Consider the following 114,336-nt stretch of genomic DNA (forward strand, 5'->3'; position numbering starts at 1 on the left):
GTCGCCGTGGCCCAGCACGGCCAGCACGCCTGCCGGCGTGTCCGTACGACGTACCAGCAGGCTCGTCCCGTCCGCGCTGGCGGCTGCGGCGACCATCGCCGCGAGGCGATCATCGGCCGTCAGGACCAGCGTGTCGATCCCAGCGTGCAAGCGGACCCTCCGTCTTCACCTTCCGTGACGCGTATCGGAGATCCTGGCGCATCGTCGAAGCCGAAGTCGGTGGTTCGGCGGGACTTGGGACCCGGGACCCGCCGGATGCCGGGCCGGAAGGACGACTGATCGGCGGGCCGATGGATAACGAGCCTCGTGCCTTCGCTGATCACCTTCGGACCCCTGCGGATCGAGTACGCCGACGACACGTTGCGGCCCCGGCCGTGGACCGAGCAGCAGTCGTCGTGGGCGCACGAGCTTCTCGAGGACGCGCCTCCGGGACCGGTCCTGGAGCTGTGTGCGGGTGTCGGGCACATCGGACTCCTTGCCGTCCTCGGCACGGACCGAGGGTTGGTCTGCGTCGACTCCTCGGCGTCGGCCTGTGCCTACGCCCGGCGCAACGTGGCCGCCGCCGGGCGCGATGACGTAGCCGAGGTGCGGCACGGCGCGATGGACACCGTGCTGATGCCCGAGGAGCGCTTCGCGCTTGTCATCGCGGACCCGCCGTGGGTGCCGACCGACCGGACCGCCCGCTTCCCCGAGGACCCGCTCGCGAGCATCGACGGAGGCGCCGACGGTCTCGACGTTGCGCGGACCTGCGTCGAGGTGGCAGCGCGGCACCTGTTGCGGGACGGAGTGCTGCTTCTCCAGCTCGGAGAGCGGCAGCAGGTCGATGCGCTGGCACGGGAGCTGGCGGAGACGGCGGAGCTCGGCGTGCGTGAAGTGCGCGACGGGGCGGGCGGCGTACTCGTGCTGCTCGGCCGTCCGAGGTAGCCGAGGCGTCGCAGAGCGTCGCGGCCACGGGCCGACCGCGACGCCCTCAGCTGGTGCGCTCCCTCAGGGCGCGACCGGGTAGCCGCTGGTGATGGCGAGCCGGTTCCAGCCGTTGATGGCGATCGCCACCGCGATGACCGCGGCCCGCTGCTTCTCGTCCAGCGCGGCCGCGACGTCGACCTCGGGCGCCGGGGCGGTGTGGGATTCCCCGATCCGGGTGACCTGCTCGGCGATGGTGAGAGCGGCCTGCTCCTGCACGGTGAAGTACTGCGACTCCCGCCAGGCCGCCACCACGGCCAGGCGGTCGGTGGTCTCACCCTTCTCCACGGCGTCGCGGGTGTGCATCCGCAGGCAGAAGGCGCAGCCGTTGAGCTGGGAGGCGCGCAGCTTGACCAGGTCGATCAGCAGCGGTTCGAGACCAGCGGTCTCGGCAGCTTCTGTCGCCGCCGTCTCGACCTGCATCTGTGCCTCGTAGAGTGCCGGGAAGAGCTTGCTGACATTGACGTGATGCGCCATGGGGGACTCCTTCGTCGATCGGCCGGGTCGTCCCGGCGTACTCCTTCTTGACGAGGTGGGTGCCGCGGATGTGAGGTCCTCACAGATCCCGTCCCTGGTTCGTCATCCTGGTATGAGCAGTGAAGGTGGCCTGATGGAGGACCTCGACGACGTGATGGTCGAGCGGCGTCGGCTGATCGCGCTCGCCTACCGGCTGCTCGGCACCTTGGAGGAGGCCGAGGACGCGGTCCAGGAGACCTACCTGCGCTGGTATCGCCTCACCGAGGACGAGCGGGCCGCCGTCGCGAACCCGCAGGGCTGGCTGACCCGGGTCGCGAGCCGGGTGTGCCTCGACGTCCTCAAGTCGGCACGCGTACGCCGCGAGCAGTACGTCGGGCCGTGGCTGCCCGAGCCGGTGCCCTCCGACCTGCTGGCCCTCCCCGGCCGCCGGAGCGCCGCCGGCGCACCTCACGAGCTCGCCGATCCCGCCGACCGCGTCACGCTGGACGACACGATCAGCAGCGCGCTGATGGTGGTGCTCGATGCGATGACGCCGGCCGAACGGGTGGCGTTCGTGCTGCACGACGTCTTCGAGCTGCCGTTCGCCGACATCGCGACAGTGGTCGGCCGCACCCCGGCGGCGGTCCGCCAGCTGGCGACCTCGGCTCGCCGCAAGGTCTCGGCGCAGCGGCAGGAGCTGGCGCCCACGCCCGAGCACGACGCGGTGGTGCGAGCCTTCGGTGCGGCCGCGACGGGCGGTGACCTCGGCGCCCTCGCCGTACTGCTCGATCCTGCGGTGGCGCTGCGCTCCGACGGCGGTGGCGTGGTCAGTGCGGCACGGAACCCGGTGTTCGGTCCGGACAAGGTGGCCAGGTTCATGCTCGGCGTGCTGGCGAAGCGACCGACCTGGCGACTGGCGGAGCGGCCCACCGGTGACGGACTCGGCCTCGTCTACGCGGAGGGCGCTTCGGTGCACGGGGTGATCAATCTGCGCGTAGCGGGCGGGCGCATCACCGATGTCTGGATCGTGGTCAACCCGGCGAAGCTCGCGGCGTGGAGGGCGTGAGCGCGGTCCGGCACTCCGCCGCCGAATCGGTGGAAGACGCGCGGTGATTTCTCGCTCCCTCGCCGGTAGGTACATCCGAGGCTCGTCCGAGCCTCGGATCGACACACCGAGGAGAACAGCCATGTCACACGACCACACCGACGACGCCACCGCCGTCAACGCCCTGCTGGCCGAGATGTACCAGGCTTGGGCGGACAACGACGCGGACCGCTTCGTCGCGCACTACGCCGACGATGCCACCGCCCTGCTGCCGGGCTCGCTGCGCGCAGGCAGGGAGGACATCCGGGCACAGATGGCCGCCGGTTTCGACGGCCCGCTCAAGGGGACCACCACGGTGGACGAGCAGCTGAGCCTGCGGTTCGTCGGCGAGGACTGCGCGATCTCGATCAACCGGGGCGGGGTCGTGTTCCCGGGCGAGTCCTTCGCGCCGGACGACCGGACGATCCACGCGACCTGGGTCTTCGAGAGGCGCGACGGCCGCTGGCTGGTCGCGGCGTACCACAACAGCGCCGCCCAGGTGCCCGTGCACGCCTAAGGTGGCAGACGAGGCGAGGGGGCGATGTGACAACGGTCGATGACGAGCAGGGCTTCGACGAGCGGATCGCGGCGTACCGGGCTGAGCTGCTGGCGCACTGCTACCGGATGCTCGGCTCGGTGCACGAGGCCGAGGACCTCGTCCAGGAGACGCTGCTTCGGGCCTGGCGGGCGCGCGATCAGTACGACGAGACCCGCAGCTCGCTGCGCACGTGGATGTACCGCATCGCCACCAACGCCTGCCTGACCGCGCTCGCCAGCGGCAAGCGCCGACCGCTGCCGTCCGGGCTGGTGGCCGAGTCGGATCCACTGCGACCCTTCGTACCCGGGCACGAGGTGCCCTGGCTCCAGCCGCTGCCCGATGCGCTCCTCGACGCGGGCGACCCGGCCCGGACGGCGGTCGACCGCGGCAGCCTGCGGCTGGCCTTCATGGCGGCCCTGCAGCACCTCTCGGCCCGGCAGCGCGCGGTGCTGATCCTGCGCGATGTGCTCGACTTCTCCGCCGCCGAGACGGCCGAGATCATCGGGCTGACGACCATCGCGGTGAACAGCTCGCTTCGCCGGGCGAGGACGAGCGTGCAGGAGAGCGGCGCCGACCTGGAGGGACGCGCCGAGGTGACCGATGCGGAGCAGCGCGCCTGGATCGAGCGCTACACGACCGCGTTCGTGACCGCCGACGTCGAGGGACTGAAACGGCTGCTGGCCGACGACGTCTTGATGGAGATGCCGCCGATGCTCAACTGGTTCGTCGGCAAGGACGCCTACGGCGTCTTCATGGCGCGGATCTTCGAGGCGCTCGGCACGGACTGGCGGTTCGTGCCCCTGGCGGCGAACGGGCAGCCCGGCTACGCGGCCTACCGCGGCGACGGCGACCGCTACGAGCTGCACACCCTCCAGCTGTTCGAGATGTCCGCGACCGGTATCACCCGCACCACCGTCTACCAGGACGAGGAGGTCTTCGCGTCGTTCGGGTTGGCGGCCGTGCTCGAGCCGTAGCATCGGGCCGTGTTCGAGCAACAGTTCCTTCCCGGACGTACGCCGCAGTCGCGCGAGTTCACCGCGCGCGTCCAGACCGTGATGGCGCTGACCGGACGGCTCAACCTGCTGCCGTTCGAGGACGTCGAGACCCGTGCCGCGCTGCTGGGTGAGATCTTCGGCGGTGCGGTTCCCGAGACGGTGACGATCTACCCGCCGTTCTACTGCGACTACGGCCTCGGCACGGTCTTCGGCGAGCGGGTCTTCGTCAACCAGGGCTGCTACTTCCTCGACCTCGGTGGCATCACCATCGGTGACCGCACCATGATCGGCCCGGGCGTCACCCTGAGTACGGCGGGACATCCGGTCGAGCTCGCCGAGCGGTACAGCGGGATCACGCACGCCCCGATCGTGATCGAGGAGGACGTCTGGATCGGCGCTGCCGCGACGATCACGCCGGGGGTGACCATCGGACGTGGATCGGTCGTCGGTGCGGGCACCGTGGTCGCCAAGGACGTGCCGCCGATGTCGGTGGTCACCAGTGCCGGTCACGTGGAGCGCAAGCGGATCTGAGCACCCAGAACTCAGCCGGCGGGCTCTCCCGAGGCTCCGACGTCGTCGACGTGAAGGGACAGCGCCAGGATCGGTAGGGCGAGCACCGTGAGCATCCCGGCCGCGACCACGATCGACTGTCCCTCCTGGCTCATCTTGCCGGACTCCACCGCCACGGCGGTCACCGCGACGATGATGGGCAAGCCGGTAGCGCTGAAGAGACCCAAGGTGAGGAGTTGCCGCCGAGCGAGGTGCCGGTACAGCAGCATGACGGAGCCTCCCCGGATGAGGAGGATGCTGGCGAAGACGAACAGCACGGTCCCGGGGTCGTGCAGGATGACGGCCGGGTCGATGGCCATCCCGGAGGCTACGAAGAACACCGGGACGAGGAAGCCGTAGCCGATGGCGTCCAGGCGGCTCGAGACACTCTCGTGGTCGGGAGGCAGGAGCATCCGGATGATCGCCCCGGCGACGAACGCACCGAGGATCACGTCGAGCCCGAACGATGCCGAGGTGGCCAGCATGACCGCGAGCAGCAGGAGAACCAGGCGAACGGGTGCCTGCGCCGTCGTGTCGGCCTGCAGGCGCACGATCTCGACGATCCGCCGAGCACGGGTGCTGTGCCGTACCAGCACGTAGCCCAGGACCACTGCGATCAGGCAGAAGGCCAGCAGCGCCGTGAGTGCGCCCCAGGTGTCGCCGCCGGTGAGGAACACGCTCATCGCAATCACCGGGCCGAACTCTCCGACGGCGCCGTTCGCCATCACGAGCCGGCCCATGCTCTGTCCGAGAAGGCCGGCGTCGCGCAGGAGCGGGAGGAGTGTGCCGAGTGCGGTGGAGGTCATCGCGATCGCGATGGCGCCCCATGCCGTGACGTCGAAGACGCGATGCAGCACCGCCATCCAGCACAAGGCGACTCCGAGCGAGAGCAGCCACGCCGTGACCGCCCGGCCGCCGTCGCGCGTCCGCAGGATGAGGGGATCGACCTCCAGCCCGGCGGTCAGGAAGAGCATGCCGAGACCCAGGTCGGACACGAACTGGATCCTGTCATCGAGCGCGGCGAGGCCGAATCCGTACGGGCCGAGCGCCATGCCCAACGCGAGCATCACGACGACCTCGGGCAAGCGGATCCTCGGAATCAGCCCGAGCAACAGCGGTGCCAGGGCCGCGGCGCCGAGGATCCAGGCCAGCGACCGGTAGGCCTCGGCCTCGCTCATCGGTCCTCCTCGTGGGCCCGTTGATCGGTGGCACGGCTCGCCGTACACGATGACCGTAACCGTCCGCGGACCGAGCGCGTCACCCGAATCAGGCGAGGACCGACCCGTTCGGGCCGGTAGGTGAGGTGCTCATGCGGCGGGCAGGCGCACGGTGACGCGGAGTCCGCCGTCGGGGCGGCCGGCCAGGTCCAGGGTGCCGTCGTGCGCCTCGGCGATCCGCTTCACGATGGCCAGCCCCAGGCCGACGCCGGCTTGATCGGCGTGGACGCGCTCGGTGCCGCGCTGGAACGGCTCGGCCAGCGTCGCGACGAGGTGCGGGCTGAGCCGCGCGCCGGTGTTCTCGACGATGAGCACGGCGGCCCGCGGCTCGGCGGCGGTGGTCACCCACACGGTGCCGTGCTCGGCCAGGTTGTGCACGATCGCGTTGTGCACGAGGTTGGTGGTCAGCTGCAGCAGCAGCGCGGGGGAGCCGCTGGTGAGCGCCATGTCGCCCGTCGTCTCGAGGGCGACGCCGTGCCTCTCCGCGAGGGGGAGAAGGGTCTCGGTGGCATCCTCGGCGGCAAGGGACAGGTCGACCTGCTCGTGCGCGAACAGCCGCTGCTCGGCCCGGCTGAGCAGCAGCAGCGCCTCGGTGAGGTTGATGGCGCGAGTGTTGACGACCTGGAGGCGGTCGACCAGCGCGGCGGTGTCCCGGTCGGGGTCCATGCGGGCCACGTCGAGGAGGGTCCGGGTGATCGCCAACGGGGTGCGCAGCTCGTGCGAGGCGTTCGCGGCGAACCGCTGCTGTTCGGCGACGTGTGCCTCGAGGCGCTCCAGCATCGTGTCGAAGCTGTCGGCCAGCTCTCGGAACTCGTCGTTCGGGCCGTCCATCTCGATCCGGTGCGCGAGCGATCCGCGCGCCGCCATCCGGGTGGCGTCGTTGATCCGCGAGAGCGGGGCGAGCATGTGCCCGGCGAGGAGCCACCCGCCCAGCAGCCCGAAGGCCAGTAGGAAACCGAGGACGGTCGCCGCGATCGGGGCGAAGGAGTGCAGCAGGTCGGCGTGACTGCGCACCGTGAAGACCACCCCCGGGTGGAAGCCGCGCGAGAGCGAGAAGTATCCCGCGACCAGCAGCACCGCTCCGGCGAGCATGAGGAAGCCGGCGTAGCTGAGCGTGAGCTTGAGCCGGACGCTCAGGCCGGGCTGTCTATCCACGAGCACCGCCCGCGTTTCCGGCGTCGGCGTCAGCAGGTACGTCGATCCGGTAGCCGACTCCCGGCACGGTGGCGATGATCCAGGGCTCGCCGAGGCGCTTGCGAAGCGCCGAGACGGTGATCCGGACGGCATTGGTGAACGGGTCGGCGTTCTCGTCCCACGCGCGCTCCAACAGCTCCTCGGCACTGATCACGCCGCCCTCAGCGGCGACGAGGACCTCGAGCACGGCGAACTGCTTGCGGGTGAGCGCGACGTACTGGCCCTCGCGGTAGACCTCCCGGCGGAACGGATCCACGCGCAGGCCCGCGATCTCGCGCACGGGCGGTCGGTGGTGGGCGCGCCGACGGTCCAGCGCCCGGAGCCGGAGCACGAGCTCCTGCAGCTCGAAGGGCTTGGTGAGGTAGTCGTCGGCGCCCAGCTCGAACCCCGAGGTCTTGTCGTCCAGCCGGTCGGCCGCGGTGAGCATGAGGATCGGCATGCCGGACCCGGAGGCCACGATGCGCCTGGCGACCTCGTCGCCCGAGGGGCCGGGGATGTCGCGGTCGAGCACGGCGATGTCGTAGGTGTTGACGCTCAGCATCTCCAGGGCGGTGTCGCCGTCGCCCGCGATGTCGGCGGCGATCGCCTCCAGCCGCAGGCCGTCGCGCACCGCCTCGGCCAGCAACGGCTCGTCCTCGACCACCAACACACGCATGGTCCGATGCTAGAGAGCCGGTACCTATCGTCGGCATATCGAAAACCGCATACGTCCCGGCAACGCAGCGCTCCCTTGACTGGGAAGCATGTCGTCCAAGAGCTCAGCGCCGCGTGCGGGACGTCGTACCCGATCCATGCCGCTCGTCGCCGTCGTCATCGCCCTCGCCGCAGCCGGGGTCGTGGGCATCCTCGCCCACGAGTCGCTCGGCGCCTTCTCCTCGTCTGCGGCCTCGCCCCTCGACACCGGATCGCTCGACGCCGCAGTGCCGCTGTCCACAGCACTCCAGGTGCGCTCGGACGAGGGGCTGCCGACGCGGGTGCCGGGCAGCGGTGGTCGGGCGGTCGGCACCACCGATGGGAAGGTCCCCGACGGCGTGACGATCTTCGACGACCACTACGCGGCGGTGACCAGGCTCGACCCGTCGCTGCTCGGCGCCCTGCGGGACGCCGCGACGGATGCGAAGGGTGACGGCATCACGTTGTTCGTCAACAGCGGCTGGCGCTCCCGGACCTATCAGGAGGAGCTGTTCGCCGAGGCGGTGACGAAGTACGGCTCGCAGGCTCAGGCGGCACGCTGGGTCGCCCGCCCCGGTACGTCGGTCCACGAGGCGGGGAAGGCCGTGGACATCGGTGGGTCCGCTGCCGATGCGTGGCTCTCCGCGCACGGCGCCGCCTACGGACTGTGCCAGATCTACCGCAACGAGGCCTGGCACTACGAGCTGCGACTGAGGGCGATCGACGACGGCTGTCCGGCGATATATGCCGACCCCACGCACGACCCGCGGATGCAGCAGTGAGCGGTGGCTACCTGCCGCCGCTGGTGCGCGGCCACGGCGTGATCATCAACGGCACCCGCAGCGACTGGGTCGTCCGGTACGACGTCGTCGTGGCCGTGACGCTGGCCGCGCTGCCACTGGCGATGCTGACGGGGTGGCTGCTGGCACGTCGCCGGCGTCGCTCGGGGGCCACGGCCGGCTGGGCCTGGCGCAGCTCGATGTGCGAGGTCGCGATCGTCTACGGCACGGCGCCGTGGGTGTGGCTCACCATGCTGCCCGGCAGCGGCGCCGGCGCGGTGCGCAGCCAGCTGAGCCTGGTGCCGCTGCGTGACCTGCAGACGATGCCGACCTACCAGGTGCTCGGCAACCTGCTGGTCTTCGCCGCCCTCGGGGCGTTCGGGCCGATGCGGTTCCGGGCGCTTGCGTCGCTGCCGCGCGTCACGGCGCTCGGCGCACTCGGCTCGATCATGATCGAGACGGCGCAGTACGTGCTGCCGATCGGTCGGGTGGCGTCGGTCGACGACGTACTGCTCAACACGGTGGGTGCGGGCGTCGCCGCCATCGTCACCTTCCCGTGGCGCCGCTGCCCGAACACGGCAACCGGGTTGACCACTCGTCGGAGCCGAGGCGGCCCGAGAGCCTCAGCGGATCGGCCAGCCCAGGTCGCCCGGCGCTCACCCGTCGAGGATGGCGCGCGCCCTGCGCACCATGGCGCCGTCGACCATGGAACCGTCGAGGAGCACACCCACGCCGCCCTCGCCGATGGTGTCGAGCACCTGGTGTGCCCAGGCGAGCTCGTCGGCGCGAGGAGCGAATGCCGACCGGATGACCGGCAGCTGGGTCGGGTGGATCGCGGTGCGGCCGCGCATCCCGAGTCGCCGGCCACGGGCGCATGACTCGGCCAGCCCGTCGCGATCGGCGATCGCCGGGTAGGCCGCCATCATGGGCGCCGGAAGGCCGGCCGCCCGGGCGGCGATGACGGTCCTGGCACGGATCCAGCCGAAGGCGTCCTCGCCCTCCAGTCCGAGCTCGGCGGCCAGGTCGGCCTCGCCGAGCCCGATCGACCGCACACCGGGTGTGGATGCGATCTCGAAGAGCCGCTCCACGCCCAAGGCGGTCTCGACCAGCACATGCACCTGCCGCCCGCCGAACTCCACGAGGTCCTCAGGGCTCTCGACCTTCGGAACGCGCAGCTCGATCTCGGGCGCCAGCGCCTCCAGGTCCGCAGCCAGGTCCGCGGTCCCCGGTGCGTTGACGCGCACCTGCAGGGGCACCGACGCGGCGGCCCCGGCACCGGCCGACCATGCGGCGACGTGCGCGCGTGCCTGTGCCTTGTCCTGGGGTGCGACCGCGTCCTCCAGGTCGAGGATCACCGTCGCGCCCGTCGCAGCCGCCTTGGCGAACCGGCCAGGCCGGGAGCCGGGCACGTAGAGTGCCGCGATCACACCGCCCCCTCCTCGCGCAGGCGGGCGATCTCCTCGGTCGACATGCCGAGCCCGGCCAGCACCTCATCGGTGTCGGCGCCCGGGCGGCGGCCGGTCCAGCGGATCGAGCCCGGTGTCTCCGAGAGCCGGAAGAGCACGTTCTGCATCACCATCGGGCCGAGCTCCTCGTCCGGGACGGTGACAGCGGTCCCGCGCGCCTGATACTGCGGATCCGACAGCACGCCGCGAACGTCGTAGACAGGACTGACCGCGGCCTCCGCGTCCTCGAACGCGGCGACCACCTCGTCCTGGGTCCGCTGCTCGATCCAGCCGCCGACCGCCTCGTCGAGCTCGTCGGCGTGCTCGGCTCGCTCGCGTCCGGTGCCGAACCACGGCTGCGCCACCAGGTCGTCGCGGCCAACCAGGCGAAGCACCCGCTCGGCGATGCTCTGGGAGCTCGTCGAGACCGCGACCCAGCCGTCGTCGCTGGTGCGGTAGACGTTCCGCGGCGCGTTGTTGACCGAGCGGTTCCCGGTCCGTGGCTGGACGTAGCCGAGCTGGTCGTACCAGGTCAGCGGCGCGCCGAGCATCATCAAGATCGGCTCGATGATCGCCAGGTCGACCACCTGTCCACGTCCGGTCGCGTCGCGGTGTCGCAACGCCGCGGTCACGGCGTACGCCGTCGCGAGCGCCGCGATGCCGTCAGCCAGGCCGAACGGCGGCAGGGTCGGCGCACCGTCCGGCTCGCCCGTCACGGCGGCGAACCCGCTCATCGCCTCGGCCAAGGAGCCGAATCCCGGCCGCCCGGCGTACGGACCGTCCTGGCCGAAGGCTGTCACCCGGGCGATGACCAGCCGCGGGTTCTCGGCGAGGAGCACGTCCGGGCCGAGGCCCCAGCGCTCGAGCGTGCCAGGCCGGAAGTTCTCCACGAGCACGTCGGTGTCGGCGAGCAGTCGGCGCATGGCGGCCGCTCCGTCGGGATGCTTGAGGTCGAGCGTGATCGTCCGCTTGTTGCGGCCCAGGGTCTTCCACCACAGGCCGACGCCGTCCTTGGCCTGGCCATGGGTCCGGGCGGCGTCGGGACGGCGAGGATGCTCCACCTTGATCACCTCGGCGCCGAAGTCACCGAGGTAGGTGGCGGCGAGCGGACCGGCGAACAGCGTGGCCGCGTCGACCACGCGGAGCCCGGTGAGCGGGCCGCTCATCGACTCGCTCCGAGCACGAACGGCAGACCGTCGCGGAAGGCCGGTGCCCACACATCGAAGTCGTGGTCGCCGCCGAGGATCCGGAGACGTGACACAACCCCCGCGACGTGACGCGCCCGGTCGTGCAGCCGGGCCGCTTCGAGCGCGAGGTCCTCGCCATCACCGGCGGCGATGAAGATCCGCACCGGCCGCGCTGCGTCGAAGGATGCCAGCTGCGCTCGGTAGCCCAGACCCGTGTACACGTCGGGGTCGAAGAGCTCCTGTCCCCGGCCGAAGGCGCCGAACTGGCGAGTCGAGCTGTCCTTCCCGGGAAGCGGGTCGTAGACGGCCGGGCTGAGCGCCAGGCAACCGGAGAACAGGTCAGGGCGGCCGAGGGCGTAGCGGACGGCGCCGGCGCCGCCCATCGAGTAGCCCGCGACGAAGCGGTGGTCGCGGCCGGCGATGGTGGCGTACGTCGCGTCGACGTGCCTGACCAGGTCCCGGGTGAGAGCCGTCTCGACCTGGCGCCCCGGTGGTAGTCCGGTGAAGGCGGAGTCGACGTAGAAGCTCGCTCGATCCGACCAGGACGCGTCCGGGACGATCGCCAGCATCGGTGGCACGGAACCGTCCTCGACCAGGGCGTCGAGAACGTCGAGCAGCGGCGTCGGTTCATCGAGGTCGGCGCCGCGACCGTGCAGCAGGAACAGCGTGGCGCGGGGTCCGCTGGGGCCCGGGGTGCGGTGGAGTCGATACCTCAGCTGCTCGCCGAGCGCCTCGGACCACACCTCGGTGACCTCGTCGGCGACGCTCGAGCTCATCGTGTCTCCTCCAGATCCACGGCACACCGGAAGCCGATGCACTCCGAGCGCGAGGTGCCGGCCTGGGTGAGCAGGTAGCGCACCGACCATTCCGGCGGCTGCGGCCCGCCGTCGACGTACCACTCCGAACCCTGGGCGGCGAACCACGAGCCGCCCTTGAGGATGCTCCAGCGTGTCCGGCCGTCACGGTGCTCGCTCTCGGTCCACTCCCAGACCAGAGGCTCGCCGCGGGTCCAGCCGGTCTCGCCGGCGGCGACCTGCCACTCGTCCTCGGTGGGCAGTCGGGCGCCGCGCCACCGGGCGTAGGCTCGCGCGTCGGCGATGTCGACGTGCCGTACCGGCTCGGCCTCCGTGCCCGGAGTGGGCCGGCCCTCCGTCCAGTGGGCCAGCAGCCGGGAGCTGTCGAGGGGCACGTAGCCGGTGGCGTCGACGAAGGCGGCGAAGTCTGCGTTGGTGACAGGCGTCCGGTCCACGGCGACCCGCCCGATGCGGACCGCCCGCTCCTCCTCCCGCAACTGGTGCAGCCGCGGCGGTAGCGGCTTCCAGTCGTCGACGTAGGGCGCGGCCTCGTACAGGCCCGTCTCGCGCTGGCGCCACCGGACTGTCAGGATCCGCTCGCCGGGGGAGGGGCGGACCGCTGCGGGACTCGGCTCTCCGTACGCCGGCGCGACCGGCTGACGTGTCGGCACAGGTGGCGTGACAACGCCGCTTCCGACCTCACCCCGGGGGCCCGAGATCGGCAGGATCGTCGCCGACCCGTCGGCCTCGCGGAGCAGCCCGACCAGGCCGCCGGCCGCCACCACGGCGTGAACGCCTGGCAGCAGCGGCCCGTCGTAGTCCTCCTCGGTCGGATTGACGAGGGTGTAGAGGGCGCGTCCGTCGAGGCGCCAGCGAGAGCCGGCGATGCCGGCGGCGGTGGCCTCCGGTCCGAGAGCGGTGAGCGGCTCCCACTCGCTAGAGAGGAAGAACTGCTCGTGCTCGCCGTACACGCGGCGGATGGCCCGCCACGTGGCGCGGTCGCCCTCGCTCCAGTCCACCCGGACGCCGAAGACGACGTCCCAGATCAGCACCCCGGCACCGTTCACCCAGGCGCTGCGCAGCTCCGCGGTGTGATCGCGGTTCCACCGGCGGGTGTGGTGCATCATGTGCCGCTGCTCGAACCAGCGCGCACGCAGGACGCCGGGCGTGGGACTGTCCGCGAACCACTGCGCCCAGGACGCCTGGTGGTCGGCCACCCGGACCAGCGGGACCCGCGACTCGCCTTCGAGCACCGGGCGAGGGTCAAGGCTGCCGAGTGCCTCCAGCAGCTCGGGATCACCTTCCTTCAGCGTGTCCAGGAAGACGCCGTCGGCGTCGAGGCGGGTCACCACCTCCACGACTCGGGCGGCGTCGGTGCGCTCGGTCCGGCGAGTGCCGACGTCCCACGGGTTGTAGTCCAGGAACACCCGAACGTCTCGGGCGTGCAGGTCGCGCACCAGCTCCTCGAGACCGGGCACGTCGTACCAGTCGAACTGGTTGCGCGGATCCACCCCGATCACGGGGTAGGCGTGCCAGAGCACCACCGCGTCGAGGCCACCGAGATCGGCGTACGCCGCGAGCAGGCGATCGGCGTCGAAACGCTCGGCATCCCAGTCGCGGACGGCCTCGTCCCAGATCCACACCATCGCGACGTTCCAGGCCGTGCCGGCCCAGGCCGTCGTCGTATCGCGGTACAGGGCGTCGTCGAAGCCGATTCGCTCGCGGGCCTCGGCCCGCCACCTGTGCAGTGCGGCGCGCCAGGCGTCGCGATCGTCCGAGTCTGACGGCGCAGCGAGGATCTTCGCCTCGTCGAGTACCGACAGATCGGCGCCGGGATCGAGCGGGACGAAGGCGGGAAGGTCGATCGGGCGCGGCGCGTAGGGGTCCCGGCTCGGATCGGCGGGGATCATCGGATGGCTCCTTCATCGAGCTGCGCCCGGCGCCGCTCGATCTGGTCGATGGTGGGGATGGAGGCGAGGGCACCGGTGCTCTCGACGGCGAGCGCGCCAGCGATCACCGCCCGGTGAGCGGCTACGTCCAGGTCGTCTCCGGCTGCCAGCGCGGCGGCCAGCACGCCGGCGAACGTGTCTCCGGCGCCGGTGGTGTCGACCACATCCGCCCGTACGCCGGGAAGATGCCGCAGACCGGTCCGGTCGGCGAGCAGCGCGCCGTCGCCGCCGAGCGTGACGACCACGATCGGGACCAGCGCGCTGAGCGACCGGGCCGTCTCCGCCGGGTCGGTCCCGGCGCCGGCCAGCTGTGCGGCCTCGTGCTGGTTGACGACGAGCACGTCGGTCAGACCGAGTAGGTCACGTCGGTCGACGTCCTCGAGCGTCTGCACGGGCGAGGCGTTGAGCAGCACGGTAGTGCCGGCCGCGCGTGCGACCTTGGCCGCCTCGCGGACCGCTGGGATCGGGGTCTCGAGCTGGGCGACGAGAACTCGTGCCGCCGCCACGGCGCCGCGCTCGTCGGGTTCGAGCGAGGTCACCGTCCGGTTGGCGGCGCCCAGTACGACGATGGCGTTCTCGCCGTCGGGCTGGACCGTGATCCAGGCGGTTCCGCTGCTGCCGTCGGCCCGTCGCACCAGCCGGGTGTCGATCCCCGCATCGGCCGCGGCGGCCAGCAGCATCGCGGCGGCGTCGTCGCGGCCGACGGCACCGAGCAGCTGTACGGATGCTCCGGCGCGAGCGGCGGCGGCAGCCTGGTTGAGGCCCTTGCCACCGACCCGGCGCTCAGGACCGTCGGCGAGGACCGTCTCGCCGGGGAGCGGGATCGTCGCGACGTTGGCGAACAGGTCGAGGTTCGCGCTGCCGAGGACGACGACAGCGGGCCCACCCGAGACACCGGGCAGATCGTCGCTCATCGGGCGATCACCGCCAGGGTGCGTCGTGCGAGCTCATCGAAGCCGATGCCGTCGAAGCCCGGCATGCTGCTGGCGACCCGGTTCCGCATCGGGGCGATCCAGCGCTGGGGGAGCGCGGCGGCCCCGGCGAGCGCACCGGTGATCGAGCCGACGGTGGCTCCGACCGAGTCGGTGTCCCACCCGCCCATGACCGCCGTGCAGATCGCGTCGGCGAAGTCGCCCTTGCTGCTGGCCAGAGCGTAGGACGTGATGGCGGCGTTGTTCAGGACGTGGACCCAGTGCAGGTGGCCATAGCGCTCGTAGAGCCGGTCGAGCGCGACGTCGAGCGGGTCGCCGGAACGGCCCACGTCGGCGCCGAACGCGAGCGTATCGGCGTACCTGCTCTGCGGCGGAACCACCGCCAGCCCGGCAGCGAGCACCTCCTCGATGTCGGTGGCGACCAGGGCCTGCGAGCACATCGCCGCTGCCGACATGGCGCCGTAGACGCCGTTGCGAACGTGGCTCAGCCGCGCGTCGGTCCAGGCCAGCCGCGCTGCCGCGACCGGGTCGCCGGGACAGGCCCAGCCGTAGACGTCGGCGCGGATGAGCGCACCGATCCACTCCCGGTACGGGTTGCGCCGAGTCGCGGTGCGCGGAGCGGAGTCGCCGAGCAGCAGGTTGCGGTAAGCGACCCGCTCCGCGGTGAAGACCCGGCCTCCCGGCAGGTTGGCCAGCCAGAGGTCGGCGACGTCGGCGGTGGTGAAGTCGCGCCCGTGCTGCTCGAGCAGGGCGAGCCCGAGCATCGGGAAGTTGAGGTCGTCGTCCTCGGGCATGCCCGCGATGTTCTCGGCGAGGCTCGTGGGCCGGCTACGCCTGTTCCACGGCCAGCGCTGCGCGATCTCCGCGGAGAGCCCGATCTCGGTGAACCAGTCGTCCAGCGGCCACCGGCCCTGACTGGTCAGGATCTCGTGGATGCCCTTGCGCGGGATCTTCTCGACCGGCTTGCCGAGCAGACAGCCGGCGGCACGTCCGGACCAGGCGCCCAGCACCCGATCGGCCAGGTCGCTGGTCGGAGCGGCGGCTGAGCCACCCGCCGCACCTGGGGACACGGCTTCGATCGCGTCCAGATCGTCCGGCTCTGCGGCCGCGATGTCGGGCGCGACCGGACGGCTCTCCAGTTCGTCGAGCAACTCCTCGGCGAGCCGACGCAGGTCTTCGTCGCCTTCCTGGGCGAGCCCTGCCACGGGCGCGTCGACCTGGCCGCCCGCTGCCTGCCAGCGGCCGAGGACGTCCTCGATCGGCTTGCCTTCGTGCGCGCTCGCGACCAGCTCGTGGGTGAGCAGGTCGGGGGACTGCACCCAGGACAACCGACTCATCGGACCGCCCCGTCGAGCAGCCCCGTGCGCCGCTCCTCCCGCTGACGGGCCCGCTCACGGTCGAGCGCGAAGACCTCCGCCGCGACCTCCGCGATCGTCTCGCCCGCCGGCACCAGCGGCGTACGACTTGCCTCGGCGATCGTGTCGGCCCATGCGTCCGGTACGACGTTCGCCCCACCGAGGGCGCCGCAGATCGCGCCCGCCATGCTGGCGATCGAGTCGGCGTCGCGTCCGTAGTTGACCGCGCCCAGCACCGCCTCCTCGAAGGCGCCGCCGGTCGCCAGCACGAAGCCGAGTGCGACGGGCAGCTCCTCGATCGCCTTGGTCCGGCTCGGGCGGCGAGCGTCCAGTTCAGGCTGCCGGTACTGCTCGCCGACGGTGTCGAACGGCCTGATCGCCGAGCGCAGGGCGGGGATCGCAGCACGCCAGTCGGTGGTGCGAGCGGCGACCTCGGCGACCGCCTCGATGGCACGGCGGGTGCCGTCGTGGGCGACGGCGAGCGCCGCATCGACCACCGAATCCGGGGTGGCGCCGGGCGCGAACGCGGAGGCCACCGCCGCCGCGAGCACGCCGGCCGCCTCCTTGCCGTAGCTGGACTGGTGGGCCGAGGCGATGTCGATCGCCTCGGCGTAGGCGCCTTCGGGATCGGCCGCGTTGACGACGCCGACCGGCGCGACGTACATCGCCGCGCCGCAGTTGACGATGTTGCCGACGCCGGCCTCTCGGGGGTCGACGTGCCCGTAGTGCAGGCGCGCCACCAGCCACTTCTCGGCGAGGAAGATGCGCTGCAGGAGCAGTGCCTCCGCCTCCAGCTCGGGCACCCAGCGCCTCTCTCCGATCAGCAGCGGCACCAGATGCTCGGCGATCGCGTAGGCGTCGAGATGGTCACGCCGCTTGGCGTAGACGTCGACCAGTGCGTGCGTCATGAGGGTGTCGTCGGTGATGTGTCCGTCGCCCTTGTGGTACGGCGCGATCGGACGCGCGTCGCGCCAGTCCGCGTTGAACGGCGGCACGATCCCTGTCACGTAGCCGTCGTAGCGTTCCCTGATCTGCTCGGGCGTCCAGCCCTCGGTGGCGCCCCCGAGGGCGTCACCGACGGCCGAGCCGACCAGCGTCCCGATGGCTTTGTCCCGCAGCTCCACGCTGCTCTCCTTCTCTTCCCGAGGTGTGTTCGTCGGTGGCCGGCCAGTGCCGGCCAGTGTCGGATCTGCGTCGAGCGGCGCGACGTCAGCCGCCGTTGACGGACTTCCAGCCGTCCTCGAGCTGCTTGGCGAGCTCGTCGGAGCTGATCTCGTTGCCGAGGTACTTCTGGAACGCCGGGGTTGCGATCTGGTCCTTCCACTGCGGGTAGTTGGTCACGCTCTGGAACGGTGCCGCGACCAGGTGGTTGAGGCTGGCGAGGATCGTGGGCCAGCCGTTCGCGCCCTTGGTGTCCGTCTTGACCTGGGTGGCGGCCGACATCGTCGCCGGGATCAGCCAGTCACCCTCGGCGACCTTCGCCAGGTTCTCGGACTGCATGTAGTAGTTGATGAAGTCCGCCGCGTCGTCCACGTGCTTGCTCTGTGCGGCCACCGACATGGTCTGCGGGTCAGCGGCCTGGTCGGCGGTGGTGCCGGCGAGGACCGGGAGCACCGCCCAGTGGAAGCTGGAGGGAGCGTTCTCGGCGAGCGTCTGAGCGGCATAGCTGCCCTGCACCGTCAGCGCGTACTTGCCCTTGAGGAACGCCGTCATGACGTCGGAGCCGGCCTGGGTCAGTGTGACCGGGTCGAGCGACTTGTCGTCGTAGGCCATCTGGTGGATGCGCTCAGGCACGGCGAGCTCGGCGTCGCCGACCTTCACCTGGGCGTCCTCACCGGTGCCGGTGAAGTATGTGCCGCCGAAGTTGAGGCCGAGGCTGAGCATCGAGGCGGTGGGCTGGGAGAGGCCGAAGCCCAGTCCGTAGTGCCCGTCCTTCGTCGTCGCCTTCGCCGCGGCACGCAGGGCATCCCACGACCAGGTGTCGCCGGTCGGGACGGCGACGCCGGCCTTCTTCAGCAGATCCACGTTCGCGAACACCATGTAGCTCTGCAGGAGGGTCGGGGCGGCGACGACCTTGCCGTCGACGGTGACCGTCTTCCAGATGCTGTCGGGGACATCCTTCTTGACGCCGGCGCTGAGCTTGTCGCCGAGGTCGGCCAGGTAGCCCTGCTGGGCGAAGCCGGTGATGCCCGCGGACTCGTCCTGGATGATGTCGGGTGCCGTGCCGCCCTGGAACTGGGTGACGAGCTTGTCCTGGACGGAGTCCCAGCTGCCCTGGACGTAGTCGACCTGGACGTCGGGATGGGCCTGGTTCCAGGCGGCCACGATGGCCTTGGTCGCCTTCACGGTGGTGTCCTGGTAGGCGAGGCTCTGGAACTTGAGCGTGACCTTGCCACCCTTGTCGCTGCTGTTGTCAGAGCTCCCGCATCCGGTCAGGGCGAGGGCGAGGGCGGCACTCACGGCAACGGCGGCGTAGCGCGTGATCTTCATGGGCGGTTTTTCCCTTTCGTGAGACCGGTCAGCCCTTGACGGCACCGGTGAGGAGGCCGCCGGAGAGACGGCGCTGGATGAGAGCGAAGAAGACGAGGCTCGGGATCGTGGCGAGCAGGGCGGCGGCGGCCAGCGGGCCCAGCTGCACCTGCCCCTCCGCCCCCACGAACCGGGAGAGCGTGAGCGGCAGGGTGACCTTGCTCGGGGTCTGGATGAGCACCAGGGCGAACATGAACTCGTTCCACGAGGAGATGAACGCGAACAGCGCGGTCGCCACGATGCCGGGGCGTAGCAGCGGCAGCACGATGCTGATCAGCGTGCGGATCCGGCCGGCGCCGTCGATGGCCGCGGCCTCCTCGATGTCGGTCGGGATCGTCTGCACGAAGCCGACCAGCATCCACAGGCAGAACGGCAGGACGAAGACGACGTAGACGATGACGAGGCCGGGCAGCTGGTCGAGCAGGTGGATGCGCTTGAGGATCATGAACAGCGGGATGATCACCAAGATCGTGGGGAAGACCTGGCTGACCAGGACCCAGCCGAGGGTGATCGGGCGCAGGATGGTCTTGAACCGCGCCAGGCCGTACGCCGCCGGCAGCGCGATCACGACCGTGAGCACGGTCGTCGCCACCGCGACGATGAGGCTGTTCAGGCCCGCCTGCCAGAGGTCCGCCTTGGCGAAAGCCTCGGAGAAGTTGCTCAGGGTCGGTGAGTGCGGGATGACGCTGATCGATCCGAGTGCGATCTCCTTGGTGCTCTTCAGTGCCGTGGAGAGCAGCCAGACGAGCGGGAAGCCGAGAAAGACGACGTAGCCGATCAGGGCCAGGTACTGCCCGGTCCGGACGACGGCGCTAGGACGTTGGAGGCTCACTTGTCGGCTCCCTTCAACCGGGAGCGCAGGTAGACCAGCAGGATCCCGCAGATGATGACCACCAGGACGTTGCCCATGGCCGCGGCGATGCCGAAGTGCCCGTAGCGGAAGCCCTCGTTGTAGGCGAAGAGCATCGGCAGCATGGTCTTGCCGCCCGGACCGCCGTTCGTCAGCACGTAGATGAGGTCGAAGGAGTTCATGTTCCAGATGAAGTTCAAGGAGGTGATCGCGATGATGACGGTGCGCAGCTCGGGCAGCGTCACGTGGATGAAGCGTCGCCAGGAGCCGGCGCCGTCCACCGCGGCCGCCTCGTGCAGGGTGCCGTCGACGCCCTGCAGGCCGGCGAGCAGAGTGATCGTGGTCTGGGGCATGCCTATCCAGATGCCGACGACGATGACTGCGGGCAGCGCCGTGCTGAAGTTGCCGAGCAGGTTGAGCTGGCCGAAGCCGAGGGCCTGTGAGATGCCGCTGACAGGGCCCGAGTTGGGGTCGTAGACGAGCCGCCACACGATGGCCACCACCACGGGCGGCATGGCCCACGGCACGAGGGACAGGGTCCGTGCGACCCAGCGCAGGCGCAGGTTCTCGTTGAGCAGCAGCGCCAGGCCGAGGGCGGAGACGAACTGGAGCGCGGTGACGCCGAACGCCCAGACCAGGCCGATGCGGAAGGAGCTCCAGAACAGGTCGTTGTGGAGCAGCTCGCGATAGTTGTCCAGGCCGTTGAAGTGGGTCGGCTGGTTGAGGCCGGCGTGGGCGTCGGTGAAGCCCAGGTAGATGCCGCGCGCCAGCGGGTAGAGGTTGAACAGGATCACCGGGAGGAGCGCCGGAAGCAGCAGCAACCACGCGTCGCGCCCGCCGAGACCCCGGCTCTTCGGGCGCCGTGCCCGCGGCTTCGGCGGGCTGGTGTTGCTGGGCGGGAGTGTGACGAGCTCACTGGTCATCGGCGAGCGCTCCCGAGGTCGGAGGAGCCGCGCACGCTGAGGCGCGGCTGGATCGTCACCCGCTGCGACGGGCGGTCCGGGTCTTCGAGGCGCTCGAGCAGCAACCGGGCGGCGGCGCCGCCGCGGTCGTGTGCCGCCAGATCGACGCTGGTCAGTGCCGGCGACGTCACGTCGGCGAGCTCCGTGTCGTCCATCCCGATCACGGCGACGTCGCGGGGGACTCGCAGACCGCGCTCAGCGAGCACATGCATGGTGGCGATGGCGAGCAGGTCGTTGGCGCCCAGCACGGCGTCGGGCGTCGTGCCCTCCAACAGCGCGCTCGCGGCCTTGCGTCCTTCGGCGAGGGTGAAGTCCCCGGCCTCCACCCGCAACGCGGGATCGAGATCGAGGCCGAGCGAGCGTGCGTGATCCTCGAAGGCGTGCGCGCGGGCGGCACCAGGGACGGTGTCACGGGGACCGTTGATGAAGGCCACCCGGCGACAGCCCTGCTCGGCCAGGTGGGTCAGGGCCAGCCCTACGCCGGCGGCGGAGTCGGTACGCACGTTGTCGATGTCCAGGTCGGCCGGGACCGTACCGACGACGACGACCGGGTAGGTCACCCGGCGCAGCGCTGCGACGAGGTCGGCGTTCACGCGCACAGGGCTGAGGACCAGGCCGTCGGCGTACCCGTGCTCGAGGCTGTCGAGGAGCGCGAGCATGTCGTCGGGCTGGGCGGTGGAGGACACCAGGAGCCGGTAGTCGCGCGCTCGAGCCTCGTCCTCGACGGCCCGCATCATCTCGACGTAGACCGGGTTGCCGACGTCGGCGACGGCGAAGGCCAGCTGCTGGGAGCGGCGCACCTTCAGCGACCTCGCGTGGGCATTGGGCCTGTAGCCCAACTCCTCGACGGCAGCGAGCACCTTCGCCCGGGTCTGCTCGGTGGCCGGCAGGCCGTTGAGGACACGCGAGACCGAGGCGACGGACACGCCTGCATGCCTGGCCACCTGCGAGACGGTGGGACGGTCTTCGGACACCTCTACTCCCGTCTGTAAACGATTACGTAATTGATTACAGAGAGACCTAATCATGTGACGTCCTTCACGTCAAGGGGTCCTCGAGCGGAGTTGCTGGACGGCAGCTCGCAAGGCCGAGGGGGACAGCGACCTGTGCGGTCTGCGGCCCCGGGCGACGTCGGTCGCACGCCGGAGATCACGACCCCGATGGGTCAGCGCGAACCGCTACGCTGTTCCCATCCGGTACCCGAGCCATTGAGGGGCACAGCATGGGCGTCATCGTCGTCGGAGTCGACGGAAGCGAGCCGGCCGCACAGGCCGCCCTGGCGGGGGCCCGCCTGGCCGTGGCCCTCGGGTCCGAGCTCCGGGTGGTCTGTGCCTACGGCAACTACGAGGTCGAGCGGGTCCAGGACGACCGCGACCTGGTCTTCACCACCGTCGAGCCGGCCACCGAGGTGGCGGAGCAGACGATCGGCCGGCTGCGCAACGTCTACCCAGACCTGTCCGTCTCGGCGCACGCCGCCGGCGGCAAGCCGGCCGATGCGTTGCTCGAGGTCGCCGAGAGCGTCGACGCCGACCTCATCGTGGTCGGCAACAAGCGGGTGCAGGGTGCCGCGCGCATCCTCGGCAGCGTTGCCACCGAGGTCGCCCGCAAGGCACAGTGCGACCTCTACATCGCCTACACCCACGCCCGCCGTTGATCCTCAGCCGTCTCTGAAGCGCTCGCCGCCCACGGCCTCGTCGGGACAATGGCGCCGTCTTCCAGCGTGAGTCGGCGTCCTCGTCGTCGTACTGCGGCTGCTGCGAAGCAACGCCAGCTCCCGTTGGGCCCGCGCTGATACACAAGGCCCGAGAGGCAAGGTGGAGGGTCTCGACGTCGTCTCGCGGCCCGTCAGCATTCAGACGCGTGGGAGCCCGGTCAGCGACAGGCCAGGCATGGGGGATTGACGCCCGGAGGCGGCGACGTCAGGCACGCTGACTCTGTACGAGGAAGCCCTGCTGCGACCACATGGATGAGGCAATCGACCATCGTGCTAGACCAGCCCGACGAGAACCTTGACGAGCTCGTCGGGTCGGGAGAGAAACGGCGAGTGACTGCCGGGCAGCTCGATGGGAGCGATCCCCAAGCGCTCGACACAGACGCGCCGTGACCAGGCCGGGTCCACAGCTCGATCCTCCGTCATCAGGACATAACTCGACTCTACGGAGGGCCAGGCTGCGATCGGACACGGTTCGAGGAATGCTGCCGGCGCACTCGGCACGAGTCGGTCAAGGGCACGAACGATGCCTGGCTCTGCACAGTCGGCATAGAACACCTCGCGGGCAACGGTCTCAGGGACGACCGTGCGACCGAGGTCGTCAAGGACGACCCGGTCGAACGGCATGGTGACCGCCCCCGCCCCCTCCGGCGTTGCCAGGTACTCGTAGTAGGAGGTCCCTGGCCTTGGCACCATCGCTCCGAGGAAGATCATCCGAGCTACCGGTCGCCGTGTCGCGACGACGGGCAGTGCCAGCCCGCTCAGGGAGTGGCCGACGAGGACTACGTCGCCGGTGACTGCGTTGAGATCGTCGACGACGACATCGGCCCACTCATTCACCCCACGTTCGGCATCTTCCATCGGAAGGTCGGGCGTGATCACCGCGAAGCCCTGCTCTTCGAGCAATGGCCGCACCTTGTCCCAGCACCAGCTGCCGTGGGAGCCGCCGTGGATCAAGACGAAGGTCATCGGCGGGCGTCCGGGGGAGATCACGCTGCCACCGCGGCGCCAACGGGGGCCGTCTCGATGTGGGTCGGGTCGGCGAGCAGTTGGGTGGCGATTCCCTGCCGGACTTGCGAATTGCCGGAGTGGTTGTGGCAAGCAGTGGCCGCGAGGAGCAGGCGGCAGTGTTGCGAGACGGAGTCGGCGCGACGCATCGATTGTTCCTTTGCTCGGCCGGAGTCCCTCGCGGGTCCGGCGGCGATTCCAGTGGCCAACGCGACGCGGGGGCCATATAGATCAATGATCTAGACGAACGTAGGCGGACACTCCGGGCACGTCAAGAAGGGAGCTGATTTCGGACCCTCGCTTTCGTAGGGGCCGTCGGACGACTCGGGCTGGAATCGCCACTGGCACCGGTGCGAGAGATGTTCAGCAATCGCGGCCATCACACCCGGCAGGTCATGGCGTGCTTGGGTCCGCACGTCCCGGCGCCTCGAACACCGACTCCAACAGTGCCCGCGGCTGGTCGGTCAGGTCAGGGGAGTACGCCATGAGGCGCATAGTGCCCGCCGGCCCAGCGTTGGCAGTCGCAACCACGATGGGACGCAGGAACGACGTACGTGCGAATCCTGTCCGCGGTCGTGTGGGCATTTCTGCCGATACCGGACCCGAGCGGGGATGGGTGTAATCGAGGGGCGGATCGCAGTGGCTGCGACCCGGATGGTCGTGCAGCAGTGACGTCAATGGAGGTGAACATGCGGGCGATGGTGTACCGCGGGCCATACCGGGTCCGCGTCGAGGAGAAGGCCGTCCCGGCGATCGAGCATCCTGACGATGCGATCGTCCGAGTCACACGTGCGGCGATCTGCGGATCTGACCTACACCTCTACCACGGCATGATGCCCGACACCCGCGTCGGGATGACGTTCGGTCACGAGTTCATCGGCGAGGTGTACGAGGTGGGCCCGTCGGTGCAGAATGTGCGGCCGGGCGACCGGGTCATGGTGCCGTTCAACGTGTTCTGCGGGACGTGCTACTACTGTGCCCGCGGTCTCTACTCCAACTGCCACAACGTCAATCCCAACGCAACCGCAGTGGGAGGCATCTACGGCTACTCCCACACCTGCGGCGGGTACGACGGCGGCCAGGCGGAGTACGTCCGGGTGCCCTTCGCCGACGTCGGACCAGGGCTGATCCCGGACTGGATGGACGACGACACCGCCGTACTGTGCACCGATGCCCTGCCCACCGGATACTTCGGGGCCCAGCTCGGCGACATCGTCGAGGGCGATGTGGTTGTTGTGTACGGCGCCGGCCCGGTAGGGCTGTTCGCAGCGAGGTCGGCGTGGTTGATGGGCGCCGGTCGGGTGATCGTCGTTGACCACCTCGACTACCGGCTCGCGAAAGCGCGCGAATTCGCCCACGCGGAGACGGTCATGTTCACCGAGCACGCGGACCTCGTCCGTCACCTCAAACATCTGACGGAGGGCCTCGGGGCGGACGTCGTGATCGACGCCGTCGGCGCGGAGGCCGACGGTAGCGTCCTTCAACAGGTGACCGCGGCGAAGTTGAAGCTCCAGGGCGGGTCTCCGGTCGCGCTGAACTGGGCGATCGACACGGTCCGCAAAGGCGGCACGGTGTCGGTGATCGGGGCCTACGGACCCCTGTTCAGCGCGGTCAAGTTCGGTGACGCGATGAACAAGGGCCTGACCCTGCGGATGAACCAGTGTCCCGTCAAGCGGCAATGGCCGCGCCTGTTCGAGCACATCCGCAACGGCTACTTCAAGCCCAGCGACGTCATCACCCACCACGTGCCGCTCGAGCACATCGCGGAGGGATACCACATGTTCTCGGCCAAGCTCGACAACTGCATCAAGCCGATCGTCGTCCCCAGCGAGCCGTAGACCGACAGGAACTTCCCATGACCTACACACCTGACAAGCCCCCGATCGCAGAGAACAGCGCCGCGCTGAGAGCGCGGATCCCCGGATGGGGCGCCGACCTCGACCCCGCCGACCGGCCATCGGTGCCGCGGGAGCGCTTCGACCCCACCTTCTCGGGTGCCCACTGGGAGCATCCTGCGCGACAGCCGGAGAAGTGGCCGCGGGAGCGGTCGGTGGAGCACACCCAGCTTCCGCCGGTGTTCGGTACGACGTGCCCGCCCAAGGCGCTGTCCGGCGTCATCCGACGGTATGCCTACGCGACCTACAGCGAGGGCCAGGCGGCGCATTGGGTGTTGCTGATGGTGGCCGATCGGGTCGACGCGCTCGAGAGCGGACTGCGCTCGCTGCTGACGCTGCATCCGGACAACCCCATCACTGAGACGGGTGTGCTGGCGGAGGTCTCGCATCACGGCCTGCGTTCGCGGCTCGGGCACAACCGCGCGGACCTCAAGCACCACTGGATGGATCCGTTCATCGTCGGGGCTCCATGGATTGGCGGCGGCACGGTGGTGTACCTCCTGGCGCGGCGCATGCGAGGGCGTTCGTAGCGCGAGGAGCCTGCGTCGCGCGGTCCCGCACCGCGCCGCATCCCGACGGACACGAGAGGGATGGTCCTTGGCGGCCGCAACGCCCGACTTGGGATCGAGGCCCGGTCGCGTGCTTTCGCGCCGCCGCGCGCTCATCAGCCTCGCCATCGGTCTCACCGTGGGCCTGGTGGTAGCGGTGGTCGCAACACCTCGTTTGCTACCGCTGGTGACATGGACCGTCACCGTGGCTGTTCTGCTCACCTGGGTCTGGCGGATCAGCTGGCTGCAGGACTCGGAAGGCACAAAACACCTTGCGGAACACGAGGGCACGACCAGATCGACAGACCTCTGGCTGCTGGCGGCGGCGGTGGCAAGCCTTGCCGTGGTCGTGACTGCGCTCGTGCAGTCCAGCAGCCAACGCAATCCCACCGCCGTGGCCTCGGTGCTTCTCAGCGTCGTCAGCGTCACGCTCGCGTGGGCACTGGTGAACACCGTCTATGCGTTCAAGTACGCGCGCATGTATTACGTCGGCGAGCCGGACAAGGGCGGGATCGACTTCAAGCAGGAGCAGCCGCCGACCTACAGCGACTTCGCCTACCTGGCGTTCACGGTGGGCATGTCGTTCGCTGTGTCCGACACCGAACCGACCGCCACCAGGATTCGGCGGGTAGCGTTCGGTCACGCCCTGCTCTCCTACGCGTTCGGCACGGGAGTCCTGGCCGTGGCGATCAACCTGGTCACGAATCTCGGTCAGTGACGCGGCGATCGTGTGCGAGCCGGCTGCGGCGGTCCTCCTCGCGCTTGGAGTACGCCGCCGCCCGGATCGCCTCGTCCGACTCCAGCCCGCTGCCAAGTGCGCCGCCGACGGTTGCCACCGACGCGACGAACCATGCCAGCACGAACAGGTCGCCATAGTTGCGCGACGTCTGGAGGTAACGGCCCATGACGGTGGGGTCGAGCACGAACAGCGCCCACGCCAGGTCCAGAACGTAGAGCGCGACGTAGCAGATGACCACACCTGTGGCCAGGGTCAGCAGGGTGGAGGTGTTGTAGAGACGCGACCTGTCTCGCGCCTCGGGAGAGTCGTCCTCGGGCACGTCCCAGAGCTCACCGTCGATCACGAGCCATCCGACGACGAGTGCCATGGAGGCGATGGTCGCGATGATCAGGCGCCACCAGGACAACGACCCGGCCAACAGCCACACCGTGGAGTTGATGGTGGCGATGGCGCCGGTCGTGAGGGCCGCGACGAGGGCTGACTTCAGCCCGGGTAGGAGCAGCCAGGGCCGGTTGGCGAGCACCATGCCCAGCAGGAGTCGTGCGCGGGCGCTGCCATGAGGCAGCCGGACGCGGCGATCGCTCGTCGACGTCGGGTCGGCCATGCCGCTGATGAGTTCGCCCAAGGCGTCTCCACTGCGTTGATGCATGCGGAGGCCCCCGAGTGCGGGGAGGGACATCACCGCCGCTCGTTGCTGCGGGTCGGTCTCGATCAGCAGATATCGGCCCTCGCCGTCCCGAAGCGGAAGCTCGGTGACGCCGATGACGAGGTCCCACCGATGCTCGCGGGCGTGGTCGGTCAATCGAGACAGCGCCGTGCCCGTGTCCTCGCAGGCGAGAGTGAACGCCTCGCTCACGACCTCGACGTCCCATGCTTGTCGATCGCCGTCGGCCGCGTCCAGGTCGCGGAAGCGACGGGCAACTACGGTGGGTTTGGCCGGATCGGCCACCAGGCCGACACGAACCTGCTTCATCGCAACCGGGTACCCCCAACGACGGCGCAAAAACGGCCGAGCGCAGAACGGCATGGTTTGCGGCGCCTCGCGGTCGGGTACCCCTGGAGCAAGCCGCGTTACGCACACGGCATGGGACTGCGGAAACGCGACGGAGCACCCCACCGGCACTTGCCAGGTGGGGTGCTTTCTTTCGAGAGGCATTCAGTGACAGTCGCGGCCTCGGGCGGTCTCAAGCCGGCCCCGAGCCGCGGTGACCGTGGAGCGTTGTGCGCACCTGGTGCGCATAACACTCCACGGTCGCGCGTATGCCGACGGGCGAAGGCGCGGTGACAGTTCGCACGGTGAGTGACACCTCGGAACTGTCACTCCCCGCCGCAGATGTCACCGTGACACTTTGGCGCCCCGCCGACTCAGCCGGTGAGGGTCGCCGTCAGCGGCCGATGCCCTCGACGTCCATGCGCACCTCGTCGCCCGGCTGCAGCGCCGGCGGGACCCCGGCCCGCCCCCACGGCGCGCTCTGCATACGCGCGGCGCCTACGAAGCCCCGCCGCGGCGGCTACGTTCGCGGTGAACCACATCAAGGTGGATTGGAATCATCAGGCGTATCTGGCGGCGAAGAACTACCTCAGCATCGAGTCCTTCTCCAAGGCCGGTCTGATCGAGCAGCTCGAGTCGAGTGCCGGCGATCAGTACACCCACGCTCAGGCCGTCTTCGGAGCGAACAAGGCCTACAAGTAGCAGCGCTTGTGGCGCTTGCTGGCGAGCGCACCCCCGCGTGGCAGGTGGCACCCGTCAGACGACCTCCCGCCCGCGAGCGGAAGAATGTCGTACAAGGAAGCCGATGATCCGCTCGAGCCGGGTCTCTGGCTCATCCTCGGAAGCCTCAGCGCTGTCTTCGACATCGACCTTGTCATCCGCGTTCGGATCCGAGAACGAACGATGCCATCGCGGACGTCGCCGATGCTAAGCGGACAGTCGTCGCACCGTTGACGACGGAAACGCCCCCTGATCCTGCTCCGTCGCAGGCCAGAGGGCGTTTCGATCAGACGTCTGGCTCAGATGTCGTAGTAGAGCTCGAACTCGTGCGGGTGCGGACGCAGCTGCACCGGCAGGATCTCGTTGTTGGTCTTCCAGTCGATCCACATCTCGATCAGGTCCTCGGTGAACACGTCACCGACGGTGAGGAACTCGTGGTCGTCCTTGAGCGCCTGCAGCACGTCGCCGAGCGAGGTCGGGACCTGGTTGATCTCGGCCATCTCGTCCGGCGGGAGCTCGTAGATGTCCTTGTCGATCGGCGCGGGCGGCTCGATCTTGTTCTTGATGCCGTCGATGCCGGCGAGCAGCAGCGCCGAGAAGGCGAGGTAGGGGTTCGAGGACGGGTCGGGGAAGCGGGTCTCGATGCGCTTCGCCTTCGGGTTCGAGCCCGTGATCGGGATGCGTACGGCGGCGGAGCGGTTGCGCGAGGAGTAGACCAGCGAGATCGGAGCCTCGAAGCCGGGCACCAGGCGGTGGTAGGAGTTCACCGTGGGGTTGGTGAAGGCGAGCACCGCAGCGGCGTGCTTCAGGATGCCGCCGATGTACCAGCGGGCGACGTCGGAGAGACCGCCGTAGCCGTTCTCGTCGTAGAAGAGCGGCTCGCCCTCGGCCCAGATCGACTGGTGCACGTGCATGCCCGAGCCGTTGTCGCCGAAGAGCGGCTTCGGCATGAACGTCACCGTCTTGCCGGCCTCCCAGGCGGCGTTGCGGACGACGTACTTGAACTTCATGATGTCGTCCGCCGCCTTGAGCAGCGTGTCGAACTTGTAGTTGATCTCGGCCTGGGCGGCGGTGCCGACCTCGTGGTGCGCGCGCTCGACGAGGAGGCCGACCTGCTCGAGGTACTTGACCATGTCGTCACGCAGGTCCTGGGTGCCGTCGGTCGGCGTCACCGGGAAGTAGCCACCCTTGGTGCGGACCTTGTAGCCACGGTTGGGGGTGCCGTCGGGGTTGGCCGACGCGCCGGTGTTCCACGAGCCCTCGAAGGACTCGACCTCGTAGAACGACTTGTTGATCCCGGTCGCGAAGCGGACCGAGTCGAAGATGAAGAACTCGGCCTCGGGCGCGAAGAAGGCGGTGTCGCCGATGCCGGTGGTCTCGAGGTAGGCGAGCGCCTTGCGAGCGATGTTGCGCGGGTCGCGCGAGTAGGCCTCACCCGTGATCGGGTCGTGGACGAAGTACATCATCGCGATCGTCTTGTTCTTGCGGAACGGGTCGACGTACGCGGTGGTCACATCGGGGTAGAGCGCCATGTCGGACTCGTGGATGCTCTGGAAGCCACGGATCGAGGAGCCGTCGAAGGCCATCGGGTCCAGGTTGAACGACGACACCGGCACGGTGAGGTGCTGCTGGATGCCGGGAAGGTCGACGAAGCGGACGTCGACGAACTCGACTCCCTCGTCCTTGATGAACTTGAGCAGCTCATCGCCAGTGCTGAACATTCGTCCTCCTTGGCCACACGATGGTGCGGCCGAGATCGCTCGCGGGTGGAACTCGACTGAGGCGGCGCTGCCTCGACTCTGGCTCGCAAACTATGTCCGGGCAGTTGCGCAGCCGTGTCGCGATTGTTTCAGCCGTGTAACAGGTTGGCCGAAGTGGGGTCCGACAGGTGGGCACCTAGGCTGTCCGGGTGAGTTCCGCAGCCCCGACATCGACCGATCGCCGCGCCCTGCCCTTCGAGACCGCGTCCTGGGCCCGTCGGGTGCTGGCGCTGATCGTGGACTGGGCGCTCTCGATCCTGGTGGTCGTCTTCTTCATCGGCTGGGACGCCTACACCGCGCCCGGCGGCGCCAAGCAGGCTCTCGTCCCGCTCGTGTACGTCGTGGAGTCCGCGCTGCTGACCACGCTCGTCGGCGGCTCCTTCGGCAAGCTCGTGACGCGGCTGCGCACCGTGCGGGTCAACGGCGACCCGCGGCCGCTGGACCCGCTGCGCACCGTCGCGCGCCAGATCATGATCGCCGTGGTGATCCCGCCGCTCATCTTCCGGCCCGACGGCCGAGGCGTGCACGACCTCTCCTGCGGCTCCGCGACCGTGACCCTGCAGACCTATCGCTCGTTCTTCCGACGGCTGGCGAACTAAAGAGAAGGCAGACTCGATGACCAAGGCAGAACAGCGACCCACGCTGCGGCGTACGGCACTGGCGGGGCTCGCCGTTGCGGCGCTCGGCCTGACCGCGGCGTGCGGCAGCTCGTCCGGCAACGACACCTCGGCGGCGAGCGCAGGTGCCTCCGCCGGCAGCACGAGCAGCACGGGCGGCACGGCAGCGGCCGACGGGGCCGCGAACGCGTTCGCCCCCGGATCCACGGTGGACAACGCCAGCATCAAGAAGATGTTCACCGACGCGACCAGCGGGGCCACCACCGTGCACGTCGAGATGAAGATGAGCGGACAGATCGCCATGTCGGGCGGTGGCGACATGGACATGAAGTCCAACCCCGTCAAGGCAGACCTCCGCCTCACCTCGGCGAGCCTGGGCGGCAGCGCCATCCACATGCTGATGCTGGACAACACCGCCTACGTGAAGGTGCCACAGCTCGCCGACAAGTACCTGAAGGCCTCGCTCGTCGGCAAGAACAGCGCGCTGGGTCAGATGGGTCTGAGCTCGCTCGACCCGTCGGCGATGTTCGACCGGTTCAGCGACGCCATCTCGGGTGGCACGTACGTCGGCAAGGAGACCGTGGACGGCACCGCCACCGATCGCTACCGCCTCACGGTCGACGCGAAGGCGATCGCCTCGGCGATGCCGAGCATCTCGGCCCAGGCGACGGCGGTTCCCGACACCGAGACGGTCGACGTCTGGTTCGACGGCGACGGCCGCTACAAGCAGATGAAGACGGTCGTCGGGAGTGAGACCGTCTCGGAGTCCTTCTCCGACTGGGGCAAGCCGGTCACCGTCAAGGCACCGCCCGCAAGCCAGGTGCAGGACATGCCGTCGGCTGCCGGCGGGATGCTGGGCGGCTAGCGGAACGACAGGCATGCAGAACGGGTCGGCCCCGAGGGGCCGACCCGTTCTGTGCTCGTCTTGATCGCGGGAGTCGAGGCGATCAGCGACCGCGCATGTTGCCGCGCTGGCCCTTCATGTTGGTCGGGACCGGGCCCTTGGGCAGCGGCAATGTGCCGCGCTGGGCGTCCAGGGCCTTGAGCCGGTAGAGGATGTCGGTGATCTCGGCGGGCTTCACCTGGCGCTTGAGCCGGCTCACGTGCGAGACCAGCTTGGGCAGGGGGATCTCGCCCTCGCCGTTTCCGGCGACGACCTCGGTGAGCGGGGTATCGGGCAGCACCCGCTGGTGCTTGGTGCGCTCGGTGGCGAGCAGCGCCCGGACACGGGCTGGGCTGGTGCCCTCGGCTACCAGCACGATTCCCGGCGGCCCGACGACGCGGTGCACGACGTCCTGGTTCTTGTTGAACCCGACGGCAGGGGTCACGGTCCACCCGCGGCGCAGCATGTTCAGCGCGGCCGCCGCGGCACCAGGCTGCCCCTCGATCCGGTTGTAGGCAGCACGCTGGGCGCGGCGGGAGAAGAGCAGCAGCGCGGCGACGACGCCGAACAGCACCGCACCGACGACGGTGAAGATGATGCCGAGAAGGCCGTTGGCCGGCAGCAGCCAGAACAGGACGCCGCCGACGACAGCGCCGACGACGAACGTGCCGCCCACCCACAGGCCGACAGCGGGGTCGGCCTGCTTGGTCATCCGGTAGGTCTCGAGGATCTGCTGCCGGCGGCTCATCGAGCTCGGGTCGAGCTGGGACATCAGCGGGAATGCCTCTCTAGCAAAGGGAATGCGACCAGCGATGCGTCAGGCGGGCGCCTGCGCCCCGCGACGATCGATGGCCTGACGGTACAGCCGGCCGGCACGGTACGACGAACGCACGAGCGGCCCGGACAGGGCACCGGCGAAGCCGATCTCCTCGGCCTCGGCCTGCAGCTCGACGAACTCCTCCGGCTTGACCCACCGCTCCACCGGGTGGTGGCGCAGGCTGGGCCGCAGGTACTGCGTGATGGTGATCAGCTCGCAGCCGGCCTCGTGCAGGTCGCGCAGTGCCTGCGAGACCTCTTCGCGGGTCTCGCCCATGCCGAGGATCAGGTTCGACTTGGTCACCAGGCCGAACGCCCGGGCCTGGGTGAGCACGTCCAGCGAGCGCTCGTAGCGGAAGGCGGGCCGGATCCGCTTGAAGATCCGCGGCACCGTCTCCAGGTTGTGCGCGAGCACCTCGGGGCGGGACTCGAAGACCTCGGCCAGCAGGTCGGGCTTGCCGTTGAAGTCGGGCACCAGGTTCTCGACGCCGGTGTCCGGGTTCAGCTCGTGGATGGCGCGCACGGTCTCGGCGTAGAGCCAGGCGCCGCCGTCCTCGAGGTCATCGCGGGCGACACCGGTGATGGTGGCGTACTTCAGGCCCATCGTCTGCACGGACTCCGCGACGCGGCGCGGCTCGTCGCGGTCCAGAGGCTGCGGCTTGCCGGTGTCGATCTGGCAGAAGTCGCAGCGGCGCGTGCACTGGTCGCCGCCGATGAGGAACGTGGCCTCGCGGTCCTCCCAACACTCGAAGATGTTGGGGCAGCCGGCCTCCTGGCACACGGTGTGCAGGCCCTCGGACTTCACCAGCTGCTGGAGCTGGGTGTACTCGGGGCCCATCTTCGCCCGCGTCTTGATCCATGCGGGCTTGCGCTCGATGGGGGTCTCGGCATTGCGGACCTCGAGACGGAGAAGCTTGCGGCCTTCTGGTGCGAGAGTCACGGTCAAAATCCTACTTCGCAGGCGTCAGAAGCTGGATTCGGGGACCGTGGGCCGGCTCGGGGCGCGGTTCGTAGTCGGGCGTCGCGGCGTAGGGGCCCCAGGCGAGGTAGCTGCGCAGGTGGGCCGTCAGGAGCGGGCTGGTCTCCGCGACGGTGATGTCGCGGCCGGTCTCCAGCGTCAGGCTGGTGACGCCGGCGTCGCTGATGCCACAGGGCACGAACCGGTCGTACCAGCTCATCTCCACGTCGCAGTTCATCGCGACGCCGTGCATCGTCACGCCCTGGCTGACCCGCAGACCGATGGCGGCGATCTTGCGCTCGGGACGGCCGGTCCCCGAGCCCGTAGGAGGATCGGCCTGCAGCCAGACGCCGCTGCGTCCCGGGACGCGGGCGGTCGCCACACCGAGATCGGCGCAGGTGCGGATCATCGCCTCCTCGAGCCGGCGGACGAAGTCGACGACCTTGACGTGGTCGGGGAGACGGACGATCGGGTAGGCGACAAGCTGGCCGGGGCCGTGGAAGGTGATCTTGCCGCCACGGTCGACGTCGATCACCGGCGCGCCGCCGGGATCCATCGGCCGCTCGTGGGCGTCGGTGCGCTTGCCGGCGGTGTACGTCGGCGGGTGCTCCAGCAGTAGCACCGTGTCGGGTCGGGTGCCGGCGACGACCTCGGCATGAACCTGCTTCTGCAGCTCCCAGGCATCGAGGTAGTCGATCGTTCCCAAGGTCTCGAAGCGCAACGCCGTCACCCCGCGAGGGTACTCCCCAAGAAGGCGAGCTCCGCGGGCAGCATCCGCCGCCAGTAGCCGGCCTCGTGGGCGCCCTCGGTGAACGTGCTCCGCACGTGTGCCGAGGCCGGGAACCCGGCCACGTAGCGACGAATGGCGACGTAGAACGGGTCCTCGCGACCGATATCGACCCGCACCGGGATGCCGGTCAGATCTCGCTGGCGGTGAAAGACGGAGTAGGTGTCGTACTCGGCCGCGCTGGAGAACCCGGCCGGCGAGACGCCCGAGGAGTCGACCCACACCGCGGGGCTCGCCACCGCCACCCCGCGAACCCGCTTGTGCCCCAGCAGCCCGGCCAGGCGGAGCGCGCCGTACCCGCCCATGGACCAGCCGTGGAACCCGAGCGTGCCGGTGTCGACGCCGTGGCCGGCCAGCAGCGGCAGCAGCTCGTCGGTGACCATCGCCCCCGCATCCTCGCCGTGGTGCGGGTGCCAGTAGCTCTCGCCGCCGTCCACCGAGGCGATCGCGTACGGCGTGACGCCGCGCGCGACGGCTTGTGCCAGGAACTGCGGACCGCCGAGCTGGTCGATGAAGGTGGTGTGATCGCCGCCGCGACCGTGCAGGGTGACGACCAGCGGCAGCTTTCCCGTGACATGCGGGGGCCGGATCAGCGACCAGCCGGTCCTGACCCCGCCGCGGGCCTTGGAGACGAACGATCCGCTGACGATGGGGCCCGTCGCGATGTCGGGGATCCTCCCGTCGGCGCCGGTCCAGCCGAGAGCCCGGTGCATCGCGGCCCGACCGGGCAGGACGCCGTCCTGGACACCGACGAGGGCTGCCGTCGCAGCGGCGACCCCGAGCACCGGGGCAGCCAGCATCGTTCTGCGCGAGATCACCGGCCGATGGTGGCAGACGAGGGGCGTAAATGCGCCGCTCCCCGGACGAGACGGTGGGGACGACGGCGTGTCGGCCCCCGTTTCGTCCGGGGAGCGGGGTGGAGCGGTGGGATCAGAGGTCGAAGACGCCGGCCTCGAGGCGCTTCTTGACGTCCTGGAGGAAGCGGCCTGCGTCGGCCCCGTCGACCAGGCGGTGGTCGTAGGTCAGCGCGAGGTAGACCATGTGGCGGATAGCGATGGTCTCGCCGAGGTCCGGGTCGTCGATGACGACCGGACGCTTGACCACGGCACCGGGGCCGAGGATGGCGACCTGCGGCTGGTTGATGATCGGCGTGTCGAAGAGTGCGCCGAACGAGCCGAGGTTGGTGATGGTGAAGGTGCCGCCGGAGAGCTCGTCCGGGGTGATCTTGTTGGTGCGGGTGCGCTCGGCCACGTCGGCGATCTTCTTCGCCAGGCCGGCGATCGAGAGGTCGCCGGCGTCCTTGACGACCGGGGTGAGCAGACCGCGCTCGGTGTCGACGGCGAACGCGACGTTCTCGCGGTCGTAGTAGGTCACCTCGCCGGCCTCGGTGTTGAGGTTGGCGTTGAGCTTCGGGTGGGACTTGAGCGTGTCGATCGCGGCCTTGGCGAAGAACGGCAGGTACGTCAGCTTGACACCCTCGCGTGCCTGGAACGCGGCCTTGTTGGCCTCGCGCAGGCGAGCGATGTTGGTGACGTCGACCTCCATCACCTGGGTGAGCTGCGCCGAGACGTGCAGCGACTCGGTCATCCGCTCGGCGATCACCTTGCGCAGGCGGGAGATCTTCTCGGTCGTGCCACGCAGCGGCGAGGCCGCCGGAGCTGCCGGGGTCTTGGCGGCGGGAGCAGCAGGGGCGGCCGGAGCAGCGGCGGGGGCCTTGGCGGCCTCGGCAGCGGCGAGGACGTCCTCCTTGCGGATGCGACCGCCGACGCCCGAGCCCTGGACGTCGGCCAGGTCGACGCCGTGCTGGCTGGCGAGCTTGCGCACGAGCGGCGTCACGTAGCCGCCGGCCTCGATGCTGGTGCTCGGGGCGAGCGGAGCCGAGGTGGCCGGGCTGGTGGGCGCCGGAGCCGCAGGGGCCTCGGCAACCGGGGCGGGCGCAGCCGGAGCCGGAGCCGGCTCGGCCGGGGCAGCCGGAGCCGGAGCGGGCTCGGCCGCGGCGGGCGCCGGAGTCGGCTCAGCCGAGGCGGCCGGGGCAGGCGCAGGCTCGGTCGGAGCAGCGGGAGCCGGGGCAGCGGCGGCGTCGCCGACGAGCGCGAGCTCGGTGCCGACCTCGACCGTCTCGTCCTCGCTGACCTTGATCTCGAGCAGCGTGCCGGCGACGGGGGAGGGGATCTCGGTGTCGACCTTGTCGGTGGAGACCTCGAGCAGCGGCTCGTCGACGGCGACAGCGTCACCGACCTGCTTGAGCCACCGGGTCACGGTGCCCTCGGTGACCGACTCGCCGAGCGCGGGCAGCGTCACCGACGTGGCGTTGCCGCCGGCAGCGGGAGCCGGGGCGGCGGGAGCCTCCGGAGCGGCCTGCGCAGGCGCGGCCTCGGCCGCGGGCGCGGCGGGCTCAGCGGCGGGCTCGGGCTCCGACGGCGCCTCGGGCGCAGCGGCGCCGGCCTCGTCGGCGGCGCCCACCAGCGCCAACACGGCGCCGACCTCCACGGTGTCGTCCTCGCCGGCCTTGATCTCGAGCAGGGTGCCTGCCACCGGGGACGGGATCTCGGTGTCGACCTTGTCGGTGGAGACCTCGAGCAGCGGCTCGTCGACGGCCACGGTGTCGCCGACGTTCTTGAGCCAACGGGTGACAGTGCCCTCGGTGACGGATTCGCCGAGTGCCGGGAGGGTGACTTCGGTAGCCATGGACTTCCTTCGCTGCGTACTGGTGGTGACCGTACTGGGGACCGTATCGTGTGCCTTCATCTTGGCACCCCGCTCACACGTGTGCAGCACCGGCTGGCCTACCGACTGGTAACGGAATGTGCCACGTCACACGGCGCTACCGGGCACACTTGCACTCATGGCGTGGTGGGATCGGTGGCGTCGCGGTGGGCGTTGGCGCGCACCAGCGGCGGATGGGCTCAGGACCGGGTCGACGCGGGTGCGTGCGGCGGACGGTGCGGACGTGGAGCATCTGGAGTCGTTCATCGCGACCCGGCGGGGAGTGGAGGGCCTGGTCGAACCCCGTACGGCGGTCAGCGACGTCACCCTGCTGCTCGTCGCCCACGACGGTGAGTGGACCCGCCGCAGGGTGCCCTCCGTGCGCTGGGCCCACGAGTTCTGCAACGACCGGATGGTGCCGTCCTACGACGCGGCGGTGGTGGGCGTGCCCCAGCGGATGCGCGACTACAACAGGCGGCGCAAGCAGGAAGGCCGCTGACCGTCGTACCTGACGTTCCTGACCGCGACACGCCGAAGGCGTGCGCGCATTGTCAGGTGCCCGGAGCGGCGAGGGCGCGCACGTAGTCCACGAGGGTCGCTGTCGCGGTTCCGGTGGCCCCGGGGGTGATGTGCCCCGTCGCGCCGCCGCCGTGCCACGAGGGACCGGCGATGTCGAGGTGCGCCCACGGCAGCCCGCCGGTGAACTCCCGCAGGAAGGCCGCGGCGAACAGCCCGCCGCCCCAGCGGATGAAGTCGAACTGTGCCAGGTCCGCGATCTTCGAGGAACGGATCCGCTCATCCATGATCTCGGGCAGCGGCATCGGCCAGGCATCCTCGCCGGAGACCTCGGCCGCGGCGAGGATCGCCTCGACCATCCCGGGCGTGCCCATCACGCCGGTGATCTTGTCGCCCAGCGCCGTCACCATGTGCCCGGTGAGGGTGGCGACGTCGACGATCGCGTCGGGGGAGACCTCGGTCGCACGGACCAGGGCGTCGGCCAGTACGAGCCGTCCCTCGGCGTCGGCGTTGAGCATCTCCGAGGTGGTGCCGCCGTAGTGCGTGATCACGTCGCCGGGCCGCATGGCGGCGCCCGAGATCATGTTCTCCGCCATCGGGACGAACGCCGAGACGCGCACGGGCAGGCCGAGGCGGGCGATCACCAGGGTCGCCTGTACGACGGAGGCGGCTCCGTGCATGTCGGTCTTCATGTGGGTCATTGCGCCGCCGGGCTTGATGGTCAGGCCGCCGGTGTCGTAGGTGATCCCCTTGCCGACGAAGGCGACGTGCGCGATGGGGTCCTCGGGCTGATAGCTCAGCTCGACCAGGCGCGGAGGGGCGACCGAGGCCGCTCCGACGGCGAGGATGCCGCCGCAGCCGAGCTCTGCGAGCTGCTGCTCGTCGTACACGGTGGCCGACACCCCGGGGACCTCGGCCGCAGCGGCGACCACGGCGTCGGCGAACACGGGCGGGGTCAGGTCGGCGGCAGGGGTGTTCACCCAGTCGCGGACCGTGCCGACCGCCGCGGCGAGCACCTGAGCCTGCTCGAAGGCCGAGACCGCCTCGGCCTGCCGGGCGATGGGGGAGAGGAGGATGACGTCGGCCGGGGCCTGGCTCTCGGCACCGCTCTTGTAGACGGTGAAGGCATACCCACCGAGGATGCTCCCCTCGGTCACGCCGCGCACGAGCTCGGCCGAGTCGGCCGGCAGTGCGATCGCCACCGACGTCACGTTGGGTACGGCGCGGGCCGCGACGCCGGCAGCCCGCCGTACGGCCGCCGCATTCACCGTCGACCCGAGGCCGACGAGCACGAGCAGCTGTGCCGCCATCGCCTCACCGGCAGGCAGGCGGGTGACCTCGCCGGCCTTCCCACTGACGCCCAGGGAGGCCAGCAGCCCGCGGAGCTTGCGACCGTAGGTGTGCGCCACGTCCTCGGCGCCGGCGGCCAGCTCCGGGCCCTTCGCGCCCTGCACGACGCCGACCACGACGGCCTCGGCACGGGTCTTGGTGGGGCTGGCGGTGCGCAGGCTGTAGGACGTCACGTCCGGCAGCCTACCTACGGTAGTTTCGAGGCCATGTCCGACGCCGATGAACTGCTCACCTCACCCCTCCACGACCGTCATGTCGCGCTCGGCGCGAAGTTCGGCGAGTTCGGCGGCTGGTCGATGCCGCTGGAGTACGGCGGTACTCGAGGCGGGGTCGTCAAGGAGCACGCCGCCGTGCGTGAGGCGGTCGGGATCTTCGACGTCAGCCACCTCGGCAAGGCGAGCGTCAGGGGTGCCGGCGCGGCCGAGTTCGTGAACGCCACGCTCTCCAACGACCTGCGCCGGATCGCACCGGGCAAGGCCCAGTACACGCTGTGCATCGACGACCTGACAGGCGGCATCGTCGACGACCTGATCGCCTACTACAAGGACGACGACAACGTCTTCCTCATACCCAACGCCGCCAACACCGCCGAGGTGGTGCGTCGGTTGGCCGAGGCCGCGCCCGAAGGTGTGGAGGTGACCAGCCAGCACCGCGACTTCGTCGTGCTCGCTGTGCAGGGACCGAGGTCGGACGAGGTGCTGGCCGGGGTCGGGCTGCCGTCCGGGCACGATGCGACACCCGTCGACTACATGAGCTTCGTCGAGGCCTCCTTCACCAGCGCGACGGGGGAGACCAGTGACGTGATCGTCTGCCGCACCGGCTACACCGGCGAGCGGGGGTATGAGCTGGTCGCCGCCAACGACGTCGCCATCGCGCTCTGGGACGCACTGGTCGCCGCCGGGGAGGAGGTCGGTCTGGTGCCGTGCGGTCTCGGTGCGCGCGACACCCTGCGCACCGAGATGGGCTACCCGCTGCACGGCCAGGACATCTCACCGACGATCAACCCGCTCGAGGGCGGCGTCGGGTGGGCCGTCGGCTGGAAGAAGGACGCGTTCTGGGGCCGTGAGGTGCTGGCACCGATCAAGGCGTCCGGCCCGACCCGTGTGCTGCGCGGCATCCTCGCCACCGGGCGCGGCATCCCGCGGCCGCACATGGCGGTGTCGCTGACCCCCGACCTTCTGGTCGGGGAGGTCACCTCCGGTACCTTCAGCCCGACGCTGCGCAAGGGCATCGGCCTCGCGCTCGTCTCCACGAGCGTCGATCCCGACGCCGAGATCGGCGTCGATGTGCGTGGCCGGCGCGAGGTCTTCCAGCTCACCTCGACGCCGTTCGTCCCCTCCCACGTCCGAGAGGCCTGATCGTGTCCCTTCCTGATGTGCCCTCACCCTTCCATCCGCCGACGCCGCCCGAGCACTCGTGGTGGTGGCGCCTGGAGAACGCATCGGGTGAGGAGGTGAAGGTCAGCGAGGAGTACGCCGGGCAGCGGTTCGCCTCCCAGGGCGATGCCGAGTCCTGGGTCGGGGAGTTCTGGCACGAGCTCGCCGAGCAGGGCGTGACCGCCGTCGTACTGCTCGAGCACGACCGACAGGTCTACGGGCCCATGTCGCTGAGCGCGGACGGCTGATGTCGACCTCCTTCGACCAGGAGATCCTCGACGAGCAGGACGGCTATCAGAAGAGCCTGGGGCGCCGCCAGGTCCAGATGATCGCGATCGGCGGTGCGATCGGCACGGGTCTCTTCCTCGGCTCGGCCGCCAGGCTCAACACCACCGGGCCGGCCCTGCTGATCAGCTACGCGGCCGTCGGCGTGATCGCCTACTTCCTGATGCGCGCCCTCGGCGAGCTGGTCCTGCACCGCGCCACGTCGGGTGCGTTCGTCTCCTACACGCGCGAGTTCTACGGCGAGCTCGGCGCCTACGTCACCGGCTGGATGTACTGGCTGAACTGGGCGCTGACCGGCATCGCCGACCTCTCCGCGGTCGGCCTCTACGTCAAGCACTTCGACAAGAGCATGCCCGCGTGGATCACGGTGCTGATCGCGCTCGCCGTCGTACTGGTGGTCAACCTGCTCTCGGCCAAGGCGTTCGGCGAGTTCGAGTTCTGGGCCTCCCTGCTCAAAGTGGGCGCGATCCTCGCCTTCATCCTGGTGGGCCTGGTCGTGGTCATCGGCGGGCTGCACATCGGCGGCCATCAGGCCGGCTTCGCGAACCTCTGGGACAACCCGGGCGGTTTCTGGCCCTCGACCGGTGACTTCCACTGGTACGGCCCGATCCTGATCATGTCGAGTGTCGTCTTCGCCTATGCCGCCATCGAGATGGTCGCCGTCGCCGCCGGTGAGATGCAGGATCCCGACCGTGAGGTCCCGCGTGCGGTGAACGCCGTGGTGCTCCGCATCGGCGTCTTCTACGTCGGCTCGATCCTGCTGCTGGTCGCGATGCTGCCCACCTCGGACTACAAGTCCGGCACCAGCCCGTTCGTCACGGTCTTCGACAGGCTGGGCTTCGGTGGGATCGGCGACGTGGTGCAGGCGATCCTGATCGTCGCCGCGATGTCGAGCCTCAACTCCGGGCTCTACTCGACCGGCCGGGTGCTGCGCAGCCTCGGCATGGCCAAGCAGGCGCCGGGCTTCACGCTGCGGATGAGCGCCAGCGGGGTTCCCTACGCCGGCATCTTGATGACCGCCGTCGTCTATGCGCTGGGTGCGATCCTCAACGCGGTCGCGCCGGGGTCGGCCTTCGACATCGCGCTGGAGTGCGCCTCGATCGGCGTGCTGGCGACCTGGTCGGCGATCTTCCTGTGCCAGATCAGGCTCAGACAGCTGAGCGACCGAGGCGTGATCCCGGCCAGCTCGTTCCAGGCCCCAGGATCGCCGTACACCAGCATCATCGGGTTGATCTTCGTCGGCTTCGTGGTGGTCGGGATGGCGATCTCGGGCTGGCAGGAGTCGCCCGGCTTCTGGCACAAGACCGACTTCCTGGTGGTGGTGCTCGGCCTGCCGACGATCGTCGTCCTGCTCACCCTCGGCTGGCTCTACGCCCGGCCCAAGGTGGTGGCCAACACCGGTAACCGGCTCGGCTCCCGCTGGACGCTCGACGGTCCCCGGTACGCCGAGGACGACGGCGCCGATGCGCCTGCGGGAGCGAGCGCTCACGGCGCCGCCGGCCAGTCGCGGAACGGCCCGATGCGGCCGTGACGCCTGGGGCTGAGGGGCCGTCGGTTACCGGTGGGTTAGCGCCAAGGCTCGAATTCCGTCCATAATGCGCCCCGTCATGTCTCGCATGCCAGATCGGGCGGCGCGACGTGCCGTCCCCGCACAGTCTTGACTAGGACTCTTCATGGATCGCTTCTTCCGCATCAGCGAGCGCGGCAGCACTGTTCGCACCGAGATCCTCGGTGGTCTCGTCACGTTCGCGACGATGGCCTACATCGTCGCCCTGAACCCCGCCATCCTCGGCGGGGTGAAGGACGCCGCCGGCCTGACCCTCGACCAGACCCAGCTCGTCACCGTCACCGCGCTCGTCGCCGCCGTGATGACGATCGCGATGGGCCTGTTCGCCAACGTGCCGATGGCACTGGCGGCGGGCCTCGGCGTCAACGCCTTCGTGGCCTACACCCTGGTCGCCGGCCGCGGCCTGAGCTGGGCCGACGCCATGGGCGTGATTGTGATCGAGGGTGTCGTCATGCTCGTGCTGGTCCTGGTGGGACTGCGCGAGGCGATCATGAACGCCATCCCCGACGCCCTCAAGCGCGCCATCGGCGCCGGTATCGGCCTGTTCATCGCGCTGATCGGCTTCGTCGACGGCGGCATCGTGATCCACCCGGAGGGCGGCGGCACCGTCGTCGCGCTGAGCGACCACTTCCGCAGCTGGAACACGCTCGTCTTCGCCGTCACCCTGCTCGTGGTCGCCATCTTGATGGCTCGCAAGATCCCGGGCGCCCTGCTGATCGGCATCGTCGTCGGCACGGTGGTCGCGCTCATCGTCAACGGCGCTGCCGACGGCACCCCTGTCGCCGGTGCGACCTGGCCGCACAAGGTCTTCGCCACGCCCGACTTCCACCTCGTCGGCGACGCCCGCTTCCACGTCTTCGACGTGCTCGGCTGGGGCGCCGCGATCGGTCTGATCCTGACCGTCCTGATGGCGAACTTCTTCGACGCCATGGGCACCGCGCTGGCCATCGGCCGCGAGGCCGACCTGGTCGACGAGGACGGTCGCCTGCCGCAGATGCGCAACGTCCTGATCGTCGAGTCGGTCGGCGCGATCGCCGGTGGTGCGGCCTCGGCGTCCTCGAACACCATCTTCGTGGAGAGCACCGCCGGCGCCGCCCAGGGCGCCAAGACCGGCCTGGCGAACATCGTGACCGGCGGGCTCTTCCTGCTCGCGATGTTCCTCTCGCCGATCGTCGGCATCATCCCGTCCTCGGCCACCGGCCCGGCGCTGGTGATCGTCGGTGCGCTGATGATCAGCCAGGTCGCGGGCATCGACTGGCAGGACATGGGCGTGGCGGTGCCGGCCTTCGTCACCATCACGCTGATGCCGTTCACCTACTCGATCGCGAACGGCGTCGGTGCCGGCATCGTCACCTTCGTGCTGATCGCGCTGGGTCGTGGCAAGTGGCGTGAGGTCCACCCGCTGCTCGCCGTGGTGGGTGCCTTCTTCGTCTGGTACTTCCTGCGCGGCGTCGTCTGAGGTCTCCGTAGCAACACCCGGGACCGCGCGGTCCTCACCACTCCAGCAGGCGTACGCCGGGAGCGGTGAGGGCCGGGCGGTCTGCTGTCACCAGGCGGGGCTCATGGGCCAGGTCGAGGAGATGTCGAGGGATACCGTCGCCACATGCGTGCTTTCCGACAGGTCGACGTCTTCTCCTCCGAGCCGCTGCTCGGCAATCCGGTCGCGGTCGTGCACGACGCGCAGGGCCTCAGTGACGAGCAGCTGGCGGCGTTCGCCCGTTGGACCAACCTCTCCGAGACGACCTTCCTGCTGCCGCCCACGAGGCCCGAGGCGGACTACCGGCTGCGGATCTTCACGCCCGGCGGCGAGCTGCCGTTCGCCGGGCACCCGACCCTCGGCTCGGCACACGCGTGGCTGGAGAACGGCGGAGTCGCTCGCGGGCCGAGGATCGTCCAGGAGTGCGGAGTCGGCCTGGTCGAGCTGCGTAGGGAGGACGATCAGCTGGCCTTCGCGGCCCCGGATCGGCTGCGCTCCGGTCCGGTCGCCGAAGACGACCTCGCACGCATCGCCGACGGTCTCAGGATCGGCCCCGACGAGATCGTCGCTGCCGAGTGGGTCGACAACGGCCCGGGCTGGGTCGCCGTCCTGCTCGCGGACGCCGCAGCCGTGCTCTCGATCTGGCCCGACCCCGGCGCGCTCGGCGACCTGGCGGTCGGCGTGGTCGGGATCTATCCGGAGGGGGAGTGCGCCATCGAGGTGCGTGCCTTCGTCGGCGGGCTCGGGGTCGACGAGGACCCGGTGACCGGCTCGCTGAACGCCAGCGTCGCGCAGTGGCTGACCGGCAACGGGACGCTGCCCGCGTCGTACGTCGCGAGCCAGGGTACGGCGCTGGGCCGTCGCGGGCGGGTGCACATCTCCACCGACCCCGACGGTGTCATCTGGGTCGGCGGCGACACCCGTACGACGATCACAGGCAGCGTCGAGCTGGGCTGAGGCGTAGGCGAGCGGGTGAGCGCGCTGCGCGGCTAGGCTGGCGCCCGTGCAGTCCTACCTCGACCTCCTGGCCCGGATCCTCGACGAAGGCGTGGAGAAGTCCGACCGCACCGGCACCGGCACGCTCAGCGTCTTCGGGCACCAGACCCGCTACGACCTCTCGGCCGGGTTCCCGCTGCTGACGACGAAGAAGATCCACACCCGCTCGGTCTTCGGCGAGCTGCTGTGGTTCCTGCGCGGGGACACGAACGTCAAGTGGCTGCAGGACCGCAACATCACGATCTGGGACGAGTGGGCCGACGAGAACGGCGACCTCGGCCCGGTATACGGTGCGCAGTGGCGCTCCTGGCCGACCCCCGATGGTCGCCACATCGACCAGCTGCGCGAGGTCATCGACCAAATCGGCACCAACCCCGACTCGCGTCGCCTGGTGGTCTCGGCCTGGAACCCCGCCGACATCCCCGACATGGCGTTGGCGCCGTGCCACGCGCTCTTCCAGTTCTACGTCAGCCCCCAGGAGGACGGACCCGGCCGGTTGAGCTGCCAGCTCTACCAGCGCAGCGCCGATGTCTTCCTCGGCGTGCCGTTCAACATCGCCTCCTACGCGCTGCTGACCCACATGGTCGCCCAGGTCGCGGGCCTCGAGGTGGGCGACTTCGTGCACACCCTCGGGGACGCCCACCTCTACCTCAACCATCTCGACCAGGCCCGCGAGCAGCTCACCCGGACCCCACGCGAGCTGCCGCGGCTGGTGCTCAACCCCGACGTGCGCGAGATCGACACCTTCGAGCTCGAGGACATCAGCGTCGAGGGCTACGACCCGCACCCCGCGATCAAGGCACCGATCAGTGTCTGAGGCCGTTCGGCGGGTCGTCCTGGTGGCGGCCGTCGCGGACAACGGCGTGATCGGCAACGGCCCCGACATCCCGTGGCGGATCCCGGGCGAGCAGGCAGAGTTCAAGGCGCTGACCTGGGGGCACACGCTGCTGATGGGCCGGACCACCTTCGAGTCGATCGGCCGGCCGCTGCCGGGCCGCAGCACGATCGTGCTCACCCGGGACCGCTCGTGGGCGCACGAGGGCGTGCAGGTCGCCGGGGACGTCGACGCGGCACTGGACCTGGCTGCGCAGCTCTCGGGTGAGGTGATGGTGGCCGGGGGAGCGCAGGTCTATGCCTCCGCGATGCCGCACGCCACCGAGCAGGTGCTGACCCGCGTCCACCTGACCCCGGAGGGCGACGTCCGCTATCCGGCGTACGACGAGGACGAGTGGCGTGAGACCGCGCGCGAGTCCCACGACCTCTACGACCGCGTCTTCCTGGTGCGCCGGGCGGCGACCGCGTGAGCGGGCTGCTCGACCGCGTCAGCCTGCTGCTGACCCGGCTGCGGTGGACGATCAGCGTCCCGATCATCGCCGCCCTCGAGCTGCTCCTCACCTGGGGAAGCCACCCGCACGGACTGGTCGTCGCGCTCATCGCCGTCCTGCTGATCGGGGCCGTGCTCGCCTCGGTGCACCACGCCGAGGTGGTGGCCCACCAGGTCGGCGAGCCGATGGGCTCGTTGCTGCTCGCCGTCTCGGTGACGGTGATCGAGGTCGGGCTGATCGTCACCCTGATGGCAGCCGGTGGCTCGGGTACCGACTCGCTGGCGCGCGACACCGTGTTCTCCGCGGCGATGATCTGCCTCAACGGCATCGCCGGTGGCGCGCTGCTGATCGGGGCGGTGCGGCACCGACTCGCGGTGTTCAACCCCGAGGGGACCGGTGCGGCGCTGGCCACCGTGAGCACCATCGCGGTGCTGTGCCTGGTGCTGCCGCGGTTCACCACCTCGCACCCCGGGCCGATCTTCACCGGCGCCCAGCTGACCTTCGCCGGTCTCGCCTCGTTGCTGGTCTACGTCCTCTTCGTGCTCACGCAGACCGGCCGCTACCGCGACTTCTTCCTGCCGGTCGCGGCCGACGGCACCGTGCGCGATGCCGACGAGGACGGCCACGCCGACCCGCCGGGCATGCGTTCGGCGCTGATCAGTGCCGCTGCCCTCGTCCTGGCGCTGGTCGCGGTGGTCGGGCTGGCCAAGGTCGAGTCGGGCGCGATCAAGGACGGTGTGCACGCCCTCGGGATGCCCGACACCGTGGTCGGCGTGGTGATCGCGCTGCTGGTGCTGCTGCCCGAGAGCATCGCCGCCTTCCGGCACGCGATGGCCGACCGGGTGCAGATCAGCCTCAACCTGGCCTACGGTTCGGCGATGGCCTCGATCGGCCTCACCATCCCGGCGATCGCGGTGGCCTCGATCTGGATCGACGGTGACCTCGTCCTGGGCCTGGATCCGACCCAGATCGTGCTGCTGGCGATCTCCCTGGTGGTCGGGACGCTCACCGTCGTTCCCGGCCGGGCGAAGACGCTGCACGGCGGGCTGCACCTGGTCCTGCTGGCCGCGTTCGTCTTCCTCTCGGCCAGCCCGTAGGACTGCCCGTTCAGCGGCCGAGCAGCCTCAGCGCCTCCCGCCACGGGTCGGCACTGTCGCCAGCCTCGGTGCTACCGGTCTCGACCGGTGCAGCGAAGACGCCCGGCGTACCGCCCGGCCGGGCCGCGATCATCCGCGCGCTGGCGAGCACGGTCTCGGCCACCTCTGGCGGCGGTCGGTAGTCCTCGTCGAGCGCCTTGGCGACGTCCCAGGCGTGCACCGCACAGTCGAGGACCTGCATCCCGAGCGCCGTGGTGGCGGTGACCTCGCGGTCGAACTCGGCGAGTCGCAGCACACGCTCCGGGTCCGCTTCCCGGAAGGCGGTCCGCAACCGATCGGCGGACTCCTCCCAACGCGGCCGGATCTCGCCCGCGCCCAACTCCGGGGCGGCGTACGCCGAAGGTGGGGCGTCGCCGTCGCGCACAGCCGCGGCGAAGCCCGCGTTCTGCCCGATCATGTGCCCGATCAGGGCGCGGAGGTCCCAGTCGGCGCACGGTGTGGGGCGGCCGAGATCGGTCGCGGCGGCGCGGATCACCAGCACACCGGCGTCGCCGAGGGCCTTCTCGAAGAGCGGGCGGAGCTGCTCCATCGTCATCATGCCCACATCATAAACCTGTGTAGATGATCTGTCTGCGGGTATGATCCGCCAGCATGGACCGACCCGATCTCGGCACGATGACCGCCCGCCTGCTGCGCGAGATCGTGCGCCTCGAGACGCCGATCCTCGCCGCGTCCGGCCTGGAGATGTGGGACTACGTCGTCCTCGCCGCCCTCCTGGGCGGAGACGCCGCCACCCAGCGCGAGCTGGCCGCTGCGACCGGCCGCGACCAGACCCGCCTCATCCGCAACCTCGACGGGCTGGAGGAGCGCGGCCTCATCACGCGTTCACCGGACCCGGCCGACCGGCGCAACAAGGTGGTGGCGCTGACCGGGTCGGGGCGCGACCTGGTCGGCGCGTGCCGCGCACGGATCCGCGTGATGGAGACCGAGCTGCTCTTGTCGCTGCCCGCCGACGAACGGGCGGCTCTGGAGCGTGCGCTGGTGAGGCTGGTCGGCAACCCCTGACGGCGAGACGCTGGGAGTGTCCTGGCAGAGTGAGCGCCATGGAGCTGCGCATCTTCACCGAGCCGCAACAGGGCGCGACGTACGACGACCTGATCACCCTCGCCCAGGAGGCCGAGCGACTCGGCTTCGGGGCGTTCTTCCGGTCGGACCACTACCTCAAGATGGGCGACGTCACCGGCGAGCCCGGCCCGTCCGACGCGTGGATCACGCTGGCCGGTATCGCCCGCGAGACCTCCACGATCCGACTCGGCACGCTCGTCACCAGCGCCACCTTCCGCCATCCGGGCCCGCTGGCGGTGACCGTGGCGGGAGTCGACCAGATGTCCGGCGGCCGGGTCGACTTCGGCCTCGGGGCCGGCTGGTTCGAGCAGGAGCACCAGGCCTACGGCATCCCGTTCCCGGCGACCGGCGAGCGCTTCGACCGGCTCGAGGAGCAGCTCGAGCTCATCACCGGTCTCTGGGCGGCAGAGGGCAGCTACGACTTCGCCGGTGAGCACTACCAGCTCGTGGAGAGCCCGGCGCTACCCAAGCCCGTCCAGCGCAGCGGCCACCGCGGCACCATCCCGGTCGTCGTCGGCGGGCACGGCAAGAAGCGCACTCCGGCCCTCGCCGCGGCGTACGCCGATGAGTTCAACGTGCCGTTCGCCGACGTGGAGGCGACCCGGACGCAGTTCGGCCGTGTCGCCCGGGCGGTGGAGGCCGCCGGCCGCGATGCCGCGAGCATGACCTACAGCGCCGCCCAGGTGCTGTGCGTCGGCGCGGACGAGGCGGAGCTCGAGCGGCGCGCCACCGCGATCGGCCGGGACAAGGACGAGCTGCGCGAGAACGGCCTGGCCGGCACGCCCGACGAGGTGATCGGCAAGATCAAGGCGTTCGAGGGCGCCGGCGCCGTCCGGCTCTACCTGCAGGTGCTCGATCTCACCGACCTCGATCACCTCCGCCTGGTGGCGCGTGACGTCATGCCGGCGATCTGAGCGATACCCTTGGGCTCATGACCTCCGCCGCTCCGTTCGGGACCGTCCTGACCGCCATGGTCACCGTCTATAAGCAGGACGGTTCGGTCGACCTCGAGCAGACCCAGAAGGTCGCGCGACACCTCGTCGACCACGGCCACGACGGCCTGGTGGTCTCCGGCACCACCGGCGAGTCCGCGACGACCACCGTCGCCGAGGACGCCGAGACGTTGGCCGCGGTCAAGGACGCGGTCGGCGACAGGGCCAAGATCGTGGCAGGTGTGGGCACCAATGACACCCGCACCAGCATCGAGCTTGCCCGCCAGGCCGAGAAGGTGGGCGCGGACGGGCTGCTGCTCGTCACGCCCTACTACAACAAGCCCGGGCAGCGCGGCATCGCCCAGCACTTCCAGCAGGTCGCCGCGGCCACCGGCGTACCGATCATGCTCTACGACGTGCCTGGACGCACGGGCAGCACGATCTCCTACGACGTCTACCGCGAGGCGATCGGCTGGGACACCGTCGTCGCCGCCAAGGAGGCGACCGGCGACCTGGCACGCGGGACCAAGCTGATCGACCTGGGCTTCTCGCTCTATTCCGGTGACGACGCGCTCAACCTGGCGTGGCTCGCGCACGGCGCGACCGGCGTGGTCAGCGTCGCCGGGCACGTGGCCGGCGACCTGCTGCGGACCATGGTCGACGCGATGGCCGCCGGCGACGTGGCGACCGCCCGAAAGACGTATGCGCGGATGCTCCCCGCGATCGACGCCATCATGGGCGTCCCCAACTACGGAGCGACCACGGCGAAGGCCGCCCTCGAGCTCACCGGCGTCATCGACAACCGTTCCGTCCGATCGCCACTGGTGGCGTTGGACGACGACGAGGTCGAGGCACTCCGCGTGGGGCTGGTGGCGGCGGGCCTTCTTTGATCGAAAGGGCTTCATGAGCCACCCCCATCCTGAGCTCTCCGCGCCCGCCGCGCTGCCCGAGGGCGCCCTGCGGGTGATCCCGCTGGGCGGTCTCGGCGAGGTCGGCCGGAACATGACGGTCTTCGAGTACGCCGGCAGGCTGCTCATCGTCGACTGTGGCGTCCTCTTCCCGGAGGACCACCAGCCCGGCGTCGACCTGATCCTGCCGGACTGGTCCTACATCCGGGAGCGCCTCGCCGACGTCGAGGCACTGGTCCTGACCCACGGGCACGAGGACCACATCGGCGCCACGCCGTACCTGCTGCGTGAGCGCGGGAACATCCCGCTGGTCGGCTCCAAGCTGACCCTTGCGCTGCTGGGCTCCAAGTTGCGCGAGCACCGACTCCGGGAGACGGTGCACCACGAGGTCAAGGAGGGGATGCGGATCAGCTTCGGTCCCTTCGACCTCGAGTTCGTCGCGGTCAACCACTCCATCCCGGACGCCCTCGCCGTCGCGATCCGCACGGATGCGGGAATGGTGCTGCACACCGGCGACTTCAAGATGGACCAGCTGCCGCTGGACGGCCGGATCACCGACCTGCGCTCCTTCGCGCGGTTGGGGGAGGAGGGCGTCGACCTCTTCCTGACCGACTCCACCAATGCGGAGGTCCCCGGCTTCACCACGGCCGAGAAGAAGATCACCCCCGCGATCGAGCAGGTCTTCCGCGAGTCGGAGCAGCGCATCATCGTGGCCTGCTTCGCCTCCCACGTGCACCGCGTGCAGCAGATCCTGGATGCGGCGGTGAAGCACGGCCGCAAGGTCGGGTACGTCGGGCGTTCCATGGTCCGCAACATGCAGATCGCCTCAGACCTGGGCTACCTGCACGTGCCGGAGGGCGTGATCGTCGACGCCAAGCAGCTGGCCGAGCTGGCGCCCGAGCGGCAGGTGCTGATCTCGACCGGTTCGCAGGGCGAGCCGATGTCGGCGCTGTCGCGGATCTCCAACGGCACCCACAACTTCGTCCAGATCGCGCCCGGTGACACGGTGCTGCTGGCCTCCTCGCTGATCCCGGGCAACGAGAACGCCGTCTACCGGGTGATCAACGGGCTGGCTCGGCTCGGCGCCAACGTGGTGCACAAGGGCAACGCGCTGGTGCACGTGTCCGGGCACGCCTCCGCGGGCGAGCTGCTCTACTGCTACAACATCGTGCGGCCGCGCAACGTCATGCCGGTCCACGGAGAGATCCGGCACCTCCTCGCCAACGGCGACCTGGCTCGTGCAGTCGGGATCGACAACGTGGTCATCGCCGAGGACGGCGTCGTGGTCGACCTGGTCGACGGCGTCGCCGAGGTGGCAGGCAAGGTCGAGTGCGGCTACGTGTTCGTGGACGGCACCTCGGTCGGCGACATCACCGAGTCCGAGCTCAAGGACCGCCGGATCCTCGGCGAGGAGGGCTTCATCTCGGTGATCGTGGTCGTCGACTCGGTCAGCGGCAAGGTCTCGGCGGGCCCGGAGATCCACGCCCGCGGCAACGCGTGGGACGCCGGCGCCTTCGAGGAGATCAAACAGCCGATCGTGGATGCGATCAACCGCGCGGTCGCCGAGGGTGCCACCGACACCTACCAGATGCAGCAGGCCATCCGACGTACGATCGGGCGCTGGGTCTCCGACACCCACCGTCGTCGGCCGATGATCATCCCGGTGGTCCTGGAGGCCTGACCCGAATCGGTCGAAATGGCCCGCGAGTCGGTAGAAATGGCCGCCGAGTCGGCACCCCTGAAGGTGCAGACTCGGCGGCCATTTCCGCAAAGTCGGCGTGAGGGGTGTGAGCGACACGCACTCCTGTGGTGCGTGTGACAGGTGTGATCACCAAATAGGGTGCTGACTATGGCGACCCGTACGTCTTCCCCGCCGGGTTCGCGGAACACCAGCACGTCGTCCTCGACTGGCACAGGCCCGCGCCCCCGGAGTACCGGCACCACCCGTGCCGCTTCCAAGGCTCCTGCACGCGGCAACAGCCGCGGCAAGAGCTCCGCACGCCGTCCCGCCGCGCGTCCGGCACCACGTGCCGTGCGCAACGGGCGTGGACCGGTCGCGCGACTCTTCGACGGGATCGCCCGGCTGATCGTCACGATCTGGATGGGTATCGCCCGCGGCGTCGGTGCGGTGACGCGCAGCGTCGGGCACACCGCCCGTGAGCTCGAGCCCGAGCACCGCCGCGACGGCGTCGGCCTCTTCCTGCTGGCCATGTCGGTCGTGGTCGTGGCCGCCGTGTGGTTCCAGCTCAGCGGTCGGGTCTTCCACATCACCCGCGTCGCTGTCGCCGGCAGCGTCGGCAAGGTCGGCTGGCTGGTGCCGCTCGGCCTGGTCTACGTCGGCGTGCGCACGATGCGCGACCCGCTCAAGGGCGGACCGGTCGGGCGCCAGGTGGTCGGCTGGTCGGCGCTGGCCCTCGGTGTCCTGGGCATCGTCCAGATCGCCAACGGCAACCCGCAGCCGGTCAACGGCGACTCCACCGACCTGCAGGCCGCCGGTGGCGCCATCGGGTACGTCGTGGCGAGCCTCCTGCTCGACCTGCTCCGCTCCAACCTGGTCGTGGTCCCGCTGCTGGTGCTGCTGGCCTTCTTCGGCGTGCTGGTCATCACCGCCACCCCGCTCTACCAGGTGCCGAGCCGGCTCGCTGAGTTCCGCGACCGCGCGCTGGGCCTAGAGCACGACGACGAGGAGCCCTACGAGGAGCTCTTCGACGAGGGCAAGCCGCGTCGTCGCCGCTCCGCCAAGCTCTTCGCCGACGAGACCGACAGCCGGATCGAGGTGCCGGCGTACGACACCCCGGTGCTCGACGAGCCGAAGGCGACGCCCAAGCGGAAGCGCGGCAAGCGTGTCGACAAGCTCGATGACCAGGACGCACGCGACCGCGACGCGCTGGACCTCGCGCAGGAGTTCAGCAGCGTGGACGCGCTGTCCGGTGACGTCGGCATCGACCTGTTCGACGACTCCGTCGTCGCCGCGGGCATGGTCGCCGGCGCCGGGCTGACCGGCTTCGACGAGGACGACGAGGACGGCCGCGAGCGCACCAACCCGAGGCTGAAGAAGATCCCGGCCAAGGAGAGGCAGCCCGAGAAGGCCGAGAAGGCCCAGCTCGAGCCGCCGCCGCACGCCCAGCTGCCGCAGCGGGTCGAGCAGCTCTCCCTCTCCGGCGACATCACCTACACGCTGCCGGACAGCTCGGTGCTCAAGGCCGGCGACGCGCACCAGCCCCGATCCAAGGCCAGCGACGACGTCGTCGACCGGCTGCAGTCGGTGCTCGACGAGTTCAGCATCGACGCCCGCGTCACCGACTACACCCGTGGTCCGACCGTGACCCGCTACGTGGTCGAGGTGGGCACGGGCGTCAAGGTCGAGAAGATCCTCGGCATCCAGAAGAACATCGCCTATGCAGTCGCCTCGGCCGATGTGCGCATCCTCAGCCCGATCCCGGGCAAGTCCGCGGTCGGTGTCGAGATCCCGAACCGGGACAAGGAGATCGTCTCGCTCGGCGACGTGCTGCGCTCGAACGCGGCGCGCAGCCACACCCACCCGATGGTGGTCGGGCTCGGCAAGGACGTCGAGGGCGGTTTCGTCGTCGCCAACCTGGCCAAGATGCCGCACCTGCTCGTGGCGGGTGCCACCGGCTCGGGCAAGTCGTCGTTCATCAACTCGATGATCACCAGCATCTTGATGCGCTCCACCCCGGACGAGGTCCGGATGATCATGGTCGACCCCAAGCGGGTCGAGCTGACCGCCTACGAGGGCGTCCCGCACCTGATCACCCCGATCATCACCAACCCGAAGAAGGCCGCCGAGGCGCTGGAGTGGGTGTGCCGCGAGATGGACATGCGGTACGACGACCTGGCCAACTTCGGCTTCCGGCACATCGACGACTTCAACAAGGCGGTCCGGGCCGGCAAGGTCGAGGTGCCGCCGGGCAGCGAGCGCGTGCTCTCGCCGTACCCCTATCTGCTGGTCGTGATCGACGAGCTTGCCGACCTGATGATGGTCGCCCCGCGTGACGTCGAGTCGTCGGTCGTGCGGATCACCCAGCTGGCGCGTGCGGCGGGCATCCACCTGATCCTGGCGACGCAGCGACCCTCGGTCGATGTCGTCACCGGCCTGATCAAGGCGAACGTGCCCTCGCGTCTCGCCTTCGCGACCTCGTCGCTGGCGGACTCGCGCGTCGTGCTCGACCAGCCAGGTGCGGAGAAGCTGGTCGGTCAGGGCGACGGCCTGTTCCTGCCCATGGGTGCCTCCAAGCCGATCCGTGTGCAGGGCTCGTGGGTCGGCGACAGCGAGATCGAGCAGGTCGTCAAGCACGTCAAGGGCCAGCTCGAGCCGACCTATCGCGAGGACGTCACCGCGCCCGCTGAGTCCAAGCGGGTGCTCGACGACGACATCGGCGACGACCTCGACCTGGTCGTGCAGGCCATCGAGCTGGTCGTCTCCACGCAGTTCGGCTCGACGTCGATGCTGCAGCGCAAGCTGCGTGTCGGCTTCGCCAAGGCCGGACGACTCATGGACATCATGGAGAGCCGCGGCGTGGTCGGTCCCTCCGAGGGCTCCAAGGCCCGAGACGTGCTCGTCAAGCCCGACGAGATCGACAGCGTGATCGCCACCATTCAGGGAGAGATGTGATGGTCGAGGTACGACGCAACACCCGGCTCGCGGCGGTGCTCGCGGTAGCCGCGCTGCTGCTCGGGATCGGCTTCGTCCTGCGCGGCGGGGGCTCGGTCCTCGTCGGCGCGCTGCTGCTCCTGCTCGGTCTGGCACATGCCTGGCTCGCCTGGGACGCCCGCACGCCGTTGGCCGTCGTGGACGAGCACGGTGTCCGGATGCGGCTGGGCCGCACCTGGCGCGGTCTGCCCTGGAGCGAGATCGACGAGGTCGAGCACCAGCCTCGGCCGGCCGGTCCGAAGGGCTGGTGGCGCGACGGGCGGCTCACCGTGCTGCCGGTCGACAACGCCGCCCAGCTCGACGGCCTCTCCGGCACCGCACTGCGGCTGGGTCGGCTCGCTGAGCGGCTGTACGGCGCGCCGTTCGCCGTACCGCTCGGGCTCGGGACGACCGTGGTGGGTGCGGACGAGGGCCTGACCGACACCCTGCTCGCGCTGGCCCCTGTCGAGGTCGACGTCGTCGAGATCGACCCGAGCCTGGCCGACGCCAACGCCGACGTCTCCGACCTGTCCGACACCGCCGAGCGACCCCTCATCGCCGCCTACGCGGCCGACGAAGACGGTGGCCTGGAGGGTGGACTGGAGCGTACCGCCGACGGTGGGCTCGAGGGTGGACTCGAGAACGTCACCGACGGTGGCCTCGAGGGTGGACTGGAGAACGTCGCCGAGCCGACCGTGACCATCGTGCGCCCCAGCGCGACACCCAGCCCGCTGCGCGAGCCCACCGTGGCCGTGCGTGCCGAGGTCGTCGGCAGTGCGGACATGCCCGCGGCGCAGGCGTCGGACGTGACTCAGTTCGTCCGGATGAGCCCCGAGGTCGAGCACCAGGTCGTCTTCGACGACCTGGTCGACTCGGGCATCATCCCGGCAGCTGACCCCGTCATCGGCCCCAAGCTGGCCACGGCCCGCGAACGGGTCGGCCTGAGCGTCGACGAGCTCGCCGGGCGCACCCGGATCCGGCCGCACGTGATCGAGTCGATCGAGGTCGACGACTTCGCTCCGTGCGGCGGCGACTTCTACGCCCGTGGTCACCTGCGCACCCTCGCGCGGGTGCTGGGCGTCGACTCGGCCCCCTTGCTCGCCGAGTACGACGCGACCTATGCGCATGCGCCGGTCGATGCCCGTGCGGTGTTCGAGGCGGAGCTGGCCAGCAGCCATGGCGGCGGCCTGCGCCCCATGCGTGGCGGACCCAACTGGTCCGTGCTCGTCGCGGCGGTGATGGGCGTGGTCCTGGTCTGGTCCGTGGCCCGTCTGGTGATGGCGGGCTCGCCCGCCTCGCCGGCTCCGCAGATCAGCCTCGACAGCGGCTCCGCGGGGACCACCAGCCCGTACGGCAAGAGCGCCGCTCCGGTGCCGGTCGTGCTCACGGCCGCAGGCGGTGGCGCCCAGGTCGTCGTCCGGGACAGCTCTGGGACAGTCGTCTTCACCGGTGACCTGGCCTTCGGCCAGAGCAAGTCGCTGAAGGTCTCGCCGCCCGTGCGCGTGCAGACCTCCGACGGCTCGCTGGCCGTCTCGATCAAGGGCAGCAAGGCTGCTGCGATCGGGACCATCGGCAAGTCGGCGCAGAAGACCTACACCGCCGACTGAACCACGCCTGATATCGGCATCGGGAGGGCCTCGCGAATAGCCGCGAGGCCCTCTCGCGCGTCATACTCGATGTGCGATGACGACCGATCAACTGCTTTCCGTGGCCATGGTGACCCTCGGGTGCACCCGTAACGAGGTCGACTCCGAGGAGCTCGCCGGTCGTCTCCAGGCGGGCGGCTTCCGCCTCGTCGCGGACCCCGCCGATGCCGACACCGTGGTGGTCAACACCTGCGGCTTCGTCGAGCAGGCCAAGAAGGACTCCGTCGACACGCTGCTCGAGGCAGCCGACCTCAAGGCCTCTGCCAACCACGGCGGCAAGGCCCAGGCCGTGGTCGCGGTCGGCTGCATGGCCGAGCGCTACGGCAAGGAGCTCGCTGACTCGCTGCCCGAGGCGGACGCGGTGCTCGGCTTCGACGACTACCCGGACATCGCAGCCAAGCTGCGCGCCATCGTCGCCGGTGGCCATCACGAGGCGCACACGCCATCCGACCGGCGGCTGCTGCTGCCGATCAGCCCGGTCGAGCGCGACGCCTCGACGATCTCGGTCCCCGGCATGGGCGACGCGACGACCGATGCGGCCTCCGCGGTGGTGACGGGCATGCTCGGCGGCGCGATGAAGGACTTCTCCGCTGTCCGCGCCCGCCTCGACGACGCCCCGTGGGCGCCGCTGAAGCTGGCCAGCGGCTGTGACCGGCGCTGCACCTTCTGCGCCATCCCGAGCTTCCGCGGCTCCTTCGTCTCGCGTCGGCCGAGCGACGTGCTGCACGAGGCTCGCTGGTTGGCCGAGCAGGGCGTCAAGGAGCTCTTCCTGGTCTCGGAGAACTCCACCTCCTACGGCAAGGACCTCGGTGACCTGCGGCTGCTCGAGTCGCTGCTGCCCGAGCTGGCCGCGGTCGACGGCATCGAGCGGGTGCGCGTGTCCTACCTCCAGCCCGCCGAGACCAGGCCCGGTCTGATCCAGGCGATCGCCACGACGCCGGGTGTCGCGCCGTACTTCGACCTCTCGTTCCAGCACGCCTCCAACGCGGTGCTGCGCCGGATGAAGCGCTTCGGCGATCCCGGCTCCTTCCTCGGACTGCTGGACCAGGTCCGGCAGCTGGCGCCCGACGCGGGCGTCCGGTCCAACGTGATCGTCGGCTTCCCGGGAGAGACCGAGGAGGACCTGGAGATCCTCTGCGACTTCCTCGAGGCCGCCCGACTCGACGTCACCGGCGTCTTCGGTTACTCCGACGAGGACGGCACCGAGGCCGCCGGGTTCACCGACAAGCTCGACGAGGACGAGGTCGCAGCCCGTGCGGCACACGTCAGTGCGCTGGTCGAGGAGCTCACCTCGCAGCGGGCCGAGGAGCGGATCGGCGAGGCTGTCGAGGTGCTCGTCGAGGAGGTCGACGGCGACGAGATCGTCGGCCGTGCCGCTCACCAGGGACCCGACGTGGATGGCATGACCACCCTCGTCGGCGACATCGCCGGCGTACGACGCGGCGATCTGGTTCGCGCTGTGGTCGTGGCCAGCGAGGGCGTCGACCTGACCGCCCAGGTCTGACCGCTAGGGTCTGGGGCATGTCTCCCAAGCCGGAAGGCGCCTTGCCATCGCACGCACCGGACGACGCTCGCCAAGGCGCCGACTTGAGAGACAGGCCCCGCCCGTGACCGAGACCCAGGCCGCACAGCCCAGCAACTGGAACGTGCCCAACGTGTTGACCACACTGCGGATCGTGCTGGTCCCGTTCTTCGCCTGGGCCCTGCTGATCGACGGCGGCGACTCGGCGAAGTGGCGGCTGGTCGCGTGGGCGATCTTCTTCGTCGCGATGGTGACCGACAAGATCGACGGCGATCTGGCCCGCAAGCACAACCTGATCACGAACTTCGGCAAGATCGCCGACCCGATCGCCGACAAGGCGATCACCGGGATGGCGTTCATCGGCCTCTCGATCGTCGGCGAGGTGTGGTGGTGGGTGACGATCCTGGTGCTGATCCGGGAGTGGAGCGTCACCTTCGTCCGGCTCGCCGTCGCCTCCAAGATCGTGATCGCTGCCGACACCCTCGGCAAGTGGAAGACCTTCATCCAGGCCATCGCGCTGGGTGGTCTGGTGCTGCCCCTCCGCGATCCCGACGCCGCCGACTGGTGGGACGTCCCCGGCCAGGTGCTCCATGCCGGCTTCGAGATCTGCTTGGCAGTCGCGGTCGTGCTCACGTTCTGGTCCGGTGCTCAGTTCTACGCGAGCATCTGGCGCCAGCGCGCCAACCTGCGCTGAGCGCGACTCGGCGCCCCCGCGTTACCGTCGGGTAAATGTCGAATGACGTTCACCTTTGTGAGGGGTTCTCTCGGGGTTCTCTCAGGCTAGGTTCCCTCGGGTCGGGGTAAAGGCCAGGTCCTCCCCGCTGCGTCTATTCGCACCAGCTGGGGAGAACCTCTTGAAGCTCGCCGTACGCCGCGCAGTCGGCGCCGTCCTGGGCGGCACCGTCGCTGCCGCCGGGTTGCAGGTCATGACACTCCCGGCCGCGCACGCGGCCGGGGCCACGCACCTGGTCATCAACGAGGTGTACGGCGGGGGTGGGAACAGCGGCTCGACATACAAGAACGATTTCATCGAGCTGTTCAACCCGACCGACGCCGCGATCAGCGTGAGCGGTTGGAGCGTTCAGTACACCTCGGCCACCGGGACTTCGATCGCGACGACCGGGGCGAATCCCGGCCTGACCGCGCTCGCGGGCAGCGTTCCGGCGCAGTCCTACTACCTGATCCAGGAGAGCGCAGGCACCGGCGGAACGACCAGCCTTCCGGCCCCCGACGCTACCGGCAGTGCCGCGATCGGAGCGGCCGGTGGAAAGGTGTTCCTGGTCAATTCCACGACGGCTCTGACGTCCGCGCAGCTGGCCGCAGGGGCGAGCCCAGGGTCCAACGTCGTCGACATGGTCGGCTCGAACGCAGCCAACCAGTACGAGACGGCAGTTGCGCCTAATCCGGCCAATGCCACGTCGATCTCGCGGAACGCCACCCACGACGACACCGACGACAATTCGAAGGACTTCACGGTCGGCCCCGCGACTCCGCAGAACTCCTCGACGAGCGACGGCGGCGGCTCGACCAGCAGCCCGCTGGCGCTGGCGGCCGTCGGCGACAAGGCCGCGTATCGCAACACCCCGATCGCCCCGATCACGCTGAGCGCCTCGGGTGGCACAGCGCCCTACACGTACGGCCTCTCCGGGGACGTCGACGGCAGCGGGCTGAAGATGTCCGCCTCGGGTGTCATCTCAGGGTTGCCGAGCGCGGCGGGCACCTACCACCTGACGGCGAAGGTCACCGACAGCGCGGCCACCCCTGACACCGAGAAGCAGGACTTCACCCTGACGGTGACCGATGGGGACACGGCCAACCACGTGGTGATCGCCGAGGTCTGGGGCGACGGCGGCTACAACGGCTCGGCGTACAAGAACAGCTTCATCGAGCTCTACAACCCGACCGACAACAGCGTCGACCTCAGCGGCGACTCGATCGCCTACCTGGGATCCAACAACAGCACCAACACCGGGACGCCAGCCGCGACGAAGCAGGGGAACCTCAGTGGCACCGTCCCGGCGCACTCGTTCTACTTGATCGCGGGCTCGTCCTCCAGCGGTGGCACCAGCGGCGTCGACCTGCCGGCCCCGGACGACTACTTCACCGACGGCACGGACACCAACATCTGGCACTACGCCGACGGCACGGTCGCGCTGATCGACACCCAGGACCCGTTCACGATGCCGACCGGTGACCTGACCGGTGCTGCGCACGTGATCGATGCGCTCGGCTACGGCGTGTCCACCGGCTACGCGCCGTTCGCCTACGAGGGCGCCGTCTCCGGCAAGGTGACGGGCGGGACCACGGCCGCGCTGCGTTCGCCTGTCGGCACCGACACCAACAACAACGGCACCGACTTCACCACCATCGCTCCCTACGCGATCAACTCCAACGGTGACACCCAGCCGGAGCTGAGGCTCGCCTCGGTCACCGACCGGACCGCGCTGACCAACCAGGCCATGACGCCGGTCAACCTCGACGTCAGCGGGGGAGTCGGCGCCATCACCTACAGCCTCACCGGCGCACCCGCGGGCATCTCGGTCGACGCGCACACCGGCGTCATCAGCGGCACCCCGACGGCCGCCGGCACCTCCACCATCACCGCCAAGGCGACCGACTCCCTCAACGACGTGGCATCGGTGACCTTCAAGCTCACCGTCGGCAGCTTCCTCGTCGCCAATCCCGGCGACCAGACCCTGGACAAGGGGAGCGCCGCCGACATCCAGATCGCGGCGTCGCCGGCGAACACCAACGGGTACGGCTTCGCGCTCAAGTCGGGCAGCACGCTGCCCGCGGGCCTGTCGCTGAACCCCACGACCGGTGAGATCACCGGTATCCCGGCGGCAACCCAGCAGGCGACCCCGGTCACCGTCACCGTCACCAACAACGACGACTCGAGCACGATCGACGTCACCTTCACCATCACCGTCACAGCCGACGTCACCTCGATCGCCACCATCCAGGGTGCCGGCCAGCGCTCGGCGTACGCGCCCTCCTCGGGTACGGGTGCCGGTCAGACGGTCACCACCGAAGGCGTCGTCACCGCGGTGTGGGACAAGGGCTACTCGGGCACCGGCACCGCCGCAACCCTGGGCACGGCCAACAGCGGTCTGTCCGGCTTCGTGATCCAGACCCCGGCCGCAGACGTGGCCACCTCGACCTCCTCGGAGGCCATCTTCGTCTTCTACAGCGGCACCGCCTTCACGGGCAAGGACGCCAACGGCGCCGGCATCACCGTGGGTGACTCGGTCAAGGTGAGCGGCACGGTCAGCGAGTACAAGGCAGCCAGCGCCGCCTCGACGGAGACCGCCACGGAGATCACCGCGACGGTGGCCAACACCCACAAGCTGGGCGCCTCGCTGGGGTCGGTCACGGTGCAGACAAGCCTGCCGGCGACGTACGCCGACCGGGAGGCACATGAGTGGGAGGCCTACGCACCCACCGACACGGTGGTCACCGACACCTACGACTACGAGTCCGACGGTGAGCTCGGGGTGGCCAGCGGGGACCAGCCGCTGGTCCAGCCGACGGAGGTCTGCACCACGGCGCAGACCTCGTGCGTCCAGGACGCGGAGACGGACATCGTCAACCGTGGCTACTTCCTCGGCGACGGCACCAACACGTTCTTCCTGGCCAGCAGCACGCACTACAACCCCAGCAAGAGCGGCAACAGCGCCATCCCGCTGCCCTACATGGACGCCACCCACTCGGCCCGTGTCGGCGCCCAGGTCACCGCGCCCGCCGGCCACGCGCTGATCCTCGGCTTCTGGCCGGACCTGTCGCAGACCGCTGCCACCCGCCCCGGCAAGTGGTACCTGCAGCCGGAGCGCGCCGTCATCGGTACGCCGGGGACGACGGCGACCGAGGGGACGCCCGACCTCGGCACCGACGTGGTGAACTTCGAGGACACCCGCGCGGACAACGCCGCACCGGACCCGGCCAACATCAATGCGGGTGGCAAGACGTCGAACCTCCGCGTCGCCACCTTCAACGTGGAGAACTACTTCACCGAGACGGGTGAGGCGTTCGCGGACGACAACCCGGCCATCGGCAACTCGGCGGCAGGCGTGACGTCGTCGACCACGAAGGGCTGCCAGTACGACTACGACCGTGCCGGCAATCGTGAGCTGACCTTCCAGTGCGTTTCGCCGTACGGCCAGGCCAGCGCCTGGGACCCGGTGTCGGGCACTCCGACGGCCTACAAGGCCGGTGTGACGAACGCTCCCCGTGGCGCTGCGCGGCAGGAGGATCTCGACCGCCAGACCGCCAAGATCGTCACCGCGATCAACGGCCTGGGCGGCATCGACTCCCACGCGGTCAACCACGGCTCCGGCGCCGACATCATCTCGCTGGAGGAGATCGAGAACCCGAACAAGCTCAAGCAGGGCATCACCAACAGCCCGCTATCACCGGACCTGAGCAACCTCAAGGACCAGGGTCAGGGCACGCCGATCGCCAATCGCGACGCCGCGCTGAGCTACCTGGTGCACAAGCTCAACGACGCCGCCGGCAGCAACGTGTGGGCCTACGTCAAGAGCCCGGAGGAGGCCACGGATGCCACCTCGATGGTGCACATGTGCTCCATCCTGCGCGGTGACGGTGTCAGCAACATCGACGGAAACGCGGCGTCGCTGGCGAACTCGGCGTGCTCCTACGCCTCGGGCCAGGACGTCATCCGGCCGGCCTTCATCTACAAGAAAGCGACCATCGTCCCGGTCGGCCCCTCCGACATCGACTTCCCGGCGAACCCGCTGAGCCCCGACAACGCAGGCAACAACGCGCAGCCGACCTACAACGGCGCGACGCCGTTCGACCTGGCTCGGGAGCCACTGGCGCAGTTCTTCAAGCCGAAGGGCTACCCGAACTCGGACGGCTTCGCGGTCATCGTGAACCACTTCAAGTCCAAGGGTGGCACCTCCACCAGCGACGACCCGGGCATCACCGTCACGGGGGACAACAAGTCCGACCCGCTCGTGGGCGCCTACAACACGGCGCGCACGAAGGAGGCGCAGGAGCTGGTCCGCTTCGCCAACCAGTTCGCCGCGCAGTGGAACACCGACAAGGTGCTCATGGTCGGTGACTTCAACTCCTACACCGACGAGGACCCGATCAAGGCGGTCCTCGATTCCTCGAAGACCGACCCGAGCAACGGCATGGGTGCGCTGAACTTCTCGCTCATCTCCTCCAGCGACCCCAGCGACCTCACCTACAACTACACCTCGGACGTCAACGTCGGTCTGGACTCGAGTGGCGCCCTCCACGTCGCCACGCCGAACACCAGCGGCACCAGCGGCACCGACGAGGTCGGCTACGGCACCGTCGGCTCGATCGACCACGAGTTCATGTCCGCCGGCTTCAAGTCGATGTTCACCGGCGCCGACGTGTGGGAGATCAACGCCAACGAGACCGACGCCTACGACTTCGGCCGGTTCAACACCAACGCGACGGACTTCTATTACGGCAGCACGCCGGGCTCGTCCATCCCGACGAACCCGACGTACGCGCAGGACCTGGCTGTCGCCACGCCGTTCCGGAGCTCGGACCACAACCCGATGGTGATGGGCGTCGATGTTCCGGCACTCGACAACGCGAACGCAGCCAAGGTGACCGACGTCCAGCTCGTGGGCGTCAACGACTTCCACGGCCGGCTGATCGCCGACTCCAGCGACGGCGGCGCCGCGGCGCTCGGCGGTGCGGTCGACGAGCTGCGGGACCAGTACGGCGCGGACAAGACCTTGTTCGTCTCGGGCGGTGACAACGTCGGTGCCTCGACGTTCGAGTCGTTCACCGCGCACGACAAGCCGTCCCTGGACGCGCTCACCAGCCTGGGCCTGGATGTCTCCACGGTCGGGAACCACGAGTTCGACGGGCAGTCGTCGCTCGGGGCGAACAACGTGGGGTGGAAGGACCTCGTCAACCGGCTGATGAAGCCGTACGACGCCACCACCAACCCATTCGGGCCGGCGGCGACGACCGGTGACCCTGACGGCATCCCGTACCTGGCGGCGAACGTCACCTACGCGACCGACCCCGACGGCAGCGGACCGCTGAAGGCCGGCGACACGATCGCTCCGGCGACCAAGTCGTTCACCATCGCGAACCCGCTGGATGCGAGCAAGCCGATCAAGATCGGCTTCGTCGGGACGGTCACCCCGGACCTCGTGTCGCTGGAGAGCCCGGCCAACCTCGCCGGCATCCACGTCGATGACGAGGCGGACACGATCGCCGCGATCAACCAGAACGCCGCCCAGCTCAAGGCGTCCGGAGACCAGATCGTGGTGCTGCTCACCCACGAGGGTGCGGCCTCGACCGACTGCTCGACGGTGACGTCGGCCGGCGGCTCGTTCGCCCAGGAGCTGAACGGCGTCAGCGACAACGTCGACGCCGTCCTCTCCGGTCACACCCACCTCGAGTACAGCTGCTCCATGCCGAAGGGCGCGACGGCGAGCAACCCGCTGACCACTCGTCCGGTGATGCAGGCAGGCTCCTACGGCGTGGCGCTCGACCAGCTGGTCTACTCCTTCGATGCCAACGGCACCCCGACGGCGGTGACCTCGAACATCGTGGGGGTGAAGGGTCCGGTGAGCACGCTGTTCAGTGCGCCGGACGACGCAGCGGTGAAGTCGATCGTCGACGCCGCCGTCACGGCCTCGGCCACCGCCGGTGCCCAGGTGCTCGGCAAGCTCGGCGGGCCGTTCGACCGTGCCCGTCTCAGCGACGGCACCGAGAACCGCGGCGGTGAGTCCACACTCGGCAACCAGATCGCCGAGATCCAGCGCTGGGCCACCTCGGGTGACGACGCCACCGGCTACGTGTCGTCGGCGAACGGTCCCGCGCAGATCGCCTTCATGAACCCCGGTGGCCTCCGTGCCGACCTGGAGGGGACGAGCAGTGACGGCTCGGGTGACCTGACCTACCGGGCAGCGGCGGATGTCCAGCCGTTCGCCAACGAGCTGACCAACATGTCGCTCACCGGTGACCAGATCAAGACGGTGCTCGAGGAGCAGTGGTCGCGCGACAACATCGACAACAGCCACGCCAACATCCCGGCCCGCCCGTTCCTGAAGCTCGGGATCAGCAAGGGCTTCACCTACACCTACCACGAGGTCGCCGACCCCGTGCACAGCGGCGCGAAGCTGGGCGTGATCGACGGCATGTGGCTCAACGGCGCGCCGATCGACCCCGACCAGACCTACAGCGTCACGGTCAACTCCTTCCTCGCCACGGGCGGTGACAACTTCTGGGAGCTGGCCAAGGGCACCCACCAGGAGGACACCGAGCAGACCGACCTGCAAGCGCAGGTGGACTACATGAAGGGGTACAGCACCACCGCGCTGCCGGTCGACGACAGCCAGCGTGGCGTCGAGGTCACCTTCGCCCCCGACGCGCCGTCGACGTACCAGCCGGGTGACACGGTGGCCTTCAACCTCGCCTCGCTGGACATGACGGGCAAGAGCGCGGCCAACACCGCCGGCGACACGCAGGACACCAGCGTCGACGTCAAGCTCGGCAACACCGTCCTGGGCACGTTCGCGGTCACGCACGGCAACTCCACGCAGCCGTACGACGACCGGGGGACCGCCTCGGTGAGCGTCACGCTGCCTACTGACGCCACGGGCGACCTGGTCGTCGTGGGTAACCACACCGGCACCAAGGTGATCGTGCCGCTCGGTCTGCCGAAGGCGACCAGCACGGTGACTGCGGCGACGCAGGCCGTGACGGCCGGCTCCGGCTCGATCGAGGCCACCGTGTCGGGCAGCTCCACGCCGACCGGCACGGTGGAGTTCAAGGACGGCAGCACGGTGCTCGGCACCGCCCCGGTGGGCGACGACGGCGTCGCCACGCTCTCGCTGGCCTCGGTCACGCTCACGGCGGGCGCGCACACGATCACCGCGACCTACAGCGGTGACAGCGCGTTCGACACCAGCAGCACGACGTTCACCCTGAACGTGACCGCCGCCCCCGTGGCCCTGCAGCTCGGCAGCCTGTCGGCTCAGAGCTGGACGGCTGGGACGGCGATCACCTCGGTGACGGCGTCGGCCTCGGGTGGCACCGCGCCGTACGCGTTCTCGGCTTCGGGTCTCCCGGCGGGTGTGTCGATCGATGACACGACCGGCGTGATCAGCGGTACGCCGACGGCTGCCGGCTCGGGCGCGGCGACGGTCACCGTCACCGACAGCGCCTCTCCGACCGCCGGATCTGTCGGGACCTCGCTCAGCTGGACCGTGGCAGCGGCTCCGGTCCCGCTGGCGGTGGGCTCCATCCCGAGCCAGAGCTGGACGGCCGGGACGGCGATCACCTCGGTGACGGCGTCGGCCTCGGGTGGCACCGCGCCGTACACGTTCTCGGCGACGGGTCTCCCGGCGGGTGTGTCGATCAACGACACGACCGGCGTGATCAGCGGTAAGCCCACGGCCGCCGGCTCGGGCGCGGCGACGATCACGGTCACCGACAGCGCCTCGCACAGCGTGGGTACGTCGCTCAACTGGACCGTCAAGGCGAAGTCGACCGGCAATCCGACCGGCCACCCGAGTCACCCGGTCGCGGTGAAGGTGAAGGTGAAGGTGGTCAAGAAGACGATCAGGGCCAAGCACGGCAAGGCGCAGATCACGGTCACTGTCACCTCCGCCAACGGCGCCAAGCACACCGGCAGGATCACGATCCGCGGTAGCGGGATCAAGGGCACCGGCCTGCTGAAGAACGGCAAGGTCACCGTCAAGCTGAAGAAGGTGAAGCCGGGCAAGCACAAGATCCGGATCACCTTCAGCGGCGACGCGACCTCATCGGCCACGACCGTCACCACGACGATCAGGGTCAAGCGCTAGGAACCCAGCGCGGCCCGAGGGCCCGGCCCGTCACCGACCGGTCGGGCCCTCGGCGTCAGCGAGCGCGAAGGCCGCCTGGATCAGTGCCAGGTGGCTGAAGGCCTGCGGGAAGTTGCCTACCATCCGCCTCCGGCCGGGGTCATACTCCTCGGCGAGCAGGCCGACGTCGTTGGTCAGACCGACCAGCCGGTCGAAGAGCGCGTGCGCGTCCTCGAGCCGTCCCGCGGCGGCATAGGCGGACACAAGCCAGAACGAGCAGGCCAGGAAGGGGTGCTCGTCCCCCGGCAGCCCGTCGACGCCGGACTGGGTGCGATAGCGCATCACCAGGCCGTCGCGGAACAGATCCTGCTCGATCGCCTCGATGGTGCCGATGATGCGGGGGTCGTCGCCGGGCAGGAAGCCGACCAGCGGCAGCATCAAGAGCGCGGCATCGACCTCGGTGGTGTCCTCGTGCTGCACGAAGGTGTTGCGCTCGGCGTCGTACCCGGTGGTCAGGACCGCCTCGCAGATCCGGTCGCGGATCGCTCGCCACTCCTCGACCGGGCCCTCGAGGTCGTACTTCTCGATGGCGCGCACAGCGCGGTCGAAGGCGACCCACATCATCACCCGCGAGTGGGTGAACTGCTGCTTCTCGCCGCGGATCTCCCACAGGCCGTGGTCCGGCTCCTGCCAGTGCAGGGCCAGCTCGGCGACCAGCGCGCGCTGCAGGGACCAGGCGTTGGCGTCGGGCTTGGCACCGGCCTCGCGGTCCAGCTCGAGCGCGTCCATCACCTCGCCGAGGACGTCGTGCTGCAACTGGTTGACGGCCGCGTTGCCGATCCGGACCGGCCGCGAGTCGGCGTAGCCCGGCAGGTGGTCCAGGGTGCTCTCGGGCAGCCTGCGGCGCCCGTCGACGCCGTACATGATCTGCAGGTCCTGCGGGTCGCCGGCCACCGCGCGCAGCAGCCAGTTGCGCCACAGGTTGGCCTCGTCGATGTACCCCGCCTGGATCAGGCTGGAGGTGGTCAGCGCGGCATCGCGCAGCCAGCAGTAGCGGTAGTCCCAGTTCCGTACGCCGCCGAAGTCCTCGGGCAGAGATGTCGTCGGGGCCGCGACGATGCCTCCGCTCTGCGAGTCGGTCATCAGCCGGAGCGTCATCAGCGAGCGCAGCACCACGTCGCGGTGCGGCACCCGCGCCGTGCACCTGTCCGCCCACTCCTGGTCGGCGGCGATGGTGCGATCCACCGCGGCGAGCACGCCGCCGAGGTCCTCCAAACCGTCGAGCTGGGCGTACGACGGCAGCCAGGTGGTGATGAAGACCAGCTCCTCGCCGGCGTGCACGTCGAACCGGTCGGTGTGCCGGTGGTCGGCCGCGCGAGGCAGCCGCGGCCCGCGCAGCACCAGCATGTCGGGGCCGGCGATCGCGGTGATGACGTGCTGGCCGTGGATCGAGCGCCGGCGTACCCAGGGGAGGATCGCGCCGTAGTCGGGCCGCACCAGCCACTCGTGCTCGATGGTGACGGTTCCGCGGACGCCGCGCAGGATCCGCACCACATCTGCTTGCCCGTCGCCCTCGGGCATCACATCGGTCAGCGTCACCACGCCGGAGTCGGTGGTGAAAGTGGTCTCCAGTGCGGTCGAGGAGCCGACGTAGCGGCGTGTCATCGTGTGCTGGTCGCTGGGGCGCAGCTGCCAGTGGCCGTGATCGTCGGTGCCGAGCAGGCCGGCGAAGCAGGCGCCGCTGTCGAAGCTCGGCAGGCAGAGCCAGTCGATCGACCCGTTGGTGCCGACCAGGGCGGCCGTCCGCCGGTCGCCGATCAGCGCATACTCCTCGATGGGCAAAGCCATGACGCGAGCGTACGGGCTTGTGAGAAGCCCTAGGATCGGGGTATGCCCGAGCAGCCTGGGACGCCCGAGCCGGCCCTGCCGACCCGGGTCTTCCTCGCGCTGCGAGCGGGGGGCGAGACGCTGGCGACGGCGGAGTCACTCACCGGCGGACGGCTCGCGGCGCTGATCACCGACGTGCCGGGAGTCTCGGCGACCTACCTCGGTGGCGTGGTCAGCTACGCGACCGAGGTGAAGATCTCGCTGCTCGGGATCTCCGAGCAGCTGGTCGAGGAGTACGGCGTCGTCTCCGCGGAGTGCGCCTCGGCGATGGCCACCGGTGTCCGCGGTCTGACCGGGGCGACCTGGGCGCTGGCCACCACGGGTGTCGCCGGGCCGACGGTGCAGGAGGGCAAGCCGGTCGGAACGGTCTACGTCGGCATCGCCGGGCCGGGACTGGTCGAGGCGATTGAGCTCAACCTCGACGGTGACCGGCCGACCATCCAGGCACAGACGTGTCAACGCGCTCTCGCCGCGCTCGAATCGGTCTTGACCGAAGAGGTGCGACGGGAATCAAGGGCACTCAGGTAGCGTTGTCCCACCACAGCGATGGACGGTCGAACACAGGAGGCAAGCCGATGGTGCTGTTCCGGCGGGTGCTCGGTGATGTGCTCCGCGCCCAGCGTGTGGAGCGCGGCATGACCCTCCGCGAGGTGTCGGCCGAGGCCCGGGTGAGTCTGGGCTACATCTCCGAGATCGAGCGCGGCCAGAAGGAAGCCTCCTCGGAGCTGCTGGCTTCACTGTGCATGGCACTCGACGTCAGTCTCGGGGCCGTGCTGCGTGAGGTCTCCGACGCGGTCATGATCGAGGAGGCGGCCACGCTGCCGACCCGGATCCCGGTGCGCACCGCGGGCGACGTGGTCGCCTCGGCCGCCTGACGCTCAGCCCTTCAGGGGCTGGCACGACGGGCAGAAGTACGCCGGTCGCAACCTGCCCTGCTCACCCATCTCGATCCGCTGGATCGGGGTGGCGCAGCGCAGGCAGGTGGCATGGCCGCGCCCGTAGACGGCGTTGACAGCCGGACGTTTCGTCACCGCCTGGTCCAGCTTGAGTTGAGCGACGCGCACCATTCGCAGCAGGTCCGGCACCGCGCGCACCGGCGTCTCGGGGTGCACGCCCATGGTGAAGCACACCTCGGCCGCCCACATCGTGCCGATCCCGGCGAGGTTGCGCTGGTCGCGCAGGGCGTCGAACACCGGCTGGTCGGGATGTTTCCGGAGCCGCAGGACGGCCTCGTCCTCGTCCCAGTCCGGGCCGAGCAGGTCAGGCCCGAGGTAGGCGAAGGTCGCGGCCTCCTCGGATCGGGGGACCAGCTCGACGATGCCGAGCTGGAAGCCGACGGCCTGCGCGGACTGGGTCTCCAGCACGACCCTCGCCAGGTGCGGCGCCTTGGGCCAGCGTTGTCGCGGACGGAGGGTCGCCCAGGAGCCTTCCATCTTCAGGTGGGTGTGCAGCGTCCAGTCGGCGCCGATGCGGGTGAGCAGGTGCTTGCCGCGGGCGAGGGTCGCTTGCACCGGTTGGCCACTGAGGTCGACCGTCGCGTGGCGGGGCACCCGGAAGTCGGTGCGAGTGAGCACGGCACCGGCCAGCGCGGCGTCGAGTCGTCGTGCGGTACGTAGGACGGCGTCACCTTCGGGCACCCGACACCTCCCGATGGCTCATCGGCCCGGCCGCTCCGCGCCCAGTCGCAGCCCCTTCGGGGACGCGACGAAGCCGGCCGACTGCAGCGCCTGCCGCAGCGGAGTGCTGCCCGACCCCAGCAGCGGCGCTCCGTCGGCCTTCTCCACTGTCAGCCGTCCGAGCGCGCCCCGCCGTACGGCGGACGCGAGCTCAGCCACGGCCGCCGTCAGCGAGGCCTCGTCCTCGGTCCAGGAGAGCAACGTGCGACCGCCGCGCTCGACGTAGAGGGTCAGCGCACCGTCGACCAGCAACACCACGGCACCGGCCTTGCGGCCCGGTTTGTGTCCCTCGCCGTCCCCGGCTGGCGGCCAGCCGAGGGCTGCGCCGTAGGGGTTGGCCGGATCCGTGGCCGCCAGGCAGACGGCTTCCGGCTTGGTGTCGTCGGCGACGGTGCCGAAGGTGCGCATGCGGTCGACGGCACCTGCGGTGCCGAACTGTGCCGCACCGAGCCCTTCCACGAAGTAGCCACGGCGGCAGCGGCCGGACTCCTCGAATGCGGAGAGCACCTTGTAGACGGCGGCGAAGCCTCCCGGCACGCGTTCGGCGGTGACGGCACCGCGGGTGACCACGCCATGGCGGTCGAGCAGCCGCTCGGCGGCCGCGTGCGCGCGGCGGGTCGGATCCGTGTCGATCTCGGGCAGCAGGGTCCAGCGGCCCGACGTCTCCGGCGGGCCTGTGCGGACGGGCATCCGCGCTCGGCTGCCGGCGAGCCGGGTGCGCGGCGGCGGTCGCCGGCTGCGGTGCGACGGCGTACCGGTGCGGGTGAGGGCACGCAGCGGGGCCACGGTGTCGTTGCCGACCCGGCCCGCCCAGACCAGCGCCCACAGGGCCGCGCTGAGCGCTGCGTCGTCCTGGGCACCGACGGCGTCGGAGAGCTGTCGGAAGAACCAGGCGCCACCGGGCGAGAGCGCCTCCAGGAGCCGCTCCGCGAGCTCGCTGTGGTCGAACGGCTGCGGCTCGGGCAGGGTGAGGTCGGCGTTGTCGGCCAGGTGGAGCGAGACCCAGCCGTCGCTTCCCGGCAGCGCACCGTGGCCGGCCCACAGCACCTCACCGGACGCGGTCAGCTCATCGAGGTAGGACGGCTCGTAGTCGCGTACGCGGGAAGCGAGGACGAGTGGCTCCAGCGCGCTCGCCGGGACGGGTGCGCCGGCGAGCTGTTCGACGACGCTGAGCACGCCGTCGACACCGCGCAGCCCACGCGCGCGGCCAGAGGAACCGGTGGGGACCCGCTGCCACGCTGGTAGGAAGCGCGCCAGGGTGGTCGGCTCGACCGGCTCGATCTCGTGTCGCAGCCGTGCCAGCGAACGGCGTCGCAGGGTGCGCAGCACATCGGCGTCGCACCACTCGGTGCCGGAGCCGCCGGGGCGGAACTCGCCGTCGAGCACCCGTCCACGTGCCGCAAGTCGCTGCAGGGTGTGTCGCACTACCGCCACGCCGACGCCGAGCCGGTCGGCGACCTGCTCAGCGGTGAACGGACCGTGCGTCCTGGCGAACCGGGAGACCAGGTCGCCGACCGGATCCTCGACCGGCTCGGCGAAGGTCGCCGGCGTGCCCGGCGGGACAGGTACGCCGAGGCCGTCGCGCAGCCTGCCGACGTCCTCGACGACCGCCCAGCGCGGCTCGCCTGCCATCCGCACCTCGACGAGCCGGCGCTGGTCACGCAGGGTCTCCAACCAGTCGGCGACGGGCGCGTCCGGGGTGCTGCGCTCAAGCACCTCGTCCGTGCGCAGGGGACCGATCAGCCTCACCAGGTCGGCCACCCCCTCCGCGTCGCGTGCCCGTCGATCGGGTGCGGTGCGCTGCAGCTCGGTCTCCACCTCGGCGAGCACGTCCGGATCGAGCAGCTCGCGCAGCTCGGCGCGGCCGAGCAGCTCCGCGAGCAGGCCCTGGTCGAGGGAGAGTGCTGCGGCCCGACGCTCGGCGATGGGGGAGTCGCCCTCGTACATGAACTGCGCGACGTAGCCGAACAGCAGGCTGCGCGCGTAAGGCGAAGGCTGGGGCGTCGCGACGTCGACGACCTGGACCTCGCGGCGCTCGATCCGGCCGAGCAGACCGACCAGGGCGGGCAGGTCGTAGACGTCGCGCAGGCATTCACGCACCGCCTCGAGCACGATCGGGAAGCTCGGATATTGGGCGGCCACCTCCAGCAGCGACGCCGCCCGCTGGCGCTGCTGCCACAGCGGAGAGCGACGACCGGGGTCGCGACGCGGCAGCAGTAGGGCGCGGGCTGCGCACTCCCGGAAGCGCGAGGCGAACAGGGCGGACCCGCCCACCTCGGTGGTGACCAGGTCCTCGATCTCGTCGGCGCCGAACACCACGACGTCGCCGCCCGGAGGCTCCGACTCGGTGTCCGGGATGCGCACCACGATGCCGTCGTCGGAGGCGACCGCCTGCCCGTCGACGCCGTACCGCTCTCGCAGGCGCGCGTTGATCGCCAGCGCCCACGGGGCGTGCACAGGGGTGCCGTAGGGGCTGTGCACGACCAGCCTCCAGTCGCCGAGCTCGTCGCGGAACCGCTCCACCACGATGCTGGTGTCGCTGGGCAGCACGCGGGTCGACTCGAGCTGCTCGTGCAGATAGCCGACCAGGTTGCCAGCGGCCCACTCGTCGAGTCCGTTGGCCATCACCCGGTCGGTCGCCTTGGCCGCCGGAAGCGCGGCCAGCTCGCGGGTGAAGCCGCCGATCGCGGCGCCCAGCTCGGCGGGCCGACCGAGGGTGTCGCCCTTCCAGAAAGGCAGTCGTCCCGGAATCCCCGGGGCGGGCGAGACGAGCACGCGGTCGTGGGTGATGTCCTCGATCCGCCAGCTGGTGGCTCCCAGGGCGAAGATGTCACCGACCCGCGACTCGTAGACCATCTCTTCGTCGAGCTCGCCGACCCGCTTGCCGCCGGCTGTCGACTCGCCGCCGACCAGGTAGACACCGAACAGACCGCGATCGGGAATGGTGCCTCCGCTGGTCACAGCGAGTCGCTGCGCTCCGGGCCGCCCGGTGAGCGTGCCCGCGACGCGGTCCCACACGATCCGCGGACGCAGCTCTGCGAACTCATCCGACGGGTAGCGACCTGCGAGCAGGTCCAGGGTGGCGTCGTAGGCGCTGCGAGGCAGGCCGGTGAACGGCGCGGCCCGTCGAACCAGGTCGAAGAGCTCGTCGACGTGCCAAGCATCCAGGGCCGTTGCGGCGACGACCTGCTGGGCGAGCACGTCCAGCGGATTCGCAGGCACACCGAGGGCCTCGATCTGGCCAGAACGCATGCGCTCCACGGCGACCGCCGTCTGAGCGAGGTCGCCGCGGTGCTTGGGGAAGAGCACGCCGCGAGACACCTCGCCGACCTGGTGGCCGGCGCGACCGACGCGCTGGAGTGCGCTGGCGACACTGGGCGGCGACTCGATCTGGACGACCAGGTCGACGGCGCCCATGTCGATGCCGAGCTCGAGGCTGCTGGTGGCCACCACCGCCGGCAGCCGTCCGCGCTTGAGGTCGTCCTCGATCAGAGCACGCTGCTCCTTCGAGACAGAGCCGTGGTGCGCCTTGGCGACGACCGTCGTCTCGCCGAGCCTGTCGGTCGCGATCTCGTTGAGTCGACCGGTCAGCCGCTCCGCGAGCCGGCGGGAGTTGGCGAAGACGATCGTGGAGCGATGCTCGGCGATCAGGTCGGCGACGCGCTCCTCGACGTGGGGCCAGATCGAGGATGAGCGCTGTGGGTCGGCATCGGGGCTGTCGTCGTACTCCTCCGGGGCGGTCATGTCCTCCACCGGCACCACGACGCGCAGGTCCCACTCCTTGGCGGATGGCGGCGCCACGATCTCGACCGGCGCCGATCCACCGAGGAAGCGGGCGACCTCCTCCAGCGGACGGACGGTCGCTGAGAGTCCGATCCGCTGGGCGGGGGTCTCGAGCAGGGCGTCGAGACGCTCCAGGCTCAGCGCGAGGTGAGCACCACGCTTGGTGCCTGCGACGGCGTGCACCTCGTCGATGATCACCGTCTCGACGCTGCGCAGCATCTCGCGCGCCTGGCTGGTGAGCATCAGGAAGAGCGACTCGGGGGTGGTGATCAGGATGTCTGGTGGCGTGGTGACGAGACGGCGACGGTCCGCGGCCGGGGTGTCGCCGGAGCGGACACCGACTCGGAGCTCGGGCACCTCGATGTCAAGCCGGGCAGCCGTGTGACCGATGCCGGTCAGCGGTGCGCGCAGGTTGCGCTCCACGTCGACCGCCAGCGCCTTGAGCGGCGAGATGTAGAGAACTCGACACCGGTCGGCCTTGGCTGGCATCGGGCAGCTGAGGAGGCGGTCGAGCGACCACAGGAACGCGCTCAGGGTCTTGCCCGAGCCGGTCGGGGCGACCACGAGGGCATGCCTTCGTGCGCGGATCGCCTGCCAGGCACCGGCCTGTGCGGGTGTCGGCGCCGCGAAGGCAGCCGTGAACCACTCCCGCGTGGGCGCACTGAAGCCGCTCAGGGGATCAGTAGCAACCGGCTCCGCCATGTCTCCATCCAACCAGCAGCCTGGCGCCGCCGGCTCAGCCGAGCCCCGGCGGCGAGGCAGGAGGAAGCGGCGCGGCCGGAGCGCGGTTGCGCAGCCACGCCCAGATCGCGCCGGCAAGACCGACGGCCAGCGGCACCGCCACCGCCCATCCGGTGGCGATCACCAACCCGACCGAAGCGAGTGTTGAGACCGAGGCTGCCCACCAGCCCCAGGAGCCGCGCGGCAGCAGCCTGACCGCGGCCGCTGTCGCGATCAGGTAGGCGACGGCGAAGGCTCCTGTCGTCGCCAGCAGCGTCTTCTCCGTGCTCGCGCCGGACACGGCCATGACGGCGAGGGTGCCGAGGCCAAGGACGGCCACGACGAGCAAGGAGCGACGCGGCTCACCGGTCTGGTGGAGCCAGCTCGGCAGCGAGCGCTCGCGGCCCAGCTCGGCAGCGAGCGCTCGCGGCCCAGCGCGGCACCGAGGCGGGCGGCCCCGGCGAAGTAGGAGTTCATCGTGCCGACGGTCAATAGCAGGGCGACCACCGTCATGATCGGGCGGGCGACCTCGCCCACGCCTGTGACGAGCAGTGCTGACAGCGGCGCCTGGCCCGGATGGTCGCCGAGCACAGCCGTGGTGGCGAACGCGACGCCGAGGTAGAGCACCGCGACGATGGCGAGCGTGGCAGCCGCGGCCCGGGGGATGTCGCGGGTCGGATGCTCGTACTCACCCGTGACCGAGGCCATGATCTCCCAACCGGCGAACGCCCAGACCAGCGCGCCCACGGCCGCGAGAACCCCGTGGAAGCCGTGCGGGTCGAAGGGGTGCAGGTTGGCGCTCCGGGCGTGGGGGAGCGCTATCAGCACCGTCACGGCGAGCACCGCCGCGAGGATGACGGCGATCGCCAGCTGCACGCGGGCCGAGAGTCTGATGCCGAACCAGTTCAGCGTGGTGACGATCGCGATGATCGCCGCTGCCACCAGCAGTGTCGTGCCACGGCCGCGACCCAGCTCGTCGGCGACGTATGCTCCGGCGAAGCCCGCCGCGACCGGGGCGCCGATGCCGATCGTCAGGTAGAAGGCGCAGCCGAGCGCGGTAGCGACGCTGTCGCCGAAGGCGAGCCGTGCGTAGGTGGTCACACCGCCGCCGCCCGGATGCCGGGCCCCGAGCGCCGCGAAGGTCGCCGCGAGGGGCACCGACACGACCAGCAGCGCGCCCCACGCGAGCAGCGAGGCGGGCCCGGCCTTGGCCGCAGCGAGGGCGGGCAGCGAGATCACGCCTGTGCCGAGCACCGCACCAAGGGTCAGAGCGGTGCCCTGCACGACGGAGATGCCGGCGGGCAGCGCCGTGGGGCTGGTCGGAGCGGTCACGGTCGTGACGCTAGCGGTCGGGACCGACAGTTTCGCGAGAAACCTGGTGGCGGCCCATCGGGGTCCTCGTGCCAGAGTTGAGCCATGAGCGACGCCGCCGAGACTTCGCCGGAGATAGAGATCGAGCCCGACACCAAGGACTGGACGTGGGTGCTCGCCGAGACCTGTCCGGAGTGTGGGTACGAGGCCTGGTCGATGACTGTCGACAGGTTCGCCCCACTGGTGCGTGACAACGCCACGGTGTGGGAGCGGCTTCTGGCCGAGGAGGACGTACGCCGCCGGCCGCGTCCCGATGCCTGGTCCGCGCTGGAGTACGGCGCTCACGTGCGCGATGTGCATCTGGTCTTCGCCGAGCGGATCCGGCTGATGCTGGCCGAGGACGCGCCGCACTTCGCGAACTGGGACCAGGACGCGACGGCGCGGGAGAAGCGCTACCACCTCGCCGACCCGGCGGTCGTGGCCGGCGAGCTGCTGGAGGCGGCGGCGGCCGTCGCCGACCTCTACGAGACCGTGGCTCCGGATGCGTGGAGCAGGCGCGGACTGCGCTCGAACGGCAGCGAGTTCTCGGTGGAGACGCTCGGTCGCTACCACCTGCACGACGTGGTCCACCACCGCTGGGACGTCGACGGCACAGCCTGGGGCGCCTGATGCGGCACACCGAGTTCTGGACGCGGATGGAGGGCGCACTCGGTCCGGGGTACGCGGGCGTGTGGGCCTCGCAGTACGTCATCGCCGAGCTGGAGGGTCGCACCGCCCAGGAGGCCCTGGAGAGCGGCTATGCACCCAAGGAGGTCTGGGCCGCCGTGTGGCGTGCCCTTCAACTGCCCGCCTCCCAGCGCTGACCCTCGCGCAGTCGGCGACACGCCGTAGTCGTTGTGTCAGTCGAACAGATGTTCGGGCTAGATTAGTCCACAGGTGACGCTGCGAGCGACCTTCTCCACAGGTCCGATGCGGAAACTGTCGGTGGCTCCGTCTAGCGTCCAGCCTTGATGACGAGGACACGAGCAAACGCGACGAAGACGGCGGGCCAGAAGGCCCAACAGGGAAGGACCATCATGGCTGGTGGAGACCGCGACAAGGCCCTCGAGCTAGCGCTCGCAGGCATCGAGAAGCAGTACGGCAAGGGCTCGGTCATGCGACTGGGCGACGACTCCCGCGCGCCGCTGGAGGTGATCCCGACAGGTGCGATCGCACTCGACGTCGCCCTCGGCATCGGCGGGCTCCCGCGGGGCCGCGTCGTGGAGATCTACGGGCCGGAGTCCTCCGGTAAGACGACCGTCGCGCTGCATGCGGTCGCTAGCGCCCAGCGCGGCGGTGGCATCGTGGCGTTCATCGACGCCGAGCACGCGCTCGACCCGGACTACGCCAAGGCGCTCGGCGTCGACACCGACGCCCTGCTCGTCAGCCAGCCCGACTCCGGCGAGCAGGCGCTGGAGATCGCCGACATGCTGATCCGTTCCGGCGCGCTCGACCTCATCGTCATCGACTCGGTGGCCGCGCTGGTGCCGCGTGCTGAGATCGAGGGCGAGATGGGTGACAGCCACGTCGGTCTGCAGGCCCGCCTCATGTCCCAGGCGCTGCGCAAGATGACCGGCGCGCTCAACCAGTCCAAGACCACCGCGATCTTCATCAACCAGCTGCGCGAGAAGATCGGCGTCATGTTCGGCTCGCCCGAGACCACCACCGGTGGTCGCGCCCTGAAGTTCTACTCCTCGGTCCGTTTGGACGTGCGCCGCATCGAGACGCTCAAGGACGGCACCGACATGGTCGGCAACCGCACCCGCGTCAAGGTCGTCAAGAACAAGGTCGCCCCGCCGTTCAAGCAGGCCGAGTTCGACATCATGTATGGCAAGGGCATCAGTCGCGAGGGCGGTCTGATCGATGTCGGTGTCGAGGCCGGTCTGATCCGCAAGGCCGGTGCCTGGTTCACCTACGAGGGCGATCAGCTCGGTCAGGGCAAGGAGAACGCCCGCACCTTCCTCAAGGACAACCCCGACCTCGCCAACGAGCTCGAGAAGAAGATCCTGGAGAAGTTGGGCGTGGGCCCGACGGTCGACGAGGCCCCGCTTGCCGAGCCGGTCGGTGTCGACGAGTTCTGATCCCTGGGCCGCCGGCGAGCCGCCGGAGTGGCTCGGCGACGTCTCGGTCGGAGTCGATGCGTGGACACGACGCGCCGCCCCGGCCGAGACGCCCCGGCCTGCCAAGGCGACCAGGACGCGGCGGCAGGCGAGGCCGACACTGCTCGCGGCCGAGCCGGTCGATGAGGTCACCAGCGGCCCCGAGGCCGATCCGGAGTCGGTGGCGCGCAAGATCCTCCTCGACCAGCTGACGGGCCAGGCCCGCAGCCGCAAGGAGCTCGCGGACAAGCTCGCCAAAAAGCTTGTCCCCGAGGAGATCGCGACCCGCCTGCTCGATCGGTTCGAGGAGGTCGGACTGATCGATGACGCGGCTTTCGCCCGGTTGTGGATCGACAGTCGCCAGGCAGGCAAGGGTCTGGCCCGCCGGGCGCTGGCACAGGAGTTGCGCCGCAAAGGCATCGCCGACGAGGTGGCACGCGAGGCACTCGACGCGGTCGATCCGTCCGACGAGGAGGCGGCCGCTCGGGTCCTGGTGCAGCGCAAGTTGCGCACGATGAGCCGGCTCGACGACGTCACCAAGACCAGGCGGCTGCTCGGCATGCTGGCTCGCAAGGGCTACCCGTCGGGCCTGGCGATGACCGTCATCCGCAGCGAGGTCGCAGGCGTGCCAGAATCCGATGCGTGAGTGCACCTGAGCGCGAAGTCCTGAGCTACGACCTGTTCGGCGTGGCCGTCCGAGAGATCGCCCAGCAAGTGGTCGACTCCGGTTACGAGCCGGACCTGGTGCTCTCGATCGCCCGCGGGGGCCTTGGTCTCGGCATGGGCCTCGGCTACGCACTCGATGTCAAGAACCTCTCGGCGGTCAACGTGGAGTTCTACACCGGCGTCGGGGAGACCCTCGATGTCCCGATGATGTTGCCACCGACGCCGGCGGCGGTCGACCTGACCGGGCTCAAGGTCCTGATCGCGGACGACGTCGCCGACTCAGGAAAGACCCTGGAGGTCGTCCAGGCGTTCTGTGCCGGTCACGTGGCCGAGGCACGCTCAGCGGTGATCTACGAGAAGCCCTGGACGGTGATCCACGCCGAGTACGTCTGGCGGCGTACCGAACGGTGGATCGACTTCCCGTGGTCCTCCACGCCGCCGCTGGTCAATCGACACGGAGGGATGGCGCACTGATGGGACTCCTCGAGGATCTGCGGATCCCGCTCGGACCGGTCGATCTGTCGTCGTACTCGACGCGGGCGAAGCGCGGGTTCGACGGTGGGAAGAAGCGCGGCGAGAAGGCGCTGTTCGAGCTGGGGCCGCAGCTGATGGAGCTGCAGACCAAGCTCTATGCGCAGCGCGACAGAGTCGGCGCCCGTCGTCTGCTGCTGGTGCTGCAGGGGATGGACACCTCGGGCAAGGGCGGCGTGCTCAAGCACACCGTCGGGCTGGTCGATCCGGTCGGGGTGCGGATCACCTCGTTCAAGGCGCCGACTCCGGAGGAGCGCGCTCATGACTTCCTGTGGCGCATCGAGAAGGCAGTGCCTGCCCCGGGCTACCTCGGTGTCTTCGACCGCTCGCACTACGAGGACGTCCTGATCGGTCGGGTCCGGAAGCTGGCCGAGCCGAAGGAGATCGAACGGCGCTACGGCGCTATCAACGACTTCGAGCAGCGGCTCGTGGACGAGGGCACGGTGATCGTTAAATGCCTGCTCCACATCTCACCCGAAGAGCAGAAGAAGCGCCTGCTGGCCAGGCTCGACGACCCGTCCAAGCACTGGAAGTACAACCCGGGCGATGTCGACGAGCGGCAGCTGTGGAGCGAGTACGCGAAGGCCTACGAGATCGCCGTCGAGCGCACCAACACCGACATAGCGCCCTGGTACCTCGTTCCGAGCGACCGGAAGTGGTATCGCAACCTGGCGATCGGCGAGTTGCTGCGCGAGGCGCTGGACGGGCTGGGGCTCGGGTGGCCGGAGGCGGACTTCGACGTCGCCGCCGAGCGCGCACGGCTCGCCGCGGACGCGATCGGGAGCGACGCGTGACGCTGCCCCGTGTCGCCGTCACCCGTTACGTCACCCCGCTGCGCGAGGGCGGCAGCCTGCCCGGGATCGTCGAGGCCGACGATCTCGGCACCTACGTGTGCAAGTTCCGCGGCGCCGGCCAGGGCCTGCGCGTGCTGGTCGCCGAGGTGATCGTCGCCGGGCTCGCGCGCTCGCTCGAGATCTCGACGCCGGACCAGGTCGTGCTCGACCTGGACGCCAACATCGCCCGCTACGAGGCCGACGAGGAGGTCCAGGACCTGCTCAACGCAAGCAGCGGCCTCAACCTCGGCATCGACTTCCTGCCCGGTGCCTTCGGGTACGACGCGGCCTGCGAGCCGGAGTTCGGGCTCGCAGGCAGGATCCTGTGGCTCGATGCGCTCACCGCCAACGTCGATCGCAGCTGGCGCAACCCCAACCTGCTGGTCTGGGGTGGGTCGGTGCAGGCGATCGACCACGGCGCCTCGCTCTACTTCCACCACTCCTGGCCCGGCGGCGTCGGCAATCCGCAGCGGTTCGCCGCTCAGCCCTACGACCTCTCCGAGCACGTCCTCAAGGAGTACGCCGGCAGCGCGGCCGCCCAGGCGCCGGCGCTGCGACAGCGTCTTGACGAGGTAGCCCTGGTGAAGGTCGTCGACGACGTGCCGGACGAGTGGCTGGAGCCCGTGCCTGGTGCGGAGAAGCCTGCTGAGCTCCGGGCGCACTACGTGGCGTTCCTCCGCGCCCGACTGGATGGCCCGCGGACGTGGGAGCCGCAGGCATGAGCCCCTACCAGTACGTCGCGTTGCGCTGCGTCCCGCGCGTCGAGCGCGAGGAGTTCGTCAACGTCGGTGTCGTTCTCTACTGCCCCGACCATGAGTTCCTGGCCTCGGCGATCCGGCTGGACGAGGGCCGCCTGGAGGCGCTCGCCCCCGGTCTCGACCTTGCGTCGGTGCGCTCGGCGCTCGCCGCGATCGACATGGTCTGCCGCGGTGAGGCACCCGGCGGCGGGGGAGAGCGCGCGACCGCCTACGGCGTGCGGGTGCTCGCCGACACCCAGAGCAGCCGGTTCGGCTTCCTCAAGGCGCCGCGCAGCACCGTGATCCAGCCCGGCCCGGTCCACGGTGGCGTCACCCCCGACCCAGCGGATGAGCTGGTCCGCTTGCTCGACCGCCTCGTCCCCTGACCCGAATTGGCAGAAATGGCCGTCGAGTCTGCACCTACAGGTGCAGACTCGACGGCCATTTCTACCAATTCGATGCTTAGACCGGGACGAGCTCCACGGCTCCCACGGCGTAACGAGCGAGCACCGTGCGCGCGACCTCCGGGTGGGCGCCCAGCGGCGCGGACACTGCCACAGCGCCTGCCTCGTAGGCGAGCTCAGCCGCCCGGTCCGGCAGGAAGCCAGGCGCGAGGAACAGCGAGGCCACCGCGATGTGCCGCCGACCCTCGGCGCGGAAGGCGCGCACGGCCTCGCCGGTAGCGGGTGGCGCCGAGGAGGCGTAGGCGGCCGTCACCGGCAGCTTGTGGTGCGCGCCCCAGATCCGGGCCAGCCGTGCGACCGCCTGGTTGGCGAGCGGGTCCGAGGAACCTGCTGCCGCCAGCACCAGCGCGTCCAGCTCGCGGATCCGGTGGACCCGCAGAGCCGTGCGCAGGCGCTCGTCGAGAACCTCGAGGAAGCACGCCTCGAGGCCGAGGATCGCTGTCGCCCGGATCTTGACCCCCGGGTGCTTGGCCGTGGCCTCGGCGATCGCGGATGGGACGTCGACCTTGGCGTGGTAGGCGTCGGTGAGGAGAAGCGGTACGACGACGATCTCGTCGTATCCGGCCTTGACGAGGCGGTCGACGACGGTGTTGAACGTCGGCTTCGACAGCTCGAGGAAGGCGGACTCGATACGGAGGTCGGGGCGCTGGGCACGGACCTCCGCGACGAGTGCGTTGATCGTGGCGGCCGAGCGGGGGTCACGGCTTCCGTGAGCGAGCGCCACCAGGGCAGGAGCAGCCATCTTCAGTGGACTCCCTTCATGGTCGTAACGGGGTGGAGGAGGAGACGGATCATGTGTGGATCCCGCACTCGGTCTTGTTGGTGCCGGCCCACCGGCCGCTGCGCGGGTCCTCACCGGGGGCGACCCGACGGGTGCATGGCGCGCATCCGATGGACGGATAGCCGTCGTAGACCAGCGGGTTGACCAGCACGCCGTTCTCGGCGATGTAGGTCTCGACCTGCTCGTCGGACCATCGTGCGATCGGCGAGACCTTGACCTTCTGCTTCTTGGCGTCCCAGCCGATCACGGGAGCGATCACCCGGTTGTGGGTCTCGGCGCGACGCAACCCGGTCGCCCAGGCGTCGTAGTGCGAGAGACCCTCGGCCAGCGGCTGGACCTTGCGCAGTGCGCAGCACAGGTCGGGGTCCCGGGCGTAGAGGTCCTTGCCGTACTGGGCGTCCTGCTCGGCCACGGTCTGCTTGGGCGTGATGGACAGGAGGTTGACCGGCAGCGTCGCTGCGACGGCGTCGCGGGTGCCGATCGTCTCGATGAAGTGGTAGCCGGTGTCGAGGAAGACGACGTCGATCCCGGGAACCACCTTGGCGGCGAGGTGCGCGAGCACCGAGTCGCCCATCGAGGAGGTGACGCAGAAGCGCTCCCCGAAGGTCGCTGCGGCCCACTCGATGATGACCTCCGCCGGCGCCAGCTCGAGCTCGGCACCCCAGTGGGAGACGATCTCGCGCAGCTCCTCAGGCGTGCGGTTTTCGGTGTGCGCTCCGCGATTGGCTCGCGCAGCAGCGGTTGAGAGACTCATCAGCCAACCGCCTCCAACGACTTGTCGCCGCGCAGCAGGGACTCGTCGGCGCGCTCGATCCAGTCGGCGAACGACTCGCCCGCGGTGCGGTCACCGAGGTAGTTGCGCACCACCGTCTCGACGTAGTCGTCCAGACCGGCACTGGTCACCTTGTGCGCACGCAGCTTGCGGCCGAACCGGGTGATCTCGCCGATGCCGCCACCGAGGTGGACCTGGAAGCCCTCGACCTGCTCGCCGTTCTCCATCACCAGCTGGCCCTTGAGCCCGATGTCGGCGACCTGGCTGCGCGCGCAGGAGTTGGGGCAGCCGTTGACGTTGACCGTCAGAGGTACGTCGAGGTCCGGGATGCGCTGCTCGAGCGAGGCGATCAGGTCGGCGGCGCGCTGCTTGGTCTCGACGATGGCGAGCTTGCAGAACTCGATGCCGGTGCAGGACATGGTGGAACGGCGCCAGTTCGACGGGTTGGCCTGCAACCCGATGGCGTCGAGGTCGGCGATCAGTTCGTCGACCTTGTCCGCGTCGACGCCGATGACGACCAGCTTCTGGTAGGACGTCAGGCGCGCACCAGCGGCGCCGTACCGCTCGAGCAGGTCGGCCAGGCTGGTCAGCAGGGCGCCGTTGATCCGGCCGACGACCGGGGCGAGACCGATGTAGTACTTGCCGTCCTTCTGCTCGTGCGCGCCGATGTGGTCGCCCGGTCGGGTGGCCGCGACCGGTGACGGGTGGGAGATCAGCTTCCGCTCGAGATACTCGTTCTCAAGCACTTCACGGAACTTCTCCTTGCCCCAGTCGGCGACGAGGAACTTCAGCCGAGCCTTGGACCGCAGTCGGCGGTAGCCGTAGTCGCGGAAGATCGAGGCGACGGCGGCCCACACGTCGGGGACCTCGTCGATCGGGATCCACACGCCGAGCCGCTGGGCGAACATCGGGTTGGTGGACAGGCCACCGCCCACCCACAGGTCGAAGCCGGGGCCGTGCTCGGGGTGGTCGACGCCGACGAAGGCGACGTCGTTGACCTCGGGGGCACCGTCCAGGCTCGGGTTGCCGCTGACCGAGGTCTTGAACTTACGAGGGAAGTTCGAGAACTCCGGGTTGTTCAGGTAGCGGCGCTTGATCTCCTCCAGCGCCGGGGTGCCGTCGATGATCTCGTCCTTGGCCACGCCGGCGACCGGGGAGCCGAGGAACGGTCGCGGGCTGTCACCGCAGGCCTCGACGGTCTGCAGACCGGCGGCCTCCAGCCGCTCCCAGATCGCGGGGACGCTCTCGATCTCGACCCAGTGCAGCTGGATGTTCTGCCGGTCGGTGATGTCCGCGGTGCCGCGGGCGAAGTCGGTGGAGACGCCGCCGAGCGTCCGCAACGCGTCCGGCGTGAGCAGCGCGCCGTCGGTGCGGATCCGCATCATGAAGAAGCGGTCGTCCAGCTCCTCCTCTTCGAGGGCGCCGGTCTTGCCGCCGTCGATCCCGGGCTTGCGCTGGGTGTAGAGGCCCATCCACCGGAAGCGGCCGCGCAGGTCGGCGGGGTCGATCGAGTCGAAGCCGCGCTTGGAGTAGGTGTAGAGGATCCGGTCCCGCACGTTGAGCGGGTCGTCGTCCTTCTTCGACTGCTCGTTCTTGTTGAGCGGCTCGGTGTAGCCGAGCGCCCACTGACCCTCGCCGCGCTTGGGGCGCGGGATCTCGGTCTGGGTGGCGGTCTTCGCAGTGAAGCGCAGGTCGGGCATCGGTGTCAGAGTTCCTAGCGTTCGAAGACGCGCGGTACGACGAAGCCCCCGGGTGGGATGGTTGGGGACGGTCCTCGCGATCGCGCGCCCGTGATTGACGATCGGGCGGCGGGCCAACGGGCTCGTTCCGGCCGGAAGGATCCGGCGGCGCGGAGCGTTGGTGTCAGCGAGGCCAACAGATCATGCTGCGCGTGCGCCCGAAGTCCACGTGGCGACGTACCACGAGGTGCTTGTGGGTTGCGGCGGAGACCATGTCAAGGAGTCTCAAGCCTCGGACAGGGTTGCCACAAGGCCGGATCTCATATCGCGAGACCCGCGTCCGCTATATGAACACCGTTCCACGCTTGGAGCGGGGAATTGTGGCCCACGTCACGTTGGGTTGTGAGGCCGGGGACCCGTGCGACAACGGTGTCTACCCTGGTCGCGTGACCCAGCCTGATGCCCTTCCGGTCCTCGAGGCGCTGCATTCGACGCCCGCGCGACGCTATCTCTCCGACGAGCCGATCCCCGAGGAGGTGGTATGGGCGCTGCTCGACGCGGCCGTGCGCGGACCTTCCGGTGGTAACCGGCAGAGCTGGGGCTGGGTCGTCGTCACCGACGCCAGCGTCAAGACGCGCATCGGTGCCTGGTACCGCGAGGGCTGGGAGAAGGCGTACGGCGTGCGCCGCGAAGAGCTGAAGGACCGCTCAGGCACTCCCACCGGGCTCTCCGGGGCGTCCTTCCGGGCCGGCGATCATCTTGCTGCCCACATCCATGAGGCGCCGGTGTGGGTCTTCCCGGTCCTGCGCCATGCCGCGGACTCCACCAACCCGCTGCTCGGGTCCTCTGTCTACGGTGCCGTGCAGCAGCTGATGTTGGCCGCACGTGCCTACGGCATCGGCAGCACGCTCACCACGCTGCACGTGGGCCACGAGCGCGACGTCGCCGAGCTGCTCGGCCTGCCCGAGGACGCCCGCACGATGGCGCTGATCCCGCTGGGCTATCCGGCACGCGGCCGGTGGACGCAGCCCAAGCGGCAGCCCCTGAGCGAGGTCGTGCACTGGGGCGGGTGGGGGATCCAGCGCAAGCAGCCGAAAGCCTGAGCTCTCGATCCGGCCCGATCGCGTGGCGTGCGAGGCGTGAGATGGGGATGGGGCGGCCCGAGCGCGCTGTCACTAGGATCGACCTCATGGCTGACCTGTCGTCCCTGACCAGCTCCGCATATCAGCAGGCCCTCGAGGTGATCGCCTCGGTCGAGCCGCGCGTTGCGGAGGCTACTCGCAAGGAGCTGGCCGACCAGCGTGCCTCGCTCAAGCTGATCGCCTCGGAGAACTACGCATCGCCGGCCGTGCTCATGACCATGGGCACCTGGTTCAGCGACAAGTACGCCGAGGGCACCGTCGGCCACCGCTTCTACGCGGGCTGCCAGAACGTCGACACCGTCGAGGCGCTCGCGGCCGAGCACGCCCGCGAGCTCTTCGGCGCCGAGTACGCCTACGTCCAGCCGCACTCGGGCATCGACGCCAACCTGACGGCGTACTGGGCGATCCTGGCGCACCGTGTCGAGGGTCCCTGGCTGCAGAACGCCGGCGTGAAGAACATGAACGAGCTCACCGAGGCCGACTGGGAGAAGTTGCGCGGCGAGCTCGGCAACCAGCGCCTGCTGGGCATGTCGCTCGACGCCGGAGGTCACCTCACCCACGGCTTCCGGCCGAACATCTCGGGCAAGATGTTCCACCAGAACCAGTACGGCACCGACCCCGAGACGGGTCTGCTCGACTACGACGCTCTTCGAGCGAAGGCCAAGGAGTTCAAGCCGCTGATCCTGGTCGCCGGCTACTCCGCCTACCCGCGCCGGGTGAACTTCGCCAAGATGCGCGAGATCGCCGACGAGGTCGGCGCCACCCTGATGGTCGACATGGCGCACTTCGCGGGTCTGGTGGCCGGCAAGGTGTTCCAGGGCGACGAGGACCCGGTTCCGCACGCCCACGTCGTCACCTCAACCAGCCACAAGTCGCTGCGTGGACCGCGCGGCGGCTTCATCCTCGCCACCGAGGAGTACGCGCCGAGCGTCGACCGCGGCTGCCCGATGGTCCTCGGCGGCCCGCTCTCGCACGTGATGGCCGCCAAGGCGGTCGCCTTCGCTGAGGCGCGGCAGGACTCCTTCAAGACCTACGCACAGGACGTCGCCGACAACGCGCAGTCCCTGGCCGACGGCTTCCTCAAGCGCGGTGCGAAGCTGGTGACCGGCGGTACCGACAACCACATCGTGCTGCTCGACGTCACGTCCTTCGGGCTCACCGGCCGCCAGGCCGAGTCCGCGCTGCTCGACGCCGGCGTGGTCACCAACCGTAACTCCGTTCCCTCCGACCCGAACGGTGCCTGGTACACCTCCGGCGTCCGGCTCGGCACGCCTGCCCTGACCACCCGTGGCTTCGGCAGCGACGAGTTCGACAAGGTCGCCGAGCTCATCGTGGACGTGCTGAAGAACACCGAGCAGGGCACCACCAAGGCCGGTGAGCCGTCGAAGGCGTCCTACGTCCTGGGCGACGGTGTCGCGGACAAGACGCGTGCGGCCAGCGCCGAGCTGCTTGCCAAGTATCCCCTCTACCCCGGCCTCGACCTGGCCTGAGCGTCGTCGGGGCGGAGCGTCCGCGGCGTTGTCGTCGCTCGGCGGTCGCTCCGCTCCCAAGACCGCCTTCGCTCCTCCGCCTTGCGGCCGCACGCGCCCGACGACGCTCCTACGGTAGGGCGGACGGCGTCTCACTGGGTGTGTCCCATTTGGATGGGACTGCGGTGGCCGGCGTCGACGGCACCGTAGGCCACATGCCGTACTCAAGTGACCTGACAGACGAGCAGTGGGCGCTGCTGGAACCGGTATTCAACACGCCCGGCAAGCGCGGGCCTAAGCACGCACCGGACCTGCGGCGGGTGGTGGACGCGATGCTTTACGTCTCCCACACCGGGTGCCAGTGGCGGTTCTTACCCGAGTCATTTGGCCCGTGGACGAGGGGTGGTCGCAGTTCCGCCGCTGGTCACGCAACGGCACCCGGGCGCGGGCATTGACCGTACTGCACGCGGCAGCACGGGAGGCGGATGGTCGCACCGAGGCGACGCCGTCAATGGTGGTCATCGACACCCACCTGGCGCGCGGTGCCTCCAACGGCGGGCTCACCTTCCACGACCGAGGCGGCCCCTACGGCCGCACGAAGGGCGCCAAGCGCATCGTGGCGGTCGACGCGACCGGGCTGCCGGTCGGTGCGCTCGTCGTGCCGGCCTCCACCCACGAGAACGGGACGACCGAACTGATGTTGGAACACCTCGCCGAGCAGGGCGTCGCCGGCCGGCTGGACCTGGTCCTCGTCGATCGTGGCGTCACCGCGGCAGCCGCCCGCACTCTGGGACGCCAACATGACGTCGAGCTGCGCCGGGTCGGGTAGGACGACAAGCAGCCGGTGTTCCGCCCCATCCGGCACGCGTGGCGCGTCGAAGTCGCCCACGGACGCCTCGGCCGGTCCCGACGCCTCGCGAAGTCGTTCGACAACACCACCACCTCCGCGACCGGCTGGCTCCAGGTCGCCTGCGTCGCCACCATCCTGCACCACCTGTCGCGCGCTCAGGCTCCCCAGCGCGCACTCCCTGCCGCAGCGTGACTGCGCACGGAATGCGGCAAGAGCGGACGACTACCGGCAAGTGAGGGTCTTCCGAGTCGCCTGCGGCGTGCGACCAGCAGTGCTCCCATCCCATAGCGGTGCACCTACTCGTAGACCACCACCGCTTTCTCCATCAGCGCGGCGAAGTTGCAGTCCCGCGAGGAGAGCGACCTCGGAACCCCTCAGCAGGCGTTCCGCTAAGTGGGCGAGAGCTGGGGGAGCGGGTGGTCCGCCCAGCGACTTAGCGCATACCGGTCATGCGGCGCATGAGCGCGTCGTAGGCACGGGTCGGCAGCCAGCGGTGCATGAAGATGAGCGGCTTGGCGCCGGCGCCGACGGCGTAGCGGGTCTTGGGCCGGCGAGCGGTGGCAGCCTTGACGATGGTCTTGCCGATGACGTCGGGGGATGAGGCACGCTTGGCCGTCGACTCTGACCTGATGACCTCGGCGACGGACTTCGTCTGCTTGGCGTACGCCCCGGTGCCGGATGTCTCCTCCAGGTGCTCGGCGGCGATCGAGTTGAACTCCGTGGCGATCGCTCCGGGCTCGATGATCACTACGTCGATCCCGAACTCTTTGGTCTCCAGTCGGAGGCAGTCGCTGAACGCCTCGAAGGCGAACTTGGTGGCGTGGTACCACGCGCCGAAGGGGGTGTAGACCTTGCCGCCCATGGAGGTGATGTTGACGATCGTGCCGCTGCGGCGCTCACGCATCCCCGGCAGGACGAGCTGGATGAGCCGAGCGGCACCGAACAGGTTGACCTCGAACTGACGACGGGCCTCCTTCAGCGGGACGTCCTCGACGGCGCCGTAGGAGCCGTAGCCCGCGTTGTTGACCAACACGTCGATGCGACCGGTCTGAGCGAGGATCTGCTTGATCGCGAACGTCGTGGACTCTTCATCGGTCACGTCCATGGCGAGCGTCTTGATGCCCTGCTTCTCCAGGTGCTGCATCCGGTCGATGCGACGGGCGACGCCGTAGACGATGAAACCGGCGGCATGGAGACGCAGCGCGGTTGCCTGCCCGATTCCGGATGATGCTCCGGTGACGAGGGCGACGTTCTGTGATGTTGGTGTGGTCATGGTGAGCTCCTTGAGGTAACATGAATCCATGTTCAGCTTCTATCATGAACAACGATTCATCTTTTGGCAAGTGGAGGATTCGGCGTGACTCAGTCGTCGAGCCGCCCGGCCAGGGCCGACGCCGTTCGCAACAGGACAAACATCCTGAACGCGGCGCGGGGTCAGATCGCCACAGTGGGCCCGGACGTGGGTATGGAGCAGATCGCCAAGGCCGCCGGAGTCGCCGTCGGCACTTTGTATCGCCACTTCCCGACCAAAACCGACCTGGTCGCCGCTGTTGTTAGCGAGTTCGTGGCGACAGTCGCTGACCAGTCCGAAGCCGCAGTTGAACGCATGCAAGCCGGCGGCGCAGCGTTTGATGAACTCGCGGGGCTGCTCAGTGACATCGTCCTCGCGACAGCGACCAATCATGCAGGCAAGGCAGCGGCGGTCGCGCTCAATGCCGATGTCGACGACTCGCAAGACGTCCAGCGGGCACAAGCCGCGTTGCAGACACTGGTTGCCGCCGCTCAAGCTGACGGATCCGTCAGGACCGATCTCACCATCGACGACCTCTACTTGCTGTTGAGCAACGCTCCAGCCGATCAGACTCCGACCGCCATGGCGCGTTGGGTCGACCTGATCCTTTTCGGGATCGGCGGCCCTGCTGCACGGAGGTAATGACGCGGCCGGTCGCTGACTTGAGAACGCCCAGGCTTGCCCGCCCGTCGCGGCAAGGCCTGGGTGAGAGAGGCGCGTGGGAGTGCCACCAAGGTGGGCATGGCCCCAGGCAGCCGCGGCTAGCTCGCGGGCCTAGATCCCCGGGTCCTAGGACGCGGCTCCGGGGATCGCCTGCGCCTGGGGTTTGTCACGTAAACACGCCGCCGAAGTCGGAACCAGAACGGGACCGACCATCACGCGCATGACGCGAAATGGGACACGCCCAGTCAGACCTCGTCGAGGCCGCGTTCGATGACGTAACGGGTCAGCTCGACCCGGTTGTGCATCTGTAGCTTCCGCAGCACGTTCTGCACGTGGTTCTGCACGGTGCGGTGCGAGAGCACCAGCCGCTCGGCGATCTGGCGGTAGGACATCCCCTTCGCCACCATCCGCAGCACCTCGGTCTCGCGCTCGGTCAGCTGCGGCTCGCCGGGACGGCCGATGGACGTGGCACCGGCGGCATCCGAGCGTCGCTGGAACTCGCCGAGCAGCAGGCCGGCCAGGCCGGGCGTGAAGACCGGGACCCCGTCGGCGACGCGGCGTACGGCTGCGAGGAGCTCCTCGCGCGACGCCGACTTCACGAGGTATCCGGTCGCGCCGGCCGTCACCGCGGCCAGGACGTCGCCCTGCTCGCCCGATGCGGAGAGCACGAGCACCCGCGTCGCCGGTCGTTGACGGGTGATCTCGGCGGTGACCGCGACGCCGTCTGGCGCGGGGATCTGGAGATCGAGGACGACCACGTCCGGCAGCGTGGCCGCGAACCGGGCCAGGGCCTGTCGGCCGTCGGCGGCGACCGCCACCACGTCGTAGCCTGCCTGTGCCAGGTCGCGCTCCACCGCCTCGGACCACATCGGGTGATCGTCGATCACCATCACCCGCAGGCTCATGACGCCTCCTGTCGTAGCGTTCGGTCCTGCTCCCGAGGCACGACCAGCTGCCATTCGGTACCGAGAGAATCGCTCGTCAGGCTGGCCGTCCCGCCGACCTGGTCCAGCCGGCCGCGGATTGCCTCACTCACGCCCAGCCGGCCCTGCGAGGCCGCCTCGTCGAGGCGCCCCTCCGGGATGCCGGGACCCTGGTCGCGTACCGAGAGCTCGACGCGATCGGGGAACGCCTCGAGCAGCAGCCAGGCCGGTGCGTCCTCGCCGACGTGGTGTCGCACGTTGTCGAGGCAGGCCCGTGCAGCCGCGAGAAGCTCCTCGGCGACGGGGGCCGGCAGATCCACGGCGAAGGCGGGCACTGCGACCGTGACGATCCCGGGACGCTCGAGCCGAGTCAGCGCGGCAACGATGTCGACACTGCCGGCAGGCCGTACGCCGGAAGCGTCCTCAGCCCGGATGAGTGCGCGCAGCCGCTGCTCCTGCTCGCCGGCGAGGTCGCCGAGCTCGGCGATCACGCCCTCGTGCTCGGCTCCGTGGCGCTGCATCAGCGCCAGGACCTGCAGGACGCCGTCGTGCACCGCCCGGGCGAGCCGCGCCCGCTCGGTCGCCATCGCCGCGGCCCGCTCCGCGGCATCGCGCTCGGTCGCCATCTGCTGCAGCGACCCGCACATGAACCCGACGACCGAACCGGTGATGACCAGCAGGAAGGCGTTGTTGTAGTCGCTCTGCTGGATGTGGTCGCGCAGCACCAGGTCGACGCTCGCCAGCAGCACACCGGCGAAGAGGCCGCCGGGGAGGCGGTAGTGCACCGCCCAGGCCAGCAGCGCACCCGCGATCCAAAACCCGGGGACCGTCGCGTTGAACCCGGAGCCCTTCACCAGCGGTGTGCTGAGCAGCAGCGTGAGCGCCAGCCCCAGGTCGGCGCCGAGCAACCACCGGGTACGCCGACGCGCGTCGGCATAGGCCCACGCGGCATACCCGGTCCAGGCGATCATGGCGACGACGCAGACCGTGCCGGCGAGCGGACGCTGGAAGCTGTCGGCCCGATAGACGTTCAGGGCGACGGCGTTGATCAGCAGGATCACCCGGAGCGGCGTGAGCGCACGCAGAAGCCGGTCCTCGACTGCCGTCGCAGCGGCGGACGCCCAGGTACTCACCACGGCAGTGTCGCAGTTGAGTATCCGTACGGATGTGGAGCGGCTCCGGCGCGCCCGAGACTCCTCCCATGGAGACCAACGCACCCGTTATGAAGAACACCACCGCCTACTACATGCAGAGCGCGATCGCCTTCGGGGTCGCGCTCCTCACCATGCTGGTGGCGACCTACCTGCTGCCGTGCGCGCCGTGGCCCAAGGCGTTCCTGGCCCTGGGCACGCTCTTCCTCACCACCTCGACCTTCGCTCTGGCCAAGTGCGTCCGCGATGCCCAGGAGACCCAGAGCGTCGCCTCTCGGCTCGATCAGGCGCGGGTCGACAAGATCCTGGCCGAGCACAACCCGTGGAAGGAGACCGCCTGACATCGGGAGCGATCCCGACTCGCGATCCTGACCACCACGACGGCCCCGGCGACCAGCCGGGGCCGTCGCCGTGCGGGTGATCGCCCATCAGGTCAGAGGCGGGCGTCCATCTTCTCCATGACGCCACGGATCGACTGGACCGTGCGGCCACCGACGGTGCCGGACCAGGTGCCGTAGAGCTGCCAGTAGTCGATCGCGACCACGCCGAGCTGGTGCTTGACGTCCTTGCGGCCGTCGGGAGTGAAGGTCACGTCGAGGGCATCGTCGGAGGAGAAGCCGTGCCAGCGCGCCAGCGGCGCCTCCGATTCGGAGACGAACGCGACCTGCTCCAGGGGGAGCAGGGTGGGCTCGCCGCCGTCGCCGGGCACCCAGAGGCACGACTCGCCCGGCGTACCGGGGGCGTCGGGTCGCTCGCAGAAGTTGGCGCCGACGATGCCGTCGGGAGCGGTGGTGGCGAAGGTGCCCCACAGCCAGTGCGTGCGATAGGGCAGGAACGTCTTGTGCTCGTCCAGGATGACGAGGTCCCGGGAGGCGTCGAAGACGTAGGTGCGGTCTCCGACGGAGAGGGTGCCGGCGACGGGGAAGACCAGCTTGTGGGTGTACATCTCGCCGCGCGGGCGCAGCGGCTGACTGACCGAGAGCGGCGCCGAGGCGCGTGCTCCGTCCAGCTCGAGCGAGGCGCGGATGGCTGGTTCGTCGCCCTTGGCGGCGATGTCGACCCGAATCCGGTGGGTTCCACCGAGCGGACCCAGCTCGTAGGCGATCCGGTAACCCGGACGCTCGATCGACGGTGAGCTCCCGTAGAGAGCCTCCGGCAGGGCCAGGCTGCCGCCGCGGCTGGTGGTGGAGTGTTGGGTGAGCCGTCCGGACGCAGCGTCGCGGACGTAGATCTCCGAGCTCGCCAGGTAGTTGGCGTCCTGCAGGATCATCGACGCCGACAGCTCGGGGTGCATGAAGGTCCAGCCGACCCACTCCTTGAGCCGGAGCCGCCGCAGGAGTCGGCGCGGCCCGGTGAGGGCGTCGAGCGGATTGACCCGGACGGGACGCGCGTCGAACAGGCCGGTGGCGCGGTGGCCGTGTGTGACGAGCGTCTCCATGCGGGCACCCTAGCGGTAGGCGCTACGGGCGGAGCCGGGTTAGGAGACGGTCGGCGTGGACCGTTCCGCCACGGTCGCGAAGTCACCGCCGCTCAGCATGCCGTAGGTGCCGTCGTGTCCGGTGCCGAGGCGGGAGGCGCAGAAGAGGTCGGCGACCTCCGCGGGCGCGTATCGGACCAGCAACGAGCCCTGCAGCACCGCCGCCATCCGCCCCGCCAGGCGACGCGCAGAGGCCTCGAGGTCGTCGGGGGAGCCCATCAGGGTGCCCAGCATCGCCAGCAGGTCATCGATGGCCCGGTCGAGCCGCGCGTCAGCGCCGCGTGCGCTGCCGATCTCGGTCAGGTAGGCGTCCAACGCCTCCGGCTCGCGCGACAGGGCGCGCAGCACGTCAAGCGCGTTGACGTTGCCCGAGCCCTCCCACACCGAGTTGAGCGGGGCCTCCCGGTAGAGGAGCGGCATCCCGGACTCCTCGACGTACCCGTTGCCGCCGAGGCACTCCAAGGCCTCGGCCACCATCCCGGGCGTGCGCTTGCAGACCCAGAACTTCGCCAGCGGCAGGGCCAGCCGGCGCAAGGCGGCCTCGGCCGGATCGTCGGCACGGTCGACCGCTGTCGCCAGACGCATCGCGAGAGCCGTCGCCGCCTCGGACTCCACGGCCAGGTCGGCGATCACGTTGCGCATCAGCGGCTTGTCGGCGAGCAGCGAGCCAAACGCGGACCGGTGGCCCACGTGCCACGACGCCTCGGCGACGGCCTTGCGCATCAGCGAAGCCGAGCCGATCACGCAGTCGAGCCGGGTGGCGGCGACCATCTCGATGATGGTGCGCACGCCGCGGCCCTCCTCGCCGAGCCGGCGCACCAGGGTCCCGTCGAACTCAAGCTCGGAGGAGGCGTTGGACTTGTTGCCCAGCTTGTCCTTGAGCCGTACGACGTCGAGCCGGTTCGGGCTGCCGTCCGGCAGCATCCTCGGCATCACGAAGCAGGTGACACCGCCCGGCGCCTGGGCGAGGACCAGGAAGACGTCGTTCATCGGCGCCGAGGTGAACCACTTGTGGCCGTGCAGGGTGTATTCGCCCTCGACGCCCGTGGGCCGCGCCACCGTGACGTTCGCACGGACGTCCGAGCCACCCTGCTTCTCGGTCATGCCCATCCCGGCCAGGACGCCGAGCTTGGCGGCGGCCGGGCGAAGCCCGGGGTCGTAGCGCAGCGAGGCGAGCAGCGGCGCCCACTCCGAGGCGAGTGCCGCGTCGGCACGCAGCGCCGGTACGGCGGCGTACGTCATCGAGATCGGGCAGCCGTGTCCTGGCTCGGTCTGCGACCAGGCCAGGAAGCCGGCCGCGCGGCGCAGGTGTGCGTGCTGGTCGCCGGCGGCCTGCCGCTCCCAGGGCGCGGCGGCGAGGCCGTGCCCGACGGCGCGCTCCATGAGCCAGTGCCACGACGGGTGGAAGGTCACCTCGTCGACCCGGTTGCCGTAGCGGTCGTAGTTGACCAGTTCGGGGGAGTGCTGGTTGGCGAGCGTGCCGTGCTCGCGAGCGTCCGCCGTACCGGCTTCGGCGCCGAGACCGACCAGGGAGTCGAGCACGGCGGCATCTCCGTGGCGCAGGACGGCCTCGCGCAGGGCGGCATCGCTGGTCACCACGTTGTGGCCGACCAGCAGTGGTGCCTGGTTGGTGACGGTCCGGATGTCGGTGCGAGACGGGATCGTGCCCGGGAGCGAGGACGTCATGTGCGAGAGCCTAGGCGAACCGGCGCAGCGAGGGGCCCGTCCGCGGGAGCCTGTGCCGCCGCGCGGTAGGTGACCCAGCGCCGCCGTTGCGGTCCATCGCGGTAGATTGCGGCCGTGTCCGATGAGGAGAGTGCGCAGCGAGGTCGTGCGCGGGGCAGGGTCGCGCTTCCAGAGCGCTATCGGTCGCCGTGGTGGCACCTGGCGCGACGCGTGCTGGTCGGCGTGGCGATCTTCGTGGCCGTGGTGCTGCTCGTGTACATCCAGCGGGACGGCTACCAGGACGCCAACGACCCGGCCGGGACGGTGAGCTTCCTGGACTCGTTCTACTACGCCGCCACCACGTTGAGCACGACCGGCTTCGGCGACATCGCGCCGGCGACGGATGCGGCCCGGCTGCTCAACGCCCTGGTGGTGACGCCGCTGCGGATCGCGTTCCTGATCCTTCTCATCACCACCACGATGGAGGTCCTGGCGTTCCGTCGCCGGGACGTGTTCCGGATCGCACGCTGGAGGAAGCACATGAGCAACCACGTCGTCGTCGTCGGTTACGGCACGAAGGGCCGAAGCGCGGTCGAGACCCTGCTCAGCAACGGCCAGGAGCGGGACCGGATCGTGATCGTCGACCCCTCGACGGCCGCCCTGCAGGATGCGCACGCCGACGGCCTGGCCGTCGTGACAGGAGACGCCACCCGGCGCGACGTGCTGCACCGGGCCGGGGTGGAGACCGCGGACCAGGTCATCATCACCACCGACCGCGATGACTCCAACGTCCTCGCCACCCTGACCGTGCGGCAGCTCAACCCCGGCGCGTGGATCGTCGCAGCCGCGCGGGAGCAGGAGAACGCGCCGCTGATGAAGCAGTCTGGCGCCAACTCGGTGATCACCAGCTCGGACGCCGTCGGCCGGTTGCTCGGGCTGTCGTCGATGAGCCCGACCCTGGGCTCGGTGATGGAGGACCTGCTGACGTACGGCGAAGGCCTGGAGGTGGCCGAGCGCGGCCTCCTCGTGAACGAGGTCGGCAAGCAGCCGCAGCAACTGGCCGACCAGGTGATCGCCGTCGTCCGGGACGAGAAGGTCTTCCGCTACTTCGACCCGGTCGTCACCCAGCTGGCTCGCGGCGATCGGCTCGTGGTGGTCCGCCCGGCGAAGGAGCTGCCCTGGGCGCCTCGCCCTGGCACGCACGACGAAGACCTCGCCTACGACTCCTGAAATGAGCTGAACCGCTGGCGTCTCGGGTCACCAGCGGTTCAACGAGTGAAACATTAATCGCCCGAGTGGCGGCTGTCACCGTCCTACCTCGAAGATCATCCTTCAGGAGCAGGGATCTAGCCCGAACGGACTACCCGCGCACCCTAGTCCCGCGCGCGACGCGCGGACCGCTCGCGCTGGCGGGTGAGCCGTTGCCGCCGCAGCCGCCGCACCAGCAGGGGGTCGCGATCAAGCGCCGCGGGACGCTCGATCAGCTCGCCCAGCAGTCGGTAGTAGCGCTCGGCGCTGAGATCGAAGCGCTCACGGATCACCGCCTCCTTGGCGCCCCCGGTCGACCACCAGGAGCGCTCGAATGCCAAGATCTCGGTCTCACGCTCGCTCAGGGCATCGTGCATGGCGCCATCCTCTCAGGCCCGGTGCCGGACCTGCGCCCGGCACGCACGACCGGCGCTCAGAGCATCGAGTCCAGCACCAGTGTGATGTCCTCGAGCGTGGTCATCGGGTTGACGACGGCGATCCGGGTGCAGACCTGGCCGTGGTGGCGCGTCGGGGTCACGAACGCCGTGCCGTCGCGGAGCAACCGGTCGCTCCACTCGGCGTAGTCGGCGGGCGACCAGCCGATCCGCTCGAAGATCAGCACGGTCAGATCCGGCTCCACCAGCAGTCGCAGGTGCTCGGCCCGGTCGATCAGCTCCCGGGCCTCGGCAGCCATGCTCAGCGTGTGCTCGATGGCGGCGCGGTAGGCGTCGGTCCCGTGCACCGCGAGCGAGAACCAGAACGGCAGCCCGCGGGCCCGCCTGCTCAACTGCACCGCGAAGTCGCTGGGGTTCCATTCGCCCTCGACGTTGACCGGGTCGAGGTAGCCAGCTTTCTGGGTGTGCGCGGCCCGCGCGAGCACCGGGTCGCGGTAGAGCAGGGCGCAGGCGTCGAAGGGCGCGTAGAGCCACTTGTGCGGATCGACGATGAACGAGTCGGCGCGCTCGATGCCGTCGAACAGGTGCCGGGTGGAGGGCGCGGCGAGCGCGGCGCCGCCGTACGCTCCGTCGACGTGCAGCCACCACCCGTGCTGCTCGCAGACGTCGGCGATCCCGGAGATGTCGTCGACCACGCCGACGTTGGTGGTGCCGGCCGTGGCGACCACGGCGAGGACCGCGTCCAGCTGCTCGGGCGAGGCATCGGCGGCCCAGGACGCGACGGCGGCGCCTGTCACGCGTCCACGCTCGTCTCCGGGTACGACGACGACATCGACGTCCATCACCGACTCCAGCGAGTGCTTGACCGACGAGTGCGTCTCCTCGCTGAGCAGCACTGCCCAACGCGGCGGCCGAGTGCCACGGTGGTGCTGCGCGGCCGAGCGCGCGGCCACCAGTGCCGAGAGGTTCCCGGTGGTGCCGCCCTGGACGAACACCCCGCCCGCCTCCTCGGGCAGACCGGCGAGGTCGGCGAGCCAGCGCAGCGCCTGGTTCTCGGCGTACACCGCCCCTGATCCCTCCAGCCAGCTGCCGCCGTACACGCTGGAGGCGCCGATCAGCATGTCGAACGCCGCCGCAGCCTTGGTCGGCGCGCTCGGGATGAAGGCGAGGTAGCCGTGGAAGTCGGTCGAGATGCAGGCGCGGGAGAGCACCTCGTCCCACAGCTCGAGCGCTGCCTCCGGTCCGATGCCTTGCGTGGTCACCGTCTGGCCGGCGGCTGCCTGCAGCGCCTCGAAGGTGCTCGCCCCGTCCAGCGGTACCGGATCGCACAACCGGGAGATGCTCAGGTCGGCCACGGCGCGAGTGAGCCTCTCGGTCGCCGGCCCGGGACGGTGCATCCGGGTGGCATCGGCCAGAGCGGCGTCGGCCGGGGTGGCTGCGGTCGGGGTGGCGTCGGTCAGATCCCTCTCCATGCCCGGCAGCCTAGGCGAACGGTTGTGAGTCGGGTGCCGCTCGGAGGGGGCCTGTTCGTGCCATCTGGAGATTTAGTTAGCAATGGTGAAGTAAAGTTCGGTCACGTGACCGATACCTCCTCGAGCCAACGCGGCTGGATCGCGGCCGACCACCCGTCGTACAAGTGGGTGGCGCTGTCGAACACGACGCTCGGCATCCTGATCGCGACGATCAACAGCTCGATCGTGATCATCTCGCTGCCCGCGATCTTCAAGGGGATCGCGGTCGACCCGCTGGGTGCGGGCAACGTCAGCTACCTGCTGTGGATGATCATGGGGTTCCTGGTCGTCTCCGCCGTCCTGGTGGTCATGCTCGGCAGGCTCGGCGACATGTACGGCCGGGTGAAGATCTACAACCTCGGCTTCGTCGTTTTCTCGATCGCCTCGGTCTATCTCTCCCTCGATCCGTTCACCGGCGGCAAGGGTGCGCTGTGGCTCATCGCGGGACGGGTGATCCAGGGGGTCGGCGGAGCGATGCTGTTCGCCAACTCAACCGCGATCCTGACCGATGCCTTCCCCTCCCACGAGCGCGGAATGGCGCTCGGCATCAACAACGTCGCCGCCGTGGCGGGGTCGTTCATCGGCCTCGTGGTCGGCGGTGTGCTCTCGGAGATCGACTGGCGGCTGATCTTCTGGGTGTCGGTGCCGATCGGGGTGCTGGGGACGATCTGGTCCTACAAGTCGCTGCACGAGACCGGCGTCCGCCGCGCCGGCAGCCTCGACGTGCCGGGCAACCTGACCTTCGGCGTCGGCCTGACGGCGATCCTCGTCGCCATCACCTACGGCATCCAGCCCTACGGCGGTCACTCGATGGGCTGGACCAATCCGTGGGTCCTCACCGGCATCATCGGCGGCTCCATCCTGCTGGCGCTCTTCTGCTGGATCGAGACCCGCGTGCCGGACCCCATGTTCGCGATGAGCCTGTTCAAGATCCGCCCGTTCTGGGCCGGCAACCTGGCAGGTCTACTCTCCTCGATCGCCCGCGGCGGGATGCAGTTCATGCTGATCATCTGGCTGCAGGGCATCTGGCTGCCGCTGCACGGCTACTCCTACGCGGACACCCCGCTGTGGGCGGGCATCTACCTGCTGCCGCTGACCATCGGCTTCCTCATCGCCGGACCGATCTCCGGCGTGCTCTCGGATCGGTTCGGCGCACGGCTCTTCGCCACGGGCGGCATGCTGCTCGTGGCCGTCACGTTCATCGGGTTCCTGATGATCCCGGTGAACTTCGACTACTGGGAATTCGCCCTGCTCCTGCTGGTCAACGGACTCGCCTCGGGTCTGTTCGCCGCCCCGAACGTGTCGGCGATCATGAACTCCGTGCCCGCCGATCAGCGCGGCGCCGCCTCGGGCATGCGTGGCACCTTCTTCAACGCCGGCTCGTCGCTGTCCATCGGCGTCTTCTTCTCGCTGATGATCGCCGGCCTCGCGGCCAAGCTGCCGACGTCGCTGACCGGCGGTCTGCAGGCACACGGTGTTTCCGATCAGGCCGCGACGGCCGCCGGCCAGCTTCCGCCGGTGGCGTCGCTGTTCGCCTCGTTCCTCGGGTTCAACCCGATCCAGACGATCCTCGACCAGATCCACCAGGCAGGCATCCCGCTCGGCTCGCCCGACCTGAGCACGCTGACCGGCAAGACGTTCTTTCCCAAGCTCATGGCCGAGCCGTTCCACCACGGCCTGATCGTGGTCTTCGGTGCCGCGGCCGGCATGTGCGTCCTCGCCGCGATCGCCTCGTTCGTCGCAGGTGGCAAGTACGTCCACCAGGAGGAGCCCGTGGTTGCCGAGGCTGCCGCTGGGGTGGCGCTGCCGGAGGAGGAGTGAGCGATACCGATTCCGCTGCCTCGGCCGACGTCGCCGCAGCGATGTCAGGGGATCTGCCTGCCGAGCTCTACGTGCTGCTGGGCCGCCTGGTCCGCTCGCTGCGCCGTGAGCAGGGTGATGCGCAGCTCTCCGTCGGCCTGGTCAGCGCGCTACGGCAGCTCTCGGACAACGGGGCGATGCGCGCGACGGCGCTCGCCGAGGCGGAGGGTATCGCCGCGGCCTCGATGACGCGGGTGCTGAACGCGCTCGAGGAGCGTGACCTGATCCGTCGTACGCCGGACCCGAGCGATGGGCGGGCGCAGCTGGTCCAGCTGACCGAGACCGGACGCCGTGCCCTGGCCGAGGGGGCAGGTGTCCGAGTGGCGGCGCTGCGCCGACGGATCGCTGCGCTGAGCGATGCCGAGCGGAGCGCGCTCGAGGGTGCGCTGCCGGCGCTGGCGAGGCTGGAGATGCGGGTCGACGAGGCCTGATGTCGGAGGTGCGCGACGGTCAGTCGCGCGCCGTCAGCACCAGCGGGCCGTCGGCGGTGATCGCGACGGTGTGCTCCATGTGGGCACCGCGCGAGCCGTCCTTGCTGCGCAGCGTCCAGCCGTCCTTGTCGGTGTAGATCTCGTCGGTGGTGTGCAGGAACCACGGCTCGATCGCGATCACCAGGCCGGGCTGCAGCTTGAAGCCGCGGCCCGGACGCCCGTCGTTGGGGATGTGCGGGTCGCCGTGCATGGTGCGGCCGACGCCGTGGCCGCCGAACTGGGTGTTGATCCCGAGGCCTGCGGCACGGGCGACCTCCGCGATCGCGTGCGAGATGTCCCCGATCCGGTTGCCCGCCCGCGCGGCCTCGATGCCGGCCGCGAGCGAGCGGGTGGTGGTCTCGATCAGGTCGAGGTCCTCCTGCCGCGCCGTACCGACGACGACGCTGAGGGCGCTGTCGGCGACCCAGCCGTCGACGCTGGCCGCGAAGTCGACGCTGAGCAGGTCGCCGTCCTGGAGGACGTAGTCGAAGGGCAGGCCGTGCAGCACCGCGTCGTTGACGCTGGTGCACAGCACCTTGCCGAACGGGCTGGCGCCGAAGCTCGGGTGGTAGTCGATGTAGCAGGACTCGGCGCCGCGCTCGCGGATCATCTGATGGGCGAGCTCGTCGAGCTCCAGCAGGTTCACGCCGACGGCAGCCTTGGCCTGGAGGGCCAGCAGGACGTCGGCGACGAACCGGCCGGCCGGCCGCATCTGCTCGATCTGGGTGGGGGTGCGGAGCTCGATCACATCGCGAGCCTATCGGTCGGACCCACCGATCAGCCCTATCGGTCGAGCCGCCGAGCGAAGTAGCGTCGCCTGCCATGAGCGACTCCGCTGCCGTTGTCCGTGAGTTCCTGTCCCTGCTCGAGAACGGCCGCGCCGCCGAGGCCGTCGAGATGCTGACCGACGACGCGCAGTGGCGCAACACCGGTCTGCCCACCCTGCGAGGTCGCCGGGTCCGCCGGCTCCTGCTGGACATGGAGCGGCGCAAGATCCGCTTCCGCGCCGACATGCACCATCTCGCCGCCGACGGCGATGTGGTCCTGACGGATCGGACCGACTTCCTGCGCATCGGCCGCTGGGAGGCCTCGTTCTGGGTCTGCGGGACCTTCCGCGTGCGCGATGGCAAGGTCGAGCTGTGGGACGACCACTACGCGATGGGGAACGTGCTTGCCGGCTCGATGGTGGGCCTGGCCAACATGGTGCGGGGCCGATGAGGCTGTCCTGCTGCTGAGGGCGGATCTGCCCTCGGCGGATTCGCTGGGTTCGCGCCCTGCCGGCGGTCAGGCTCGTCGCATGACACAGACTCAGGAACACCCCCTCGGCGCGCTGGACGACCAGCTGACGGCTCGACTGCTGCACCAGCGCATCATCGTGCTCGGGCAGGCGGTCGACGACCCGATCGCCAATCGGATCTGCGCCGAGCTGCTGCTCCTCGCCGCGGAGGACCCGCACCGCGACATCAGCCTCTACATCAACAGCCCCGGCGGCTCGGTCACGGCCGGCATGGCGATCTACGACGTGATGCAGCTGATCCCGAACGACGTCGCCACCCTCGGGATGGGGCTGGCCGCGAGCATGGGTCAGTTCCTGCTGACAGCAGGGACTCCGGGCAAGCGCTTCGTGCTGCCCAACGCCGAGGTGCTGCTGCACAAGGGCTCGGCCGGGATCGGCGGCAGCGCCGCCGACATCGAGGTCCAGGCGACACGGTTGGAGCGGATGACCCGCAGGATGCTGGCGATCACCGCCGAGCGCACCGGACAGAGTGTCGAACGCGTGGACGCCGACTCGGTCCGGGACCGGTGGTTCACCGCCCAGGAGGCGCACGACTACGGCCTGGCCGATGAGGTGCTTGATGACGTGGCGTCGGTCGCGCCGGGTCGTCAGGGGTCGGCCTTCGGCCTGTCGAGCGCGACCCGGGAGTTGGCGCGATGAGCAGCTACACCATTCCGTCCGTCGTCGAGCGGACCCGCCAGGGGGAGCGCGCGGTCGACATCTACAGCCGGCTGCTCGGCGAGCGGATCGTCTACGTCGGTACGCCGATCGACGACGGCGTCGCGAACGTCGTGATCGCGCAGCTCCTGCACTTGGAGTCCGAGAGCCCGGAGTCGCCGATCAATCTCTACCTCAACAGTCCCGGCGGCGACCCGACCGCGATGCTGGCGGTGTACGACACCATGGAGTTCATCGCCGCTCCGGTCGCCACCACGTGTGTCGGGCAGGCCCGCGGCGCAGCGGCGGTGCTGCTCGCCGCCGGCGCGCCGGGACAGCGCACCGTCCTGCCCCGCGCGCGGGTGGTGCTCGAGCAGCCGGCGCAGGGCGGGACGCGCGGCGACGTACCGGACCTGCAGGTGGCGGCCAAGGAGATCCTGCGGCTGCGCACCGAGCTGGAGAGCATCCTGGCGCGACACACCGGGCGCAGCGTCGAGCAGGTGCACCAGGACACCGACAGGGACCTCGTCCTCACCGCCGAGGAAGCGGTCGCGTACGGCGTCGCCGACGTGGTGATCGCCAGCAGGAGGCCGCTGGGCGTGGCCTGAGTGCTCGGTCAGGCGGCCAGGCAGACCGGGCCGGTCACCTGGCCGGCGGCGAGCCGGCGGGTGACCCGACCGGTGAGGTCGAGCAGCCTGAGGCCCAGCGCTCCGGCGACGGCGTCGAGGACCTCGGAGCTCGGCTCCTTGCGGCCCCGCTCGACCTCGGAGAGGTACTGCGTGGAGACGCCCGCCGCTCCGGCGACGTCGGCCAGGGTCCGCTCCTGCGTCCGGCGCTCGTCGCGCAGCACCTCGCCGACCGCGTCGCGCCACAACGGCGCAGGCGCGGACTCGGTCTGGTGGGAGCGCCGCGGGAACTCGATGACCTGGCCCATGGGGCCACGCTAGGTCGCCCGGTGGGTGGCTGACGAGGGCGTTCGCCTTGGGCGAACGCTACCCGCGGCCGATCCTCACCAGCCCCGTTCGCGCCACTCCGCCAGGTGCGGGCGCTCGGCGCCGAGCGTCGAGTCGTTGCCGTGGCCGGGGTAGAACCAGGTCTCGTCGGGCAGGCGTTGGAAGATCCGCTCCTCGACGTCGTCGATGAGCTGGGCGAAGCGGGCCTCGTCCTGCTGGGTGTTGCCCACCCCGCCGGGGAAGAGGCTGTCGCCGGTGAAGAGGTGCGGCCGTCCGTGCGGATCGGCGTACAGGAGGGCGATCGAACCCGGGGTGTGGCCGCGCAGCGCTATCACCTCGAGCGTGCAATCGCCCACCGCGAGGGTGTCGCCCTGGCCGACCGTCCGCGTGATCGGTACGCCGGTCGCATCGGTGATAGCAGCGGCATCGGGCTCGCCTGCCACGGTCGCGGCGCCGGTGACCGCGACCACGTCGGCGAGGGCGCGGTGATGGTCCCAGTGCTGATGGGTGGTGACGACCGTGGCGAGCCCGGCGGTGCCGATCAGCGGCAGCAGCGTGGAGGCGTCGGCGGCAGCATCGATCAGGAGCTGCTCGCCGGTCGCGCGGCAGCGCAGGAGGTAGCAGTTGTTCGACATCTTCTCGTCGACCGCGACCTTGGTGATGCTCAGCTCGTCCAGCTCGCGGACGTCGGGTGCGCCTCCGAGCCGGACGTCGCCGGTGTAGCTCTCGCTGCTGATCGTCATAGCCCCTCGATCCCCGGCAGTACGCCGTCGTGGCTCGTCACCTCGGAGCCCGGGTAGGGGGCCCTCCCGGTCAGCCACCATGCCAGGCCGTGCGCCGGTCCGCTCACGGTGGGCTCGCCGGTACCGAGTTGCAGCGACCAGTCGAGGTCGGTGGCGACCAGCGTCGCGTCGACGTTGACCTGGTGCCGGTGTGCCGAGTCCTCGAGCAGCGCCCGACCGAACTCGCCGGGCCAGTGCGCGGGGGAGTAGCCGCAGCCGAGATCGACGTGGTGGATCTCGACCTCGCGCCACCGCATCCCGGTGACCCGGGACGCCGGGAAGCGTCGGCTGCCCTCCGGCGTACGCTCGATCAACGTGGTGGCAGCGGGATCGGACGCGCCGGCGAGCGCCGTCAGGGCGTCACCGAGCGTCGTGACAGCGCCGAAGAGCCGGTCCCTCAACTGCGACGGGGAGGCGGCGCCGAGCTCTGCGATATCGCCGTCGCGGCGCTGGTCGGAGGCATACATCGGTACGGCGCGGCCCTCGACGACGCCCATCACCGCCCCGATGAGCCCCTCGGCGTTGAGCGCCAGGTGCGCCACCACGTGTGCGCGGCTCCAGCCGGGCAGCAGGCTGGGCTCGACCCAGTCATCGTCAGTCATGGCATCGACGGTGCGCACCAATCGCCGCGACGAGGCGCGGAGTTGGTCCGACACGGTGGCGGCGAACAGGGTCACGGGCCCATCCTGACATCACGACGCGACATGGGGGAGAGGCGTTTCGGTCACCTGATAGCATGACGAACACTTGTTCGACTCAAGCTCTCAAGAAGGGACCGCGGTGGCGGACCAGCTCATCATCCGGGGTGCGCGTGAGCACAACCTCAAGGACGTCTCGCTCGACCTTCCCCGCGATGCGCTGATCGTCTTCACGGGCCTGTCCGGCTCCGGCAAGTCGAGCCTCGCGTTCGACACGATCTTCGCAGAGGGTCAGCGCCGCTACGTGGAGTCGCTATCGGCCTACGCCCGGCAGTTCCTCGGTCAGATGGACAAGCCGGACGTCGACTTCATCGAAGGCCTCAGCCCGGCGGTGTCGATCGACCAGAAGTCCACCTCCAAGAACCCGCGCTCCACGGTCGGCACGATCACCGAGGTCTACGACTACCTGCGCCTGCTCTACGCGCGCGCCGGCCGTGCCCACTGTCCCACCTGTGGCGCGCCGATCGAGCGGCAGACCCCGCAGCAGATCGTGGACCGCATCCTCGCGCTGGAGGAGGGTCGTCGCTTCCAGGTGCTCGCGCCGGTGATCCGCGGCCGCAAGGGCGAGTACGTCGAGCTCTTCTCCCAGCTGCAGCAGCAGGGCTACAGCCGCGCCCGCGTCGACGGTGAGACCTACCAGCTCGACGCGCCGCCGAAGTTGGACAAGCAGAAGAAGCACACCATCGAGGTCGTCGTCGACCGGCTGGCCGTCAAGGAGTCGAGCAAGCGCAGGCTCACCGACTCGGTGGAGACGGCGCTGGAGCTGGCCGGTGGCCTGATCGTCTTCGACTTCATCCCCGGCGCCGAAGGCGGCACAGGCGAGGAGCTGAAGTTCAGCGAGAAGATGTCGTGCCCCAACGACCACCCGATCGACACCGACGACCTCGAGCCGCGCTCGTTCTCGTTCAACAGCCCGTTCGGGGCGTGCCCGGCGTGCTCCGGCCTGGGCACCCGGATGGAGGTCGACCCGGAGCTGGTCGTGCCCAATCCGCAGGCCACCCTCGGCGAGGGCGCTATCCAGCCATGGAGTCACGCCCACATCGCTGAATACTTCCTGCGGCTGATGGGCGCGCTCGGCGAGGAGCTCGGGTTCGACCTCAACACGCCGTGGGAAGCCCTCCCCAACAAGGCACAGCGCGCGATCCTGGACGGTCACAACACCAAGGTGCACGTCGTCACCCGCAACCGCTACGGGCGGCAGCGCGCCTACGACGCCGACTTCGAGGGCGTCCGCTCCTACATCGAGCGCCGTCACCGGGAGGCCGAGTCCGACACCAGCCGCGAGCGCTTCGAGGGCTTCATGCGCGAGGTGCCGTGCCCGGTCTGCTCCGGCAGTCGGCTCAAGCCGGTCTCGATGGCCGTCACCCTCGGTGCCAAGGAGGACGGTGGCAAGAACATCGCCGAGGTGTGCGCCCTGCCGATCAACGAGGCCGCCGCCTACCTCAACGGCATCGAGCTGAGCGAGCGCGAGAAGCACATCGCCGAGCGCGTCCTCAAGGAGATCCAGGAGCGGCTGCGCTTCCTGCTCGACGTCGGTCTGGACTACCTCTCCCTCGACCGGCCGAGCGGCTCGCTCTCGGGCGGTGAGGCGCAGCGCATCCGGCTCGCTACCCAGATCGGTGCCGGCCTGGTCGGTGTGCTCTACGTCCTGGACGAGCCGTCGATCGGTCTGCACCAGCGCGACAACCAGAAGCTGATCGAGACCCTGGTCCGGCTCAAGGAGCTGGGCAACACCCTGATCGTGGTCGAGCATGACGAGGACACCATCCGGGTCGCCGACTGGGTGGTCGACATCGGCCCGGGCGCCGGTGAGCACGGTGGCCAGGTGGTGCACAGCGGCACCGTCAAGGAGCTGTACGCCAACGACTCCTCGATGACCGGTCAGTACCTCGCAGGCAAGCGCGAGATCCCGGTCCCCGAGCTACGCCGCCCGCGGACGCCGGGGCGGGCCCTGACCGTGCACGACGCGCGCGAGAACAACCTGAAGAACGTCACCGTGGACTTCCCGCTCGGCGTCTTCTGCGCGGTTACCGGCGTCTCCGGGTCGGGCAAGTCGACGCTGGTCAACGACATCCTCTACACCTCGCTGGCCAAGCAGATCTACGGCGCCCGTGCGATCCCGGGTCGACACCGCACCATCACCGGCCTCGAGAACGTCGACAAGGTGATCCACGTCGACCAGTCGCCGATCGGCCGGACCCCGCGGTCCAACCCGGCGACCTACACCGGCGTCTTCGACCACGTGCGCAAGCTCTTCGCCGCCACCCCGGAGGCGAAGATGCGCGGCTACCAGCAGGGTCGATTCTCGTTCAACGTCAAGGGCGGCCGCTGCGAGGCGTGCGCCGGCGACGGCACCATCAAGATCGAGATGAACTTCCTGCCCGACGTCTACGTCCCGTGCGAGGTCTGCCACGGCCAGCGCTACAACCGCGAGACGCTTGAGGTGCACTACAAGGGCAAGAACATCGGCGAGGTCCTCGACATGCCGATCGAGGAGGCGGTGGAGTTCTTCGCCGCCGTCCCCGCCATCGCCCGGCACCTGACGACGCTGGTCGAGGTCGGCCTCGGCTATGTCCGCCTCGGCCAGCCGGCGACCACGCTCTCCGGCGGTGAGGCACAGCGCGTCAAGCTCGCCTCCGAGCTGCAGAAGCGCTCCACCGGCCGCACCGTCTACGTCCTGGACGAGCCGACCACCGGTCTGCACTTCGAGGACATCCGCAAGCTGCTCAAGGTGCTGCAGAGCCTGGTCGACAAGGGCAACACCGTGCTGACCATCGAGCACAACCTCGATGTCATCAAGACCGCTGACTGGCTCATCGACATGGGTCCGGAGGGCGGCTCGCGCGGTGGCACGGTGATCGCGGAGGGTACGCCGGAACAGGTCGCGGCCGACCCCGTCAGCTACACCGGCCGCTTCCTCGCGCCCCTGCTGCAGGGCCGCGAGGCGACCCAGCCGCCGGAGTCGAAGAAGCCCGCCCGCAAGCGAGCGGCGACGAAGACGACCGCGAAGGCGACCGCGAAGGCGCGCTGAACCTGGGTGCCCTGCCTGATTCTCGGGGACTTCACAGGATCAGCCCTCGGGTCGCGCCTTCGGCAGCCGTAGTGTGAAGTTCAACCACTTCACGAGAGGAATCGTTGTGACCGACCAGAAGATCACCCGCCGCCAGATTCTCGGGGGCGTCGCCGTGGCGGGTGTCGGCGTACCGCTGCTGGCGGCCTGCGGCTCCGGCGACACCACAGCGGAGGACAGCACCAGCGGCAGCGGCGGCACCGGAGCGGCCGGCTCGGCGAGCAGCGCTCCCGGCAGCGCAGAGACTCTCGGCGCGACCTCCGACGTGCCTGTCGGCGGCGGCAAGATCTACGCGGACTCCGCCGTCGTGGTCACCCAGCCGACGGCCGGCAGCTACGAGGGGTTCAGCGCCATCTGCACCCACCAAGGATGCCCGGTGACGTCCGTCTCCGACGGCACCATCAACTGCACCTGCCACGGCAGCAAGTTCTCGATCAAGGACGGCTCCGTCGTGCAGGGCCCGGCCACCCAGTCGCTGGAGAAGGTGACCGTGACGGTCGAGGGCAGCAACATCGTCAAGAGCTGACCTGCGCGTCCCACATCGTCCTTGCTAGCCGAGGGCGGCCGGGGTGAGCACGGGACCGAGGGCCTGCGTCCGCCACGCCTCGTCCCGGGGCGCCCGCCGGCGGTCGAGTCGCTCGTCCAGGAGCACCCGCGCCTCGTCCCAGCGGTCGGCGCGCAGCAGGGCAGCGATCCGGGCCTCCTCGACGATCTCGCGCTGAGCGTCGGAGCCGCCCAGCCGGCGGATCCGGGGCGACAGCAGCGCGAGCGCGTCGGCCGCGGCGCCGAACTGACCGCTGACCATCAGGTCGAGCGCCTGGGTCAGCGGCGCGACCACCTCACGGAAGGTCGGGTGCCGGTGTTGGCCGGCCCAGAGCCCGAGCTCCCGCAGCGCCGGTGCGTCTCCGAGCGCGAGCCGAGCGACGGCGACATGCATCGCAAGGAACGGCGTGGCGGGCCGCTCCATGGTGGCCTTGCCGGTGACATGCACCACCTCCGCCATCTGCGGTACGTCGCCCGCGCCCGGCGTCAACGCCCAGCGGAAGAGCAGCGACCCCGTGTCGACCAGAGCGCGGCAGCCCAGCGCGTTGCCGGGCTGGAGCTGGCTCTCGTAACGACGTCGGACAGCATCCATGTCGCCGAGGGAGAGCTCATGCAGGGCGGCGTGCCAGGAGAAGTGGGACAGCGAGTCGATGTCGGCGCCGTCGCCCGTCACCCAGGCATCCATCCAGGCAAGCCCGGTCTCGTGGTCGCCGGTCTCATAGTGCGCGTGCGCGCGCGCATGGGCGGAGTGGCCCGCGCCCGGCTCCTGCGCCAGCGATCGACAGGAGAGCGCGAGCGCCTCGTCGTACCGGTGCTGCTCCTGGCGCACGAAGGCGAGCAGGCCGGTGAACCACCAGTCGTCGCCGTACGCCGGGATGCAGCGCTCGACGATGGCCCAGGACTCCTCGGGCACCTCGGTGGCACCGGCGAACGCGATGGTGGGTACCGCCGAGGAGAGGAGGAGGGCGTCGCGCGGATAGGCGGCGACGTGATCGATCAGCGGGCGCGAGTCGCCGCGGACGTGCGCGGAGATCGCGTGGACGTGGCTGCGCTCGCGCTCGGTGGTGCGGCCCGCGAGCTGCTCGGCCTGGCGCAGGCGGGCATCCACGTCGACCGGGGCGCACATCTCGTGACCGAGGAGGGCGAGCGCCGCGTGGCCGAGTGCGAAGGTGGGATCGTGCGCGATCGACTCCGCGACGTGGCTCAGTGCACCGGCCCGCAGCTTCAAGATGTCGCCGATGCCACGGACGTACGCCGAGGCGGCTTCCTCGCTCGTGCTCAGGCTGTAGCCGTAGGGGTCGGAGATACGCATGTAACTATAGTAAGACAAGCGACTATGGATGACGCCACCTGGACTCGGGAGTGTCGGTGCTCGCAACTAGGGTTGACGCGTGGCAGACCCGCGTAGCTACCGGCCCAAGCCGGGGGAGATCCCGACCCAGCCAGGGGTCTACCGGTTCCGTGATGCCAAGGGGCGCGTGATCTACGTCGGCAAGGCCAAGTCGCTGCGCCCGCGCCTGACGTCCTACTTCCAAGACATCGGCAACCTCCACCCGCGCACGGCCACCATGGTGACCACGGCTTCGAGCGTGGAGTGGACGGTGGTCAACACCGAGGTCGAGGCGCTTGCGCTGGAATACTCCTGGATCAAGGAGTTCGACCCGCGGTTCAACGTGAAGTACCGCGACGACAAGTCCTACCCCTGGCTCGCGGTGACGGTGGGCGAGGAGTTCCCGCGGGTGATGGTCGGGCGCGGGGCCAAGCGCAAGGGCACCCGCTACTTCGGCCCCTACGGTCACGCCTGGGCGATCCGCGAGACGGTCGACATCCTGCTGCGGGTCTTCCCGATGCGATCGTGCTCGAACGGTGTCTTCAAGCGCAGCCAGCAGATCGGGCGACCGTGCCTGCTGGGCTACATCGACAAGTGCAGCGCACCGTGCGTGGGAAAGATCAGTCCCGAGGACCATCGCGCGATCGTCGATGACTTCTGCGACTTCATGGGCGGGCAGACGGCCAGCTTCCTGCGCCGGATCGAGAAGCAGATGTACGCCGCCAGCGACGAGCTGGACTTCGAGCGCGCCGCACGGCTGCGCGACGATCTCGGCGCGATGCAGCGGGCGCTGGAGAAGCAGGCCGTCGTGCTCGGCGACGGCGCGGATGCCGACGTGATCGCGCTCGCCGAGGATCCGCTCGAGGTCGGCGTGCAGATCTTCTACGTCCGCGGTGGCCGGATCCGCGGTCAGCGCGGCTGGGTCGCGGACCGGGTCGAGGAGGGCGACACCCCGGAGCTGGTGGAGCAGTTCCTGCTCCAGCTCTACGCGGGCGAGGACGCCGAGTCGATCCCGCGCGAGATCCTGGTCCCGGCACTCCCGCCGGACGTGGAGACCATGGAGACGTTGCTCGCCGACGTACGTGGCGCCAAGGTGCAGATCCGGGTGCCGCAGCGCGGCGACAAGCGGACGCTGCAGGAGACGGTCGCAACCAACGCCAAGCAGGCGCTCGCGCTGCACAAGACGAAGCGAGCCAGCGACCTGACCACCCGCAACCGCGCGCTGGAGGAGATCCGCGACGCTCTCGACCTGGACGAGGCGCCGCTGCGGATCGAGTGCTACGACATCTCCCACCTGCAGGGCAGCGAGATCGTGGCCAGCATGGTGGTCTTCGAGGACGGCCTGTCCCGCAAGAGCGAGTATCGCCGCTTCATCATCAAGGGCCAGGACGGCTCCGACGACGTGCGCGCGATGCACGAGGTGATCACGAGGAGGTTCCGCCGGCTGCTGGACGAGCAGGCCACCTCGACCCAGGTGGAGGGGGACAGCGGCCCGATGCTGGTCGACCCGGAGACCGGCCGACCGCGGAAGTTCGCCTACGCGCCAGGTCTGGTCGTGGTCGACGGCGGCGCTCCTCAGGTCGCCGCCGCCCGACGGGCACTCGGCGAGCTGGGCATCGACGACATCCCCGTCGCCGGCCTGGCCAAGCGGCTCGAAGAGGTGTGGGTGCCCGGCGAGGAGGACCCGGTCATCCTGGCCCGCAGCTCCGAGGGCCTCTACCTGCTGCAGCGGCTCCGCGACGAGGCGCACCGCTTCGCCATCACCCACCACCGCAACCGTCGCAGCAAGTCGATGGTGGAGAGCCTGCTCGACGACGTACCGGGGCTGGGGGAGGTGCGCCGCAAGACGCTCATGAAGCATTTCGGCTCGCTGCGCAAGCTGCGCGCAGCCACGCTCGAGGAGATCGCGCAGGTCCCCGGGATCGGTCCGGCGACCGCGGCCGCGATCAAGGATGCCGTCGCTGCGGCCGCCGCGACCCCTAGGGTTGCGGTCAACGTCACCACTGGTGAGATTGAGGAGATCTAGAAGTGAGCCAAGGCGCGTCCGGCGAGCTCGTCGTCGTCACCGGCATGACCGGCGCCGGCCGGAGCACCGCCGCCAAGGAGCTGGAGGACCTCGGCTTCTACGTCATCGACAACCTGCCGCCGGGCGTGCTGCCCGAGGTGGTTCGACTCGTCGATGCGGCACGTGGCCGGCAGCAGCCGATCGCGGTGGTCGTGGACGTGCGGTCGGGGGCCTTCTTCGACCAGCTCATCGACGAGTTCCAGCACGAGGCGCTCGGCCGGGAGAAGACGCTGCTCTTCCTGGACGCCAGCGACGAGGTCCTCGTACGCCGCCAGGAGGCCGCCCGTCGGCCGCACCCGCTGCAGGGCAAGGACCGCCTGCTGGACGCGCTCCAGCGCGAGCGCAAGGTGCTCGGCGACCTGCGCGCGCTGGCCGACCTGGTCATCGACACCTCCGCGCTCAACGTCCATCAGCTCACCGAGCGGGTGGCCCAGGCATTCGGTACGCCGGAGCGAACCCGGCTGAGCGTGACGGTGATCAGCTTCGGCTTCAAGTACGGCATCCCCGTCGATGCCGACTTCGTCGCCGACATGCGGTTCCTGCCGAACCCGCACTGGGTGCCCGAGCTGCGTCCGCACAACGGCACGGACGCCGATGTCGCGGCGTACGTCTACGGCCAGCCGGGCGCGCAGGAGTTCCTCGACGGCTACGTCGGCGTGCTGGCCGGAGTGGCGCCCGGCTACCTGCGCGAAGGAAAGCGCTTCATGCGGATCGCGATCGGCTGCACCGGCGGCAAGCACCGCAGCGTCGCGATGTCCGAGGAGATCGCGCGCAGGCTGCGTGCCCTGGGACATGACGCAGCGACTGCCCACCGTGACCTGGGCCGGGAGTGACGGTGAGCGATGCCACGTTCTCGGCAGGCCTGTCGACCGGTCTGTTGCCGCCCGACGTCGCCGAGCGCGCTGTCTCGGTCGTGGCCTTCGGTGGTGGCCACGGCCTGCATGCGTCGCTCTCCGCCCTGCGCATCCTGCTGGAGGAGGTGATCGTCGACGAGCTCACGGCCGTGGTGACGGTCGCCGACAACGGCGGCTCGTCGGGCCGGCTGCGCGGTGAGTTCGGCGTGCTGCCGCCAGGCGATCTGCGGATGGCGCTGGCGGCGCTCTGTGGCCGGGACGACTGGGGCGTGACCTGGGCGAACGTGTTGCAGCACCGATTCGCCGGCGACGGCGAGATGAATGGTCACAACCTCGGCAACCTGCTCATCGTCGGGCTCTGGGAGCAGCTGGGCGACCACGTCGCCGCGCTCGACTGGGTGGGCCGGCTGCTGGGCGCCCGTGGGCGCGTCCTGCCGATGGCGCTGGTGCCGATGGACATCCGGGCCGAGGTGCGCGGCATCGACCCCGCCGATCCCGACCTGCTGACCACGGTCTGCGGCCAGGTCGAGGTTGCCACGACAGACGGCGTCATCCACTCGATCGCCCTGGAGCCCGCCGATCCGCCCGCGAGCCCGGAGGCACTGCAGGCGATCGCGGAGGCCGACTGGGTGGTGATCGGGCCCGGCTCGTGGTTCACCTCAGTGCTGCCGCACCTCATGGTGCCTGCGCTGCGGCATGCTCTGGTGGACACCTCCGCCCGTGTGGTGGTGGTGCTCAACCTGGCCGAGCAGGCGGGGGAGACCCCCGGGTTCGGTCCCGCCGACCACCTCGGCGTGCTCGCTGAGCACGCTCCCGACCTCCAGGTGCACACCGTCCTGGCCGATGAGTCCATGGACGGCCTGGATGCGCTCCGCGAGATGACCGAGGCGATGGGCGCGAGGCTCGTCACCGATCGGATCGCCATGACCGACGGCTCGCCGCGGCACGATCCGGTGATGCTGGCGGCGGCGTACCAGCGGATCCTCGCGTCCCGCTGAGCGGCTCTCCGGGCGGTTCCTGGGGCAGCTGATCCGAGGCTCCGGCGTGCCCGTATGGTGTCCGCGTAACGAATCTACGAAAACGTTATCGATAACGATTGACATGACTGGGTCCGACTTGAGAGGCTCCGGCATGTTGTGGCGTGCTTCACACGCCGACCTGACTCAACGAGGTGTCTGATGTCCTTCAACTCCACCCGGGCTCGGCGGACGGCACTGGCCGTCGCCGCTGCCGGTCTGCTTCTGTCGACGGCTGCCTGTGGCAGCTCTGACGACAACTCGTCCTCGAATGGCAGCGGTGACACGAAAGCGGCGAGCGGTCCGGTCACCATGACCCTGTGGACCAACTCGACCACGGGTCCCGGCGTCCAGTTCTTCAAGGACGCTGCTTCGGCGTTCCACACCCAGAACCCGAATGTCACGATCAACGTCCAGAGTGTCCAGAACGAGGACTACGACGGCAAGCTCCAGACCGCCCTCCAGGCCGGTAAGGGCTCGGCCCCGGACATCCTGTTCCAGCGTGGTGGCGGCAAGATGCTCGCGATGGTCCAGGCGGGCCAGCTCAGCGAGTTCACCCCGTCGAGCGACGCCCAGAGCAACATCAGCGCGGGCACCCAGTCGATCTTCCAGGCCGACGGCAAGTCCTACGGCATTCCGCTCTCGATCACCCCTGAGGGCATCTGGTACAGCAAGGACCTGTTCAAGAAGGCCGGCGTCACCAGCACGCCGACCACGATCGCGGACCTGACCGCCGACGCCGCCAAGCTTCAGGCCGCCGGCACCCCGCTCGCCGTCGGTGGCAAGGACGGCTGGCCGGCAGCGCACTGGTACTACATGTTCGCGGTCCGCGA

The 114,336-nt window shown here is 69.8% G+C and carries 106 protein-coding genes and 1 pseudogene (2 of these 107 cut by a window edge); 61 read left to right on the forward strand and 46 right to left on the reverse strand.

What is annotated here, in order from left to right:
* Nucleotides 1–150, reverse strand: partial view of an EAL domain-containing protein gene (locus H036_RS0112535; protein WP_017935132.1) — the beginning only. 2,883 nt of this gene lie to the left of the window's left edge; 150 of the gene's 3,033 nt are visible here — the first part of the coding sequence; it begins with the start codon at nt 148–150; the stop codon falls past the left edge of the window.
* Nucleotides 151–306: 156 nt separating this feature from the next.
* On the opposite strand from H036_RS0112535, the gene H036_RS0112540 reads away from it, so the two are divergent.
* Nucleotides 307–924, forward strand: a complete 618-nt coding sequence (locus H036_RS0112540; RefSeq protein ID WP_017935133.1) for a methyltransferase — start codon at nt 307–309, stop codon at nt 922–924.
* Nucleotides 925–987: 63 nt separating this feature from the next.
* On the opposite strand, the gene H036_RS0112545 is transcribed toward H036_RS0112540, so the two are convergent.
* Nucleotides 988–1,440, reverse strand: a complete 453-nt coding sequence (locus H036_RS0112545; RefSeq protein ID WP_017935134.1) for a carboxymuconolactone decarboxylase family protein — start codon at nt 1,438–1,440, stop codon at nt 988–990.
* 112 nt (nt 1,441–1,552) lie between these two features.
* Here H036_RS0112545 and sigJ point away from each other — a divergent pair, with 112 nt between their 5' ends.
* From sigJ to H036_RS26085, 4 genes are all read left to right on the forward strand, one after another.
* Nucleotides 1,553–2,485, forward strand: a complete 933-nt coding sequence (sigJ, locus tag H036_RS0112550; protein ID WP_026146003.1) for an RNA polymerase sigma factor SigJ — start codon at nt 1,553–1,555, stop codon at nt 2,483–2,485.
* A 121-nt stretch (nt 2,486–2,606) separates the two neighbouring features.
* Nucleotides 2,607–3,020 (forward strand): SgcJ/EcaC family oxidoreductase, encoded by a 414-nt coding sequence (locus tag H036_RS0112555; protein WP_017935136.1) that lies wholly within the window; start codon nt 2,607–2,609, stop codon nt 3,018–3,020.
* A 26-nt stretch (nt 3,021–3,046) separates the two neighbouring features.
* Entirely contained in the window at nt 3,047–4,015 is a 969-nt protein-coding gene (locus H036_RS0112560) for a sigma-70 family RNA polymerase sigma factor (protein WP_017935137.1), read from the forward strand.
* A 9-nt stretch (nt 4,016–4,024) separates the two neighbouring features.
* Nucleotides 4,025–4,567, forward strand: a complete 543-nt coding sequence (locus H036_RS26085) for a sugar O-acetyltransferase (RefSeq protein WP_017935138.1) — start codon at nt 4,025–4,027, stop codon at nt 4,565–4,567.
* Nucleotides 4,568–4,578: 11 nt separating this feature from the next.
* On the opposite strand, the gene H036_RS0112570 is transcribed toward H036_RS26085, so the two are convergent.
* From H036_RS0112570 to H036_RS0112580, 3 genes are all read right to left on the reverse strand, one after another.
* A complete protein-coding gene (locus tag H036_RS0112570; RefSeq protein ID WP_017935139.1) occupies nt 4,579–5,763 on the reverse strand; it encodes a cation:proton antiporter in 1,185 nt (394 codons plus the stop codon).
* Between the two features lie 129 nt (nt 5,764–5,892).
* Entirely contained in the window at nt 5,893–6,957 is a 1,065-nt protein-coding gene (locus tag H036_RS0112575; protein ID WP_026146004.1) for a sensor histidine kinase, read from the reverse strand.
* The gene (locus H036_RS0112580; protein ID WP_017935141.1) at nt 6,950–7,651 is read right to left on the reverse strand and encodes a response regulator transcription factor; all 702 of its coding nucleotides are present in this window, start codon (nt 7,649–7,651) and stop codon (nt 6,950–6,952) included. Before H036_RS0112580 ends, H036_RS0112575 begins: the two co-directional genes overlap by 8 nt.
* A gap of 88 nt (nt 7,652–7,739) precedes the next feature.
* Here H036_RS0112580 and H036_RS0112585 point away from each other — a divergent pair, with 88 nt between their 5' ends.
* The gene (locus H036_RS0112585) at nt 7,740–8,450 is read left to right on the forward strand and encodes a M15 family metallopeptidase (protein WP_157417338.1); all 711 of its coding nucleotides are present in this window, start codon (nt 7,740–7,742) and stop codon (nt 8,448–8,450) included.
* A gap of 197 nt (nt 8,451–8,647) precedes the next feature.
* A pseudogene (locus H036_RS25925) lies at nt 8,648–8,986 on the forward strand (VanZ family protein); the annotation flags it as partial.
* Between the two features lie 117 nt (nt 8,987–9,103).
* Here H036_RS25925 and H036_RS0112595 read toward each other — a convergent pair.
* The 11 genes from H036_RS0112595 to H036_RS0112645 all read right to left on the reverse strand — a co-directional run bounded on the left by H036_RS0112595 (nt 9,104) and on the right by H036_RS0112645 (nt 21,424).
* Nucleotides 9,104–9,874, reverse strand: coding sequence for an HpcH/HpaI aldolase/citrate lyase family protein (locus H036_RS0112595; protein ID WP_017935145.1), 771 nt, complete (start codon nt 9,872–9,874; stop codon nt 9,104–9,106).
* Nucleotides 9,871–11,058 carry a CaiB/BaiF CoA transferase family protein gene (locus H036_RS0112600; RefSeq protein WP_017935146.1) on the reverse strand — a complete coding sequence of 396 codons (1,188 nt, stop codon included), beginning with the start codon at nt 11,056–11,058 and terminating at the stop codon, nt 9,871–9,873. Before H036_RS0112600 ends, H036_RS0112595 begins: the two co-directional genes overlap by 4 nt.
* Nucleotides 11,055–11,855: an alpha/beta hydrolase gene (locus H036_RS24460; protein WP_017935147.1), complete on the reverse strand. Its 801-nt coding sequence runs from the start codon at nt 11,853–11,855 to the stop codon at nt 11,055–11,057. Before H036_RS24460 ends, H036_RS0112600 begins: the two co-directional genes overlap by 4 nt.
* Nucleotides 11,852–13,783 (reverse strand): SUMF1/EgtB/PvdO family nonheme iron enzyme, encoded by a 1,932-nt coding sequence (locus H036_RS0112610; RefSeq protein WP_017935148.1) that lies wholly within the window; start codon nt 13,781–13,783, stop codon nt 11,852–11,854. Before H036_RS0112610 ends, H036_RS24460 begins: the two co-directional genes overlap by 4 nt.
* Nucleotides 13,780–14,736, reverse strand: a complete 957-nt coding sequence (locus H036_RS0112615) for a ribokinase (protein WP_017935149.1) — start codon at nt 14,734–14,736, stop codon at nt 13,780–13,782. Before H036_RS0112615 ends, H036_RS0112610 begins: the two co-directional genes overlap by 4 nt.
* Nucleotides 14,733–16,091: an ADP-ribosylglycohydrolase family protein gene (locus H036_RS0112620; RefSeq protein ID WP_017935150.1), complete on the reverse strand. Its 1,359-nt coding sequence runs from the start codon at nt 16,089–16,091 to the stop codon at nt 14,733–14,735. Before H036_RS0112620 ends, H036_RS0112615 begins: the two co-directional genes overlap by 4 nt.
* The gene (locus tag H036_RS0112625; protein WP_017935151.1) at nt 16,088–17,233 is read right to left on the reverse strand and encodes an ADP-ribosylglycohydrolase family protein; all 1,146 of its coding nucleotides are present in this window, start codon (nt 17,231–17,233) and stop codon (nt 16,088–16,090) included. The genes H036_RS0112620 and H036_RS0112625 overlap by 4 nt, the downstream gene beginning before the upstream one ends.
* A gap of 85 nt (nt 17,234–17,318) precedes the next feature.
* Nucleotides 17,319–18,599: an ABC transporter substrate-binding protein gene (locus H036_RS0112630; protein WP_017935152.1), complete on the reverse strand. Its 1,281-nt coding sequence runs from the start codon at nt 18,597–18,599 to the stop codon at nt 17,319–17,321.
* Nucleotides 18,600–18,627: 28 nt separating this feature from the next.
* Nucleotides 18,628–19,470, reverse strand: a complete 843-nt coding sequence (locus tag H036_RS0112635; RefSeq protein ID WP_017935153.1) for a carbohydrate ABC transporter permease — start codon at nt 19,468–19,470, stop codon at nt 18,628–18,630.
* On the reverse strand, nt 19,467–20,411 hold the full coding sequence (locus tag H036_RS0112640; RefSeq protein ID WP_017935154.1) for a carbohydrate ABC transporter permease: 945 nt from the start codon (nt 20,409–20,411) through the stop codon (nt 19,467–19,469). The genes H036_RS0112635 and H036_RS0112640 overlap by 4 nt, the downstream gene beginning before the upstream one ends.
* The gene (locus H036_RS0112645) at nt 20,408–21,424 is read right to left on the reverse strand and encodes a LacI family DNA-binding transcriptional regulator (protein WP_017935155.1); all 1,017 of its coding nucleotides are present in this window, start codon (nt 21,422–21,424) and stop codon (nt 20,408–20,410) included. Before H036_RS0112645 ends, H036_RS0112640 begins: the two co-directional genes overlap by 4 nt.
* 248 nt (nt 21,425–21,672) lie before the next feature.
* Here H036_RS0112645 and H036_RS0112650 point away from each other — a divergent pair, with 248 nt between their 5' ends.
* On the forward strand, nt 21,673–22,104 hold the full coding sequence (locus tag H036_RS0112650) for a universal stress protein (protein WP_017935156.1): 432 nt from the start codon (nt 21,673–21,675) through the stop codon (nt 22,102–22,104).
* Between the two features lie 333 nt (nt 22,105–22,437).
* On the opposite strand, the gene H036_RS0112655 is transcribed toward H036_RS0112650, so the two are convergent.
* Nucleotides 22,438–23,130 carry an alpha/beta fold hydrolase gene (locus H036_RS0112655; protein WP_026146008.1) on the reverse strand — a complete coding sequence of 231 codons (693 nt, stop codon included), beginning with the start codon at nt 23,128–23,130 and terminating at the stop codon, nt 22,438–22,440.
* Nucleotides 23,131–23,858: 728 nt separating this feature from the next.
* Here H036_RS0112655 and H036_RS0112665 point away from each other — a divergent pair.
* The 3 genes from H036_RS0112665 to H036_RS0112675 all read left to right on the forward strand — a co-directional run bounded on the left by H036_RS0112665 (nt 23,859) and on the right by H036_RS0112675 (nt 26,330).
* Nucleotides 23,859–25,007, forward strand: a complete 1,149-nt coding sequence (locus H036_RS0112665) for a zinc-dependent alcohol dehydrogenase (RefSeq protein WP_026146009.1) — start codon at nt 23,859–23,861, stop codon at nt 25,005–25,007.
* Between the two features lie 17 nt (nt 25,008–25,024).
* The gene (locus H036_RS0112670) at nt 25,025–25,594 is read left to right on the forward strand and encodes a hypothetical protein (RefSeq protein WP_017935160.1); all 570 of its coding nucleotides are present in this window, start codon (nt 25,025–25,027) and stop codon (nt 25,592–25,594) included.
* A gap of 109 nt (nt 25,595–25,703) precedes the next feature.
* A complete protein-coding gene (locus H036_RS0112675) occupies nt 25,704–26,330 on the forward strand; it encodes a DUF1345 domain-containing protein (protein ID WP_017935161.1) in 627 nt (208 codons plus the stop codon).
* Here H036_RS0112675 and H036_RS0112680 read toward each other — a convergent pair.
* A complete protein-coding gene (locus H036_RS0112680; RefSeq protein ID WP_198289970.1) occupies nt 26,311–27,507 on the reverse strand; it encodes a hypothetical protein in 1,197 nt (398 codons plus the stop codon). The two genes, H036_RS0112675 and H036_RS0112680, sit on opposite strands and share 20 nt — an antisense overlap.
* Nucleotides 27,508–27,873: 366 nt before the next feature.
* Between H036_RS0112680 and H036_RS25725 the strand changes: the two genes are divergently transcribed.
* Complete coding sequence (locus H036_RS25725) at nt 27,874–28,044, forward strand: Ltp family lipoprotein (protein WP_017935164.1); 171 nt, start codon at nt 27,874–27,876, stop codon at nt 28,042–28,044.
* A gap of 317 nt (nt 28,045–28,361) precedes the next feature.
* On the opposite strand, the gene glnA is transcribed toward H036_RS25725, so the two are convergent.
* A complete protein-coding gene (gene glnA, locus H036_RS0112690; protein WP_017935165.1) occupies nt 28,362–29,783 on the reverse strand; it encodes a type I glutamate--ammonia ligase in 1,422 nt (473 codons plus the stop codon).
* Between the two features lie 188 nt (nt 29,784–29,971).
* Between glnA and H036_RS0112695 the strand changes: the two genes are divergently transcribed.
* Nucleotides 29,972–30,421, forward strand: a complete 450-nt coding sequence (locus H036_RS0112695; protein ID WP_017935166.1) for an RDD family protein — start codon at nt 29,972–29,974, stop codon at nt 30,419–30,421.
* A 16-nt stretch (nt 30,422–30,437) separates the two neighbouring features.
* Complete coding sequence (locus H036_RS0112700) at nt 30,438–31,304, forward strand: LppX_LprAFG lipoprotein (RefSeq protein ID WP_017935167.1); 867 nt, start codon at nt 30,438–30,440, stop codon at nt 31,302–31,304.
* A gap of 82 nt (nt 31,305–31,386) precedes the next feature.
* Here H036_RS0112700 and H036_RS0112705 read toward each other — a convergent pair whose 3' ends face one another.
* The 5 genes from H036_RS0112705 to sucB form a co-directional block, all read right to left on the reverse strand.
* Nucleotides 31,387–32,094, reverse strand: a complete 708-nt coding sequence (locus tag H036_RS0112705; protein WP_017935168.1) for a DUF4191 domain-containing protein — start codon at nt 32,092–32,094, stop codon at nt 31,387–31,389.
* Nucleotides 32,095–32,139: 45 nt separating this feature from the next.
* A complete protein-coding gene (gene lipA, locus H036_RS0112710) occupies nt 32,140–33,078 on the reverse strand; it encodes a lipoyl synthase (RefSeq protein WP_017935169.1) in 939 nt (312 codons plus the stop codon).
* Nucleotides 33,079–33,088: 10 nt separating this feature from the next.
* Nucleotides 33,089–33,826 carry a lipoyl(octanoyl) transferase LipB gene (gene lipB, locus H036_RS0112715; RefSeq protein ID WP_017935170.1) on the reverse strand — a complete coding sequence of 246 codons (738 nt, stop codon included), beginning with the start codon at nt 33,824–33,826 and terminating at the stop codon, nt 33,089–33,091.
* Nucleotides 33,823–34,701 (reverse strand): alpha/beta hydrolase, encoded by an 879-nt coding sequence (locus H036_RS0112720; protein ID WP_026146010.1) that lies wholly within the window; start codon nt 34,699–34,701, stop codon nt 33,823–33,825. The genes lipB and H036_RS0112720 overlap by 4 nt, the downstream gene beginning before the upstream one ends.
* A 112-nt stretch (nt 34,702–34,813) precedes the next feature.
* The gene (gene sucB / locus H036_RS0112725) at nt 34,814–36,571 is read right to left on the reverse strand and encodes a 2-oxoglutarate dehydrogenase, E2 component, dihydrolipoamide succinyltransferase (protein WP_017935172.1); all 1,758 of its coding nucleotides are present in this window, start codon (nt 36,569–36,571) and stop codon (nt 34,814–34,816) included.
* Between the two features lie 262 nt (nt 36,572–36,833).
* Here sucB and H036_RS22770 point away from each other — a divergent pair, with 262 nt between their 5' ends.
* The gene (locus H036_RS22770; RefSeq protein ID WP_232421859.1) at nt 36,834–37,088 is read left to right on the forward strand and encodes a hypothetical protein; all 255 of its coding nucleotides are present in this window, start codon (nt 36,834–36,836) and stop codon (nt 37,086–37,088) included.
* Nucleotides 37,089–37,140: 52 nt separating this feature from the next.
* Here H036_RS22770 and H036_RS0112735 read toward each other — a convergent pair whose 3' ends face one another.
* A complete protein-coding gene (locus H036_RS0112735) occupies nt 37,141–38,628 on the reverse strand; it encodes a leucyl aminopeptidase (protein ID WP_017935174.1) in 1,488 nt (495 codons plus the stop codon).
* A gap of 33 nt (nt 38,629–38,661) precedes the next feature.
* Between H036_RS0112735 and gcvT the strand changes: the two genes are divergently transcribed.
* The 8 genes from gcvT (at nt 38,662) to H036_RS0112775 (ending at nt 46,578) form a co-directional block, all read left to right on the forward strand.
* Nucleotides 38,662–39,813: a glycine cleavage system aminomethyltransferase GcvT gene (gene gcvT, locus H036_RS0112740; RefSeq protein WP_017935175.1), complete on the forward strand. Its 1,152-nt coding sequence runs from the start codon at nt 38,662–38,664 to the stop codon at nt 39,811–39,813.
* Nucleotides 39,814–39,815: 2 nt separating this feature from the next.
* The gene (locus H036_RS0112745) at nt 39,816–40,079 is read left to right on the forward strand and encodes a hypothetical protein (RefSeq protein ID WP_157417343.1); all 264 of its coding nucleotides are present in this window, start codon (nt 39,816–39,818) and stop codon (nt 40,077–40,079) included.
* Nucleotides 40,079–41,647 (forward strand): amino acid permease, encoded by a 1,569-nt coding sequence (locus H036_RS0112750; protein ID WP_017935177.1) that lies wholly within the window; start codon nt 40,079–40,081, stop codon nt 41,645–41,647. Before H036_RS0112745 ends, H036_RS0112750 begins: the two co-directional genes overlap by 1 nt.
* A 142-nt stretch (nt 41,648–41,789) precedes the next feature.
* Nucleotides 41,790–43,142, forward strand: a complete 1,353-nt coding sequence (locus H036_RS0112755; protein ID WP_017935178.1) for an NCS2 family permease — start codon at nt 41,790–41,792, stop codon at nt 43,140–43,142.
* A 144-nt stretch (nt 43,143–43,286) separates the two neighbouring features.
* A complete protein-coding gene (locus H036_RS0112760) occupies nt 43,287–44,117 on the forward strand; it encodes a PhzF family phenazine biosynthesis protein (protein WP_017935179.1) in 831 nt (276 codons plus the stop codon).
* Nucleotides 44,118–44,163: 46 nt separating this feature from the next.
* Complete coding sequence (locus H036_RS0112765; protein ID WP_017935180.1) at nt 44,164–44,973, forward strand: thymidylate synthase; 810 nt, start codon at nt 44,164–44,166, stop codon at nt 44,971–44,973.
* Nucleotides 44,966–45,460: a dihydrofolate reductase gene (locus tag H036_RS0112770; protein ID WP_017935181.1), complete on the forward strand. Its 495-nt coding sequence runs from the start codon at nt 44,966–44,968 to the stop codon at nt 45,458–45,460. The genes H036_RS0112765 and H036_RS0112770 overlap by 8 nt, the downstream gene beginning before the upstream one ends.
* Complete coding sequence (locus H036_RS0112775) at nt 45,457–46,578, forward strand: calcium:proton antiporter (RefSeq protein ID WP_017935182.1); 1,122 nt, start codon at nt 45,457–45,459, stop codon at nt 46,576–46,578. Before H036_RS0112770 ends, H036_RS0112775 begins: the two co-directional genes overlap by 4 nt.
* A gap of 10 nt (nt 46,579–46,588) precedes the next feature.
* On the opposite strand, the gene H036_RS0112780 is transcribed toward H036_RS0112775, so the two are convergent.
* Complete coding sequence (locus H036_RS0112780) at nt 46,589–47,176, reverse strand: TIGR03086 family metal-binding protein (RefSeq protein WP_017935183.1); 588 nt, start codon at nt 47,174–47,176, stop codon at nt 46,589–46,591.
* Nucleotides 47,177–47,229: 53 nt separating this feature from the next.
* Here H036_RS0112780 and H036_RS0112785 point away from each other — a divergent pair, with 53 nt between their 5' ends.
* From H036_RS0112785 to H036_RS24470, 9 genes are all read left to right on the forward strand, one after another.
* The gene (locus tag H036_RS0112785) at nt 47,230–47,643 is read left to right on the forward strand and encodes a MarR family winged helix-turn-helix transcriptional regulator (protein ID WP_017935184.1); all 414 of its coding nucleotides are present in this window, start codon (nt 47,230–47,232) and stop codon (nt 47,641–47,643) included.
* 38 nt (nt 47,644–47,681) lie between these two features.
* Nucleotides 47,682–48,617, forward strand: coding sequence for an LLM class F420-dependent oxidoreductase (locus tag H036_RS0112790; protein ID WP_017935185.1), 936 nt, complete (start codon nt 47,682–47,684; stop codon nt 48,615–48,617).
* Nucleotides 48,618–48,634: 17 nt separating this feature from the next.
* The gene (gene dapA / locus H036_RS0112795; protein ID WP_017935186.1) at nt 48,635–49,525 is read left to right on the forward strand and encodes a 4-hydroxy-tetrahydrodipicolinate synthase; all 891 of its coding nucleotides are present in this window, start codon (nt 48,635–48,637) and stop codon (nt 49,523–49,525) included.
* A 13-nt stretch (nt 49,526–49,538) separates the two neighbouring features.
* Nucleotides 49,539–51,224 (forward strand): ribonuclease J, encoded by a 1,686-nt coding sequence (locus H036_RS0112800; protein WP_017935187.1) that lies wholly within the window; start codon nt 49,539–49,541, stop codon nt 51,222–51,224.
* Nucleotides 51,225–51,575: 351 nt separating this feature from the next.
* Nucleotides 51,576–54,176, forward strand: coding sequence for a DNA translocase FtsK (locus tag H036_RS0112805; RefSeq protein WP_017935188.1), 2,601 nt, complete (start codon nt 51,576–51,578; stop codon nt 54,174–54,176).
* A complete protein-coding gene (locus H036_RS24465) occupies nt 54,176–55,801 on the forward strand; it encodes a helix-turn-helix domain-containing protein (protein ID WP_017935189.1) in 1,626 nt (541 codons plus the stop codon). The genes H036_RS0112805 and H036_RS24465 overlap by 1 nt, the downstream gene beginning before the upstream one ends.
* 76 nt (nt 55,802–55,877) lie before the next feature.
* Entirely contained in the window at nt 55,878–57,344 is a 1,467-nt protein-coding gene (rimO, locus tag H036_RS0112815; RefSeq protein ID WP_017935190.1) for a 30S ribosomal protein S12 methylthiotransferase RimO, read from the forward strand.
* 103 nt (nt 57,345–57,447) lie between these two features.
* The gene (gene pgsA, locus H036_RS0112820; protein ID WP_017935191.1) at nt 57,448–58,056 is read left to right on the forward strand and encodes a CDP-diacylglycerol--glycerol-3-phosphate 3-phosphatidyltransferase; all 609 of its coding nucleotides are present in this window, start codon (nt 57,448–57,450) and stop codon (nt 58,054–58,056) included.
* Between the two features lie 160 nt (nt 58,057–58,216).
* Nucleotides 58,217–66,187: a putative Ig domain-containing protein gene (locus tag H036_RS24470; RefSeq protein ID WP_017935192.1), complete on the forward strand. Its 7,971-nt coding sequence runs from the start codon at nt 58,217–58,219 to the stop codon at nt 66,185–66,187.
* Nucleotides 66,188–66,217: 30 nt separating this feature from the next.
* On the opposite strand, the gene H036_RS0112835 is transcribed toward H036_RS24470, so the two are convergent.
* The gene (locus H036_RS0112835; protein ID WP_017935193.1) at nt 66,218–68,014 is read right to left on the reverse strand and encodes a glycoside hydrolase family 15 protein; all 1,797 of its coding nucleotides are present in this window, start codon (nt 68,012–68,014) and stop codon (nt 66,218–66,220) included.
* Nucleotides 68,015–68,056: 42 nt separating this feature from the next.
* On the opposite strand from H036_RS0112835, the gene H036_RS0112840 reads away from it, so the two are divergent.
* Both H036_RS0112840 and H036_RS0112845 read left to right on the forward strand, forming a co-directional pair.
* Nucleotides 68,057–68,581, forward strand: coding sequence for a CinA family protein (locus tag H036_RS0112840; RefSeq protein WP_017935194.1), 525 nt, complete (start codon nt 68,057–68,059; stop codon nt 68,579–68,581).
* 47 nt (nt 68,582–68,628) lie between these two features.
* The gene (locus H036_RS0112845) at nt 68,629–68,928 is read left to right on the forward strand and encodes a helix-turn-helix domain-containing protein (RefSeq protein WP_017935195.1); all 300 of its coding nucleotides are present in this window, start codon (nt 68,629–68,631) and stop codon (nt 68,926–68,928) included.
* 3 nt (nt 68,929–68,931) lie between these two features.
* Here H036_RS0112845 and H036_RS0112850 read toward each other — a convergent pair whose 3' ends face one another.
* The 4 genes from H036_RS0112850 to H036_RS22790 are packed head-to-tail and all read right to left on the reverse strand — an operon-like array spanning nt 68,932 to nt 75,564.
* Complete coding sequence (locus tag H036_RS0112850; RefSeq protein ID WP_017935196.1) at nt 68,932–69,690, reverse strand: DNA-formamidopyrimidine glycosylase family protein; 759 nt, start codon at nt 69,688–69,690, stop codon at nt 68,932–68,934.
* A gap of 18 nt (nt 69,691–69,708) precedes the next feature.
* On the reverse strand, nt 69,709–74,214 hold the full coding sequence (locus H036_RS0112855; protein WP_017935197.1) for an Lhr family helicase: 4,506 nt from the start codon (nt 74,212–74,214) through the stop codon (nt 69,709–69,711).
* Between the two features lie 34 nt (nt 74,215–74,248).
* A complete protein-coding gene (locus H036_RS25730) occupies nt 74,249–74,539 on the reverse strand; it encodes a hypothetical protein (RefSeq protein WP_017935198.1) in 291 nt (96 codons plus the stop codon).
* On the reverse strand, nt 74,467–75,564 hold the full coding sequence (locus tag H036_RS22790) for an APC family permease (RefSeq protein WP_198289971.1): 1,098 nt from the start codon (nt 75,562–75,564) through the stop codon (nt 74,467–74,469). Before H036_RS22790 ends, H036_RS25730 begins: the two co-directional genes overlap by 73 nt.
* Nucleotides 75,565–75,648: 84 nt before the next feature.
* Here H036_RS22790 and H036_RS0112865 point away from each other — a divergent pair, with 84 nt between their 5' ends.
* From H036_RS0112865 to H036_RS0112900, 8 genes are all read left to right on the forward strand, one after another.
* On the forward strand, nt 75,649–76,212 hold the full coding sequence (locus H036_RS0112865) for a DinB family protein (protein ID WP_017935199.1): 564 nt from the start codon (nt 75,649–75,651) through the stop codon (nt 76,210–76,212).
* Nucleotides 76,212–76,406, forward strand: a complete 195-nt coding sequence (locus H036_RS0112870) for a DUF3046 domain-containing protein (RefSeq protein WP_017935200.1) — start codon at nt 76,212–76,214, stop codon at nt 76,404–76,406. Before H036_RS0112865 ends, H036_RS0112870 begins: the two co-directional genes overlap by 1 nt.
* A gap of 213 nt (nt 76,407–76,619) precedes the next feature.
* Nucleotides 76,620–77,663 carry a recombinase RecA gene (gene recA, locus H036_RS0112875; RefSeq protein ID WP_017935201.1) on the forward strand — a complete coding sequence of 348 codons (1,044 nt, stop codon included), beginning with the start codon at nt 76,620–76,622 and terminating at the stop codon, nt 77,661–77,663.
* On the forward strand, nt 77,647–78,327 hold the full coding sequence (locus tag H036_RS0112880; RefSeq protein WP_017935202.1) for a regulatory protein RecX: 681 nt from the start codon (nt 77,647–77,649) through the stop codon (nt 78,325–78,327). Before recA ends, H036_RS0112880 begins: the two co-directional genes overlap by 17 nt.
* Complete coding sequence (locus H036_RS0112885) at nt 78,324–78,821, forward strand: phosphoribosyltransferase (RefSeq protein WP_017935203.1); 498 nt, start codon at nt 78,324–78,326, stop codon at nt 78,819–78,821. The genes H036_RS0112880 and H036_RS0112885 overlap by 4 nt, the downstream gene beginning before the upstream one ends.
* On the forward strand, nt 78,821–79,672 hold the full coding sequence (locus H036_RS0112890) for a PPK2 family polyphosphate kinase (RefSeq protein ID WP_017935204.1): 852 nt from the start codon (nt 78,821–78,823) through the stop codon (nt 79,670–79,672). The genes H036_RS0112885 and H036_RS0112890 overlap by 1 nt, the downstream gene beginning before the upstream one ends.
* Nucleotides 79,669–80,433: a HipA family kinase gene (locus H036_RS0112895; protein WP_017935205.1), complete on the forward strand. Its 765-nt coding sequence runs from the start codon at nt 79,669–79,671 to the stop codon at nt 80,431–80,433. Before H036_RS0112890 ends, H036_RS0112895 begins: the two co-directional genes overlap by 4 nt.
* Nucleotides 80,430–80,834, forward strand: a complete 405-nt coding sequence (locus H036_RS0112900) for a DUF3037 domain-containing protein (RefSeq protein WP_017935206.1) — start codon at nt 80,430–80,432, stop codon at nt 80,832–80,834. The genes H036_RS0112895 and H036_RS0112900 overlap by 4 nt, the downstream gene beginning before the upstream one ends.
* A 76-nt stretch (nt 80,835–80,910) precedes the next feature.
* On the opposite strand, the gene H036_RS0112905 is transcribed toward H036_RS0112900, so the two are convergent.
* The 3 genes from H036_RS0112905 to H036_RS0112915 are packed head-to-tail and all read right to left on the reverse strand — an operon-like array spanning nt 80,911 to nt 84,165.
* Nucleotides 80,911–81,654, reverse strand: a complete 744-nt coding sequence (locus H036_RS0112905) for a sirohydrochlorin chelatase (RefSeq protein WP_017935207.1) — start codon at nt 81,652–81,654, stop codon at nt 80,911–80,913.
* 49 nt (nt 81,655–81,703) lie between these two features.
* On the reverse strand, nt 81,704–82,447 hold the full coding sequence (locus H036_RS0112910; protein ID WP_017935208.1) for a phosphoadenylyl-sulfate reductase: 744 nt from the start codon (nt 82,445–82,447) through the stop codon (nt 81,704–81,706).
* Nucleotides 82,447–84,165: a nitrite/sulfite reductase gene (locus tag H036_RS0112915; protein ID WP_017935209.1), complete on the reverse strand. Its 1,719-nt coding sequence runs from the start codon at nt 84,163–84,165 to the stop codon at nt 82,447–82,449. Before H036_RS0112915 ends, H036_RS0112910 begins: the two co-directional genes overlap by 1 nt.
* Before the next feature lie 425 nt (nt 84,166–84,590).
* On the opposite strand from H036_RS0112915, the gene H036_RS0112920 reads away from it, so the two are divergent.
* The 5 genes from H036_RS0112920 (at nt 84,591) to H036_RS0112935 (ending at nt 87,797) form a co-directional block, all read left to right on the forward strand.
* On the forward strand, nt 84,591–85,247 hold the full coding sequence (locus tag H036_RS0112920; protein WP_017935210.1) for a nitroreductase family protein: 657 nt from the start codon (nt 84,591–84,593) through the stop codon (nt 85,245–85,247).
* Between the two features lie 86 nt (nt 85,248–85,333).
* On the forward strand, nt 85,334–86,776 hold the full coding sequence (locus tag H036_RS0112925; protein WP_017935211.1) for a glycine hydroxymethyltransferase: 1,443 nt from the start codon (nt 85,334–85,336) through the stop codon (nt 86,774–86,776).
* Nucleotides 86,777–86,970: 194 nt separating this feature from the next.
* Nucleotides 86,971–87,210, forward strand: coding sequence for a transposase (locus H036_RS26170; protein WP_442852441.1), 240 nt, complete (start codon nt 86,971–86,973; stop codon nt 87,208–87,210).
* 56 nt (nt 87,211–87,266) lie between these two features.
* On the forward strand, nt 87,267–87,584 hold the full coding sequence (locus tag H036_RS0112930; protein WP_017935212.1) for a transposase: 318 nt from the start codon (nt 87,267–87,269) through the stop codon (nt 87,582–87,584).
* Nucleotides 87,585–87,599: 15 nt separating this feature from the next.
* Complete coding sequence (locus H036_RS0112935) at nt 87,600–87,797, forward strand: hypothetical protein (protein ID WP_017935213.1); 198 nt, start codon at nt 87,600–87,602, stop codon at nt 87,795–87,797.
* Between the two features lie 241 nt (nt 87,798–88,038).
* Here H036_RS0112935 and H036_RS0112940 read toward each other — a convergent pair whose 3' ends face one another.
* Nucleotides 88,039–88,878 (reverse strand): oxidoreductase, encoded by an 840-nt coding sequence (locus tag H036_RS0112940; RefSeq protein ID WP_017935214.1) that lies wholly within the window; start codon nt 88,876–88,878, stop codon nt 88,039–88,041.
* A gap of 84 nt (nt 88,879–88,962) precedes the next feature.
* Between H036_RS0112940 and H036_RS0112945 the strand changes: the two genes are divergently transcribed.
* Entirely contained in the window at nt 88,963–89,538 is a 576-nt protein-coding gene (locus tag H036_RS0112945) for a TetR/AcrR family transcriptional regulator (protein ID WP_017935215.1), read from the forward strand.
* 266 nt (nt 89,539–89,804) lie between these two features.
* Here the strand turns inward: H036_RS0112945 and H036_RS0112950 are convergent, their stop codons facing one another.
* On the reverse strand, nt 89,805–90,464 hold the full coding sequence (locus H036_RS0112950; RefSeq protein WP_017935216.1) for a response regulator: 660 nt from the start codon (nt 90,462–90,464) through the stop codon (nt 89,805–89,807).
* Nucleotides 90,461–91,615: a MacS family sensor histidine kinase gene (gene macS / locus H036_RS0112955; RefSeq protein WP_232421860.1), complete on the reverse strand. Its 1,155-nt coding sequence runs from the start codon at nt 91,613–91,615 to the stop codon at nt 90,461–90,463. Before macS ends, H036_RS0112950 begins: the two co-directional genes overlap by 4 nt.
* Nucleotides 91,616–91,683: 68 nt before the next feature.
* Between macS and H036_RS0112960 the strand changes: the two genes are divergently transcribed.
* A complete protein-coding gene (locus H036_RS0112960) occupies nt 91,684–91,974 on the forward strand; it encodes a YiaA/YiaB family inner membrane protein (RefSeq protein ID WP_198289972.1) in 291 nt (96 codons plus the stop codon).
* Nucleotides 91,975–92,066: 92 nt separating this feature from the next.
* Here H036_RS0112960 and H036_RS0112965 read toward each other — a convergent pair whose 3' ends face one another.
* Complete coding sequence (locus tag H036_RS0112965; RefSeq protein WP_017935219.1) at nt 92,067–93,071, reverse strand: DUF2804 family protein; 1,005 nt, start codon at nt 93,069–93,071, stop codon at nt 92,067–92,069.
* A gap of 39 nt (nt 93,072–93,110) precedes the next feature.
* Complete coding sequence (locus tag H036_RS0112970; protein WP_017935220.1) at nt 93,111–94,796, reverse strand: acyl-CoA dehydrogenase family protein; 1,686 nt, start codon at nt 94,794–94,796, stop codon at nt 93,111–93,113.
* A 114-nt stretch (nt 94,797–94,910) separates the two neighbouring features.
* Here H036_RS0112970 and H036_RS0112975 point away from each other — a divergent pair, with 114 nt between their 5' ends.
* On the forward strand, nt 94,911–96,005 hold the full coding sequence (locus H036_RS0112975; RefSeq protein ID WP_026146019.1) for a potassium channel family protein: 1,095 nt from the start codon (nt 94,911–94,913) through the stop codon (nt 96,003–96,005).
* A gap of 143 nt (nt 96,006–96,148) precedes the next feature.
* On the opposite strand, the gene H036_RS22795 is transcribed toward H036_RS0112975, so the two are convergent.
* Together H036_RS22795 and H036_RS0112985 are read right to left on the reverse strand one after the other, a co-directional pair.
* Nucleotides 96,149–96,400, reverse strand: coding sequence for a DUF3263 domain-containing protein (locus tag H036_RS22795; protein ID WP_017935222.1), 252 nt, complete (start codon nt 96,398–96,400; stop codon nt 96,149–96,151).
* Between the two features lie 56 nt (nt 96,401–96,456).
* Nucleotides 96,457–97,890 (reverse strand): pyridoxal phosphate-dependent decarboxylase family protein, encoded by a 1,434-nt coding sequence (locus H036_RS0112985; protein WP_017935223.1) that lies wholly within the window; start codon nt 97,888–97,890, stop codon nt 96,457–96,459.
* A 105-nt stretch (nt 97,891–97,995) separates the two neighbouring features.
* Here H036_RS0112985 and H036_RS0112990 point away from each other — a divergent pair, with 105 nt between their 5' ends.
* Together H036_RS0112990 and H036_RS0112995 are read left to right on the forward strand one after the other, a co-directional pair.
* Nucleotides 97,996–99,750: an MFS transporter gene (locus H036_RS0112990; RefSeq protein ID WP_017935224.1), complete on the forward strand. Its 1,755-nt coding sequence runs from the start codon at nt 97,996–97,998 to the stop codon at nt 99,748–99,750.
* Complete coding sequence (locus tag H036_RS0112995) at nt 99,747–100,220, forward strand: MarR family winged helix-turn-helix transcriptional regulator (RefSeq protein ID WP_017935225.1); 474 nt, start codon at nt 99,747–99,749, stop codon at nt 100,218–100,220. The genes H036_RS0112990 and H036_RS0112995 overlap by 4 nt, the downstream gene beginning before the upstream one ends.
* 19 nt (nt 100,221–100,239) lie before the next feature.
* Here H036_RS0112995 and map read toward each other — a convergent pair whose 3' ends face one another.
* Complete coding sequence (map, locus tag H036_RS0113000) at nt 100,240–101,007, reverse strand: type I methionyl aminopeptidase (RefSeq protein ID WP_017935226.1); 768 nt, start codon at nt 101,005–101,007, stop codon at nt 100,240–100,242.
* A gap of 74 nt (nt 101,008–101,081) precedes the next feature.
* Between map and H036_RS0113005 the strand changes: the two genes are divergently transcribed.
* From H036_RS0113005 to H036_RS0113015, 3 genes are all read left to right on the forward strand, one after another.
* A complete protein-coding gene (locus H036_RS0113005; protein WP_017935227.1) occupies nt 101,082–101,477 on the forward strand; it encodes a limonene-1,2-epoxide hydrolase family protein in 396 nt (131 codons plus the stop codon).
* A gap of 79 nt (nt 101,478–101,556) precedes the next feature.
* Nucleotides 101,557–102,195, forward strand: coding sequence for a ClpP family protease (locus tag H036_RS0113010; RefSeq protein ID WP_017935228.1), 639 nt, complete (start codon nt 101,557–101,559; stop codon nt 102,193–102,195).
* The gene (locus H036_RS0113015; RefSeq protein WP_017935229.1) at nt 102,192–102,800 is read left to right on the forward strand and encodes a ClpP family protease; all 609 of its coding nucleotides are present in this window, start codon (nt 102,192–102,194) and stop codon (nt 102,798–102,800) included. Before H036_RS0113010 ends, H036_RS0113015 begins: the two co-directional genes overlap by 4 nt.
* Nucleotides 102,801–102,808: 8 nt before the next feature.
* Here H036_RS0113015 and H036_RS0113020 read toward each other — a convergent pair whose 3' ends face one another.
* From H036_RS0113020 to H036_RS22800, 3 genes are all read right to left on the reverse strand, one after another.
* Nucleotides 102,809–103,126: a helix-turn-helix domain-containing protein gene (locus H036_RS0113020; RefSeq protein ID WP_017935230.1), complete on the reverse strand. Its 318-nt coding sequence runs from the start codon at nt 103,124–103,126 to the stop codon at nt 102,809–102,811.
* Between the two features lie 75 nt (nt 103,127–103,201).
* Nucleotides 103,202–103,888, reverse strand: coding sequence for an MBL fold metallo-hydrolase (locus H036_RS0113025; protein ID WP_017935231.1), 687 nt, complete (start codon nt 103,886–103,888; stop codon nt 103,202–103,204).
* A complete protein-coding gene (locus tag H036_RS22800) occupies nt 103,885–104,604 on the reverse strand; it encodes a maleylpyruvate isomerase family mycothiol-dependent enzyme (protein WP_017935232.1) in 720 nt (239 codons plus the stop codon). Before H036_RS22800 ends, H036_RS0113025 begins: the two co-directional genes overlap by 4 nt.
* A 103-nt stretch (nt 104,605–104,707) precedes the next feature.
* Between H036_RS22800 and uvrA the strand changes: the two genes are divergently transcribed.
* Complete coding sequence (gene uvrA, locus H036_RS0113035; protein ID WP_017935233.1) at nt 104,708–107,656, forward strand: excinuclease ABC subunit UvrA; 2,949 nt, start codon at nt 104,708–104,710, stop codon at nt 107,654–107,656.
* Nucleotides 107,657–107,762: 106 nt separating this feature from the next.
* Nucleotides 107,763–108,221: a Rieske (2Fe-2S) protein gene (locus H036_RS0113040; protein ID WP_017935234.1), complete on the forward strand. Its 459-nt coding sequence runs from the start codon at nt 107,763–107,765 to the stop codon at nt 108,219–108,221.
* Between the two features lie 24 nt (nt 108,222–108,245).
* On the opposite strand, the gene H036_RS0113045 is transcribed toward H036_RS0113040, so the two are convergent.
* Nucleotides 108,246–109,550, reverse strand: a complete 1,305-nt coding sequence (locus H036_RS0113045; RefSeq protein ID WP_017935235.1) for a hypothetical protein — start codon at nt 109,548–109,550, stop codon at nt 108,246–108,248.
* A 79-nt stretch (nt 109,551–109,629) separates the two neighbouring features.
* Here H036_RS0113045 and uvrC point away from each other — a divergent pair, with 79 nt between their 5' ends.
* From uvrC to H036_RS22805, 4 genes are all read left to right on the forward strand, one after another.
* Entirely contained in the window at nt 109,630–111,594 is a 1,965-nt protein-coding gene (gene uvrC / locus H036_RS0113050; RefSeq protein ID WP_017935236.1) for an excinuclease ABC subunit UvrC, read from the forward strand.
* Nucleotides 111,595–111,596: 2 nt separating this feature from the next.
* A complete protein-coding gene (rapZ, locus tag H036_RS0113055; protein WP_017935237.1) occupies nt 111,597–112,466 on the forward strand; it encodes an RNase adapter RapZ in 870 nt (289 codons plus the stop codon).
* On the forward strand, nt 112,463–113,485 hold the full coding sequence (locus H036_RS0113060; protein WP_017935238.1) for a uridine diphosphate-N-acetylglucosamine-binding protein YvcK: 1,023 nt from the start codon (nt 112,463–112,465) through the stop codon (nt 113,483–113,485). Before rapZ ends, H036_RS0113060 begins: the two co-directional genes overlap by 4 nt.
* Before the next feature lie 180 nt (nt 113,486–113,665).
* On the forward strand, nt 113,666–114,336 hold the 5' portion of the coding sequence (locus H036_RS22805; RefSeq protein ID WP_198289973.1) for an ABC transporter substrate-binding protein. The gene runs 670 nt beyond the window's last position; 671 of the gene's 1,341 nt are visible here — the first part of the coding sequence; it begins with the start codon at nt 113,666–113,668; its stop codon lies off the right edge, out of view.

The sequence above is a fragment of the Nocardioides sp. Iso805N genome (genome assembly GCF_000364605.1).
Lineage (GTDB): Bacteria > Actinomycetota > Actinomycetes > Propionibacteriales > Nocardioidaceae > Nocardioides.

Excerpts from the sequence above, each read along its gene's own strand:
- H036_RS0112545 (WP_017935134.1), bottom strand. The coding sequence starts at position 1,440 with ATGGCGCATCACGTCAATGTCAGCAAGCTCTTCCCGGCACTCTACGAG.
- sigJ (WP_026146003.1), top strand. The coding sequence starts at position 1,553 with ATGAGCAGTGAAGGTGGCCTGATGGAGGACCTCGACGACGTGATGGTC.
- H036_RS0112555 (WP_017935136.1), top strand. The coding sequence starts at position 2,607 with ATGTCACACGACCACACCGACGACGCCACCGCCGTCAACGCCCTGCTG.
- H036_RS0112570 (WP_017935139.1), bottom strand. The coding sequence starts at position 5,763 with ATGAGCGAGGCCGAGGCCTACCGGTCGCTGGCCTGGATCCTCGGCGCC.
- H036_RS0112580 (WP_017935141.1), bottom strand. The coding sequence starts at position 7,651 with ATGCGTGTGTTGGTGGTCGAGGACGAGCCGTTGCTGGCCGAGGCGGTG.
- H036_RS0112585 (WP_157417338.1), top strand. The coding sequence starts at position 7,740 with ATGTCGTCCAAGAGCTCAGCGCCGCGTGCGGGACGTCGTACCCGATCC.
- H036_RS0112600 (WP_017935146.1), bottom strand. The coding sequence starts at position 11,058 with ATGAGCGGCCCGCTCACCGGGCTCCGCGTGGTCGACGCGGCCACGCTG.
- H036_RS24460 (WP_017935147.1), bottom strand. The coding sequence starts at position 11,855 with ATGAGCTCGAGCGTCGCCGACGAGGTCACCGAGGTGTGGTCCGAGGCG.
- H036_RS0112610 (WP_017935148.1), bottom strand. The coding sequence starts at position 13,783 with ATGATCCCCGCCGATCCGAGCCGGGACCCCTACGCGCCGCGCCCGATC.
- H036_RS0112615 (WP_017935149.1), bottom strand. The coding sequence starts at position 14,736 with ATGAGCGACGATCTGCCCGGTGTCTCGGGTGGGCCCGCTGTCGTCGTC.
- H036_RS0112620 (WP_017935150.1), bottom strand. The coding sequence starts at position 16,091 with ATGAGTCGGTTGTCCTGGGTGCAGTCCCCCGACCTGCTCACCCACGAG.
- H036_RS0112630 (WP_017935152.1), bottom strand. The coding sequence starts at position 18,599 with ATGAAGATCACGCGCTACGCCGCCGTTGCCGTGAGTGCCGCCCTCGCC.
- H036_RS0112640 (WP_017935154.1), bottom strand. The coding sequence starts at position 20,411 with ATGACCAGTGAGCTCGTCACACTCCCGCCCAGCAACACCAGCCCGCCG.
- H036_RS0112650 (WP_017935156.1), top strand. The coding sequence starts at position 21,673 with ATGGGCGTCATCGTCGTCGGAGTCGACGGAAGCGAGCCGGCCGCACAG.
- H036_RS0112655 (WP_026146008.1), bottom strand. The coding sequence starts at position 23,130 with ATGACCTTCGTCTTGATCCACGGCGGCTCCCACGGCAGCTGGTGCTGG.
- H036_RS0112665 (WP_026146009.1), top strand. The coding sequence starts at position 23,859 with ATGCGGGCGATGGTGTACCGCGGGCCATACCGGGTCCGCGTCGAGGAG.
- H036_RS0112670 (WP_017935160.1), top strand. The coding sequence starts at position 25,025 with ATGACCTACACACCTGACAAGCCCCCGATCGCAGAGAACAGCGCCGCG.
- H036_RS0112680 (WP_198289970.1), bottom strand. The coding sequence starts at position 27,507 with ATGCCTCTCGAAAGAAAGCACCCCACCTGGCAAGTGCCGGTGGGGTGC.
- glnA (WP_017935165.1), bottom strand. The coding sequence starts at position 29,783 with ATGTTCAGCACTGGCGATGAGCTGCTCAAGTTCATCAAGGACGAGGGA.
- H036_RS0112700 (WP_017935167.1), top strand. The coding sequence starts at position 30,438 with ATGACCAAGGCAGAACAGCGACCCACGCTGCGGCGTACGGCACTGGCG.
- H036_RS0112705 (WP_017935168.1), bottom strand. The coding sequence starts at position 32,094 with ATGTCCCAGCTCGACCCGAGCTCGATGAGCCGCCGGCAGCAGATCCTC.
- sucB (WP_017935172.1), bottom strand. The coding sequence starts at position 36,571 with ATGGCTACCGAAGTCACCCTCCCGGCACTCGGCGAATCCGTCACCGAG.
- gcvT (WP_017935175.1), top strand. The coding sequence starts at position 38,662 with ATGTCCGACGCCGATGAACTGCTCACCTCACCCCTCCACGACCGTCAT.
- H036_RS0112750 (WP_017935177.1), top strand. The coding sequence starts at position 40,079 with ATGTCGACCTCCTTCGACCAGGAGATCCTCGACGAGCAGGACGGCTAT.
- H036_RS0112755 (WP_017935178.1), top strand. The coding sequence starts at position 41,790 with ATGGATCGCTTCTTCCGCATCAGCGAGCGCGGCAGCACTGTTCGCACC.
- H036_RS0112760 (WP_017935179.1), top strand. The coding sequence starts at position 43,287 with ATGCGTGCTTTCCGACAGGTCGACGTCTTCTCCTCCGAGCCGCTGCTC.
- H036_RS0112780 (WP_017935183.1), bottom strand. The coding sequence starts at position 47,176 with ATGATGACGATGGAGCAGCTCCGCCCGCTCTTCGAGAAGGCCCTCGGC.
- H036_RS0112785 (WP_017935184.1), top strand. The coding sequence starts at position 47,230 with ATGGACCGACCCGATCTCGGCACGATGACCGCCCGCCTGCTGCGCGAG.
- H036_RS0112790 (WP_017935185.1), top strand. The coding sequence starts at position 47,682 with ATGGAGCTGCGCATCTTCACCGAGCCGCAACAGGGCGCGACGTACGAC.
- dapA (WP_017935186.1), top strand. The coding sequence starts at position 48,635 with ATGACCTCCGCCGCTCCGTTCGGGACCGTCCTGACCGCCATGGTCACC.
- H036_RS0112800 (WP_017935187.1), top strand. The coding sequence starts at position 49,539 with ATGAGCCACCCCCATCCTGAGCTCTCCGCGCCCGCCGCGCTGCCCGAG.
- H036_RS24465 (WP_017935189.1), top strand. The coding sequence starts at position 54,176 with ATGGTCGAGGTACGACGCAACACCCGGCTCGCGGCGGTGCTCGCGGTA.
- rimO (WP_017935190.1), top strand. The coding sequence starts at position 55,878 with ATGACGACCGATCAACTGCTTTCCGTGGCCATGGTGACCCTCGGGTGC.
- H036_RS0112835 (WP_017935193.1), bottom strand. The coding sequence starts at position 68,014 with ATGGCTTTGCCCATCGAGGAGTATGCGCTGATCGGCGACCGGCGGACG.
- H036_RS0112840 (WP_017935194.1), top strand. The coding sequence starts at position 68,057 with ATGCCCGAGCAGCCTGGGACGCCCGAGCCGGCCCTGCCGACCCGGGTC.
- H036_RS0112845 (WP_017935195.1), top strand. The coding sequence starts at position 68,629 with ATGGTGCTGTTCCGGCGGGTGCTCGGTGATGTGCTCCGCGCCCAGCGT.
- H036_RS0112855 (WP_017935197.1), bottom strand. The coding sequence starts at position 74,214 with ATGGCGGAGCCGGTTGCTACTGATCCCCTGAGCGGCTTCAGTGCGCCC.
- H036_RS25730 (WP_017935198.1), bottom strand. The coding sequence starts at position 74,539 with ATGGCCGTGTCCGGCGCGAGCACGGAGAAGACGCTGCTGGCGACGACA.
- H036_RS0112865 (WP_017935199.1), top strand. The coding sequence starts at position 75,649 with ATGAGCGACGCCGCCGAGACTTCGCCGGAGATAGAGATCGAGCCCGAC.
- H036_RS0112870 (WP_017935200.1), top strand. The coding sequence starts at position 76,212 with ATGCGGCACACCGAGTTCTGGACGCGGATGGAGGGCGCACTCGGTCCG.
- recA (WP_017935201.1), top strand. The coding sequence starts at position 76,620 with ATGGCTGGTGGAGACCGCGACAAGGCCCTCGAGCTAGCGCTCGCAGGC.
- H036_RS0112890 (WP_017935204.1), top strand. The coding sequence starts at position 78,821 with ATGGGACTCCTCGAGGATCTGCGGATCCCGCTCGGACCGGTCGATCTG.
- H036_RS0112900 (WP_017935206.1), top strand. The coding sequence starts at position 80,430 with ATGAGCCCCTACCAGTACGTCGCGTTGCGCTGCGTCCCGCGCGTCGAG.
- H036_RS0112905 (WP_017935207.1), bottom strand. The coding sequence starts at position 81,654 with ATGGCTGCTCCTGCCCTGGTGGCGCTCGCTCACGGAAGCCGTGACCCC.
- H036_RS0112910 (WP_017935208.1), bottom strand. The coding sequence starts at position 82,447 with ATGAGTCTCTCAACCGCTGCTGCGCGAGCCAATCGCGGAGCGCACACC.
- H036_RS0112915 (WP_017935209.1), bottom strand. The coding sequence starts at position 84,165 with ATGCCCGACCTGCGCTTCACTGCGAAGACCGCCACCCAGACCGAGATC.
- H036_RS0112925 (WP_017935211.1), top strand. The coding sequence starts at position 85,334 with ATGGCTGACCTGTCGTCCCTGACCAGCTCCGCATATCAGCAGGCCCTC.
- H036_RS26170 (WP_442852441.1), top strand. The coding sequence starts at position 86,971 with ATGCCGTACTCAAGTGACCTGACAGACGAGCAGTGGGCGCTGCTGGAA.
- H036_RS0112930 (WP_017935212.1), top strand. The coding sequence starts at position 87,267 with ATGGTGGTCATCGACACCCACCTGGCGCGCGGTGCCTCCAACGGCGGG.
- H036_RS0112940 (WP_017935214.1), bottom strand. The coding sequence starts at position 88,878 with ATGACCACACCAACATCACAGAACGTCGCCCTCGTCACCGGAGCATCA.
- H036_RS0112950 (WP_017935216.1), bottom strand. The coding sequence starts at position 90,464 with ATGAGCCTGCGGGTGATGGTGATCGACGATCACCCGATGTGGTCCGAG.
- H036_RS0112960 (WP_198289972.1), top strand. The coding sequence starts at position 91,684 with ATGGAGACCAACGCACCCGTTATGAAGAACACCACCGCCTACTACATG.
- H036_RS0112965 (WP_017935219.1), bottom strand. The coding sequence starts at position 93,071 with ATGGAGACGCTCGTCACACACGGCCACCGCGCCACCGGCCTGTTCGAC.
- H036_RS0112970 (WP_017935220.1), bottom strand. The coding sequence starts at position 94,796 with ATGACGTCCTCGCTCCCGGGCACGATCCCGTCTCGCACCGACATCCGG.
- H036_RS22795 (WP_017935222.1), bottom strand. The coding sequence starts at position 96,400 with ATGCACGATGCCCTGAGCGAGCGTGAGACCGAGATCTTGGCATTCGAG.
- H036_RS0112985 (WP_017935223.1), bottom strand. The coding sequence starts at position 97,890 with ATGGAGAGGGATCTGACCGACGCCACCCCGACCGCAGCCACCCCGGCC.
- H036_RS0113005 (WP_017935227.1), top strand. The coding sequence starts at position 101,082 with ATGAGCGACTCCGCTGCCGTTGTCCGTGAGTTCCTGTCCCTGCTCGAG.
- H036_RS0113010 (WP_017935228.1), top strand. The coding sequence starts at position 101,557 with ATGACACAGACTCAGGAACACCCCCTCGGCGCGCTGGACGACCAGCTG.
- H036_RS0113015 (WP_017935229.1), top strand. The coding sequence starts at position 102,192 with ATGAGCAGCTACACCATTCCGTCCGTCGTCGAGCGGACCCGCCAGGGG.
- H036_RS0113020 (WP_017935230.1), bottom strand. The coding sequence starts at position 103,126 with ATGGGCCAGGTCATCGAGTTCCCGCGGCGCTCCCACCAGACCGAGTCC.
- H036_RS0113025 (WP_017935231.1), bottom strand. The coding sequence starts at position 103,888 with ATGACGATCAGCAGCGAGAGCTACACCGGCGACGTCCGGCTCGGAGGC.
- H036_RS0113045 (WP_017935235.1), bottom strand. The coding sequence starts at position 109,550 with ATGCGTATCTCCGACCCCTACGGCTACAGCCTGAGCACGAGCGAGGAA.